The organism is Oscillibacter sp. PEA192 (assembly GCF_003574015.1).
GTDB classification, from domain to species: Bacteria; Bacillota; Clostridia; order Oscillospirales; family Oscillospiraceae; genus Oscillibacter; species Oscillibacter welbionis.
In genome coordinates this window covers 1,810,648-1,925,990 of record NZ_AP018532.1, presented here as the reverse complement: position 1 = coordinate 1,925,990, position 115,343 = coordinate 1,810,648, and the positions used below count along the sequence as shown (strand labels likewise).

The following is a 115,343-nucleotide window of genomic DNA, read 5'->3' as shown; positions in this document are numbered from 1 at the left end:
ATGCAGATCAGGTCAAGGCGGGCGAGATCCAGAGCCATGTGATCTTGGGCCTGAACCCCGGCTTAATCAATGCCTCCGGCTATTCCTGGACCGGCGATTATGTGACCGTGACCGGCGATCTGTGTGCGGACCTGCTCAGCAACATCGCTTCTGAGCAGCGGGCCAAGGTGGTCTATGAATACCTGTACCGCCAGATCGACGACAAGAAGGTCCGTGAAACCATCGACTTCCTGCTCAACCGGGAGGAGGCTCACAACCAGATGTTCCGGGATGCCTTCAACGAGGTGCAGGACAGTGGCTCCAACCGGGATTTTGGTACGACCAAGGCGGCGAAAATGTATTTCTCCCTCTCCAATCCCGGCCCCAATACCTTTGCTGGAAACGAGGTTTCCGCACCTAAGTTCGATTGATAGAATAAGAGAAACGACCCTACCCAATCTGAACAAGTTTGTAGGACTTATCAGATTAGGTAGGGCTGTTTTATGTGCGAAATCCTTGCAGCACAAGCTTTTTTGAGGAAAGGTATTCGAAAGTAAAATGTGACATAAAAATGGGAACAGTTCAAATTCTGGCTGCAAGCAGTCTGATTTTCTAAGTCTGAACCTCTGTGTCTCACGGCCATCAGCTCCTTACGGAAATCCATCGGCCTTTTGCAAAGTCAAACAAAATCCGCAGTCACTGTGAAAAATGAATCCTGTCTCTGGCTTACGCAACTCATACGCCATTTTGTAATGTAGCCGTAATGAGCTGCGTGCTGTTTTTCGGGAAACTTTGTGCGCGATCACTTTACGGGAAAATAGCTCCAAGATCACGCAGATATAAAGATATCGATTCTCTATACTTAAAACAGGCCACATCACTGGCCCGGATTTGATTGCTTGTCTGCTGAAAATTGCTGACGGAGGGTATTTTCTTCTCCTCCGGTTCTCGCAGTTTCAAACTCTGGATAACCCCATCTCCCGCATCAGGTCAGCGCCAAATTTGGCGCCGACCTGATGCCCGCGCCGTGCGAGAATCATCCAAATCTTTTCAGCGCCAAGTACCTGCCGATATTCAGCAAAGACCTCACAGATCAGAAGGCGGTATTCCTCCCTGCGTTTCTCAAACTGGGCATTCGCTCGTTTGTTGCGAAGAATGTGATTGCAGAGTGTGCCGCGTGGTATCTCCAATGCTTCGCAGAGAGTATGGACATCGTCTTGCCCACAGGCAATGCCCCTCTTTTTCCAGGTCCAACGCCTGGAAGGGCCTCCGCGATTTTGATATTCATAACACAAGGCGTAAAGTGCTATTCCGCCGAGATACCGCCCCTTGACAGAATACTTGTACGTACGGTGCAGAACGCCGATTCCTGATGAAAGGCCCCTCACCCATTCTGCGCGTCGATCTGTTCTTTCAGCTCATTCAGATATACCCACCGCTCCGTCTTTTCCTCCAGAGCGGCCTCCAGCTCCGCCTGACGGGCCTGGAGCTCCTGGAGCTTCACATAGTCGCTGCCGCAGCTCTCCTGCTCCGTCTGGCAGGCGGTGATCTGAGCCTCCAGCTCCGCCAGGTCCGCGTCGATGGTCTCAAATTCCCGCTGCTCCTTGAAGGTGAATTTCAGTTTCCGTTCCCGGGGACGCTCTGCCGCGGGCTTGGGCTTTTCCGCCTTGGGAGAGGGGGCCTCTTCCGCCCGGCGCTTGGCCTGCCAGTCCGTCCAGTTGCCGGTGAACCGGTGGATCTCCCCGTCTCCCCGGACCTCGAAAATGGACTCCGCCAGCTTGTCCAGGAAGAACCGGTCATGGGATACCGCCAGAATGGGGCCGGGGAAGCCCAGGAGATAATCCTCCAAAATGGAGAGGGTGGTCACGTCCAGGTCGTTGGTGGGCTCGTCCAACAGCAGCACGTTGGGGGCTTCCATCAGCACGGACAGCAGATACAGCCGCCGCCGCTCCCCGCCGGAGAGCCGCCCGATGGGCACAGACTGAAGATCACCGGGGAAGAGGAACCGCTCCATCATCTGGTTGGCGGAGAAGGTGCCCTCATCGGTCCTGACCTCATCGGCGATGTCGTGGATAAAGTCGTAGACCCGCTGGTTCAGGTCCAGCTCTCGTCCCTCCTGGGAGAAGTGGCCGATCTTCACGGTGGCGCCCACCTCCACCGTGCCGCTGTCCGGTGCCAGTTCGCCTGCCATCAGGTGGAGCAGGGTGGACTTCCCGGCGCCGTTGCGGCCCACGATGCCGATGCGGTCACCGCGCAGCAGGTTGTAGGAGAAGCGGCTGACGATGGGACGGCCGTCAAAGGCCTTGGACACATCCCGCAGCTCGATGATCTTCTTCCCCAGGCGGCTGGAGGCCGCCGCCATCTGCACGGCCTCGTCCGTTTCCGGTGCCTCCTGGTTCAGCAGGGCCTCGTACCGCTGGATCCGCTCTTTGGACTTGGTGGTCCGGGCCTTGCAGCCCCGCATGATCCACTCCCGCTCCACCCGGAGGATAGACTGGCGCTTGCGCTCACTGGCCTCCACCATCTCTGCCCGCTGCTCCCGCAGCTCCAGGTACTTGGAGTAGTTGGCCTCATAGTGGTACAGCTTCCCCCGGGAGAGCTCCGTGATGTGGTTCACCACCCGCTCCAGGAAGTACCGGTCATGGGTCACCATGACCAGGCCGCCCTTGAACCGGCGGAGCCAGTCCTCCAGCCAGGCTACCATCTCGCTGTCCAAGTGGTTGGTGGGCTCGTCCAGAATCAGCACGTCCGCCGGGTGGATCAGGGCCGCCGCCAGGGCCACCCGCTTCCGCTGGCCGCCGGAGAGCGTCCCCACCTTCTGGGCAAAGTCTGTGATCCCCAGCCGGTTCAGCATGGCCTTGGCCTCATACTCATTCAGCTCCCGGAACTCGGCGGGGAAGTGGAGGAAGACCTGCTCCAGCACCGTGGCGGATTCCTCCATTGCCGGGTTCTGAGGCAGCAGACTGACCTGGACGTTGGGGTTCCGGGAGATGGTGCCGCCGTCCGGCTCCGTGACGCCGGAGAGAACCTTCAAAAAGGTGGACTTGCCGGTGCCGTTGATGCCGATAACGCCCACCTTGTCCCCCTCGTTGAGATAGAAATTCACATCATCCAGCAGCTGGCGGCTGCCGAAGTTGATGGAGAGATGTTCTGCGGATAAGAGCATGGGAGTTCCTCCTGAAAAAAACTGCTCCTATTGTACCATGAAGGATGGCGTTTTACTAGAGCCAAAACCCTTGCAAACAGAGTGGCGTCAGAGTACAATAACAGAGAAATGAGGTTTTGCCATGCAGGAGTTCCGGCCTTTTGAGCCCTGTCGTTCTTTCTGTTCTGCCTGCACCGGGGGCGGTGGGCCTACCTGCTGGGCGGTGGATATGTGCTGTTCGACCTCCTCGCCATCGCGGCGGAGCTGCTTTTCTGGCATCGGCTGCTGGTAGCCATGTTCGACACGGCGGCCTGGTACTGGAGCGGTCTGTGGGGTGTGTTCGCCGCCTTGGACGCTGCCTGTCTGCCGCTTGGGATTTTTCTGCTGCGCCGAAGGAGAGGTGTCCGATGGAGACGATTTCATATACCCTGCCGCCGGAACAGGACGGCGCCACGGTCCGGCATATCCTGAAGGCTGCGCTCCATGTCTCCTCCCACGCCATATCCCGGCTGACCCGGACGGAGAACGGCATCCGGGTCAACGGCATCCATGCCCGTACAGTGGATATCCTTCACACCGGCGACGTGCTGGAGGTGGAGACCAGCGACCACCGTCCGCCCCGGGTGCGCCCCACGCCGGGGCCCTGGCCCCTGCCCATCGTCTGGGAGGATGGCCATCTGCTGGTGGTGAACAAGCCTGCCGGTATGACGGCCCACGCCTCCAATTTCCTGCCGGACACGCCCACCGTGGCCGGAGCCCTGGCCTGGCAGCGGGGCGCGGACTTCGTGTTCCACCCGGTGAACCGGCTGGACAAGGGCACCACCGGACTGATGGTGGTAGCCAAGAGCGGCTACATCCACGACCGGCTCCGGTACGCGCTCCACACGGAGAGGTTTTGCCGGGAGTACCGGGCGGTGTGCATCGGCTGTCCGGATCCGAAATCCGGCACTATCGACGCCCCCATCGGCCGGGACCCGAATTCTGTGGTGGGCCGGTGCGTCCGGCCTGACGGTGTCCGGGCCGTCACCCATTATGAGGTGCTGGGGAGGTCGAACGGCCTGTCCCTCCTGCGGCTGCGGCCGGAGACAGGGCGGACCCATCAGCTCCGGGTGCACATGGCCTCCATCGGCTGCCCCCTGGCAGGGGACTGGCTGTACGGGGAAGAGGACCCGGACCTGATCCCCCGGCCGGCCCTCCACGCCTACGCTCTGGATCTGGACCATCCGGTGACGGGAGAGCATCTGTCCCTGACGGCGCCCATCCCGGCGGACATGGCCCGGCTGGCGCCGGAGCTTTTGACGGAAACAGAGTGCGCAAGTGAAGAAATTTGACCATAAAATGGAAGGGGATATCTTATGTTAACTTGGAACGTCACCTATCACTGCAAGTCCGGCCAACGGGAGGCCTTTTATCAGGCCCTCTGTGATTTGGGCATCCGGGCCAACTCCCTGAAAGAGGAGGGGAACCTGAAGTACGACTACTTCCTGGCGGCGGAGGCACCGGAGGACCTGCTGCTGGTGGAGAGCTGGACCACGCCGGAGCTCCAGCAGGCCCACTGCCAGACGGAGATATTCGGCCGTCTTCAGGAGCTGAAAGCCCAGTACTGCGACAGCGTCCAAATCGACAAGTTCGATCATTGAGCGAAGAGAAGCGGGAGGCTGGATGCCTCCCGCTTCTTTTTATAATTTATGAATGCTCCGCCGGTGCGTCCAGCAGCTCCTGTAGCTCCAGGAAAAACCGGGACAGATGAAATCCGTCCGCCACGGCGTGGTGGATATTCAGGGAGACGGGCAGGACCGTCCGGTCTCCCTCCCGTTCATATTTTCCCCAGGTGACCACCGGGGCCAGATAGGTGCCGCTGTCGAAGATGTGCATGTCGAAGCTGCGGTACCGGACCCAGGGCAGGCACGACACATCAAAGGTGTTGGGCGGCACGTCCGTCAGGTCGAAGTGGTCCAGGGCGGCGTACCGTGTCCGATCCTCCAGAAAGCGGCGGTGGAAGGTCTCCAGGTCCGAAGAGAAGGGCGTCACCAGCTTCGCAAAGGTCTCCCTGTCCGGGTGGAAGTGGGCGTAGTAGGGCTCGATCCGGTCCCAGAGGACCAGCCGCCCCTGATCGTCCCAGCCGTACCGGAACTCCGCGTGGGCGTTGAGCACGTTGGACACCGCCCAGATCATGGCGGGGTAGAAGCGGAAGCCACTGGCCGAGAGCCGCTTCAGGAATCGGGAGATCTCCAGATCCACCGTCAGGCTCATGACACAGCGCAGGTCGTCGATAAAATGACGGAATACAGGGCCGCGCTCCCAGGTATCCAGTTCCACCACAGTGTGGGACGGGCAGAAATTGTCGTTCATATAAGCCTCCTAAAATAATTGGTTGATTTTAGGAGGCGGTGTCAAGTCCGCGCTTCACAGAGTACCCTCCTCTCCGAGATTCTGCCTTCATTTTATCCGGCCCGGGGGAGAAAGTCAACGGCGGCACCCCCTTGACAATTCCGGCTGGCCGCCCTATTCTGAAAAGACAACATTCGACAGGAGGGACTGCCATGGAGACAGGCCTTTGGAAGCAATTTGACCGGATCGTGGTATTCGACACGGAGACCACCGGCATCGAGTTCGGGCGGGACGAGATCATCGAGCTGGGGGCCGCCGCCTTTTCCGCGGAGGGAGAGACGGACTGCATGGACCTGCTGCTCCGCCTCTCCCCGGGGCGGACGCTGCCGCCCTTTATCACCCAGCTCACCGGCATCACGGAAGAGCAGCTGGAACAGGAGGGCGTGGAGAAAGCCGACGCCTGTGAGGCGTTCTGCAACCTGTTGGGCGGGGGAGAGCGGACGCTGCTGGCGGCCTACAACGCCCAGTTCGATCTGAACTTCCTCTATCATTTCCTGCGGCCCTTCGGGCGGGCGGATGTCCTGCGGGCACCCCGGTTTCTGGATGTCCTCACGGTGTACCGGGACCGGCGGGATTACCCTCACAAGCTCAACGATGCCATCACAGCCTACGGATTGGAGGATCAGGCGGTGAACAGCCACCGGGCGGTGGATGACGCCCGGGCCGCAGCGGTGCTGCTGGAGGCCATGGCGGCGGAGCGGGACGATTTGGATCGGTATGTGGATCTATTCGGCTACTCCCCCAAGTACGGTGTCTCCGGACGGCGGATCGCTTCGGTGGAGTACCGGCCTCAGCCCTATCAGCGGGTCCGACCTCTGTATGAAGTGACGGAAACACTGTGAAATATTTGTGAATTTTCGCAATTCCCTCTTGCAATATGACAACTTGTCAGCTATGATAAGCGACAGGTTGTCATGTTTCTTTTTTCCATTCGCCGGAAACCCCTTGACCTTCCCCCGGGAGGAAGGTATAAAATCAGGGGCGGCGCTGAAGAAAACGGACCTTCTATTTCGTATAAGAGAGGATGAAACAGCGTGCCGAGCAGCACTTTTTTGAATCTGCCGGCGGAAAAGCAGGAGAAGTTGTTGGAGGCGGCCACCCGGGAGTTTTCCCACCGGCCTTTCAACGAGGCGTCCATCAACCAGATCATCAAGGAGGCAGGCATCCCCCGGGGCAGCTTTTACATGTACTTTCAGGATAAGGAGGACCTGTTCCGCTATCTGCTGAAGGGATATGTGGATCAGTTGTTCATGCTGCTGGAGGAGTTTCTGCTCCGAAACGGCGGCGACATTTTTCAGGCGCTGTTGGATCTGTATGATTACGTGCAGGCAAAAATCGACAATCAGCACCTGGGAGAGATCGGCGCCATGACCGGAATCATCCGCTGCAACAGCGGGATGCAGAAGAATGGGCTGCTGGAAATGCTGGATGCGGAAACGCTTCTCCAGCGCCTGGGCGGCGCGGTGAATCCGGACCTGCTGGACCTGCGGCAGGACCGGGACCTGGGCGACATCCTGGGCACACTGCTGGTTGTGGCGGCTCCCATGATTTACACCGGCCTGCAGGCCGGTGGCGATCCCGGGACCCGGGATCGCCTGGAAAACATTCTGAACATCTTCAAGCGCGGTATGGGGAAGCGCCCCACCGCGGAAATCGAGAACAAGGAGATTACATAACATGGAAACTGAATGGATGAACGAGACCTCCGCCGAGGCGCCCAGCGTGCCCGCGCCGGAAAAGACGGAGAAAAAGAAATTCTCCCTGAAGGGCTTTGGCGGCAAGAAAAAGAAGCGCTGGCTGAAAATTCTGATTATTTTGGTAGTGGTGATCGCCATTGTGGCGGGCTGCGTGTCCAGACTGACCAAAAACGTCAACACCCAACTCAGCAGCAGCTATCTGGTGTCCACCGTCACCCGGCAGGATCTGACGGTCAGCGTCTCCGGCACCGCCACGCTGCAGCCGGCGGACTCTTACAACGTCACCACCCTGCTCTCCGGCGATATCGTCAGCGCTCCCTTTGAAGAGGGCGACCTTGTGACCAAGGACACCCTGCTCTACACCATGGACAGCAGCGACGCCCAGGATTCCATGGACCGGGCCCAGATCTCCGTGCAGCAGGCCCAGATGTCCTATCAGCAGGCCCAGGAGGCCCTGCACCCCACGGCGCCCATCTCCGGCACGGTGAGCGAGATCTACGTCCACAACGGCGAGAGCGTCACCGCTGGGACGCAGCTGGCGAAGATCGTGGCCAGCACGGAGCTGTCCATCGACTTCCTGTTCCCCTTTGCCTCCCCCAGTGACTTCTATGTGGGGCAGGCCGCCACCGTGTTTGTGGACGGCTACGCCGGCTCTCAGATGGGCACGGTGACCTATGTCTCCAACTCCACCACCATCACCAGCAACGGCAAGGAGGCCGTCTCCGTCCGGGTGCGGCTGAACAATCCCGGTACGGTGTCCGACGCCGTCACTGCCTCCGCCATCATCGGCAGCTATTCCAGCTACGGCCAGGCTCCGGTGTCCATGCCCGCCTCTTCTGTGGTGTATGCCTCCGGTTCCGGCACGGTGAACGATTTCTCCAAGCTGGCCGGCAGCACGGTGACCAAGGGCGAGGTGCTGTGCACTGTGGAGTCCGAGACCATCCGGGACCAGATCGAGAGCGCACGGCTGAACCTCCAGTCCGCCCAGCTCTCTGCCAGCACTGCCTCCGGCGCAGTGGATGACTACAACATCAAATCTCCCATTGCCGGCACCGTGATTGAGAAGAACTTCAAGGCCGGCGACAAGGTGGACGGCGCTTCCTCCGGCACGCTGGCGGTGATTTACGACCTGAGCTATCTGGAGCTGGAGATGGCAGTGGATGAACTGGACATCGGCAAGGTAGAAGTGGGGCAGGAGGTGCGGATCACCGCCGACGCTCTGGAGGGCCAGACGTTCTCCGGCGTGGTGGATAAGGTCAGCATCAACGGCACTACCGCCAACGGTGCCACCAGCTATCCCGTCACCATCATCATTGAGGACTACGGCGATCTGCGGCCGGGCATGAATGTCTCCGCTCAGATCATCGGCGAAGTGGTCCCCAACGCCCTGTGCATCCCCGTGGATGCGGTGGAACGGGGCAACACGGTGACTGTTCCCGGCCCCGGCGCCCTCAGTGAGGACGGTTTGAGCGTGGTGGACGTCACCAAGCTGGAGACCAAGGAGGTCACCCTGGGTCGGAACGATGACGAGTATATCGAGGTTACCGACGGCCTGGAGGAGGGCGATGTGGTCCTCATCAGCAACCAGGCTTCCAGTTTGATGGACATGATGATGGGAGGCTGATCCCGTGAGCCATCTCATTGAACTGAAAGACATCTACAAGATCTACCACATGGGAGAGGAGACCGTCCACGCCCTGGACGGCATCAACCTGACGGTGGATCAGGGGGAGTTCGTGGCCATCGTAGGCTCCTCCGGTTCCGGCAAGTCCACGGCCATGAACATTATCGGCTGCCTGGACGTTCCCACGTCGGGAACCTACCACTTGGGGGGCATTGATGTGTCCACCATGGAGGACGATCAGCAGGCGGAGATCCGCAACAAAATGCTGGGCTTTATCTTCCAGCAGTATAACCTGATCCCCAAGCTGACGGTGCAGGAGAATGTGGAGTTGCCGCTGCTGTACGCCGGCGTCTCCGCAGAGGAGCGCCGCGAACGGGCCATCCAGTCTCTGGAGCGGGTAGGTCTGGCTGACAAGCGGAAGAACCTGCCCAGCCAGCTCTCCGGCGGCCAGCAGCAGCGGGTCTCCATCGCCCGGGCCCTGGCGGGGAATCCGTCGGTGATCCTGGCCGACGAGCCTACGGGCGCCCTGGACTCCCGCACGGGCCGGGAGGTGCTGCGGTTCCTGCAGAAGCTAAACCAGGAGGGGGACACCGTGGTCCTCATCACTCACGACAACTCCATCGCTGTCAAGGCCAAGCGCATCGTCCGTCTGCAGGACGGCCGGATCATCTACGACGGGGACGCCAGTGATCCCCAGGCCGTGGTCCAGCCCCAGGAGGACGCGGGAGAGGGGGAGCCGGCATGAATTTCACCCAATCCTTCAAGCTGGCCATCAAATCCCTGCTGCTCAGCAAGATGCGGGCGCTGCTGACCATGCTGGGCATCATCATCGGCGTGGCGGCGGTCATCATCATCACCAGCCTGGGCAACGGCATGCAGAATTACATGAACGCCCAGTTCGAGCAGCTGGGCTCCAACCTGATCCAGGTGATGGTCTACGGCCGCGGCGAGGGCGGCACCCGGGACGTGAACACGGAAGATATGTACGCGCTTGTGGAGAAGTACCCCCAGTACCTCTCTGGCGTTACGCCCTATGTGTCCGCCACAGCCAAGGTGCGGCAGGGAACGGAGGACTTCGACCGCACCAGCATTTACGGCGTCAGCGAGGCATTTTACCGCGCCGACACCCAGAAGACCATGCAGGGCTCCAGCCTGGAGAATGGCCGCTTCCTCCGCTACATTGACGTGGAGCGCCATCAGAATGTGTGTGTCATCGGTTCCTATCTGGCGGAAAACGCTTTCCGGACGGATCCGCTGGGTCAGACGATTTCCGTCAGCGGCGTGCCCTACATGGTAGTGGGCGTACTGGCGGAGAGCGGCGACAGCACCGAGGGCAGCGTCGATGATGTGATCTACATCCCCTATGCCAATGCCCAGCGGCTGGGGGGCGGATATGGGGACATGTATCTGATGACCAGTACGGACCGGGATACGGCGTCTGCTGCCAAGGGCATCATTGAAAACCGGCTGTTCAAGACCTACCAGTCCTCGGACTACTACATGGTCATGACCTCCGCAGAGATGATGGACGCCATGGACTCCATGCTGAACACCCTGATGATGATCCTGATCCTCATCGCGGCCATCAGCCTGCTGGTGGGCGGCATCGGTATCATGAATATCATGCTGGTGTCCGTCACGGAGCGGACCCGGGAGATCGGCATCCGAAAATCCCTGGGTGCCAAATGCCGGGACATCCGCAGCCAGTTCATCATTGAGGCCGGCACTACCTCCGCCATCGGCGGTGCCATCGGCATCATACTGGGCATCCTCATGGCCAACGTGCTGACCAATGTCATCGCTCTGGTGCTGGGCACCGGCAACGATGGCTTCGTGGCTATGCCCACGGCTGGCGGCATCGGTGTGGCCTTCGGCGTCTCCGTGGCGGTGGGCATCCTGTTCGGCTATCTCCCCGCCAACAAGGCGGCCAAGCTGAACCCCATCGACGCCCTGCGTTACGATTGATTCCAGCCGATGAAAAGAGACCGGGAGACCGGTCTCTTTTTTGCGCAGAAAATTTTTCAGAAAATTGTTCTCCCTCCAAACTTTTTCCGCTCCCGGCGCGTCTATACAGCAGAACGAACGGAAAGGACCATGAGAAACGTGTCACATATCCTGGAAAAGCAACTGACCGACTATCTCGTAACGGATCAGGCGCGGTTTTACCGACTGGCGTACAGCTACCTGAAAAACAGGGAAGAGGCTCTGGACGCGGTGCAGACCGCCGTCTGCAGGGCACTGGAGAAACAGGGGGAGCTGAAGGAGCCGGAGGCCCTCCGTGCGTGGTTTTATCACATTCTGGTTCACGTGTGCATGGACGTGCTTCGCAGCCGAAAGCGGGTGACGCTGATCCCGCCGGAGGCACTGGACGCCGGCAGCTATGAGGACCCTCTGCCTTCGGACGGCACGCTAGCCCAACGGGTGGACGCTCTGCCGCCAGAGGTGGGGACCATCATCAAGCTGCGGTTCTATGAGGACCTGTCTCTCAAGGAGATCAGCACCGTCACCGGCTGGAATCTGAACACCGTGAAAACCAGACTGTACACCGGCTTGAAGAAATTACGGATATCAATGGAAGGAGATCAATTATGAACGAATTCAAGCGTGCACGAGAAGAATATGAGTCCACCCCCATTCCGGAGGAGCTGGACGCCCGGGTCCGCGCAGGCATCCGGCAGGGCAGGACCAGCAGCCGTAGCCGCGGTTATAAGGTGGTCCGGCGGACTGCGGGCAGCGTGGCCGCCTGTCTGGCTGTGCTGATGGCGGGCCTGAATGTCTCCCCGACCTTCGCGGCTGCGGCTGCGGATGTACCGGTGCTGGGCGGGCTGTTCCAGGTCCTGACGATCCGGGACTATGAGACCGTGGAGAACGGCATCGACTACAAGGTGACCGTCCCCGGTGTGGAGTCTGAGGGCGACCTGGCCGAGAAGGTCAACGCGGAGATCCAGGAGCGGGTGGACGCCCATCTGGCCCAGGCTCAGGCGGACTGGGATGATTACAAGGATGCATTCCTGGCTACCGGCGGCACCGAGGAAGAGTGGGCCGACCGGGAGATGAACGTGCTTATCGACTACGAGATCAAGAGCCAGACCGACACTACGGTCTCCTTTGTGGTGGATTTCGCTGAGGGCTGGGTCGCTGCCATGCAGCAGCGGTACTGCTACAACCTGGACCTGGCCAACGACAAGGACATCACCCTGGCCGACGTGCTGGGCGAGGACTGGGTCGGCATCTGCAATGACGCCGTAAATGCGAAGATCGCGGCGGATGAGAGCGGCCTCTTCTTCACCCCGGAGCAGGGCGGCTTCACCACTGTGGATGACGCCACCTCCTTCTATCTGAATGAGGACGGCTCTGTGACGCTGGTGTTCCCCGAGTACAGCATCGCCGCCGGTGCCGCCGGGATTGTGGAAATCCCCGTGGTGGCCTGAGTATACCATCTCAAAGCGGCCCGCCTGTCGGCGGTCCGCTTTTTTTCTTCCATATCCTATAAAAATGCTATGAATTAAAGGCGGATTTTCGGCAAATGGTCCGTTGCAAACCCGGTGCGGCAGGTGTATCATGAGGCTATTCATTCAGAACGGAGGGATTTCCAATGCCTATTTATCACAGCGTCACTGAGCTGATCGGCCGCACGCCCTTGCTGGAGCTGTGCAATTACGAGCGGAACCACGACCTGAAGGCCGTGCTGTTGGCCAAGCTGGAGTGCATGAATCCCGCGGGCAGCGCCAAGGACCGGGTGGCTGCCAACATGATCGCCCGGGCGGAGATGGAGGGCCGTCTGGCTCCCGGCGGCACCATCATCGAACCTACCTCCGGCAACACCGGTATCGGTCTGGCTGCCGCAGCTGCGGCAAAGGGCTACCGTGTGATTCTCACCATGCCGGACACCATGAGCGTGGAGCGCCGGGCTCTGATCGCCGCCTACGGCGCGGAGATTATCCTGACGCCGGGAGCGGCGGGCATGGCGGGTGCTGTGGCCAAGGCGGAAGAACTGCATCAGTCCATTCCCGGCAGCATCATCGCAGGACAGTTTGAAAACCCCGCCAATCCAGCGGCACACGAGAAGACCACTGGCCCTGAGATCTGGGCGGACACGGAGGGGAAGGTGGACATCTTTGTGGCCGGGGTCGGCACCGGCGGCACTGTCAGCGGCGTGGGCCGGTATCTGAAGGCACAGAACCCCGCTGTGCGCGTGGTGGCCTTTGAGCCCGCTTCCTCGCCCCTGCTGACGGAGGGCCATGCGGGCCCCCACGGCCTTCAGGGCATCGGCGCCAACTTTGTGCCGGAGAATCTGGACCGCAGCGTCCTGGATGAAGTCCTCACGGTCACGGATGCGGATGCCTACGCTACGGGCCGGGAGCTGGCCCGGACTGAGGGCATTCTGGTGGGCATCACCTCCGGCGCCGCCGTGTGGGCAGCGGCCCAGCTGGCCCGGCAGCCGGAGAACGCCGGCAAGACCATCGTGGCCCTGCTGCCGGACAGCGGCGAGCGGTATCTCTCCACCCCCATGTTCCAGAAGTGACAACATGTACAAAAAGCCCGGGAGACGTCCGTACACGTCTCCCGGGCTTTTTCGCAGATTATCCGGCCTCCATGGCGTCCCGGAGCCTGTCGGTGACAGCACCTTCAAACAGGCGGGTGGAGTGGCCGTGGAGCGTCTCCAGCGCACCGGCGGCCAGGGTGCAGGGGGTGTTTCCGGTCATGGACAGATCCATGTCAAAAATGAACTTCACCTCCGGGTCCTGGGGAACGCCGGGGGCGTTCCGCTTCACCACACCGGGGCCCGCGTGGACCTTGGCCTGACAGCTGGAATCCAGCTTCAGCGTCAGATCACAGGCGCAGTTGAGAAAGCGGTCCTCCGGGAGCTCCGCCTCCTGCATGGGAGCGGTGTAGGCAGGAGAGAACAGCTCCGCCCAGCGGGCACCCTCCAGCCCCAGCCGGGCACGGGAGAAGATGTTCACATACCGCAGGCCCACCCGCTGGAAATAGGCGGGCTTGTACAGCCGGATAAAGGCGGCCAGCGGCTTGTCCAGCTGGCGGGCAAACTCCTCCCACCCGGGATAGTGGAGGGTGGACAGAGCGATGAAGTCCTTGGTGAGATTCAGCTTCCACTGGTTGTCCTCGGAGACGAAGTTGTGATTGGTCACCGGAGGCTGCTGCTCCACCTTGGGATTGGGGCTGCCCAGCCCGGTGATGCGGGGCGGCGCGGCGTCCTGGCGCCGGGCATACTGGGGGAACTCCGCGCGGATGGCCTCCTGAAAATCGGCGGGCTCCACGCTGTTGATGGTGAGAATAGACGGGAACCGCAACTGGCAGATGACCTCATGGGCCGGGGCGTTGCGGTAGTGGGTCCGGGGATGATCGGAAAACAGCATGTGGCTTGCTCCTTTGCTTCTTGATGGCCCTATTTTAGCCCCCTGGCTGAGAAATGTCAATTACAGGTAGAACCGGTGGCAGCCGATGGTCTTGAGATACGCCCGGTTGGCGTTGATCCAGGTGCCCTGGGACAGGGCGGGCGCGTAGAAGTAAAGAGCCTTGCCGGCGGTGTTCTCGCCGTTCAGGACCCGCTTGGCCGCCTCCACGGATTTGGCCGTGGGGGGCAGGTACACTGTGCCGTTGGAGACGGGCGTGAACTGGACATCGTGCTTGCGGTCAAAGATCACGGCGGGAATGGTGTTGGGGAACTCCTTCGCCGCAACCCGGTTCAGCACCACATTGCCCACGGCGATCTGGCCGGTCATGTTCTCGCCCCGACTCTCGGCGCTGATGATGCGGCTGAGCCAGTAAAGGTCCATGGCGTTGTGATCCGCGCCGGGAGAGGTCACCGCCGCGCCGCCCAGCTGGGGATCCCAGGCCACGCTGCCGCCCAGGGCGGTGGCCAGAGTCCGCAGGGGGATGTAGGTCCGGCCACGCTCCACAAAGACCTTGCCGCTGTATGTACGGCCGTTGACCGTCACGGTATTTCGGGACGGGTTTGCGGTGACGGACTGGCTGCCGGAGGCGGCGGCAGCCACCTTTCGGCTGCTGTCCCACCAGACGCTCCAGCCGCCGAAGGCATCCAGCAGTCCCCGGAGGGGAACATAGGTCACGCCGCTCTGCAGGTAGTTGACGCCCTGACTCAGAACGGTGCCGTCCACCTGGACGGGCACCACCCGGCTGGGGGCCGCCTTGACGGTGGCGCAGGTCAGGGTAAGGGCGGCCAGCAGGCCGCAGAGAAGTTTTCGTTTCATGGGGAAAATTCGTCCTTTCTGGTTTGTCGCTGCTGTACAAGAGCATACAGGAGGGAGGGGGCGGGCTGCAACCCTCAAAACATTCCAGAGCTGGAAGCGAACAGACAGCTTGACAATATCGTGCAACGATATTATAGTGAACCCAGAAAGTATCGTGTTTCGATATTAGGGGGGATACCATGGCCAGGGAGCCGCTGAAAGTCCTGACGGAGAGCATGTTCTATGTGCTGTTGAGCCTGCTGCGGCAGGAGCGGTGCGGCACGGAGATTGTCCGGTATGTGGATGACGCCACCGCCGGTCGGGTACCCCTGGGGCCAGGGACGCTGTACACGATTCTGGCAAAATTTCAGGAGGAGGGCTTGATCCGGGAGGCGGCGGTGGAGGGGCGGAAGCGGACCTACGCCATCACGGACCGGGGCCGGGCCCTGTTCCGGCAGGAGCTCTCCCGCCTGCGCCTCTGCGTGGCCGATGGCGAGCGGGAGGAGCTGGCGTCGGAGCGGCTGCTGCCGGGGATGAGAGAGGAGGCACCGTGAAAAAGCGTTTTCTCATGCCGGAGGCCTATTGGGATACCGCCCTTCTGGAGCGGTGGCTGGAGGAAAAAGCTGTCCAGGGCTGGCGGCCGGTGTCGTTTTCTCGCTATGGCAGCGGAAAGTTTGAGTCGGCGGAGCCCAGGAAGCTCCGGTATCGGTTGGAGCCCCTGCGGACAGAGACCTATGACGCCCAATGTGAGCGGGAGGAGACTTACCGGGAAATGGGGTGGGAGCCTGCCGGCGTCCTGGGGGACTATCGGGTCTATGCCTGCGCGGACCCACAGGCGCCGGAGCTGTTTACAGATCCCTCTGCCCTGTGTCTGACCTGGGAGAGGCAGCTGCGGCTGTTCCGGCGACATAGGCTGATCTCCATGGTGCTGATTGTTGTCTGGACGATCTTGCAGTTTCGCAGCCTCTGGGAGAGCGGCCAGCCGGTGGATGTGTTCCTGAAAGGGATGTGGGCTGTGTGGCTGCTTGCGGTGGTCTGTGCCCTGGAGTGGCTCTGCGGCAATCTGCGGGCGCTGCGGGGCGTTCAGCGGATGCGCCGCCAGCTGGAGGCGGGGATGGCGCCGGATACTGAGGACCTGGATGCGTCGTTACGGCGGCGGAGGCGGCAGAATCTCGTCTCCTGGGGGATTTGCGGACTGGTGGCTGCACTTGCCGTATCTGTATTCGGCAGCCAGCAGGAGATGCCCTTGTCCGACGCGCCGGAGCCCTTGCCCTATGTCTCCATGGAGGCAGTGGCCCCGGAGGCCGCCGCCCTGCCCTTGGATTCATCTGTTTACCGGGAGAGACGGAGTCTGCTGACGGATCACCGGGAGGTCAGCCAGTTCCGCTGGGATTTTAAAGCGTCCCTGTGGGCCGGTTTCGACCGGGTGCGGTTCACCTTCCTGGCGGAGGCCCTGTATCGGGAACGCTTAGCGAATTTCTTGGACACTTGGTCCGTGGTAGAGGTCCGGGAGGTGGCGGACAGCCGCTTTGACCAAGCGGTGGTGATCGACACGGGTAAAAACCGATGCTTCATCGGCCGGATGGGGCGGGCGGTGCTGATGGAGCGGGTGCGGACAGACCGGGACCTGATGGACCACCTGGACGACTTCGTCGCCGTCCTGGCGGAGTTTCAATAGAAAAAGAGGGGAAACGCCATGCTGAAGCTGATGCCCATGAACATTTACGACGTAGCCGCCCAGCAGGCCCGGATGGAGGACCAGGCCGCCCGGGGGTGGTTTGCCGTCTCGGTTCCCGGTATTTTCTTCCTGGCGGTCTTTGAGAAGGGGGAGCCAAAGGCTGTTCGCTACCGACTGGAGCCTGCCCCAGTAAAGGAGAGCTGCCCGGACCCAGAGCGCCTGGCGGCCTACCAGTCTATGGGCTGGGAGTATGTGGACACCTCCGGCAAGTCCATGCACCTGTGGCGGTGCGACGATCCCGATGCGCCGGAACTCCACACGGACCCGGAGACAGAGGCCCAGGCATATGACCGGCTGTTCCGCCGCCAGCAAAAGGTGACGCAGTTCTGGGCCGCGGTCACGGCGCTTCTGGCGGTGCTGGCGGTACAGACGCTTCTGACAGAGAGAACCCTTCTCGTATGGAGTGTGCAGGAGTGGAAGCCACTGTGGCGGGAGGCCGCCTATTGGGGCTTTCTGCTGGCACTCGCATTGGCGGCGTTCCGGCAGTGGTGGTCTCTACGACGGTATCTGCGGCCTTTGCGGGCGGGAGTACCCGTGTGCCACAGGCGGCCTTACCGGCTGGCCTGCGGATTGTCCCTGGCGATCATGCTGCTGTGGGGAATTTACATCGCATCACTCTGCGCCGATATGGCGGACCCCAGATCGCGGCCCTTTGAACCGGCGGAGACCTTTGACGAGCCGGTCCCATATATCACGGAAAAGGGATTGCAGGAGGTCCAGGCCATCCACTGGGACAACTGGCTTACCACAGACCAGTGGTGGACCTTTGAGGGCATGGGCGACTGGGAGATGGAGAACCGCTACTACCGCCTCCGTTTCCCCTGGCTGGCGGACGATCTGGTAGACGGCATCTTGGCGGACTACCAGGAGAAAGGCTGGCCCGTCATGGCCTGGCAGATCCCCGGACTGGACGAGACCTGGGTGTCCACTCGCGACGACTACGGGTATTGGTTCCTAGTGGTCCGGCTGGGGGATCAGGTGTGGAGCATCTCCACAGGCACCACGGAGCCAACGATAGATCTGGCGGAGCGGCACGCTGCCGTCCTGGCGGAGGTTCAGCAGAAAGAGAGGGGGGGAGCGATCTATGAGCGGTCGGCAGGAATACAGGGAGTTCCGGCCTGTGGAGCTCTATGACGTGGCTGCTGTGGAGTCCTGGCTGGAGGAACGGGACCGGGAGGGCTATCACCTGCTGCGGTTCCGGGGGCTTTACGGAATCTTTTATCAGGATTGCTCCGTCGCTCTCAGCCGCTACCGGCTCCAGCCCCTGTTGCGCAAAGAGAAGTCTCCGCCGCCGGAGATGACGGATGCCTACAGAGAGCTGGGGTGGGAATATGTCTGCACCTTGGCGGGGACCTTCCACATCTGGCGCTGCGGCGACCCGGCCGCCCCGGAGCTGGACACGGACCCGGTGGTCCAGAGCATGGGGTACGGGTATCTTGAGCGAAAAATGCGGCGCCATCTGCTGCGGCTGCCCGCGATCCTGCTGGTGTGCCTGGGGATCTGTGTCCTTCCCTGGTTCTGGGGCGCCGGGGACATGCCTCTGGTGGATCAGCTGGAGCATGCCCTGCCGGGCGAGGGACTGTTCTGGCTGCTGATGGCGGCGGCCGCGGTGGGGGTCGAGCTGCTGGACGCCTTCCGGATGCGCCGGCTGCTGCGGTCGCTGGGCACCGGCGTCCCTCTGGAACGCCCCAGATCCTGGCGGCTCCAGAAACGGGTCACGCAGGCGGTAATGGTCCTGATTTGGGCGGGCGTCCTGATATCCTGGCTGCTCCCGGATGGCGGAGATCCCCATTTCACCCGGTCGGCCATGGACGGGGACGGCGAGCCGCTGGCGGAGGTGGTGTATGTGGATCTGCGGGAGCTGGAGGGCTCGGAGGAGCTGACCGGTTTTTCCGCTGAGCGCAAGTCCCTGCTGTTGGCACCCCGGATGTACTGGACCCGGCAGTCCACGGAAGGCCCCGGCGGCCCGTTGAATCTGATCTCCGGCAACACCTCGTATTACCGCATGGGGACGGAAGGGCTGGCCCTTCGGGTGGAGGAAGAGCTCAAGACCTGGCAGGAGTGGTTCGGCGGCGGGGAGCCGGAACGGCTAAAGGTCCCCGGACTGGACAGCTTCTGGTGGGCCGGAGATGAGCAGCTCTCCCGGCGAGAGGATCCGTGCCAGTGCGTGGTGGCCCGGCGGGGAAACTGCGTGCTGATGTTTTCCTATACCGGGCACAAGGACCTGCGGATACAGACTGACTACTTCGCCGCCGTTCTGATGAAATTTCAGTAGATCAGCGGAGAGGGGGAGAGGAGAATGGGCGCTGAAAACAGACATGGGCAGAGCTCCTATCGGAAGAGCTGCCCCATCAGCATCTACGACGTGGCGGCGGTGGAGACCTGGCTGGAGGACCTGGCCCGCAAGGGGGAGAACCCCGTCTGCTTCACGGGCAGCCGGGTGGACCTGCTGCTGGACGAACCGTGGGAGTGCCGCTTCCGGCTCCAGCCCCTCCAAAGGTGGAAAGAGGCTTTGGACCCGGAGCGGGTGGAGGCATACCGGAGCATGGGCTGGCGGCTGGTGGGGCAGCTGGGGCCCTTCTGGGTCTGGCGGTGCGATGACCCGAATGCCCCGGAGCTGGACACGGACCCGGTGGTCCAGGGAGAGGGATACCGATACTTAAAGCGGCGGATGATCTTCCGCACAGTGGGGGGCGGGCTGATCTGGCTGGCAATGACGGCGTATTTCATCCTGGCGGTGGCGCTTTCGGTTGCTTCTCTGGAGAACATCCTGAGAAACGCCAGCTGGCTGGGCTTTGTAGCCGCGCCGCTGGTGGCTGCGGCGCTGCTGACCATCTTGGGGGTGCAGCTCTGGCTGGATGCCCGGAACACTTGGCGGCTGTGGAAGACTCTGACGGCGGGTGTCCCGCTGGAGAGGCCCAAGCCATACCGCCGTCAGCTGCGGCTGGGACAGCTGGCGTGGGGCGCTGCACTGGTCATATCTGTGCTGAATCTGGTGGTCAGCATTCAGAATCTGGACGGCAATCCCTCTGGTTGGGACCATGCGGCGCGGACGGTTTATGAAGCGGGGGAACGTCCGCCGGTGCAGATGGTTCTGGCGGACCTGACAGCCCTGGACGGCCTGGAGCCTTTGCGGACAGAGGTGCAGGAAAAATCCCTTCCCATCGCGCCGGAGATGTACGCTGCCCGCCAGTCTGCGGTGCTGCCCGACGGGGAGCAGGCTTTTCTCCAGACCGCGTATTACCGTATGCTGACAGCCGGATTGGCCCGGACCCTGACGGCAGAGCTGGCCGAGAATCGGGCCGGCTTTCTGGACAGCCGGCCGGAACTGCCGCTGGACCCAATAGAGGCCCCGGCTCTGGACGGCTTCTGGTGGGCAGAGGAGGCGGACGGAATCGGAAGTCCTGAACAATTCGCCGTGCTCCGGCAGGGAAAACAGGTTCTTACCCTTTGGTACACCGGCTCTGCGGACCTGCGGACAGAGACGGCGTATCTGACCTCTTTGCTGGAGAAATGACACGCCGCCCCCGTCAAGAAATCCCTCGCCGCCTCATACACTGTTCACCAGGGAGGGGGCCGAGGGATGGATGCCTATGATTGGAGCACAGGAGTCTACGCCACAGCGGTGGCCATGGCAAAATGCATGACCACGGAGGAGCTGTCCCGCACGGCGATCCTGCTGACCCAGCTGGGCACCACTCTGGGCACCCTGGCGGCCCTGCGGCAGATGGAGGAGGGCGGTACAGGAGCCGTCACGGAGGTTTGAAGAACAGCAGAAACCCGGCGGGGGACCTTTCAGGTCCCCCGCCGGGCTTTGTGATCGCTTTATTTCAGCACGTCCCCGAGATCCAGCGTGACGGTGCCGTCCTCCAGGACAAAGGCGGGGATGCCGATGCCGCCGTTTTTCTTAACGGCCTCATAGTGGGGATCGCTGTCCCGCAGGGCCAGATAGGCCTTCAGGTCCGGCAGGCTGGCGGAGAGATTCTTGAACTCGATCTCCGCCTTGACCTCGGACAGGCGGTTCAGGGCGTACAGGGTGTCGGGGCACAGGTGGCTTCCAATGACAGTGACTTTCATCTGATACCTCCGTTACTTCAGCGCGATGGCTTCGATCTCGCAGAGCACGCCCTTGGGCAGCTCCCGCACGGCCACGCAGCTGCGGGCGGGCTTGGAGGTGAAATACCTGGCGTACACCTCGTTGAAGGCGGCGAAGTCGCCCATATCCGCCAGGAAGCAGGTGGTCTTGACAACTTTGTCAAAGCCGGAACCGGCAGCCTCCAAGATGGCGCCCACGTTCTTGCAGCTCTGCTCCGCCTGGGCGGAGATACCTTCGGGGGTAGTGCCCGTGGCGGGGTCCACCGGGATCTGACCAGAGGTGATGACCAGATCTCCAAAGGCGTAGCCCTGGGAATAGGGGCCGATGGTGCCGGGGGCGTTCTTGGTTTCAATGACGTTCATGTGAAAAACTCCTTTTCTAAAATTGGATAGCTGATAAAATCAATCTGGAAAGCGCTGGAATCAGGCGGTCTCCTTCTTGGCGGCCACAGCCTTCACGAGCCAGTCCTTGCCCTCCACCAGACGGGTGACGATCATGGAGGCGATGGTGTCGCCGGAGGAGTTCAGGCAGGTGGCGGCAGGGTCGAAGATGAAGCCCAGGGTGGCGATGATGGGGAATGCCTCGGCGGGGAAGTTGAACATGCTGACAATCAGCATCTCGCCCACCAGGCCGCCGCCGGGAGCGCCGGAGAGCACAAAGGCGGAGAGAATGGCCACAACGATGGCCATGGCATAGGTCTCCGCGCCGACGAAGTCCTTGCCGAAGACGCCGTACAGGAAGGCGATCTTCACGATGGAACTGAGGACGGAGCCGTCCATGTGCATGGTGCAGCCCATGGGCAGCACCAGGTCACTGACGTCCTTGGGCACGCCGATGTTGTCACAGGCCTCCTTGTTGACCGGAATGGTGGCGGCGGAGGACTGGGTGGCAAAGGCTGTGATGGCAGGCGGGAAGATGTTCTTGACCATCCGCTTCACGCCCAGCTTGCCGCCGGCCAGGAAGGCATATAGCGGGAAGAAGATCACCGCATAGAGCAGGCACAGGGGATAGTAGACCAGCATGGACCGGCCGTAGTCACCCACGATCTCTGGACCATAGGTGGCAACCAGGTTGGCAAAGTAGGCGCCCAAGCCGATGGGAGCGATGAACATGATGACGCCCACGAACTTCATGATGATGTCATTCAGGTTGTTCAGCAGCTTGCCCATAGGGCTCTCGTCGCCGCCGCAGGCGGACACGCAGAAGCCGAAGATGATGGCGAAAATGATTAGGGGCAGCATGTTGGACTTATCCCACAGGTCGGAGAAATCGGACACAGTCAGGGAACTGACCAGCAGTTCGCCTGCGCTCTGGGCCTCGCCTACCTCGCCGGTGGTCAGCTGGATGGAGGCGCCTGCGGAGGGGCTGAACAGGTTGACCCAGGTCAGCACGCAGGCCGCTGCGATCAGGCCGGTGAAGATGAAGGTGCCGACGGTGGAACCCAGGATCCGGCCCAGGCGCTTCATGTTGGCCATGCTGCCCACTGCGGAGGCGATGGACACAAACACCAGAGGAACCACAATGGTGAACAGCAGATTCAGGAAGATATCGCCGATGGGCTTGATGGTGGTACCCACAGAGGGCGCGAAAGCGCCGATCAGGGCGCCGATGGCGATGCCGCCCAGAATCAGAATCAGGCCTCCGTACTGCTGCCAGAAGCTCTTCTTTTGAATGGTTGCCATGTTCTTTCTCCTTTTCCCTTATTTCTCTGCGCGCTCTTGCTGGGGATTACAGGCTGTTGACAGCGGCCTCCAGCTGGCGCATGGCCTGTTCCAAAGTGGCGCGGGGGCAGGCGGCGTTCAGGCGCATGAAGCCATTGAGGCTCCGGCCGAAGGAGCAGCCGTCGTTGAGGCCCAGCTTGGCCTTCTGGATCATGAAGTCGTGGAGCGCCTCATTGCCCATGCCCAGCTCCCGGCAGTCCAGCCACATCAGATAGGTGGCGTCGGGGGCATAGGTCTTGATCTTGGGGATGCGCTTTTCACAGTAGTCCACCACATAGTCAAAGTTGGCGGAGAGATAGGGAAGCAGCTGGTCCAGCCACTCCTCGCCCTGGTTGAAGGCCGCCTCCATGGCGGTGAGGGAGAAGGCGTTGTTCCGGTGGATATCCATGTTCATCCAGAACTTGTCAAAGACCTCCTTTTTGTGCGCGTTGGGGAACACCACCGTGCTGGCCTGCAGGCCGGCCAGGTTGAAGGTCTTGGTGCCAGAGATGCCGGTGATGACGTTGGCGGCGATCTCGGGGGACAGGGTGGCAGTGGGGATGTGCTTTTTGCCGTGGAAGATCAGGTCGGAGTGGATCTCGTCGGAGACCACCAGCACGTGATGCTTCAGGCACAGTTCCATCATCCGGCGCAGCTCCTCTTCCGTCCAGACATGGCCCAGGGGGTTGTGGGGGGAGCACAGCAGGAACAGGTCCGCCTGCTTCAGTTTCTCCTCAAAGTCTGCCCAGTCAACGGTCCACTTGCCGTCCTTCTCCACGAACTGATTCTCCAGAACCTTGCGGTTCCATGCCTCGGTCATATCATAGAACTCGGAGTACACCGGCGTCTGAATCAGGACGCTGCCACCCTCCGGGGTGAACAGCTTCACGCAGGCGGACAGGGTCTGCACCACGCCCAGGCTGAAGCTCATGAGGGACTGGTCGATGTCCCAGCCATTGCGGCGCTTCTGCCAGCCCCGAATGGCCTCAAAATAGCTATCCGGCCGGGCGGTATAGCCCCAGATGCCCTCCTCGGCCCGGGCCTTCAGGGCGTCGATGATGGGCTGGGCGGTCTTGAAGTCCATGTCCGCGATCCACAGGGGGATCACGTCCTCTGTGCCGAATTTCTTCTTCCGCTCGTCATACTTGGCGGAGTGGTTCCCGGAGCGGTCCACCACCGCGTCAAACTGGTAGGTCATTGGTATCCATCCTTTCTGCGGCGTTCTTGTGCGCTGATGCTTTGTTATATAGCAAAATATATGCCAAAAAAGCGGGAATTACCGAGGAAACGGAAAAAGAATTTAAAACAGAGGAGACAATCGGAAATTCTAACCAAAAATCTCCGGGCGGGTTTGGCAGATAAGCCAAACCCGCCCGGAGCCGTATTTTGGTACCGGTTTTCTCAAATTTGCTTTCAAATGGTTTTATTGGTTGATCTAAATATCAAATTCGACCAGTTTCGTATAGCTGCCGGCCCTCCGGCGTCAGCTGGCTGCCGCCCCGCCCCCTGCTGACCCGGACCAGTCCCTGGTCTGCCATCTGGGCCAGAATGCTTCGGATTTCCTGTTGGGAAGTGGGGACAAAAGCATCCCGCGCCAGCTGCAGCAGCCGCTCCCGGCCGATGGGCTGTCGGGCCTCTGAGGCCTGATACAGCTGTTCCAGCACAAAACGGAACACATCAGAAGAAGGCTGCTGCGGCGTCTCCGGCAACTGCCGGATCGGCGCCTGCGGGGCTCTGTGGAACACGGTGGGGGGCAGGTCCTCCATGGTGATGGGATCGTGGCCAGTGTAGAGAAAGTACTCCACTACGTTCCGCAGCTCCCGGATGTTGCCCGGCCAGGAGTAGGATTTCAGAAAGCCCCGCACCTGGGGCGTCAGGCGGAAGCTGCCGCCCAGCTCCTTTTGGAACTGCTCCAGGATCAGGAACAGATCGTCCCCCCGCTCCGACAGGGGCGGGATGACGATGGGCAGGGTGCTGAGACGGTAATACAGATCCCGGCGGAAGGTGCCCTCCGCCACCTTCCGCTCCAGAGACTCGTTGGTGGCGGCCACGATCCGCACGTCGATGGGAATGATGGAGGTGCCGCCCACCCGCATGATCTCCCGTTCCTGCAGGACCCGGAGCAGCTTGACCTGAAGAGCCGGACTCATGCCCTCCACCTCGTCCAGAAACAGCGTGCCCTGGTGGGAGATCTCAAGCAGGCCCAGGCGGCCGCCCTTTTTGGCGCCGGTGAAGGCCCCTTCCTCATAGCCGAAGAGCTCGCTCTCCAGCAGGTTTTCCGGGAAGGCCGCCACGTTGATGGCCACGAAGGGCCCGTTCCGCCGCCGGGAGGCCCGGTGGACCGCGTGGGCGAACAGCTCCTTGCCGGTGCCGGTCTCGCCGATCAGCAGGATGGGGCTCTCGCTGACAGCCATCCGCCGCAGCACCTCCTTGGCCTTCTGGATGGCATCCGACTCCCCGATCACATCCTCAAAGCCGTACTTGGCGCGGTAGCCCTTGTGAAGCAGCTGGTTGCGCAGCTGGCTCTGCCGGGCCTCCACGTCGTTGAACCGCTGCAGGATGGCAAACGCGCCGATGCAGGCCCGCTGCCGCATCACCGGCACTACCTCCGCGCTGACGTTGATGCCGTTGAGGCGGATGATTTTGGCAGGCAGCCGCTCCCGCTCCTGTAAACATTTCGAGAAGGGGAGATAGGGGAAGACCTGAGAGGCCGGCTTGCCCATCACCAAGTCGGCGCTGGTACGGGTGATTTCCTCCGCATGGCGGTTGCAGGCGAAGACCTCGCCCCGTTCGTTGACGCCCACCACGCCGTCCTCCAGCGTCTCCATTAAAATATGGAATTGGCTCTCGAGCCGGATGGAGCGGGCGAACATCTGGTCAAAGCTGTAATTGCTGGTTGCAATCGATTGGAAATAGGTCTGGAACTTCTCCGTCTCCAGCAGATGCTCCAGCCCCAGCCGCAGGGCGATCTCGATCATCATGCCGGAGGTGCAGGCCCGCTGTCCCACGTCGATTTTGGTCTCGATCTCCTCCGGCACATAGCGCATCTCGTCCGGTGTCACTGCGATGTGCACATCCCCCGGCAGCTCTGCCCCGGGATAGAAGGGAATCCAATGGACGTGGGTGATGCCGAACTGCTCCAGCTGGGCGATGGCCTCCCGGGCCATGGTCTCCGTCATGTTGACAAACAGCACCCGGCTGCCGGCGGGCAGTTCCTTCAGCCGCCGCAGCTCCTGCCAGCGGAAGGAGGCCTGCACCGCCATGGTCTGACTGTCGATAGGCACGTGGCGGGCCAGCTCTTCCGGCGACCCAAAGGCGTCCGTGGAGGCGGCAAACAGATCCGCATGGGGCAGCATGCCCATGGCGCTCCCGTCCATGACGGAAAACACCGAGACATCCGCCACCTCTCCGAACAGGCCCTCCACATCCCGCCCATAGGAGCGGGCAGCTCTGGGGTCCAGCGCAATGATGGAGATTGCCTTTTTTTCCACGCAGCTCACCTCCCAATTAACCATTTACTTTGACCATTTTCCCATAATTCGCTCTCCTTTACAAGGGGGAGAGGCTGTTTTTTCAGGAAATTCACGGGGGAGGCAGTTGGCACGAAATTTGCTTATCTTATCAGGTTGAATATGTTGCGGGCCATTGGAGATTCGCCTGGATACAGAAAGGAGCTTCCCTCATGATTACGAAAGAAGAACTGCTGACCCTGCTGCGGCAGGAGGTCGTCCCCGCTCTGGGATGCACGGAGCCGGTGTGCGTGGCCCTGGCCACCGCTGACGCCAGCCATGCCATCGGCGGAGACATCGTCTCCATCAAGGTGGAAGTCAACCCCGGCATCTATAAGAACGGCATGAGCGTGGGCATCCCCGGCTTCTCCCGGGTGGGGCTGAAGTACGCCGCCGCTCTGGGCGCCTGCTTGCATAACCCGGAGAAGAGCCTCCAGCTGCTGGAGGACATCACCCCCGCCGTCAGCGACGAGGCCATCCGGCTGGTGGAGGGTCGCCATGTGGTGGTGATGATCAAGCAGGAGGAGACACAGTTGTATGCCCGGGCAGAGGTAATCACCACCGCCGGCATCGGCATCAGCGAGATCCGGGGTACCCACTCCAACATCGTCCTCACCGTGCGGAACAACGACGTGCTGGTGAAGAAGGAGTATGCGGCCGGTGGACAGGATGAGCTCCATGAGCGGCTGGCTCCCATGACTGTGGCGGAGATCCGCGCCCTGGTGGACCAGTGCAGCGAGGAGGAGCTGGCCTTCATGCTGGATGGCATGGATATGAATGAGAAGCTGGCCGGCTTCGGCCTGGAGCACACCCTGGGCGTTGGCATCGCCACGGCCCTGAAGAAGGCAGACCTGCTGGGCGACAGCTTCGCGGCCAACACCATGCTGCGGGTGGCCAGCAGCGCCGAGGGCCGCATGAGCGGCTGCCCCTACGCCGTTATGAGCAGCGCCGGCAGCGGCAACCACGGCATCACTGCCATCATCCCTGTGGTGGAGCTGGCCAAGCACCTGGGCTCCTCCAAGGAGCAGCTGGAAAAGGCGCTGGCCTTTTCCCACACCCTGAACGTGTATATCAAGATCTTCACCGGCAAGCTGTCTGCCACCTGCGGCTGCGGCGTCTCTGCCGCCACCGCCTCCGCCGCGTCCATGGTGTGGCTGATGGGCGGCAGCGATGAGCAGATCGGCAAGGCCATCATCAACATGAGCGGCAACCTCACCGGTATGATCTGCGACGGCGGCAAGATCGGCTGCGCCCTGAAGCTGGCTACTGCCACCAACGCCGCCATCATGTGTGCCCAACTGGCCATGAGCGATGTGGTGCTCCAGTCCACGGACGGCATCTGCGGCAAGACGCCGGAGCAGGCCATCCGCAACATGGGCCTGGTCAGCACCCCCGGCATGGTGGAGACCGACAAGACCATCCTGGACATCATGATGAAGAAGGACGCCTAAATGTATGCGCCTGCGTCCTTCAAAGCCGCCCGGCGGGAAACTCCCGCCGGGCGGCTTTTTTCCGGGGTTGATTTTTCCGGCGAAATCCCCTACCATAGGAGTATCTTAAGCAGCGCGGTGCGCTGCGGAAAATGGAGTGAACAGGACAGCCGGGAGGAACTGCTGATCCCTTCTGCCAGGAGACCGTCCGCATCCCCGGCCCCTCCGGCCGGGAGCAGGGGGTGGCAGAACTGGTACAGTGGGAAGATGGAGGAATCCGGCTTCGACGAGGTCCAGACAGACCGCTGCGGCAGCGTGCTGGGGCGGATCCGGGGCAGGCGGCCCCCGCCCGTATGGGCGGGGGCCGCTCCGTGCGTTCAGAGATTCCCGTTTGTCCGGCTGTGCCGCCCGGCGGAAGGCGGCACCGAAAGCGGTCTTCATAAAATCTTAAGAAGTTTCCCGGTTTTTTATTAAACCGCCATCCGGTATCATGGAAGCCAAGGAGGGAGCCCCATGTATAACATCCTGATCTGCGACGATGAACAGGACATCGTCAACGCGCTGAAAATCTACCTGGCCAATCCGGACTACCATTTGCTGGAGGCCCACACGGGTCAGGAGGCTCTGGATGCCCTGGAGCGGAAGGACATCCATCTGGTGCTGCTGGACATTATGATGCCGGAGATGGACGGGATTACCGCTTTGGCAAAGCTCCGGCAGGTGAGTAACGTGCCGGTGATCCTGCTGACTGCCAAGAGCGAGGACACGGATAAGATCCTGGGCCTCAACGTGGGGGCAGACGACTACATCACCAAGCCCTTCAACCCGGTGGAGGTGGCTGCCCGGGTCCGCAGCCAGCTGCGGCGGTACTTCCAGCTGGGGAGCGGTGCACTCCGGCCGGAGGTGCTGACCCTGGGCACTATCCAGATGGACGACCGGGAGAAGACCGTCGCCGTGGATGGGGATCCGGTAGCTCTGACGCCCACGGAGTACGATATTCTGAAGCTGCTGCTGGAGCACCCGGGGCAGGTGTTCTCCCCCAGGGAGATCTACCGGAAGGTATGGAAGGACGCTCCCTTCGGCAGTGAGAACACAGTGGCGGTTCACATCCGCCACCTGCGGGAGAAGATCGAGATCGACCCGGCGGAGCCCAGATACTTAAAGGTGGTCTGGGGCCAGGGGTACAAACTGGAAAAGGGGATGCGGGCATGAAGGCCATCGAACAGAACATCGAAAAGGAGATCGCCCAGGCGGTGATGGAGGAGCAGCCCATGCAGCCTCCGGCACCGAAACGGAAAAAGAGGCTCACGGAGAGTACGGCGGCCAAGGTCATAGCCTTTCTGCTGATGCTGGTGATGACCGCCGTTACCGCCGGCGGTGTGCTGGGCGCGGTGTTTTTGTACAGCACCGACGTCTATGTCACCAGCGAGACGGCTTTCAAGCAGGAGCTGTTTTCCAATATCGCCTGGGGAGACGGGCAGACGCTTCTCAATTTCCTGATCTGGAACAGTGAAGAGCAGGTATACCAGATGAATACGGAAGCAGCAGACAGCTACTGTGCGGAGCGGAACATCTCTTACGTCATGGTACAGGATAAGACCGGCAGGGAGCTCTGGTACACGGGGCTTGCAGAATATGATAGTCCGTGGCAGTTCAGATTTTCCTATGACTGGGCAAATCCGGAACGGCCCAGCGCCGGCGTTGTTGAGAACGCTTATACCGTGCGGATTACAGTGCCGCTGTCCTCTGTGTTTGTTTATGACGACGACTACGCCCTGGCCAACCGGCTGGCGGAACTGGCCTACGCCCTCCGCTACTGGATCTACGCCATCATCGCTGCTGCGGCGCTGCTGGTGACAGTCTGCTTCATCTTCCTGCTGTGTGCCGCCGGGCACCATCCTTACGTGGACGGCGTCCGTCCCGGCTGGGGGACACGGATCCCACTGGACCTTCTGACGGCGGCGGTGGCACTGGGGCTGTTCTTGGGCATCCAACTGGTGGTGGAGGCCAACTTTGGAGGCATTGGCGTGGTGCTGGCTGTGGTACTGGGTCCTGCCGCCCTGGCGGGCGTCTTTACCGGCTGGTGCATGTCCCTGGCCCTGCGGCTCAAACTGGGTGGCTGGTGGAGGAATACAGTGGTCTATGTGGCCCTCCGCTTGCTCCGCCGTGGCGGCGGGGCGGTCCTTCGGGCCCTGGGCAGCGGCCTCCGGGGCGCAGCGCATGGGCTGGCGGGACTGCTTCACAACGTCCCCCTGGTGGGCAAGACCGTGCTGGTGTTCCTGGGCCTCTGTGTCCTGGAGGGCCTTGGGATCCTGTTCAGCATGTTCGCCTGGAGCTGGGGCCTGCTGGCGCTCCTGTGGATCTTTGAGAAGCTCCTGCTGCTCCTGGCGGTGCTGGCTTTGGCCCTCATGTGCCGGAAGCTGCTGCTGGGCGGCCGGGCTCTGGCCGCCGGGGACCTGAGCTATCAGGTGGACACCAGCCGGATGGTGCTGGACTTCAAATCCCACGGCGAGGACCTGAACCACATCGCCCAGGGCATGGCGGCGGCGGTGGACCAGCGGATGCGCAGCGAGCGGATGAAAACGGAGCTCATCACCAACGTGTCCCACGACATCAAGACGCCCCTGACCTCCATCATCAATTACGCGGACCTCATCGGAAAGGAGCCCCCGAACAGTGAGAAGATCCCGGAGTACGCGGCTGTCCTCACCCGCCAGTCCGAGCGGCTGAAGCGGCTGATCGAGGATCTGGTGGAGGCGTCCAAGGCCTCCACAGGGAATCTGGAGGTGAATCTGGCCCCCTGCCAGCCTGGCGTGCTGCTGACCCAGGCGGCAGGGGAGTACGAACAGAAGCTGAAGGACGCGGGCCTGGACCTGGTAACCCGGCAACCGGAGACAGCGGTGACCATCCTGGCGGACGGCCGACGGCTGTGGCGGGTGTTCGACAACCTGATGAACAACATCTGTAAGTACGCCCAGCGGGGCACCCGGGTGTACCTGACGCTGGAGGAGCGAGACGGCCAGGCGGTGATCTCCTTCAAAAACACCTCCCGGGCGCCGTTAGATATCCCGGCGGAGGAACTGCTGGAACGGTTCGTCCGGGGAGACGCCGCCCGAGGCGGCGAGGGAAACGGCCTGGGCCTTTCCATCGCCCGGAGCCTGACAGAGCTCCAGAAGGGCACCCTGGAGCTGACTGTGGACGGAGACTTGTTCAAGGTGGTCCTGCGGTTCTCTGAGCTTTCGTGAGAGACAGCGCACGGGGAAGAGGCACCGGCAAAATGGCCGGCGCCTCTTCTGTTTTTCCCAATCGGCTTGCGCCGCCCCTGGGAATGGGATATACTACAAGGCGGAAACAGACGGCGGCGCCGGGAGAATGGCCCGCCGGGAAAGGAGTGTTTATGCGCGTGTTGGAACAGTTGGAGCCCCAGGGGGTGTTCCGCTTCTTTGAGGAGCTGTGTGCCATCCCCCACGGCTCCCGGAACTGCCAGGCGGTCAGCGACTGGTGCGCAGCCTTTGCCAGGGAGCGGGGGCTGGAGTGCCATCAGGACCAGGCGGGGAACGTCATTATCATCCAGGAGGCCACGCCCGGGTATGAGGCGGCGGCACCCGTCATTCTTCAAGGCCACCTGGATATGGTGTGTGAAAAAGAGCCCGGCTGCACCAAGGACATGGCCGGAGAGGGCCTGGACCTGCTGGTGGAGGACGGCTGCGTCCGGGCGAAGGGCACCACCCTGGGCGGCGATGACGGCATTGCGGTGGCCATGGCCCTGGCGATCCTGGACGATCAGGCGATCCCCCACCCCCGGCTGGAGGTGGTCCTCACCACGGACGAGGAGATCGGAATGCTGGGAGCGGAGGCCCTGGACGCCGCGCCTCTCCGGGGGCGGAAGCTCATCAACGTGGACTCCGAAGAGGAGGGGATCTTCACCGTCAGCTGCGCAGGCGGAAGCATGGCCCAGTGCACTCTGCCCGTGACCCGGGCGCCCTATGGCGGCGCGGCGCTGGAGGTGACGGTCCGGGGGCTTGCCGGGGGGCACTCCGGCACAGAGATCCACAAGGGCCGGGCCAATGCCTGTGTGCTGCTGGGCCGATTGCTCCAGGCCATGGCGGAACGGACGGAGCTGCGCCTGGTGACGGCGGCGGGCGGCGGAAAGGACAACGCCATCGCCGTGGAGGCGTCCGCCCAGGTGGTGGTATCTGACGATGCCGTCGCCCGGCAGGCGGCGGAGGCATTGGCCGCGGATCTCTCCCGGGAATATGCCGCAGCGGACCCGGGCCTCCGCGTGGAGGCGGCGCCCTGCACCGTGCGGGAGACGCCTATGGACTGGGCGTCCACAGAGCGGGCAGTCTGCATGCTCACCTGCCTGCCCAACGGCGTCCAGGCCATGAGCATGGAGATCCACGGTCTGGTGCAGACCTCGCTGAACCTGGGCATCCTGGCTGCGGAGCAGACGGCCCTGACGGCCACCTTCTGCGTCCGCAGCTCCCTGGGCAGCCAGAAGGAGATGCTCCACCGTCGCCTCCGGACCCTGATGGCGCAGCTGGGGGGCACTGTCTCCATCTCCGGGGATTATCCCGCTTGGGAGTACCGGCAGGACTCCTCCCTGCGGGACCTGATGACGGAGGTCTTTCAGGAGCAGTACGGCCGGAAGCCAAAGATCGAGGCCATCCACGCGGGCGTGGAGTGCGGTATTCTGAGCGGCAAGCTGCCGGGGCTGGACTGTGTGTCCATTGGCCCGAATCTGCTGGACATCCACACCCCGCGGGAGCGGATGGAGATCGCCTCCGTCCAGCGGGTGTGGCGGTTCGTGCTGGAAGTGCTGAAGCGGTCCAAATGAGGCGCAGGGGCGCGGCGGAAGCCGCGCCCCTGCACATTGTCGCCGGAAATCCGTTGTACGCGGCGCCGTTCCGTGGTACAATAGCCGCAAAGCCGCCGGAGACGGGGGCAATCAGGGAGGGAACATCATGTATCATTGTTTCCGCCTCCGCCGGGGGCAGGATTTGTACGAGGAGATCGAGGCCTATGTGAAGGCGCATCATATCGCCGCCGGGGCAGTGGTTTCCGGTGTGGGCTGCGTCTCCCGCTGGCGGCTGCGGGACGCGACCGGTGTCCGGGTGCGCAGCGGAGAGGAGGATGTGGAGATCGTCTCCCTGATGGGCACCGTATCGGAGTACGGCTGCCACCTTCACGCCAGCTTCAGCCGGGAGGACCTCTCCGCCTTCGGCGGCCACCTGCTGCCGGGGTGCACGGTGAACACCACGGCCGAGATCGTACTGGCAGAAATCCGGAGCTGCGTGTTCACCCGCCGGCCGGACAGCGAGACCGGTTATGAGGAGTTGGAGATTGGGCCCGCATACCCGGAAGAGACACGAAACGACAGGAGAGAAGAACGATGAACGTATGGATCGCGTCGGACATTCACGGCAGTGCCCTGTACTGCCGGAAGCTGCTGGACCTGATGGAGAAGCGGGGGGCGGACCGCCTGGTGCTGCTGGGGGACCTGCTGTACCATGGCCCCCGGAACGACCTGCCGGAGGGATACGATCCCAAGGCGGTCTTTGCCATGCTGAACAGCGTGAAGGACCGGATCCTCTGTGTCCACGGCAACTGTGATGCGGAGGTGGACCAGATGGTGCTGCACTTTCCCATCGAGGCGGACTTCCAGGTGGAGGAGCTGTGCGGCAGGCGGCTGTTCCTGACCCACGGCCACCATTTCAATGTGGATCAGCGGCCCTCCCAGACCCTGCTGGACGGGGCGGGGTATGTGGTCTACGGCCACTTCCACGTGCCCATGAGGCGTCTGGAGGACGGGGTGTGGTATTGGAACCCCGGCTCTGTTTCTATCCCCAAGGAGAACAGCTGGCACGGCTGTATGCGGATGACGGAGGACGCCGTCCAGTGGCTGGATCTGGACGGCAATTTGAAGGACGAGCTGCGCTGATGGGAGGCGGGGATATGACGGACATCCAAACTGCGCTCTTTGCCCTGCGGGACCCGGCCTATCAGGCTTTTCAGAGCAAGCTGATACCCACCATAGACCCGCAGACGGTGATCGGCGTCCGGATGCCGGCTTTGCGGAAGCTGGCCCGGGAAATCGCCGGAACGCCGGTGGCAGGGGGCTTCCTCCAGGAGCTGCCCCACCGCTATTATGAGGAGAATAACCTCCACGGCTTGCTGATCTCGGCGATCCCGGACTATGACGGTGCCGTGGCGGCGCTGGAGACATTCCTGCCCTATGTGGACAACTGGGCCACCTGCGACCTGTTGAGCCCGAAGGCATTCCGGAAGCATCCGCCGGAGCTGCGGAAACAGATCCGCCGCTGGGTGGAGGATGCGCACACCTATACTGTCCGCTTCGGCCTGGGGATGCTGATGAGCTTTTATCTGGATGAGGGGTTTCAGATGGAGGACTTGGATCTGGCTGCCGGTGTCCGGCGGGAGGAGTATTACGTGAAGATGATGGCGGCTTGGTATTTTGCCACCGCCCTGGCCAAGCAGTACGACGCGGCGCTGCCCTATCTGCGGCAGCGTCGCCTGGACCGCTGGACCCACAACAAGACCATTCAGAAGGCTGTGGAGAGCTATCGGATCACGCCGGAGCAGAAGGACGAGCTTCGCAGCCTGCGCTGGAAGGACTGCGCAAAGGAGGAGGGGGTATGAAGGGCCGGAGCTGCGGGCTCTTTCTCTGCCTGTTTCTGGGCATTGCCTGCTTCAGCGGATATCAGGTCCTGCGGATCCTGCACGAGTACCGGGTGGGAGCAGACGCCTATTTCAAACTGGAGCAGTTTGCGTCCCTGCCCCCTGCGTCGGAGGAGACGGAGGAGACGCCGGCAGAGCTGGCCTGGCCGGAGGTGGACTTCACGGCCCTGGCGGCGGTGAATCCGGATGTGACTGCCTGGCTCTACGGCCCGGACACCGGCATCTCCTACCCGGTGGTCCAGGGGACGGACAATGACTATTACCTGGACCATCTCTTGGACGGCACGGCCAACAGCGCCGGGTGCCTTTTTGTGGACACATCATGCCGGCCGGATTTTTCTGGCCGCAACACGGTGATCTACGGCCATCGGATGAAAAACGGCACTATGTTTGCCGCCCTGGGGAATTATCAGGAGCAGGTCTACTATGACGCCCACCCGGTTTTTCTGCTGGTGACACCGGAGGGGCGGTATGTGGTGGAGCTGTTTTCCGGCTACGTGGCGGACACGGCGGAGAGTGCCTGGATGCTGGATTTCTCCGATGAGCAGGCGTACCTGGCCTGGCTGGAGGAGGTGGGGGAGAAGTCCGCCTTTTCCAGCAAGGTGTCACCCAGGGCAGAGGACCGGGTGGTGACGCTCTCCACCTGCAGCTATGAATTTGAGAATGCACGCTTCGTCCTCCACGGTGTCCTGCGGCCTGAAGAGGAGTGAAAACCCCCTATTGAAAAAATTTGAAAAATCGAAAAATAAGTGTTGACATTTGGCGATGATCTTGTTATACTTATCAATGTTCCGAGCGCGAAAGCCGCATAGGACAAGCGGTTCGGGGGTATAGCTCAGCTGGGAGAGCGCTTGACTGGCAGTCAAGAGGTCAGCGGTTCGATCCCGCTTATCTCCACCAAAAAAGAGAGACATGTTAAAGCATGTCTCTCTTTTTTCCACTATCCGCATGACCTTTCCCGCTCGAAATAGATCACGGCCGATAGGCGGCTCACGTTTTCCGGCAAGTGATTTATTCTCCAAAGAGAAAGGTTGAGCGCCATGGTAATCCACGAGTCCGCAGAGGACTATCTGGAGTCCATCCTGGTTTTGCAGCAGCGGCGGGGGCAGGTGCGGTCCATTGACATCGTCAACGAGCTGGGATACTCCAAGCCCAGCGTCAGCATCGCCATGAAGAAGCTGCGGGAAAACGGTTATATCTCGATGGATGCGGACGGATTCATCACTCTGAATGAAAGCGGGTTGGAAGTGGCCAGCCGTGTCTACGGTCGGCACAAGACCCTCTCCAAGCTCTTTGTCCTTCTGGGAGTAACGCCGGAGGTGGCCTCGGAGGATGCCTGCAAGGTGGAACACGACCTCAGCGAGGAGACGTTCCGCTGCATCCAGCAGTATCTGGAAAAGATGATGGAAGAACAGAAAGAGGACTGACCAAGTCAGTCCTCTTTTGATTAATGCGGCAGGCGGCATCACCGGAACAGCAGCACGGCGCAGTCCACAGCCAGCAGCACCAGAACGGCGATGCAAGCCCCGCGGCGCACCCGGGGCGACAGGCTGTGGACCAGCCGGTGGAACAGGGGCTGGAGCACGTACAGGAACAGCAGTCCGCCTAGTCCGAAGCGGATGGAGGGGGAGAGAGCGATACGGCCCTCAAAGTTGATAGCGTAGTCTCGGTAGGTCTGCCAGGGCCAGGCGCCGGTCAGGGCCTCCAGCAGATAGCTGGTGGCCAGCTCGATGGCGGTGGCGGCGATCATGCAGCCCAGGAACACCAGCACTGGCTTCACCCAGCGGAACCACGCTGGCTCCCGCTTAGCCATCAGGCGGGAGAAGGCCAGCAGGAACACCAGGGCGCCAACGCCGTACACCGGGCAGTAGGGCCCCAGCAGCACACCCCGGTTGGTGAATCCCCAGCGGTAGACCACCACTTCCAGAAACACCTCATACAGCCACCCCAGCATGGAGTAGAAAAAGAAATAGAGCACGTAGGACTGAACAGCTTCCATCCACTTGGATTTGGAGAGAGAACGCATGGGACGCCGCCCCCTTTCGTCTCCACCATCCTATCATGTCAGGCGGCAGGAAGCAAGGGGAGAATGAAGCCGGGCGCTGCGTCCGGTCCGGTGCGTGGTCAGGCCAGCCCGGGCAGCTGGTCCAGGGAGGCGAAGGTGTAGCCCATCTCCTCCCACTTGGTCAGCAGGTCATCCAGGATCGCGGCGTTGGTGGCGGAGGTAGAGTGGAGCAGCACGATGGCTCCGTCGTGGATGCGGGGCAGCAGTTTGGCATAGGCCTCCTCCGCAGAAGGTTGATCGTCCGTGTTCCAGTCCACATAGGCCAGACTCCAGAACACGGTGGTGTATCCCAGCTGTTGGGCCTGCTTCAGATTCTCCACACTGTATTTTCCCTGAGGCGGGCGGTAGAACTTGGAGAGAGGCTGTCCTGTGGTCTCCTGGTACAGGGTCTCCAGGTCCGTCAGCTCCTTCTGGAATGCGGCCATGTCCGAGATGCTGGACATATCCGGGTGGTGGTACGTGTGGTTGCCCACAATGTGGCCCTCTGCCGCCATGCGGCGGACGATGTCGGGAGCAGATTCGATCATATGCCCCACCACAAAGAAGGCGGCGGGGGCATTGTGCTTTTTCAGGGCGTCCAGTATGGCCTCTGTGCAGCCGTTCTCATATCCGCAGTCAAAGGTGAGGTAGAGGACCTTTTGGCTGGTATCCCCCAGGTAGTAGGCGCCGTATTGGGCCAGGTCCTCCGCAGAGGCATTGCCCACTGGGGATTCCCCCTCTGTGGGGAAGGATAGCCCCCAGTCCGCAGCCGCAGGGACCGCGATGGGGGCGGAGGCGGTGAGGGCCGGTGCCGGGGCAGTGAAATAAAACAGCGCGGCGAGCGTCAGGCACAGGGAGGCGGACACCAGCGCCATGGCGCCGCGGCGGTTGGGATTGGACACAAGACATTCCTCCAGTCTGGGCAAATGGATTCGGATCCAGTTTGCGCAGACCGGCGACATTTATGCAGAAAAACCACCGGAACAGAGAAAATAGCGGAGGACAACATGTCCTCCGCTGTCTTCGTGACTAGGGTCAATCCTGTCCCGGCACCTTGGGCAGCTGGGCGAAGCTGGCCTCCAGTTCTGCGTCAGTGGGGATATAGTCGGTCATCTGGCCGTTGTGGAACTTCTCATAGGCCACCATATCGAAGTAGCCGGTGCCGGTGAGGCCAAAGACAATGGTCTTCTCTTCGCCGGTCTCCTTGCACTTCATAGCCTCGTCGATGGCTACCCGGATGGCGTGACTGGACTCCGGCGCCGGAAGGATGCCCTCCACCCGGGCGAACTGCTCCGCCGCCTCAAAGACCTTTGTCTGCTCTACCGCACGGGCCTCCATCAGCCCCTCATGGTACAGCTCGGAGAGCACGGGGCTCATGCCGTGGTACCGCAGACCTCCGGCGTGGTTGGCGGAGGGAATGAAGTTGCTGCCCAGAGTGTACATTTTGGCCAGGGGGCAGACCTTGCCGGTGTCACAGAAGTCGTATGCGAATTTGCCGCGGGTGAAGCTGGGGCAGGAGGCGGGCTCCACGGCGATGAACTGGTAATCCCGCTCGCCCCGCAGCTTTTCACCCATGAAGGGGGAGATCAGACCGCCCAGGTTGCTGCCGCCGCCGGCGCAGCCGATGATGATATCGGGCACGATGTTGTACTTGTCTAGAGCCGCCTTGGCCTCCAGACCGATGATGGACTGGTGCAGCAGCACCTGGTTAAGGACGCTGCCCAGCACATAGCGGTAGCCGGGCTGGCTGGCGGCGGCTTCCACTGCCTCGGAAATGGCACAGCCCAGGGAGCCGGTGGTACCCGGGTGCTCCTTCAAAATGGCCCGGCCTACGCTGGTGGTATCGGAGGGGGAGGGGGTGACGGCGGCGCCGTAGGTCCGCATGACCTCCCGCCGGAAAGGCTTCTGCTCGTAGCTGACCTTCACCATGTAGACCTGGCAGTCCAGCCCCAGGTAGGAACAGGCCATGGAGAGGGCAGTACCCCACTGGCCGGCGCCGGTCTCAGTGGTGACGCCCTTGAGGCCCTGGTTCTTGGCGTAGTAAGCCTGGGCGATGGCGCTGTTCAGCTTGTGGGAGCCGGAGGTGTTGTTGCCCTCGAACTTGTAGTAGATCTTGGCGGGGGTCTGGAGCTTTTCCTCCAGGCAGTAGGCCCGCACCAGGGGAGAGGGCCGGTACATTTTATAGAAGTCCCGGATCTCCTGGGGGATGGGGATCTCCCGGGTGTCATTGTCCAGTTCCTGCCGGATCAGTTCGTCGCAGAACACCGGACGCAGGTCATCGAAGCCCATGGGCGTGCCGGTGGCGGGGTTCAGCAGAGGGGCGGGCTTGGTCTTCATATCTGCCCGGACATTGTACCAATTCATGGGCATCTCGTCTTCGGTCAGGTAGATTTTGTAGGGGATTTTCTCGAATGTCATGGTTGTGCTCCTTTCTGATCTGCGGCCCTTTGGAGAAAAAGAAAAAGACCTTCATCCCACAAGGACCCATTCCTATGGTTCCCTTGGGACAAAAGTCTGCGACTTCTGCGGTGCCACCCAACTTGGCGATTGCTCGCCCACTCGGCGACGTGCCAACACACGTCTTTCCCTGGTAACGGGGGAAAAGCCCGTCGGCGCTTACTGGGGAGAGATCCCGTTCAGCCCGCCCTCTGCGGTCCATTCGGCGGGGCCCCTTCTGCTGCCATCCCACCACCGGCAGCTCTCTTGGAGAAGCGACGTCCGTGTACTCGTCCGCGTCATTGGTTTGTGCTTTTGAACTTGGGCTGAGTGTACAACACGCTGGGCCCGCCTGTCAAGCTTTGAAAAAAACTTTGTGAGTTCATTACAAAAAAGCGTAAAAAATTTCTCTAATTTTCGTTTTGAATTTTGGAAAAACAGGGGCGGGCCATTTGGCCCGCCCCTGGATTTTACCGCTGGTATTCAAATTCAAAATCGTATAGGGAAACAATGTCACCGTCCTGAATGCCCATCTCTTCCAGCTTCTGGAAGAAGCCATTATCCCGCAGCACCTTGTCGAACCACATCCGGCTCTCATAGTCGGCGAAGTTCACGTTGCCCATCACCTGCCGCAGCCAGGGACCCTCCACGATCCAGGTGCCGTCGTCCTCCCGGTGGATGTCCAGCGGGGCGGAGGCATCGATCACCGGGGCCTTCGGCACATACTCCGGCTCATACACAGTGACAGGGGGCAGGACGGAGAGCATCTCCGCCGTCTTCTTCACCAGTTCCCGGGTGCCCTGGTGAGCGGCTGCGGAAATCTCCAGGAGCGTGTAGCCCAGAGCCTCCACATGAGACCGGAGCCGCTCCAGGTTGTCGGAGTCCGGGGGGAGGATGTCCACCTTGTTGGCGGCCACGATCTGGGGCCGCTCCGCCAGGTCCGGGCTGTACTGCTTCAGCTCCGCGTTGATGGCGTCAAAGTCCTCCACCGGGTCCCGGCCCTCGCTGCCGGACACGTCAACCACATGGACCAACAGGCGGCAGCGGTCCACGTGCCGCAGGAAGTCGTGGCCCAGGCCGGCGCCCTCGCTGGCGCCCTCAATGATGCCGGGAATGTCCGCCATGACGAAGCTGACGCCGTCCTCTACCCACACCACGCCCAGATTGGGGAACAGGGTGGTGAAGTGGTAGTTGGCGATCTTGGGCTGGGCCTTGGATACCACGGAGAGCAGCGTGGACTTGCCCACGTTGGGGAAGCCCACCAGCCCCACGTCCGCCAGCAGTTTCAGTTCCAGGATGACATCATGGGCCTCGCCGGGGAGTCCCGCCTTGGCAAAGCGGGGCACCTGCCGGGTGGGAGTGGCGAAGTGGCTGTTGCCCCAGCCGCCCCGACCGCCTTTGCAGAGAACATAGGGCTCGCTGCCAGACATGTCCTGCATGATCTCGCCGGTCTCTGCGTCCCGCACCAGCGTGCCCCGTGGAACCTTGATGACCAGATCTGTGCCGTCCTTGCCGGTCTTCCGGGCCCCCTGGCCGTCGGCGCCGTTGCCGGCCTCGTACTTGCGCTTGTAGCGGAAGTCCATCAGGGTGGACATATTATCATCCACCTGCAAAATGATGGAGCCGCCCCGGCCGCCGTCGCCGCCGTCCGGCCCGCCGGCAGCCACATATTTTTCTCGGTGAAAGGACACGGAACCGTTGCCGCCGTTCCCTGCCCGGACAGAGATTCGGGCCTTATCGATGAAAGAAGTTGCCATGGTTGCACCTCATATTGTGATCTATTCAAAGAATTCCTAATCCTGCCTATTTTATCCGAAAACCTGCCACACGTCAAGAGCGGAGGCGTTCTGCTGAAGCTTCCTGTGTACAAGAATCAAAAGGCGGAAGAGTCTGTGGCGCCGTGGGGCAGGCTGTGTTATACTGGTTTCGCTATAAAATGTTCTGCGAGAAGGGGGCTGTACGATGGAGGACGTGATCCTGCTGGTCATACTGGTGTCTGTCCTGTATCTCCTGCTATGTCTGCTGATTGCCTTTATACGGGCACTGTTTCCTGGGAAAAGGAGCCGAAAATCCTGTTTTAAAGACACATTCTGGATGTTTTTCCTGGAGATCCTGAATCCCCTCAACTGGCTTTGACTGATGCCGGCCAGAAGGTCGCTCTGTTTCTGAAACGGACCATTTCAAGAAAACGCATAACGGCAAAAAACCGCCCCGGTCATTTGACCGGGGCGGTTTGGCTTCCTTATTCAGCCTCGTAGACAGAGACCTGCTTACGATCCTTGCCCAGCCGCTCGAAGCGGACTGTACCGCTGACAGTGGCGAACAGGGTGTCGTCAGTGCCCTTGCCCACGTTCACACCGGGGTGGATGTGGGTGCCGCGCTGACGCACCAGGATGTTGCCGGCCTGGACGAACTGACCGTCGGCACGCTTGGCGCCAAGGCGCTTGGCCTTGGAATCACGGCCGTTCTTGGTGGAGCCGCCGCCCTTCTTGTGGGCGAAGAACTGAAGACCAATACGAATCATGATACGGACCATCCTTTCTGAAGATTTTTAGATGGGGAGGATCAATCATCCTCCAGAACTTCGATGTTGTCGGGATACTCGTCGTGGAGCGCGGAGAAGTAAACCATCAAGCCTGCCAGCAGAGACTGACAGGTGCTCTCCGCCGTGGGGGACAGCCCTCCGGGCAGATGGAGCGAAATGGACGCGTCCTGCTCCCGAACCTTAACCGATGCGGCTAGGCCCAGCACGTCATTGACGGTGGCTTCCACCAGACGGATGGCGCTGGTGACGGCGGCGCAGACGATGTCGGCGCCCGCCTCGGCGTAGCCGCTGTGGCCACGGGCCTCAAAGCCGGTGATCCGGTCGCCCTCCATACGGAATACGACAGTGGTCATACTCAGACGGAGATCTTGCCGATCTCGACCTTGGTGTAAGGCTGACGATGGCCCTGACGCTTGCGGTAACCCTTCTTGGCGTTGTACTTGAAGATGCGGATCTTCTTGCCCTTGCCGTTCTTGACGATCTTGCCCTCCACAGAAGCGCCCTCCACCACGGGAGTGCCGAAGGTGGCTTTGTCGCCGTCCAGGATGGCCAGGACCTGGTCAAACTTCACGGTGTCGCCGGCTTCCTGGTTCAGCTTCTCGATGTAGACCACGTCGCCCTCGGCTACCTTGTACTGCTTGCCGCCGGTCACGATAATTGCGTTCATGTCGTTGTTTCAACTCCTTCATTACGGGCTCGCTGTCGGGGGCGGTCCCGGTGGGACACTTTTTAACCCATTCAAAGCGGCTCAATTAGTATATCAGCCAAAATCTGAAAAGTCAATCATTTTAAAAAAGTTCTTGCAAAATATTTGAATTCTATGTAGTATTTCGCTGTCCGGCCGGACACGAATCAACATATAGGAGGTGGTCGCTTGACCATTGAGAAACTGGGAGACATGCAGATCGCCTATATGCGCCGGACCGGCGGGTATGGCGAAGGCAACCGGCAGCTGATGGAGCAGTTCAAACGATACCTGAGAGAACATGCGCTGCTTCAGGAGGATACAACGATCCTGGGCATCGCTCTGGACGATCCGGCGCAGATCCCGGAGGACCGGCAGAGGTATGACGTGGGCATGATCCTCACCGGCCGAGAAGACCCCTGCGGCCTGCCGGTCCGCACCGTTGCCGGCGGCCGCTGGGCAGTATTTGAAGTCCCCCATACAGAAGAGGGCGTGTCAGATTTCTGGGGAGACCTTCCCCAACGCGCAGCACGGCTGCCTGTGGACGGCACGAGACCCATCCTAGAACGATATGCGCATCCGAAGGTCTCAGCGCATATCTGTGAGTTTTGCGTGCCCTTGCGGGAAAGCAAGCTCAGGGGGATTTGACGCTTGACGCGCGGAGACTGCTCATGCTAGCCTCATACTTGACAGCGTAAGTGGTATATGATATATTCACCTCATAAAGAGCGAAATATACCGCTTTTTGGAACGCTGATTAGGGAGGCCACTTATGAAAAAGCAGATATTGTATGGAATGCTGGGTTTTCTCTCCCTGCTGGGGTTCGCAGGCGTGTTTACGGAAGCGCGGGGATTCCTGGGCTTCTTCGCCTTTGCGGTGGACTTCCAGTACTTCTTTTTGAAGTCTGACGAGATGCTGGAAGCGCAGCTGGCCCGGTCCGCCTCCCGGGCGTTTGTGGTCGGGATGCTGATGATGGCGGCCGCTGTGCTGGGGACCCTGACGCTGGGCGGTTTTACCCCCCAGCGGGCACTCCTTACCGGCTGCACGGTTGGCTGGGCTGCCTCTGTGGTGGTCTACGCCCTGACCGCCGCCTGGTACGGCTTCCGGGAGAGCTGGGGGCTGGAGCCGTGATCCGCAACCGGATGAAGGAGCACCGGGCCCGTCTGGGCCTGAAGCAGGAGGAGCTGGCAAAGCTGGTGGGGGTCCGGCGGGAGACCATCGGAAACCTGGAAAAGGGGCGGTACAACCCCTCTCTGGTGCTGGCCTGGAACATCGCCAAGGTGTTCGGGGTGCCCATTGAAGAAGTATTTACCGTAGAGCCGGACGGCCCAGCGGAACATAGCTGACGGGATACGAGCGCCCGGCGGGGATCATCCCCGCCGGGCGCTCCATTTTCTATCTGCCAGCTTTTTGAAGTGCCTTGGCCAGGGGCAGCACCGCCCGGCCCAGGGCCTCCAGGGCCTGGCCGAAGTCGAAGTACTCCTCCGCCTGGCTGTCGGAGAACAGGTGGTCTGAGACGGACTTCACCGATACGAACCGGACACCGTTCCGCAGGCATACCTGGGCGATGGCACCGCCCTCCATCTCCGTCAGCAAGGGGGAGAAGGTACCCCGGATCCACTCCGCCCGCTGCCCCTTCACAGCAAACCAATCCCCGGTGGATACCCGGCCGGTGACGGCGGGATAGCCCAGGGAAGCAAGCAGCTCCGCACAGCGCTCCGGCTGCCAGGTGGGGAAGGCCACCTGATTCACCGTGGAGACCAGGCCGATGGGGTCCCCCACAGCGGTGGTGTCCACATCGTGCTGGACGAATTCCGACGCTACCACCAGCGTGCCGGTGGGCAGATCCGTGAAGCACCCGGCCACGCCGGCGTTGAGAATCAGATCCACGCCGTACCGCAGGCACAGCAGCTCCGCGGCCATGGCAGCGTTCACCTTGCTGACGCCGCCGGCACAGGCCAGAATGTCCGGGGCAATCTCAAATATGGGAACGCCGGAGACGGTCTCCAGCGGCGCCAGCTCCCGGGCGCCCGGCAGGGCATGGAGCTCCGACGGCATGGCGAATTGCAGGGCGATTTTCATGGATGATCCTCCTCTTGGACGTCAGGCAGCCGCTTGCCGCAGTGGCCGCAGAATGTATAGGAATCCCCCAGCTTGGCGCCGCAGTAGGGGCAGTAGCGCAGGGGCCCCTCCGGTCCGGACGTGTCCACGGCCTCCGGGGGCTGGCCGCCGAAGCGCTGATTCAGCGGGTCCGGCTCCTCCTCGCCGTCCACGATGTCGAAGGCGGAGTACCGTTTTTTGCCCGCGGCGTTCTTGAAATTGTAGACGGCCTGGACGATGCCCACGATAACGAACAGCACGCCGAAGATGGAGAAGGAGATGGGCGCCCCCATGGAGGCGGCGGATACGGTCCAGAAGATGCCGAAGACCACAGCGATGACGGAGCCGAGGGCTCCCATGGCTGACGGCCCCCGGCCGGGCTTGATGTGTTTCACAGCGGGGCTTCCTCCTTCGGCATTTCTGTCACCGGTCGTCCACGGTCAGCTTCAGCACGTCCGGCCGGGCGTAGTGGCCGCAGCCGTCGAATTCCATCCGGCTCCGGGGCACCTGGGTCAGGTCCAGATCCGCACAGATGATGGCCTCCCGGTCCCAGACGGGCTGGGTCACATAGTGGCCGTAGGGATCCACCACGCAGCTGCCGCCCCGGCAGACGATATCCGGCAGGCGGCCGATCTCCTCCGGGCAGTGGAGCCCGGCGGGGTACATGTCCCGAGTGAAGACCATGTCGCAGTTGACGAAAAAGCAGTGCCCCTCGATGGCAATGTGACGGATGGTGGCCTGCCACTCCTCGTTGTCGTTGGTGTTGGGAGAGAGGTACAGGGTGATCCCCTTCTCGTACAGGGCGACCCGGGCCAGGGGCATATAGCTCTCCCAGCAGATCAGGCTGGCCATGGGACCCCAGGGCGTCTGCGCCACCGGGAAGTAATGCCGGTCCGCGTCACCCCACACCACCCGCTCCGCGCCGGTGGGCTTCAGCTTCCGGTGGACGGTGAGCAGTTCGCCCGCCGGGGAAAAGATCAGGTTGGTATTGTACAGCGTGGCGTTGACGGCGTCCCGCTCGGACACGCCGATACTCACGTAGGCCCGAGCCTCCCGGGCGGCCCGGCCCAGGATCTCTGTCTCCGGCCCAGGCACCAGGATGGAGTTGTCGTAGTACAGCCCCCAGTCCTTCCGGCCCGGGGCGGTCCGGCTGCCCACGGTGAAGCCGAAAGTCATGCCGTAGGGATAGCCGGGGATGAACAGCTCCGGGAACACGATCAGCTCCGCCCGCTCCGCAGCCGCGGCCCGGATCAGCTCCACCGCCTTCACGGTGCAGGCGGCTTTGTCAAACATCACTGGGGCGGCCTGGACCACCGCGATCCGGCAGGACTCCCGCAGATCCCGCATACATGATCACCTCGTTTCGAAGATTTCCGCTGGGTGTGTTTTGAGTATAGCATACCGCTGTGCCGGGGGCAAGGCTTTGCGGGGCATTTGCGCCCATTCGGGGCGGACGCTGCTCCCCTCGCGCTTTCCCAGGATCCCTGCTTCCGAAACGGGATGTTTGCAAAAGAACAGAGGGCAGGCCTGCGGCCTGCCCTCTCTGAATATGCGGAGATGCGGAATTTAGTTGCCCTTGACGATGGCGGCCGTGTCGGTGGCGATCATCAGCTCTTCATTGGTGGGGATCAGCAGGACCTTCACCTTGGAGTCGGCGGCGGAGATGACGGTCTCCTTGCCGCGGACGTCGTTGGCGGCGGGATCCAGCTTCACGCCCATATACTCCAGGCCGTCGCACACCATGGCGCGGATGCCCTTGTCGTTCTCGCCCACGCCGGCGGTGAAGATAATGGCGTCCACCCCGCCCATGGCGGCGGCGTAAGCGCCCACGTACTTCTTCACCTCGTAGGCGAACTTCTCCTCCGCCAGCTGGGCCCGTGCGTTGCCCTCTTCAGCTGCCTTCTCCAGGTCACGGAAGTCGGAGCTGACGCCGGACAGACCCTCTACGCCGGACTTCTTGTTGAGGATGTTCAGCATCTCGTCGATGTTCATGCCGTACTTGTTCATCAGGTACTGCAGGATGCCGGCGTCCAGGTCGCCGGAGCGGGTGCCCATGGGCAGGCCGGCCAGGGGAGTGAAGCCCATGGAGGTGTCCACGCTCTTGCCGCCGTCCACAGCGGCGATGGAGGAGCCGTTGCCCAGGTGGCAGGAGATCAGCTTCAGCTCCTCGGGCTTCTTGCCCAGCATGGCGGCAGCCCGGCCGGAGACATACTTGTGGGAGGTGCCGTGGAAGCCGTAGCGGCGAACCTTGTCCTTCTCATAGTATTCATAGGGCAGGGCGTACATATAGGCCTTGGCGGGCATCGTCTGGTGGAAGGCGGTGTCGAACACGGCCACCTGGGGCACGTCCTTGCCCATGACGGCGGTGCAGGCGTTGATGCCGGTGATGTTGGCGGGGTTGTGGAGGGGGGCCAGGGGGATGCACTCCTCCAGGGCCTTCATGACCTCATCGGTGATGAGCACAGAGCCGGCAAAGGCCTCGCCGCCATGGACCACCCGGTGGCCCACCGCATCGATCTCCTGCATGGAGCCGATGACGCCGTTGTCCTTGTCCACCAGAGCGTTCAGCACGGCCTGGATGGCCTCGGAGTGGGTGGGCATGGCCACATCGACGGCGTCCAGCACCTGCTTGCCCTCCACCTGGGGCTTGTAGGTGAACTTGCCGTCGATGCCGATCCGTTCGCACAGGCCCTTGGCCAGCAGGGCGCCGGTCTCGGGATTCAGCAGCTGATACTTCAAGGAAGAGCTGCCAGCGTTGATAACCAGAATGTTCATGTTTACCGTCTCCTCTTTTTTGGAAATGCCCGTGGACATCCCCACATCGTATGAATTGCAGGCAGATGCCTGGCTGAAAGGGAACCCGTACCCCGGCGGGGCGGGTCCCGGCGCACTTCTCATTATACCAGAGATTTCCCCGGTTACAACCGGAATTTTGAACGAACCGGCGCTTTTTTGCCGGGGAAGTTCCGGCGCAGCGGCACCTGTCCGCCGCAGAGCAGTCCGGAATCGGCCCGGCTGGACGTTTTCCGGAAAGTATGGTATGATCGAAAAAAAGTCCGAGGCGGGCGGCATTGATAAAAAATTGACGAGACTGACACCGGACTGTAACTTTTTTGTCATTTGGAAGGGGAGAAATCCATGGGGGCCGCAGGTATAATCGTAGAATACAATCCGCTCCACAGCGGGCACCTGCGGCTTCTGGAGGCAGGCCGGGCGGCGCTGGGACCGGACACGGCCATGGTCTGCGTGATGAGCGGGAACTTCGTGCAGCGGGGGGACTTCGCCCTGCTGCGCAAACACGCCCGGGCCAGGGCCGCCGTGGAGAGCGGCGCGGACCTGGTGCTGGAGCTGCCCCTGCCCTGGGCGGTGTCCTCGGCGGAAGGATTTGCCGCCGGAGGCGTCCAGGCGCTGGCGGCCACCGGGGTTGTGGAGCACCTGCTGTTCGGCAGTGAGTGCGGCGATGTCTCCGCCCTGGAGCGGGTGGCCGCCGCGCTGCTGGCACCGTCCTTCCGAGACCGGCTCCGAGAGGTGCTGCCTGGAGCGGTGAGCTTTGCCGCTGCCCGGCAGCGGGCGCTGACCGGCCTGCTGCCGGAGGAGGACGCCGCCCTGCTGGAGTCTCCCAACAACATTTTGGGCATCGAGTACTGCAAGGCCCTGCTGGGGCAGAACGCCCCCCTCCGGCCGGTGACCATCCGGAGGGAGGGCAGCGCCCACGACGGCGCCCTGGCGCCGGACACCCACCCCTCGGCCTCCGGCCTCCGGGCGCTGCTGCGGCAGGGGAAACGGGAGGAGGCCCTGTCCCTGCTGCCTCCGGCCATGGCCCGCGCTTATGAGCTGGAAGAGGCCGCCGGCCGGGCCCCGGTGTTCTGGGAGAACAGTCACCGGGCCATTCTGGCCCGGCTGCGGTCCATGACGGCGGCGGACTTTGCCGCCCTGGACCAGGGGCGGGAGGGCATTTGGAATCGACTGTACGACGCCTCCCGCGCTGCCGCCTCGCTGCCCGAACTGCTGGCCGCAGCCAAGACGAAGCGTTACGCCATGGCCCGCCTGCGGCGGATGGTGCTGTGGTCCTACCTGGGACTGACGCCCGGCGATATGCCGGAGCGGGTGCCCTATCTGCGGGTGCTGGCGGCCAATGGGACCGGTTGCCGACTGCTCTCCCGGATGCGGGAGGCGGCAGCCGTGCCGGTGCTGACCAGGCCGGCGCAGGTCCGGCGGTTGGGCCCGGAGGCCCGGCGCCTGTTTGAACTGGAGGTCCGCGCCACGGACCTGTATACCCTGGCGTATCCCCGCCTCTCCGCCGCCGGCGGCACGGAGTGGAGGGAAGGTCCCGTGATCTTAGGAGGGCCTGCGCCCTGCTGAGGAAAGGAGCAACCCCTATGAAACGGATGATCGCCCTGCTTTTGCTGCTGTGTATGCTGACAGCCTGCGCAGCCCCCGTTCCGGAGACGGAGGAGCCCACGGCTGCATCGCAGGAGATTGCCGTCCCGGAACAGAAGCAGCCGGACAGCGGCACGATGACGGGCGCGGCCACCTTCACTCAGGCTGCATCCGAGCCCTTGACCTATACGGTGGTTCTGAAGACGCTGGAGGACAGCGCCGCGGCGGCGGACGGCACGACTTTGGCTGTGCGCTCCTATGAGCTTCCGGAGATGACCGTGACCCTGCCGGACGGCACTGTGCTGACGGAGGCGGCCTCCCCGGCGGAGACGGCGGCCCTGGAGAGGGCGGAGGCCTTCAACAGCCGGTTCCGCGACTGGGCCGGGGCGGATGGCTTTGACGAGGTGACGGCCTGGGCAGAGGAGGAGCTGGCCTTTCGGACGGAGTCCGGTGGGAATTGGACACCCTACACGCTGGAGCTGGACTGTTCTGTCTATCAGACGGAGCAGATGGTGTGCATCCAGGCGGAGTATTACAGCTATACCGGCGGGGCCCACCCCAACACGGTACTGCTGGCCTGGAACTTCGACCTGATGACGGGCCAGTTCTTCGCGCCTGAGATTCTGGCAGCGGACGGGCAGATATTTCTGGACGCGGTCCGGGACGAGATCATCCGCCAGATCGACATGACGCCGGAAGCCGCCGTGGAGGCCGGCTACTGGGAGGACTATCAGGACATTGCCGCAAACTGGAGCAGCTACGCGGTCTCCTTCAATGAGGAGGGGATGACAGTGGCCTTCTCCCCCTATGAGATTGCCTGTTACGCCATGGGGCCGCAGGAGTTCCGGCTGTCCTACGAGCAGCTGGCGCCGCATTTGAACAGCCATGGCCGGGATCTGCTGGGGATCGGGAAGAATTGAGGAAAAAAGCGCGCGCCGGGCAGGCGCGCGTTTTTTGTAATTGACATACCTAGAATTACTATGTATACTAAAGGCATAGTAATTCTAGGTATGTTGCCTGGACAGGAGGTGCCCGATGGCAAAAAAGCAGACCATGGACCACGCCCAGCTGCTGGTGCTGTCCCTGCTGGCGGGGGAGGATATGTACGGTTACCAGATGATCGTGGAGCTGGCCCGCAGATCCGACCACACCTTTGAGATGAAGGAGGGGACGCTGTACCCGGTGCTCCACGGCCTGGAGCGGGACGGGGCGGTGGAGGCGTATCAGCAGGAGGCCCCCACCGGCCGGATGCGGAAATACTACCGCCTTACCCGCCGGGGGGCGGCGGTGCTGCGGGAGGAGGCTGCCGCCTGGCAGACCTACTCCGGCGCGGTGAATGCGGTGCTCCGGGCCTGTCCGGGGCTGGACCCGGCATGATATGGACAGGCGGGATTATACGGACCGGGTGCTTTCGTCCCTGCGCCGTGTGACGGAGAAGGAGCGGGAGGCCATTCGGTCGGAGCTGGACGGCCACATCGAGGACCACATGGAGGCCCTGCGGGAGCTGGGGTATGACGAGGAGCTGGCAGAAGAGCGGGCCATCGCCGCCATGGGAGAGCCAGATGAGGTGGGACGGGAGCTGAACAAACAATACCCCTTCCGCTGGCTGGTGGCGAAATGGGGGGCCATTTTGCTGGCCGTCTGGATCTTGGCCTCAGTACTGGTTTTTTCTGGGGAGGGGACACTTGGGGTTTGGACAGGTATTACAGAGCGCAGGGTCCCAAATCTCAGACACCATGCTGGCCCATCTGGCGGGATCATTGCTGCTGTCTATCCCAAGATGGAGTTCACAGTTGGAGATGATGTGGTGCGGATAGTACGAGTATGCACCTACCGCAGCATCCCATGGGGACATCTCATGGCCTTTGTCAATTTTGATTCCTACGACCGGCGGTTTATGGGCGTGGTTGGCCGCAAGGAGATGGTTTTGGAGAGCCAGAGCGGCGAGAAAGGTGAGGCTTTGATTGCAGGGCCATTTGATTGGTGGAACGCAGGGAACGGATGCGTAGCCATAGAACCAGAGGACACCTATGTGACCCTGCGGTATGACATATATGGGGAATCCGGCAGTATCCAGATTCCCCTGCCGGAGGGGATGGCACCATGAAAAAGAGCAGAATGTACACGCGGAAGTGTCTGGCCCTGCGCTGGGCACTCCTGGCACTAGCATTTCTTTTGATGGTGAACCACCTGCTGGGGATATGCTTGCTGCTGCCGATCCAGACCGCTCATAGGTCGGCGGACTTGCAGGGCATAGGTCGGACCCACCTTGTGGAACGGCGCTGGGAACCGGAGTTGAGAGCGACTGGCCTCCTATATCTGATGGAAAATGAAAATGCGCTCTTAATGACAGATACGCACTTAGGACTATTGGGATGGGAGACGGAACGGGGTTCCGCAGTAGACTGTACCGGCGATGCACCGTTGTATGTGGGCCAATACGATGCTGTCTATGATGACAGGATGGTAAACTGCTATTTCGGCCGAATCGACGATCCGACAATTGAACTCGTAGAACTGCAAATTAGGGCGGAGCCTTTTGACCAGGCGACCCCAGAGTTTTACTGCCTGTCTGTGGAACGGGAGGCGTTTATCAAGCAGGGAGACCACACGTTTTTTTGGATTATGGAGGTCCTGCCGCGGAAAAGAAATCCGGAACGGGCGTACGGATATCCGATTATTCTTGCCTATGACGCCAAAGGAAACGTGGTGATAGAGTTCGATACTACCCCAAACACATAGCAAGAAAAGCGGCACGCCTTTCGGCGTGCCTTCTTCTAGTATGCAAGCTGACATAACATATTCTCCGCGAACCGATCCGCCCGGTCCTGAATCCCCGGCAGGGCCAGGGCCTCGCCCTTGTCGTTGGCGGTCTCCAGCAGGCAGAAGTTCGCCGGCAGCCAGAAGCCCTTGTTCATGTTCATGGCTCCCGCCGCCTGACAGGCCACGATGTCACCGCCGGAGTAGCCGGACACCACGATGGCGAACACCGCCTTGTCCGCAAAGGAGGTGGTGCGGTACAGGGCCGTCAGCCGGTTGATGGCTGCCGTCAGGTTGGCGGACAGAGCGTCGTTGTAATTGGGGCACAGCAGCACCAGCGCGTCCGCCTCCCGGATGGCGGGGTAGACCTCCTGGACCATGACGCCGCCGTAGAAGCACCCGCCCTGTTCTCCGAAGTGGAGGCAGGTGGTGTAGGGGCAGCCGGCACAGTCCTCCAGCGTGCCGTTCCGCAGGCAGATCTCCGTGATGTCACAGCGTTCCTCCAGCCGGGTCCGCACCAGCCCCCACAGGGCCAGGGTGTTGGAGGTGGCCCGGCTGGAGGCGTGGAGGGCCAGCAGCTTCGGCCGCTCCAGCCGGGGGCGGGAGAAGGCCAGCACCCGCTCCACCAGATCCGCCGTCGCCAGATGGTAGGCCGCTTCCAAAGAACAGCCAGCGTTTCGGGCCTGGACCGTGAAGTTCCGCAGATCGCCAGTGCCTTCCACCAGAGGGCGACCCACAAAGGCGCAGCCCGCAAGGTTGGCGGCCAGCACCAGGTCCCGGCCCGCTGCCTTGGTGTACAGATCGCCGGGGGCGTCCACCAGCACGCTCCCCACGCAGCGGTCCAGGCAGTTTGGATGGGTGCGGAGATGGGCCAGCAGGTCATAGAACCCGCGGTTCACGCCGCCCTCATCCAGGGAGACGACAAACAGGAGCCGCCGTCCCGTCAGCGGACCCTCCAGGCGGGATAGCACCTCTGCCTGCCGCCCCGCCAGGGCCGCCTCCAGCACTCCGGCGCACCGGGGGGAGAGCGCCCCGCCGGGGCGGATCACCGTCAGTTCTTCAGATATGCCGATCATCTCCTTCCTGCGTCCGGCTGCATTCCGGCCGAGCCCCCGCCCGGTGCGCGGGGCAAAGCGGCGTGCAGCGGCCGGTATGATGAAACGCGGCGGCAGCCGCCCGCTAAATGATCTCCCGCAGAAGTGTCTGGGTTTCCCGCAGCCGCTCGAACAGCGGTGTGGGCAAAGAGGCAGTCTCGATTTCCAGACCGGCGGCGGTTAAACGGTTGCGGACGCCGAACCAGATCCCCCCCAGAGCCACCGAGCTGCAATGCCAGCTCCGGCGGAGCGTCAGCAGCAGCTGCATGGCGCCGGAGGAAATGGCAGGAGCCACATAGGGCTTGAAGCCCAGCTCCCGGATCCGCAGATTGGCGGTGGCCACCAGCTCCGTCAGCTCCCGGGAGAGGCCGTCATCATAATGGGAGAGGGAGTTGGCGATCACCAGCCCCTGACCGTGAGGACCATAGCTGCGGCCATCCAGCAGGAAGCTGCGGAACCGGGGATCCTGCTTGGCAAAATAGGCCGCACGGGCGTTCATGACCCCCAGTCCGAAGCCCTGGATCTGTTCCGCCCGAAGCCCCTGCCCGTCCCACTGGCCGTCGGGCCCCTGGTTGGAGGCCAGATACGCCGCCTTGCACAGGGGATCCACCGGGTCGGACAGTACAATAAAGAGTCCCCGGAATCCCGCCTGCCGGGCCTGCCGGGCGTAGTCCTCCACCAGCGGCCGGTTGGCGCCGAACTGGGCCATCCGCACGTCCCGGACACCGCCTCCCACCGGAGGAACGCCGCGAGTGGCGGCGAAGAGGAACACATCACAGCGGAACAAGTCCCCGGCCGCTACCGGCTCCACTGCCGGAAGAGCGTCGTAGTCCCAGGGCCAGGATACCTGCTCCATCTCCGTGACCCAGCGGGCCACAGTCTTCTGATTCAGGTCGCAGATACCGATGCTCTCAATACAGTCGCCTCCCAGGAGCTTCAGCGCCGTCAAAAGGGTGCTGCCCACATCTCCTACCGCCAGCAGATTCACCCGCAGGCGGCTTGGCAGATGCATGGCGGACGCCTTGGTAAAGTCAGCCCAGCGGGGGTGGCGGATGTTAACCGCCCGCAGCAGCCGGGCGTCGATGGTGTGCTGGAGGCGTTTGGGCAGGGAGGGGACCGGAACGCCCATCCGGGAGGGGTCTAGCCAGGTCACATCCTCCGTCTCCGCAGTGAGCTGCCGGGGGTCTGAGACGCAGAAGGAGGACCGGCTGCGAATCGGGTCCCGGTCGATGAGGAAGAGGCTGGGCGTCCCTGCGGAGGGACGCTTCGCCGGCTCCAGGGGGAGGTCCGGCAGCAGAGAGGCGAAGATGACCTCCCCGTGGCGGTAGTAATACATAAGGGCTCCTTTCGCCTGGATGGCGCGCCAGGCCCGCGGTCAGGATTGGAGGACGTTCCGCATCCGCAACAGCATCTCCAGGTCGTTCTGCAGAAATACGGAGGCAGGAAGACTGGGGTCATAGTGCATACAGCTGCCCTTGTCCGGGGAGAGGGGCAGGATCACCGCCTCACTGAGGCGGGAGAGGGTGAGGTTGCGGGCGTACCGCTCCCGGAAGGTGGTCTCCAGGGCCAGCAGGATGTCCCGGGCGTTCTCCAGGCAGGCACAGGAGAAACGGAACACCGCCTCCCGTCCGCACTCCCGGTAGAAGCGGGGGAAGGCGTAGGGCAGGATCAGGTTCACCGCTGGGGTCAGGCCGGGGACGGAGGGCTCCTCATGCCCCACAGTGTCGCCGCCGATGAAGGGGTACATGGTGGACTCCACAAACCAAGAACGCATATTCGGAATGAAATAGACGCTGTCCACACTGCGGCCCTTGGCGGCCATCAGATCCCGTCCGCGGCCGGACAGCAGGCCCACCAGCACCCGGTCGATGACCACACCCTCCTGCCGGAAGAGGGGATCCAGCGCCCGGATCCGGTTGCCGGAGTGGAGCAGGTCGTCCACCAGGATCACCGGCCGGCGGAAGGAGTGGATGGTGCGGATCTGGCTCTCCAGCGGCGCGTAGCCGGGGAAATTCTCGATGTCGAAGGAGGTGAGGTCCCTGGCAAAGACCTTGTCGGTGTGGATGGTCTTGGTGACGGTGTTGGGGATGGCATTGCCCCGCAGGATCTTGCCGAAGGGTACGCACATCTTGGGACCCAGTACCCGGGGCACTGTGGGCTCCGCCGGGACGCCGTTCAGGTCCACGATCTTCCGCACCAGACGGTGGTAAATGACCTCCGCGTTCAGGGACAGGATCAGAGAACCCGGATACAGGCCGGTGAGAGCCCGCTGCATCCGGCAGTGGGCGGCGCGGACCGCCGCCAGCACGGTACGGTCGGAGGAGAAAGGCTCCTTCAGCGTGGTGGGGATGTTCTGCAGCAGTACGGAGGGAGAGCGCATATCCACCAGCAGCAGGGGCTTTGCGCTGGGCAGCTCCGCCGGGACAAAGCCTTGCCTCTCCAGCAGGTCCAGCGTCTCCTCCGACGCAGTGGCGTGCCACACGGCATAGCTGCAGTCCGCTCCCAGGGAGCGGGAGAGGGCCTCTGTCATCAGCAGCTGGCCCACATCATAGCTGCCGCTGGAGCCGCGGGCGGTGTAAAGTCCGGTGAGCAGCTGAACCCGCCCCGCCGTGTGCTTGCGGACATAGTCCGCCAGCTCCGTGTCCCCCAGGGCCTCATACAGCCCGCCGGAGTTCACGGTCCGCAGGGTCAGAAAACCCAGCACCCGGGGGCGGGATCCCGCGTCCCGCAGGATGCAGAGGCCGTCCCTGGGGTCGATCTCCGGCGGCTGCTCCCGCCCCTGAAGCGGTACCTCCGTCAACTCCTCCCACAGGTGCCGGTCCGGCTGGGAGATGTGGGAGAACTCCAGATCCCCCGCCCGGAGGATCCGCTTGTACTGGGGCTCCCGGAGATAGAGGCTGTTGCGGTAGATGAAGTCCTGTACCACCGGGTCAATGAGGGTGGAGATGTCCCGTCCCAGGTCGATGTTCTCCCGGATGCGGGTGGAGCTGATGTCTTCCAGATGGGTGGGCAGCTGCAGCTGGATGATGCGGCCGGAGATGCAGCCCAGATCTGCGTCGATCTCCCGTCCCTCCGCGTCGCTGGAGCGGCGGAAGACGATGTGGTTCATGGAGTGGACGGACCCCGGCACCGGTGCCGCCTTGTAGGAGGAGGCGTTGGCTACCACGTCCGAGCCCACCGCCAGGTACAGCTCCCGGCCGGAAAAGACCTCCCGCAGCCGGTCCAGGTCCTCCGGCGTGGCCAGGTTCACTGGGATGTCGTGGGGGAAGAGGTACACGTCGAACTCGTCCGCCACGGACATGCTGACGATCTGCCTCCGCACCAGGGAGGGCTGCGCCTTCTTGGACCAGGAGAACTCGTCGATGGCCAGATACACCTCCATCCCCAGGTCCCGGATCTCCTGGACGATGCCCTTATGGCTCAGGGAGAAGGGGTCGAAGGTGCCGGGAAAGAAGGCGGCCCTTCCCGGCATGTAGAATGGGAAGTCTCCGCTTTCAATCTGATAGGAGACGATGAAGCGGTAGATGTGGGAGAGGGCGGCGGCGGTGTAGAAGAAGCTCAGCTCCTGTTCCGGCTGCTCTCCCAGCAGGAAGAGGATCTTCTTGGCCATCAGGGTGAAGAGGGCAGCCTTCCCCTCGTAGGAGAGGGTCTGTGAGGCGAAGAGCCGCTCGCCCAGGATCTGCAGCGCCTCCTGCCGCACGCTCTGACGATAAGAGGCCAGGCCCTTCAACAGCAGGCCTGCCAGCCGCCGCCAGCGGCGTTCCAGTACCTCCCGGGACTCGTGGAACCGCTGGGCGTATATGGCATAATGCTCCAGCATGGCGCCCACAGTGGCCAGGGCGGCGGCCACCACCACGGTGTTGGCGGAGGAGAGGAGGATCTGCATCTGATCCACGATCTCGTCCAGTTCCCTGGGCGTCAGCCACAGGGCAAACTGGCCCAGGTACTGGGGGATGTACTGGGAGATCTCCGTCTGCCCGGTCTCCAGCACCTTGGAAAGCTCCACGGCCACCTCGTTCCGGCGGTCCGGCGTCAGGGCCGGAGCAATGGCCAGCAGGGAAGCGCCCGCCAGCCGGCGGACCACGATATTCTCACTGACCTTCATCAGGTTGGAGAAGTGGGTGGCGATGTGGAGCACGTTGGCGCGGTCTCCCTGTTCCACCTGACCCAGCAGGTACTCCACGCCCACGGCCTTCAGAACCCAGTGGGTCGCAGTCTTCAGGTTGTCCAGAAACACATTGCTCACAACGTCCTGCCGGTCCAACAGGGACCGCTGGATGGAGACATCCAGGCCCAGCCGCTCTCCCAGGCGGGCCTGGAGAAACAGCAGCGGCGTGCTTCCCTGGCAATCCGCTGCCTCCACGGCGGCAGTGATGGCCGCGGCGTCCCGGCCATTGGGGTCCAGGGCCGTCAGCAGGTGGTGGAACAGCCGCAGGGCGGCGGCCTTCTGGGGCAGGCCGCCCCGTTCCAGCCACCAGACGGAAAAGCCGGTCAGCACGTGCAGATCCTCGGCGGATACCCGGTCCAGCGGCAGGCTCAGCACCGTGTCCAGCAGGGCAAAGGCCGCATCGGCGTCCACCAGTTCCGGGCGGCGGTAGTGGCGGAACAGCTCCCCGGCAAAGCGGGGGGCGTCGGCGTCGGAGCAGTTCATCAGCAGCGCGTCCGCCGCAGTCTTGGCCTGATAGCGGATCATGCTGATCTGCCGGGGCGTCAGCCGCCGGTCCGGGTCGATGAGCTTTTCCAGGTACTCCGCCCACAGCTGGAAGGGCAGGTCTTCCTCCGGGTCCGGCGGGGCGTCGGCCGGGGGCTCCTTCTGATAGCCCAGGCGGAAGGCGGCCAGGATGCGTCCGATGAGGGCGGCGGCCCGGCGGCGGATGTCTCCGTCCGGGATCAGCAGCAGCTCATACAGAAAGTCCAGGGTCTGCTGCTTCTGAGAGGCGTTCCAGTAGGTGAAATACTCCTCAAAAATGGAGACGTATGCCTGGAGCCGGGCGGGGTTCTTTTCGCCCCGGGCGGCCTCCAGAGTGTTGCCGAAGAGCTGCTCATGGCCCAGCCGGTGCATCAGGCGGATATTGTGGTCCACGGCGGTACGCCGCAGAGCGGTCACCACCTCGTCCGTGTTCAGCAGGGCAGCATTTTTGGCCGGGCGGGCGGGGCCGCCGGCGGTGCGGAGGGTGGTGTCCACCCCAAAGGAGATGAGATAGTCCTCAAAGTCCCGCAGCTTGGCGTAGACATAGCGGTAGCGCAGGCGCTTGGCATCGTCCACATTGTCCAGCTTGCTGAGGATGACGTCAAAGGCCTCCTGCAGGGAGTAGAGGCAGGGGATCTCCCGGCGGTCTTCCCCATAGGTCTGCTTCACCCGGAAGTCCGCGTACACCAGCGTCAGGGACTCCGAGGACAGGTTCTCGATCTCCAAATCCCAGACGGAGTGGTTGGCCGCGATGTGGCCCAGGGCCGTTAGTCCCCGGCGGGTGAACCACTGGTCGGTGTAGTAATAGTGCAGGTAGGGCACCCGTTCCCCGGGCTTGCAGCCGAATTTGCCCAGGTCGTGGCCCAGGGCGGCTCCGGAGATCAGCCCCAGGTCGATGAGTCCGCCGGAGGCGCAGAAGGCCCGGGCCACCCGCATGGACACATAGTGGACGCCGGCGATGTGCTCCAGGGTGCGGAAGGATGTGACCTCCCGGCTCAGGCGGAGCATCTCATAGATGTATTCCTCCCGGAACCGGTAGCAGAAGCGGCGGTACTCCTCCGCCACACCGCTGTGGGAGAGTTCCTCCTCCGTGCAGAATTCAAAGTCCAGCCAGAAGTCAAAGGGCAGGCAGGTCCGCTCCGCGTCAAACAGGACCTGGAGCAGCTGCAGAAAGCACAGCGCTCCATCCCACTGGGCGGAGGTATGTCCGGGGTCCGACGCCGGATACAGCAGCGCCCGGGCCACCTGGTAGGCGTAGGACAGCCATCCCTCAGCGGGATCCGGCGCCACCTGGTCCAGCAGGGGGCGGAAGGCCGCCAGGGCGTCGGCGCAGGAGATCCGGCCCCGGATGGGCACTAGATCCCGGAGCAGCTGGTGCCAGTCGGCGCCGCCGAAGATACGCTCCGCGTCGGCGCGGGCCATTCCCAGCTTCTGAAGAAACGCGGGCGATTCAAAGGCCTCCGCCGCCTGAATATGCAGGGGCTTTCCCAGTTGTCGTTCCATGGGTATCGTCTCCCTTTTCCTCTGGTGTCGTTTTTTTCAGTATACCGCATTTGTGGGCCGGAAGGAAGAGAAATCTCAGGGGCCGTGTCAAAAAAGCGGTCCCCGCCCCGATGGGCGGAGACCGCGGAAACGCTCACTGCGTAAAATGTGTGTGGTTGAAGATGTGGTCCTCACAGAAGCAGTGGTAGCCCGCGCACTTGGAGCAATAGCGGAACTGCAGGTCCGGAAAGTCCGTATCTGTGCGGCCGCAGACCTCGCACTTGTGGCGGTAGCCCTGCTGCTGGGCCTTCTTCCGCTGCTGCTTCACTGCGGACTTGAACTGGATGGTCTGGTGGGAGTTCTGATGGCGGACGGCAAAGCCGAACTCCCGCAGAAGGTCCCCGATCCTGTCCCAGAAGAACACCAGATACACCAGCCAGACGGCCAGCAGCTGGGGCAGTGTGAACAGCGCCGCCCACATACCGGAACGGAGCAGGTCATACAGGGTCAGCAGCACATACAACGCCGCCAGCCACTTGGCCTTGACTGGCAGGATCAGATAGACGCGGATCAGCGCGTCAGGGTACAGGGTAGCAAAGGCCAGGAACAGGATCTGGTTGAGATTGCCGCTGCTGACAACGGGAAGCGGGGACCACAGTATGCTGATCATGCCGAATACCACCATCAGCACGGCGCAGGCCAGATAGAACAGGGTGAACTTGGCGGTGCCCCAGTACTCCTCAATGGAGGTGCCGATGAAGTAGTAGAAGGACAGGCTGATGAAGATCCAGAACAGAGAGCCGTTGGTGGGCAGGAACATCCAGGTGACCAGCCGCCACAGCTCTCCCTGCAGAACGAGCTCTGCGTTGAAGTACAGCATATAGCTGGCATAGCCATTGGAGAACAGGTCCAGCACAAATACCACGGCCATGATCCCCACCAGAAACTTCATCAGGTTCGGAATGCCGAAGCGGGGATGCTGCAGGCAAAAGCGGTCCACGCTGTCGCAGAGTTTTCTCACGGTGAAGCCCTCCAGAACATTTCAAATATACAAGCGATATCCATTATACCCGATCAGAGGAAAAAAGTCATGTATAATTTTTGAACAGGCGGAACATCTGCGCAGTTTTCCGACGGGGCGACGGATTTCTCCGCAAAACCGGAAAAACCGTATTGACAAACGGGAAAAACCTGATAAGATAATAGGGACAATTTTATTACCCTTATCAAGAGTGGCGGAGGGAACGGCCCGATGAACCCACGGCAACCTGCTTATGACAAGGTGCCAAATCCGGCGGTGATCGACAGATGAGGAGCAAGCAACCAAATCCGTTTGTGCGTTTCGCCGTCGAAACGCACATTTTTTTCGCCCCTTGATGAGGTCAGTGCTCAGAAAGGAACCTGTACTATGGCAAGACACTATCTCTTCACCTCCGAGTCCGTAACGGAGGGCCACCCCGACAAGGTCTGCGACCAGATCTCCGACGCCGTCCTGGACGCCATTCTGGAGCAGGACCCCAACGGCCGCGTGGCCTGCGAGACCACGGCCTGCACCGGATTGATCCACGTGATGGGCGAGATCACCACCAGCTGCTATGTGGACATCGCCCACATCGCCCGGGAGGTGGTCCGGGACATTGGCTATGACCGGGGCAAGTACGGCTTTGACTGCGACACCTGTGCCGTGGTTACCTCTATCGACGAGCAGTCCGCCGACATCGCCATGGGCGTGGACAAATCCTTGGAGAACAAGGAGGGCACCGACAGCGAGCTGAGCAACGGCGCCGGTGACCAGGGCATGATGTTCGGCTACGCCTGCGACGAGACGCCGGAACTGATGCCCCTGCCCCTGTCCCTGGCACAGAAGCTGTGCAAGCGCATGGCGGAGGTCCGCAAGAGCGGCCAGGTGCCCTATATGCGGCCCGACGGCAAGAGTCAGGTCACCGTGGAGTATGACGAGCACAACCGCCCTGTCCGGGTGGATACAGTGGTCATCTCCACCCAGCACGACCCCGATGTCTCCCTGGAGCAGATCCGGAAGGACATGATCGAGCAGGTGGCCAAGGCCGTGATCCCCGCGGACATGCTGGACGAGAACACAAAGTATTACGTGAACCCCACCGGCCGTTTCGTCAAGGGCGGCCCGGCGGCGGATTCCGGCCTCACCGGCCGGAAGATCATCGTGGATACCTACGGCGGCAGCGCCCCCCACGGCGGCGGCTGCTTTTCCGGCAAGGATCCCACCAAGGTGGACCGCTCCGCGGCCTACGCCGCCCGGTACGTGGCCAAGAACATCGTGGCCGCGGGCCTTGCCCGCCGCTGCCAGGTGCAGTTGGCCTACGCCATCGGCGTGGCCCAGCCGGTGAGTGTGCTGGTGGACACTTTCGGCACCGGTACGGTGGGAGACGACAGGCTGGAGACTGCCGTCCGCAAGGTGTTTGACCTGCGGCCCACGGCCATCATCCGGGACCTGGACCTGCGCAAGCCCATCTACCGCAAGCTGGCGGCCTACGGCCACATGGGCCGGGAGGACCTGGGCGTGACCTGGGAGAAAACTGACCGCACGGAGGCTCTGAAGGCCGCCGCAGAGGCGTGAAGCCTTTTCCAAAACTGAATCAAACGGTATGATACAGGCGGCGCCGCTGATTTTCAGCAGCGCCGCCTTTTCCGCTCAAAGCTCCATGGACAAATATACCATGTCCGACAAAAGCCGCCCCCCTTCGTATATGGGGTGGTCGTAAAATTGAAGGAAGAAATTGGGGACCCGGTGGCTTTCCCGGAACCCGCAGGCCCGGTAGAAGGGGAGGGTGAGGGCACTGTCCCCGGTGCCCACCAGGAGGCATGTCCCTCCGGCGGTCCGGCAGGCGCCGGCCACATGCCGAACCATGGCCCGGCCGTAGCCCTGGCGCTGAAAGGCCGGCTCCACGGCCAGATTTTTGATCTCGAACACGCCCGGCGCCTCCTTGGTCACCACGCATACGGCGCGAAGTCCGCCATCGTACAGCGCCAACAGCGTTCCGCGGTCCAGATAGCGGTCGATCATGTCCTCCTGTTCGTCTCCCAGCAGCAGGAGGGGGAGAAAGTCCCGCTTGCCCGACTCGATTCTGCGAATATCCATGCCTGCGCCTCCCTGTCTCTGATACGGGTAGAAGAGCACATTTCCTCCGGATTGTCAAGTCCGGGGTGCCGTAATTTGTCTAAAAGAGTCCGAATGTGTCGAATCTATTTCAAAAACCTGCGATTTTTGATATGCTATGTATGAATTGAAGAGGAGAGGAGACGGTTTCGGATGGATGAAGATATCCTGCGGACAGTGGAAAAAATCAGTGGGAAACTGAGCCGGGACTGCTATTACGACCTGTGCTGCCTGGTCAAGGCTGCCATCCCCCGTATGCCGGGCACCTTCTCCATGGAGACGCTGTATCCGGAGGCGCAGAGATACAGTGAAAAGGAAAAGGACACCCTGGCAAAGGCCCTCTCCCGGGCGGCGGAGGACATCTGGGACTGCGGAGACCGGGCGGAGCTGCAGAAGCTCTTTCAACGCGTGCTGCGGGAAAAGCCCACGCCGAAGGATCTGGTCCGGGTGCTGGCCTTGTCGATCTGGCGCCGGCGCAAGGCGGTGCGGCCGCAGGTGCGCTATCAGGTTCTGGAGACCCGGCACCCCCGGCGATTCGGATTCAGCGGCGAATCCTGGGAACCGGAGCGACATCTGGTGGTCCTGCTGCCGGGAAGGGAACAGGCAGAGGTAGAGCAGCTGGTGCGCAGACTGAATCAGCGGCAGATCCCTATCCAGGAGGCGGAGGAGCGTTTTCTGAATGGGGAAGATCTGCTGCCGGTCCTTTGAACAGAGGAGGAGCCTCCCGTAGGAGGCTCCTCCTCTGCTTTGCGCCGGGTGTGTTACAGGAACTGCTTCATCTGGGCGGCGTTGGCTTCCTCGGTGTGCAGCAGCCGCTCCGCGAGATTTCGGATCTCACGGTTTCCACCGGCGTAGTCCCCCAGATGCCGGGTACTTTTGGTGGCCCCCATGGTGTTTCCCTGAATGACCATCTCCGCGATGTTGGATGCAGAGGGGTCTGCCAGCGTTTTGAAAGTGGACATGACCTCTGCGGACACCTTGGCCAGAAGGCCTGGGTCCCTGGGCTCCTCTCCCAGAGACCGGAGCAGGCGCTCCGCCTGATCCGCGATCTGGCGGTACTCGGCGCCCTGCTGGCTCAGAACCCGCCGCAGGCTGTCATCCCGGACCTGCCCGTCCAGGCTGTTTAGCCCCTCAATGCCCATCTCCGCCGTCTCATGGACGTATTGGAGCAGCTCGATATCGTTCATATTGGATCACCTCGCTCCTAGTATGCCCGGCTTTTCCGGGAAAAGACGTTGACCTTCCCAGGGAAATCGGGTACAATAGCTCCGTGTAAGAGCCCCAGATTCTGGGGGGAGGGCGCCGGAGTTTCCGCGCCGCAGACTGAAGAGAGGCGCCGGAGGGCGCAAGGAGGCTGTCTATGCCCAGCATTTCCGTCATTGTGCCTGTCTATCAGGCGGAGAAATTTCTCAGAGACTGCGTGGAGAGCGTGCGGCGGCAGACCTTTTCCGACTGGGAGCTGCTGCTGGTGGATGACGGCTGCACCGACGGCTCCCCGGCTCTCTGCGATGAGCTGGCCCGGGAGGATGACCGCATCCGGGTGTTCCACAAGGAGCGCAACAGCGGCGTCAGCGAGACCCGGAATGTGGGCCTTGACCATGTCCGGGGGACCTATATCGCCTTTCTGGACTCCGACGATCAGTACGAGCCCCAGTGCCTGGAGACGCTGTGGAACCTGCGGGAGCGGGCCGGGGCGGATACCGCCGCCTGTGCGCACCTGAACCTGTGGCCTGATGGCAGCGAGACGCCGGAGCCGGTGCTGCCCGCCGGGATCTACGACGCCGACGCTATCCGGGAGAAAATCGTCAATCCCCTGCTGGGGGACCGGCTGGCCCAGCCGGTGTTCAATGGATTCATCTGGCGCTATCTGTTCTCCGCAGAGATTTTTGACAGACTCCATCTCCGCTATGAGGGCGCCTATCTGGAAGACGAGCTGTTCCTGATGGAGTATTTCTGCAACGCCCGGCGCCTGGCGGTGACGGAGACGCCCCTGTACCGCTATCTCCAGAATCCGGCCTCCGCCACCCACAAGTATATGAAGGACTTCCAGCAGGTCTTCGGCCGCTTCATGGAGCGGAAGGAGGACTTGGCCGCCCGGTACGGCCTGACGCCCGGCCGCCCCCAGTGGCGGGAGAACTCCAACTGGGCCGGGCTGTTGATCGCCATCGGCAACGAGTACGCCCCGGGCAATCCCAAGACCCTCCGGCAGCGGCAGGAGACCATCCAGGCCCTGTGTGCGCGGCCGGATATGGCCCACGCCATCCGGACGCTGTCGCCCGCCGGCATGAGCCGCAACAAGCAGTTGGCAGCAAAGCTGGTGCGGGGGGGCCGCTTCTGGCTGCTCTCCCAGCTGTACCGGATCAAAAACCGCATCTGAAGAAACGAGGTTTCCCTGCATGAGCATTCTCCGCGAAAGCTATCTGTATCACCTATGGGCGGTGCTGTGCACCGTCTACTATGACAGCGCCGTCCACCGCTGCCTGGTGCGCATGGGCGCCTGGTGCAACCGCCAGATCGACGAGAGCCGTGTTCTCCGGGTCTTGTGCCGGGAGGGCGTTGCGGCCCGGGCCTGGGAGGAGAGCATCCTCTGCCGGCTGCTGACGGGCCTCATCAACCTGCCTGCCTGGCTGCTCCACAAGCTGTACCTTGCCCTGCGGGCTACGTTTGATGACAGCGTTTTCTCCCGTCTGGCCTTTGAGATGGGACATGAGACCGCCGTCGCCCAATCCTGGCTCATCATGCTATTGTGGGTGATTCCCTTCTCGCATTGGAACAACGCATATAGTATGCTGGGCTTTGCCGCCCTGCTGGTGCTGTTCTATGCCGGGGCCATGTCCCGGCGGGACTTCCGGCTGGACGTGAAGCACATCGGGTTCTATCCGGTGGTGCTGTTCGGAGCCATGTTCCTGGCGGTGCTGTTCTCCTATGAGCCCTCCGCCTCCTTCCGCTTCCTGCTCTACCATATCTCCGCAGCGCTGTGCGTGCTGGTGACGGTCAGCGCTGTCCGGGGCACAGAGGATTTGAAGCGGCTGGCCGCCGGCGGTGGGGTCTGTGTGCTGGTGTCCTCGCTGTACGGTGTGTACCAACGGATCCAGGGCGTGGAGGTCAACGAGTCCTATGTGGACCTGGAGGTCAACGCCGGTATGCCCGGCCGGGTGGAGTCCTATTTCGACAACCCCAACACCTTTGCAGAGGTGCTGATCCTCCTGCTGCCCCTGGTACTGGCGCTGATCCTCTGCTCCAAGCGGGGCATCTCCCGCGTGACGGCCTGCGGCGTGTTTGCCGTGGGTGTGCTGGCTCTGGGCATGACCTACTCCCGGGCCAGCTGGGTTGGCATGGCCTGTGCCATGGTGGTGCTGGTGTTTTTGTGGAAGCCCAAGCTGATCCCCGCCTTCGCGGTGCTGTGCGTGGTGATGGTCCCTTTCCTGCCGGACACCATCTGGCACCGGGTCCTGACGATCTTCAATCCGGCGGATACCTCCACTGCCAGCCGCATCCCCTTGTATCAGGCGGCACTGGAGGTCATCCGGACGTCTCCCGTCTCCGGCGCGGGTCTGGGCACCGCCGCCGTGCAGGACTACATCAGCGACTTCAACCTCTACCACGCAGAAGCGCCCTTCGTTCACGCCCACAACTTCTACCTGCAGGTATGGATCGAGGCGGGACTGCTGGGGTTTCTGGGCTTTGTGGGCTCCATGCTGTGGAACATCAAAAAGGCGGCCCGCACGGTCCGGCACTGCGCCCCCTCTGCCGCCCGCACCATCACCTGTGCCGGAGCGGCGGCTCTGTGCGGCGCCATGGTGTGCGGTCTGGCGGATTACCTGTGGAACTATCCCCGGGTGATGTGCATTTTCTGGTTCGTGTTCGCGCTGACCATCGCGGGGATCAAGGTCTGCCGCCGGGAGACGGAGGCGGCCTGATGGAGGAGAGAAACTGCCCGATGGAAGATCCATTCGCATTTTTGACCCTGAACTTTCTGAAGAAGTCGGAGATTTTTCCCGGCTCCCTCGGCACCTTCCGCTACCGCTTCCAGCGGACGGGAAAGGTGAACGATGGCACCGTCCAGGCCTGGGTCTATGAGAACATCTGCTTTGAAAAGGCCCAGCACATTGAGACGGAGACCTTCCCCTGGACAGAGGAGGGCATGGCATCCCTGCGCTCCTGGCTGAACGAGCGCCTGCGGGAACGGGGAAGCGAGCTCTACCGGGTCTGGGGAGGCCGATAAAAAACAACAGCATACTGTAAGGCAGCCCGCGGAGGGATTCTCCGCGGGCTGCCTTTTTGCGCAATTCGGAACTTTTTTGGAAAGCATCTCCATAGGCGGAACATATCCGACGCCATTTTGGGTATGCTTACAAAAAATACCCGCGTCTGTGCGGGCGGATTTGGGAGGAGTCAAGATGGAAGAAATCACGCTCACAGGACAGTCTATCTCCGCGTTCCGGGAATTTCTGGTGGAAAACGAGAAAGCCCGTGCCACAGTGGAAAAATACGTGCAGGAGGCGGAACAGCTGCGACTGGCTCTGTGCGGCGCCCCGGTGACCAAGGCGGGTGTTCTGGCATACCGGGAGCGCCTGCAGCAGCAGTACAGGGCTCTGACGGTCAACAACAAGCTCTCTGCTGTGAACGCGTATCTGCGGTTCTGTGGAGCGGAGCACTGCGAGGTGAAGTTGCTGAAGGTTCAGCGGCGGGCGTTTCGGGAGGAGCAGCGGGACCTGACGGAGTCGGAGTACCGCCGGCTGCTCTCTATTGCCAAGGGGCGCAAGAACCAGCGGCTGTACCACGTGATGCTGACGATCTGCGCCACCGGTATCCGGGTGAGCGAACTGCGCTTCATCACGGCGGAGGCCCTGCGTGCTGGCCGGACGGAGATCCGGCTGAAGGGAAAGTGCCGGACCGTCCTGCTGCCGCAGGAACTGGCGGAACGCCTGCGGCGGTATGCCAGGGCGCAGGATATCCAGGAGGGGCCCCTGTTCCGCACCCGCACCGGGCGGCCCCTGGACCGCAGCAACATCTGGCATGAAATGAAAACCCTCTGCCGGGAGGCCGGCGTGATGCCGGAAAAGGTATTCCCGCACAATCTGCGGCACCTGTTCGCCAAGTGCTTTTATGAACAGGAGAAGGATCTGGCGCATCTGGCGGACCTTCTGGGCCATTCCTCCATTGAGACAACCCGGATTTATGTGGCAGTGAGCGCCAGGGCCCATGAACAGATTCTGGAAAAAATGCGGCTGATCGTTTAACAACAAAACAATGATTCTGTTGTAAATCGACAAAGCTCTCTCCACTACATACATTGGAATATAGTTAGTATAAAACAAAAAAACTACAAAAGCAACGTCCTTTTTTTGCGGTTTGGATTTTTTGAGGATTCCAATTTTGCGGCCCAAAAGGGAAAGGTGCCGTTTCGGCCAAAACCGACTCTTCGTGCTCTGGCACCGTATTTCCAGCTGATGACAGGTTTACAACAGAATCATTGTTCTGTTGTAAATCGGAAAGAGATGGATACGGAGGAGATATTTGGAAAGCATTCAGACAGTGAAAGCGGCTTTGGAGAGGAGAGAATGCCCAATGCGTGAGGCGATGGAAACGGCACTACAGGACAGGACCGCGGCGCCGGCGGAGCTGACAGTTACCTGGGAAGAAGTCTGCCGGTATCTGGACAGCTTGGCGGCCCGGGGCCGCCGGCGGGAGACGATCCAGGTCTACCGCCCCAAGCTGGAGGCGTTTTACCACTTTCTTCCGGAGGACAAGCGGGTGGCTGCAGACACACTGGAGCTCTGGCGCGCCGCCTTGCTGCGGGAAGGCTACTCGCCCGGTACAGCCAACACCCATGTGTCCGCCGCCAATGGGCTGCTGGCCTATCTGGGGCGGCGGGATCTGCAGCTGATCGGCCAGCTGGACACCGAAGGGGAGATCCAGCCGGAGTTGAGCCGGACTGAGTATCTGCGCCTGCTGGCCACAGCCCGGAATCTGGGCCGGGAGCGTACGTATCTGATGGTGAAGGTCTTTGCCCTGACAGGGATCCGCGTAAGTGAGCTGAACCGGGTGACGGTCCGGGCGGTGGAGGAGGGACGTGTTCTGACCGCCTGTGACGGCAGAGCGCAGTACGTCCTGATTCCTGCCTGTCTGCGGAAGGAGTTGACAGTCTATCTCCGGCGGGTGGGGATCACTGCGGGGCCGGTATTCGTCACCCGAAGCGGCCGCCCCATGCGGAGGACCCAGGTGAGCGGAGAGATCCGGACTCTGTGCAGGGATGCCCGGGTGGATGGGGACAAGAGCAACCCCCGCTGTCTGCGCAGGCTGTATCAGGTCACGCAGGAACGCATTCGGGACAGTGTACAGATACTGGCCGAGCAGGCCCACGAGCGGATGCTGGAAGAGGAGCAGCTGACTGTGGGCTGGGAGCAGGGCAGCTGAGTCCTGCCCAGCCGACGCAGCAGGGGCGTGGACGATAGGGACGCACTGGATATGTGTGTGAACAATTTTTCAATGAGGTGAGGGGTTATGCTGTATCGAGGCAAGAGAGTCCGGGAGCGGGGGCGGCTCCCAAAGGGAAAGTTTCCGAAGAAGGGAGGCCGGCGGCTGGTCAGCGGGCTGCTGGCACTGGTACTGTGTCTGACCCTGGTGCCTGTGATTTACGCAGATACGGTGGTGACGGTGACAAGCTGGTATGCCGCCGGGGCATTTGAAGAGAACACGCTCTACTGGGTGGATAACAACAATGAGGACGGAGTGCGTCCCGGGGCGAATACGTATCAGCCGTCGCTGTGGTTCCGGATCGACAACGGGGAATGGATTGAGCTGAAAGGCGGGGAGGACTCGACGCTCTCCGGGGTGGGCCTGTCCGCTATGCCGAAAATGACGGTGGCCGACAACGGGAACAACACCTATACGGTCTCCGTCCCGACCGGCGTGTTGCCGGAAGCGATCGAAACCACAACATCCGATGGCTACGGCGGGGAGACCTCAACAGAATCCCGTGTAGAGTGGATCATGGGACCGTCCGAAGGGGTTGACGGCTACAGCCCGGTAGAGGTCAACAACGGCAATGTGTCGGAATATCCCTCCGCCGGGGACAACTACGGCTGGTACTATGTGCTGGAGGACGAATTCAACTTCCGCGTTCAGCTCCGCTGGGGTAATCTGGGCGGCGCGGAAGGCATCGCAGAAGCCATTTACAACAGCTTTGACTTCGTGGTGGACACCAACTATACAGCAAGCTCCCTCCGCCGGCTGCTGGCAGAGATGAAGGATCAGATGAAGATAGAAGAGGACCCTGATGGAGACCCGGACAACCCCACCAGCGGCACCGTCACCGTCAGCGGTCTGTGGAAGTACAACCTGGACGGCAGCCGGATCAACTACTCGGTAGAGGAGACCAGGGAGGGAGACGGAAAAGGCGACGGCCGGCTGGACGCCGCCGACGGCATCGCGGCGGGTGCCCTGCCCGAGGGCGACTACTTCCAGATCTCCTACGACAACTCCAGCACGCCCAACGTGGGCACAGAGGTGGGGAAGCTCTATGACGGCGGCAGCCTGTACCTGACGCTCACGGGCGTAAAGGATTATCAGGCCTCCAAAGTCTGGGAGGACGCGGCGGATCCGGATCACCGCCCGGCAGGTGAACTCCAGCTGTGGCGTTACCGAGCCGGGCAGAGCTACACAACGGCCGCGCCCGTCCGGGATGATGGGGGCAGCATTCTGACGGTCCCGCTCAACGGGCAGGAGAAACAGGACATTCAGTTTGCAGAGCTGCCCAAGTATGACTCGGAGGGCTACGAGTATATCTATGTGGTCCGAGAGTATCTCACTGGTGAGCATGCGGGGGACTACACCCAGGTATTCGGCGCGGTGGGGGAAGACGGCGGCGTGACGGACATCATCTGGGCGCTGGACGAGGATTCCGGTACGCTGAAAAAACTGACCAGCGAGGATGCAGACTTTGCACGGGAGACGAACAATACATACCTCTACAACGGGGGAACCCTTTCCAACAAGCTCTCCGGCACGGTGACGGTTAATGCGACCAAGATCTGGAAAGCAGCGGCTTTCCAGTCGGCGCTGGAGGATGTCCGGGTGGAGCTGATGCTCCAGGCCCGGCCGGTGGGCAGTGAGGACCCCTGGGAAGACACGGAGATCACCGAGACGCTGGGAACGGAGAAAACGGGAAAATTTACGGCGGAGAACCTGGGCGGCCTGTCCGTCAGCGCCAGCGCGCCCAAATACGATAACCAGGGCCGGGAGCTGGAGTACCGCTGGGTGGAGTCGGCGGTTTACCAGGGCGAGAATAAAACAAATCTTCTGGACAACAACTCGTTTACCCTGTCCGGCGGCGGCAGCCGGGGAGATGCAAAGTACCGTGTGACCGATGTGGAGAACGGCAACACCACCGAGATCACCAATGCCGTCAGCAACCAGATAGATTATACGGTGGAAAAGAAGTGGAAAAGCGGCGCCCAGGAGGGGCCGGTGACCTTCGCCCTGTACCGTACCATCGGCGAACAGTCTCTGACAGAAACATGCAAGGTTCTTACCTTTACAATGGATGCAGGTGGGACCGTCAATGTTGATTTCACGAAGGAAAACGCATTCATAGATGCGATCGACGGTGAAATTTCCATTCAGTTTTCTGAGGCCTGGAAAGCCCTGCTCCAGAACCTCCCAGAGTATGACGAAGAGGGGCGCCGGTATGAATACCTGATCCTGGAGGAGAACGGGAACCCCACCTATGAAACCTCCATCGACAGCAGCACCGGAGACTATACGACCATCGTCACCAACGGCCCGGGAGGAAGCCATCGGATCCTGGTCCAGAAGAACTGGGTGGACGACAGCGACGCCGCCCACCGGGAGCCAGTGGAAGTGACGGTGTACAGCAAAGAAGGAGATCAGGCGATTACCTTCGTCACGCTGGGCGAATCCCAGGAGGACGGAGATCCCATCTGGTACGCATGGGCCGGCATTGGAGAACTTACGCCGGACCAGGTCTACATCCGGGAGACCAAAATCGGAGCGACTGCGGTCCTTGGAACCGAAGGCGCCCCGACCGAGGGAGAGATCAACGCTCCCGGAATCACCCGCGACACTGTCCCCGGCAGAAACCATGCCTATGAAGCTACATACGACCGCGAGGAGATCGCGGGTGAGACGGTCTGCACCGTCACCAACCGCCGGCTGGGCAATGTGGACCTGACCGTCACCAAGGACTGGCGGGACGGCGGCGGAGACGGCGTGGGGGAACTCCAGGCAGCCCTGGAGAACACCTCCGGCCTCACTCTGGCCGTGAAGCTGAAGATCGCCGCCAGCGATGATACGGAAGGACAATTTAAAATCTATCAGAAAGATGGATTTGGCTATGTGAACCTGGGCGGCGGGGATGTACAGATTCAAGACAGAAGCGAAAGACGGGTTTCCTCTATTCAGCCGATTCTCACGGCAGATACGAAGTCCAACTCCCTTGACTTCTGGAACCTTCCCAAGTACGACACCAACGGCACAGTGGTGCGCTATACCGTGGAGGAGGTCTGGCTGGACGGCGGCAATGAGATCACGCTGGATCAGCTGCGGACCATTTCTCCGGAGGTCTATGCCCTGTGGAATACATACACAAGCTCTGTAAAGGAAGAATCCTATACGGCAAATGACGGTGAAAACAAGAATGACGAGCAGAAGATCACCCTCACCAACAAACGCACCGGCGTAACGGACGCTGTCTGGTACAAGCAGTGGTACGACATCTATATGTATGGCTCCGGCAGTCGTCCGGACATCTATCTGGACATTTACCGGACTGTGCATACCTCTGCTGCTGAGGACGGGATCGAAACCGAACTGATCTATCCCAGCTACCGCTGGACAAACGAGGGCCTGCTCCCGCCGGAGACGGAGGCGCCGTCCGAGGGAGCAGGCGATCCCGCGGGTGAGGAGCCCGGCACCGCCTCCGGGGATAACGGATCTGCGGACCGGCAGTATTTCTGGCGGGCCGAGCTGGAGAACTTGCCCAAGTATGACGACTGGGGTTACAAGATCACTTACTCCGCGGTGGAGCGCACCAGTGTAAACGCCTCCGACTTTGACTACGCCATTGCGGAGTACTGGACGGGTGAAACTTGTCTGGGCACGCGTGACGAAGCTGACCCGGGGATGGAGGCGGCTTACGAAGCGCAGACCACGAACCTGGACGGCGTCAACCCACCAGTGTCTCAGGATGCCAGCAGTTCTTACGCCAAATATGCCCTGAACGCAAATGGTACCTTCGTCAACCGCCTGAATAAGCCGGTCGCCATTGAGGGACGGAAGCTGTGGACCAACCTGCCCGCTGGCTATCCGGCGGTGGACCTGCCCAACGTCGCCTTCGCACTGTACCGGCGGGTGCAGGGCAGCGGGGAGGCGTTTGACTTTGGCGGAGCCCCCATCGCGACCCTGACTGTTCAGGACTGGTCCGGCCTGAAGAACTATACGTTCCGGCTCCTTTATGAGGGGAAAAATATCATCGATGACGGAGCCGGAACCGTCCGGCCGGAATCTGAAGACCAGCCAGGGCTGCCCAAATACACGGAGGAAGGCAAGCTGTACGAATATGTTCTCCGGGAGGAAGGCATCACCGGCGCCAACGGGCTGCCCCTGGACGGTACCGGCGAGGGACCCCAGGAATCGCTGGATCTGTTTGATATACAGGAGATCTCCAACACCTTCCAGGTGGAGAACGTGTTCCACAGCCCGACTGGCAGTCTGTCGGTGAAAAAAATCCTGGAACTGCCTTTGGGCGGAGATGACTTGCCCATCGCCTACCCCGCCGTGCGCTTCCATCTGTACCGGGTCTACATCCAGAACAACGGCCAGCCCTCCGCGCAGGAGCTGGTGCGGACGGCCACTTGGTCCTCGGAGGAGGTCGAGGCGGCTTACCAGCAGCGAGGAGACAGCACAACTGTTGAAACGGTTCTTTCCTTTACAGGCCTGGAGCAGTATGCGCCCAACGGCTCGCTGTACCTCTATCATGTGGAGGAGGACAAGAGCTTCCTGGGCGGCTACGATACCTGGTGCGGCCCGGGCGACCTGGAGGCCCAAGACGTCACAGGGGACGGATATACTGTCGGCGGTCTGCTGCCCCATGAAGAGCGGGAAGAGGCCGACGCCACGTTCCTGAACAGCCGGAAGGCTGTGCAGACAGAGTTCGTCACCCTCACGGGCCAAAAAGCCTGGGAGGACTTTTACGACGCCTTCGGTCTGCGTCCGGATGCCCCCTATGAAGAGGGGAAAGATGGTACATTGGTCCCCGTTATCCGGCTCACTGTGACCCGCCGCGCCGCTGCCCAGGAGGGGCAGGGCGACCCGCACATCGAGGAGAAGCTGACAGAGGGCGAGGACTACACCGTCAAGTGGACCCAGGATGCAGAAACCGGAAAGTGGACTTATCAGATCTGGGGTGCGGACGATCCGGATGCAGAAGAGCCCGGCATCTCCGCGGAAGAGCCCGCCGAACCGGGCCCCGGCCAGGGAGAGGAGACAACGCCGCCCACAGAAATGCCCCCGGAGGAGGGAAACCAGCCCGCCGATCCTCCCACGGACGAAGGGGATACACAGAGTCCGGAACCTCCGGCAGATGGGGAAGAAGACCAGAACCCGGACTCCCAGGCGGGAGACGGGGACGGCCAGTCCGCCCCGCAGGAGGAGACCCTCAGTGCCGCCAGCCTGCACAGCGATCCGGCGGATGGGGAACATGGCGGCGCCGGCAGCGTCCCGGTCACACCGACAGAACCTGCGGAAGATCCGGACCAGATCGGAGACCCCGATTCCCAGGATCCCTCCGAAGAGACGCCTCCCGCCGCGCAGCCCCAGACGGAGCTGGAAAAGTGGGCCCCCAACGGCGCCCGGTGGGTGTACACCGTGAAGGAAGAGCTGAACTCCGATCTGAAGGAAGCGTTGTATGAGCGGTACCAATATTACTTCACCGGCAATGGGACAGCGGGTGAGGACTCCGCAGACGGCGACACCATCCACATGAAGGAGCTGAAAAACTCTCTGGAGACCAGAGCCCCCTTCACCAAGCGGTGGGTGGGCAGCGATGGCGAGCCCATCACTGCCGATTACATGGACCTTGGCGAGATGTCCGTCACCTTTGAGCTGTATGTCAAGGAGGGAAAGAGCGGAGGTTGGCAGAGGGCAGCGGACTATTTCACGCAGGAGAACCTGGGAGAAGACGCGTACGAGAAACTGAAGGATGCCGGAATACTCAATGGTTTTTCGATCACATTGGAAAACCGGCATATCTATGATTCCTGGAGTGGAGCTTGTGAGAACCTGCCGCGTGTAGTAAAAAAAGACAGCGGGATTTCGGAGCTGTCCTATCGCGTGGTGGAGACGGAAATCGCTTATCAAGGCGGAGCCGCGACGATTACTGTCGATACCTGCGGTGAAGAGTTCGCATACACTGTTGCAGACAGCGGCGGCCTTTTCACGGGAATTGAAGACACCTACACGGAATCCGGAAATTCGACCACCATCACCAACAAGCTGGCGACGACCTCGCTGCAGGTGCAGAAGATTTGGACGAACGACCGGAACAACGTCTATGGCACCCGTCCGGATACAGACGAAGCCGGCAAGACCTGGGAGACCAGTTTCCTGATTCAGCGGACCACGGATCTATCTGTTGGCTGGGAAGCGGCAGCATGGGAAGCCGTCCAGGTGACCGGCGAAAACGGTCAAAAGCAGGATCTGGTAGTGACCCTCACCGGAACGGATACAGAGGGCACGGTTGAATCGCCGGTAGGGATGACGATTTCCGGCCTGCCGAAACAGAATGCGGAAGGGGAGTACACCTATCGCGCCGTGGAGCTTGAGCCAGGATATCAAATGACGAACGGAGCAGTCGATTTGAGCAGCTATGTCCTGCTCAGAGATTCCTACAACGAGGCGTACACGGCGGCCTACACCTATGGCGGGCAGTCTGACGACGGCTTCCTCACCACAGCGGCCAACGACATGCAGACCACCAAGGTCTTTGCCGGCAAGACGTGGATGCCTGCCGGCGAGGAGGGCGCCCAGGTCACCCTGCACCTGCAATATGCGGTTCCGCTGGAGAATCCGGCAGAGGGCCCGGCGTATACGTGGAAGACCCTGACGGCTGTATCCGTCACGCTGGATGGAACTACGGATCCTGATCTGGACAAACCCTATTACGAGTACGCAGAGTGGAAAGCCGTCTGGGAGAACCTCCCAGCCCGAATGCCGGGCAGCTATCTGCCGGACTCCGACTCCGAGACAGAATACCGCGTGACCGAAGCGGTCAGCGGCAGCTACGTCCAGGTGGGAGATACGAAAAAGGAAAACAAGACCGATGTGGATGGGACCTACCCTGAATTCCAATTCACCAATAAAGCTGTGACATCCCTGACAGTGGAAAAGAAATGGCACACCGCGGATACCAAGAAACATCCGATCACAATGGAACTCTGGCGGACCACGGACAAGAACCTGATGGGGAAGACCGGCGTGGATGGAGTGGAGCAGGTCGCCGGCATGACCGCAGAGCTGTCTGCGGCCAATAACTGGCGCCATATTTTCGGAGAGCTGGACAAAGTAAACAGCCAGAACCAGAAATACTATTATTACGCCATTGAACAGGGAACCCCGGACGAGGACATGGAAGTGATCTACGATCATGGAGAACCGACGGAAACTACGGTGGCGTTCACCACTGCCATCACCAACAGGGGCTATACGGACATCCCGGTCTCCAAAACCTGGCGGGATGACAGTGACGCGCAGGGCCTTCGCCCGGAGACGCTGAAGCTGACCCTCTACCGCAGAACGGATCCGGCAGCCCAGGGCGAAGTAGCAGGCGAAGTGACGCTGTCCGCGAAAAATGCCCAGGACGGAAACGCCGATGTCTGGACATACACCTTTGAGCATCTGCCGGATACGGACGGCAGCGGTAATCCCTATACCTACTGGGTGGAGGAAGAACACCTGGAGTCGTACACTGTGACAGGGAGCGGTACGCTGGCTCTGACCAACACACTGGGCGGCAAGGAGACGGAAATTGCCATCCAGGGGCGGAAGACCTGGGTGGGTGATGGAGCGGACGACCGTCCGAACTCCATCACGCTGAGCCTCCTGCAGAACGGCACCAAAGTTGCCGAGCGGGAAGTCACCCCGAACGCCGACGGCAGCTGGACCTATGATTTCGGCAGCTGGCCCGCCTACGACGACAGTGGCCGGGCGTACACCTACACTGTGCAGGAGGAGCCGGTGGATGGCTACGGCACCCGGGTGGACGGATGGAACGTCATCAACGGAAAGGGGAACCTGACCGTCAAAAAGCAAGTGTACAGCGGTGACCGGCAGAGGGACTTCTCCTTCACCGTCACGCTTGACGACAAGTCCATCAACGGCATCTGCGGGGATATGACGTTCCAGGACGGCGTGGCAGCATTTACCCTGAAAGACGGGGAGAGCAAGACAGCCAAGGGCCTGCCCTCCGGCGTCGGCTACACAGTGGCAGAGGCGCGTGTGGACGGCTATGGGACCCGCGTCGAGGGGCACAACCCCGGGATGGTCCCGTTCGGAGACACGGCGGAAGTGCTAATCATCAATTATGACGACACGACTCCGCCGCCGGACCCGGATCCAGATCCAGACCCCAAGCCGGATCCAGACCCGGGTCCCGATCCCATGCCGGATCCAGATCCGCATCCGACCCCTGACCCGGACGAAAGCCCGGATCCTGATATGCCGGATACGCCGGACGAACCGGGGCACCCTGATGAACCGGATGACTCTGTTCCCACGGGAGACACTGCCCAGCTGGCGCTGTATCTGGCACTGCTGGCGGCCTCTCTGGCTGGCGCAGCAGCCATCGTGATTCTGGGCCGGAAGGGCAGGAAGAGAGACTGAAAAAAGCATTGAACCAACGAGGCAATCAAACCGGGGGCACGCATACCGTGCCCCCGGCCTTGGGGCCGCAGTCCTGAGAGATAGGGATCGAAACAACTTCCACACTTGACAACGGCCAAAAAATTCCGTATAATAAACTACGTTGCTTTGCGGGGCCTTGGTGCCCTGGAAGAGAGGCAGCTATCCGGGTGTAGCGCAGTTGGTAGCGCGCTTGGTTCGGGACCAAGAGGCCGTGGGTTCAAATCCCGCCACTCGGACCAAAAATCCGCTGATTTCACTAGAAATCAGCGGGTTTTTTGTACTTTTTTGAGGACTTCATTTTTGCTGACCCATTTTCTGACCCATTTTTTGCCTAAACTGTACCTAAACTGTACCCAAGAAAATGGACACGATGGATTTGACCCACGGCCCCGTTTAGTGGACACGCATTTGACCCATAGGGTCAGAGGCACCTCATCTGTGATAAAATAAGATCACCAGATGGAGGTGCTGCATGAGCACAAAAAAACAATTCACGCCGGAGGAGATCCGGCATCTACGGGCAAACCCGTACACACGGTGCGTGACAGCGGACACGATCTCCTACACCCTCGCCTTCAAGGAGGCGTTCTGGGCCTTGAGCCTGCAAGGGTACACCGGACCGGCCGCCTTCCGCAAGCTGGGCTATAACACGGAAGTCCTGGGCTTCGAGCGGGTCCACAACACCACCAAGCGCATTCGGCGGGAAGCCAAGTCTCTGGAAGGGCTTCGTGAGGGCACCCGGGGCGGCGTGCGCCTGCAGAAGGAGACAACATCGGCGGACTCCCCGTCTGTCGAAGCTGCCAGACGGATGCGGCGGGAGATCCTGTGCCTCCAGCAGCAGATGGCGTTTTTAAAAAAAGTCATGCGGCTGCACGACAAGCCGGAACAGTAGTCATGGACAGTGCCGGAGAACGGTTCGCGGCCATCCAGGAGGCGTTGGCGGACCGGAAGAACATCCTCACCGTGAAAGAGCTGTGCGAATTGGCCGGTGTGTCCCGCTCCGGCTATTACAACTGGGTGCGTTCCGAACGAGCCAGGGAAACGAGGGAGCAGAGGGACCGGGCAGATTTTGAGTGGATTTTAGAGGCGTACCGGTTCCGCAGCTACGCAAAGGGCGCCCGGGGCATCCACATGCGGCTGCTGCACATGGGCGTGCGGATGAATGTGAAGAAAATCCGCCGGCTCATGCGGAAGTACCGTCTCACCTGCCCCATTCGGAAGCCGAATCCCTACCGCAGATTACAGAGGTCTATCCGGATGGGCAGCACCGCGGAGAATCTGGTGAACCGGGAATTTGAATCACGCGGTCCCAGGGCCATCCTCCTGACGGATATTACCTATATCCCTTTGAATGGGAAGTTCTGCTATCTGTCCACGATCCTGGACGCCTGCACGAAACAGGTCTTATCCTATGCCGTGAGCGAATCTCTGGAAGTGGATTTCGTTCTGGAGATGGTGGAGCGGCTGGTGCAGAACTACGGCACCTCGCTGAACAAAGAGACTGTGATCCACAGTGACCAGGGCACCCACTACACCAGCTTGAAATTCATTCAACTGGTGGAGAGCCGGGAGCTGCGGCGCTCCATGTCCCGCAGGGGCAACTGCTGGGACAACGCACCCCAGGAGAGCTTTTTCGGGCACATGAAAGACGAGCTGGCCGGTGAGATCCCCGGTTGGACATCCTTTGCGGATGCGAAGGCATCCATTGACCGCTGGATGGATTATTACAACCAGGACCGCTGCCAGTGGGACTTGGCGAAGCTGTCCCCAAACGAATTTTACGAGTACATCTCCACAGGTGAGCACCCCGCCGGAATGCTGCCGCAATGGGTCAAATGATTTTGTCCTTGACTTGGGGAGCACTTTAATTAGACGGAGCTGGACAAAATGGACGATTTCAGGTGCTTTCATCACAGCTTCATCTCCATGAACTGCCCCATTTTCTCTGCCGCTTCCTCCTGCATTTTCCGCGTCACATGGGTATAGGTATCCAGTGTGAATCCGGAGGAGTAGTGGCCCAGCATCCCGGAGAGCGTCTTAATGTCGACACCGTTCTGGAGGGCCACGGTGGCAAAAGTATGCCGCAGATCATGAAAACGGCAGTCCTCCAGTCCAGCGTCCCGAAGGATTCTCTTGTGGATTCGTGCCACGGTCTCAGGGCTGTACATGGTTCCAGTTGTTGGGGAAGGGAACAGATATGGATTATTCGGATGCAGACTGTGTTCCTGGATCAGTAGATCCACTGCCTGCTGGGGAACGATCAGGGTACGGATGGAATGCTGGGTCTTGGGCTGACTCACCACCAGTTTTCCATTCAGCCGGCTGACAGACTTCGTCACAGAGACGCTTCTGTTCTGTGGGTCCAGATCGCTCCAGAGCAGAGCCAGTAGCTCGCCCCGACGCAGGCCGGTAGTCAGCTCTAGAAAAAACAATGGCAGCACGTTCCGCTCTGCTGCCGCCTGTAGATAGTCCCCGATCTGCTCCGGCTGGATGACCTTCATTTCCTTCCGATCCAGTTTTGGAGGTTTGCACTCCATCGTCGGATTTTTAGCGATGATACCGGCACGAACTGCCTGTTCCAATGCGGCGTGCAGAAACATATGAACACTGCGGACCGTTTTAGGACTCAGACCGGAACTCGCCCGTTTCTGGGAATGTACCCTTCCATTGATGCGAAGATCTTGATAAAGAATCTGGAGACGCAATCCGGTCAGTTGACTTAACGGAACTTCACCGATTTGCGGGATTACCAGTTGATTCATAAAGTAGCTGTATTGTATTTGGGTGCTTTCTCGAATATTTTGTTTCGCATAGAGATCGTACCAGGTCTGGAGCCACTGCGCGACTGTGTACTCTTGACAATTCATTTGTGGTGCAGAAGTTCCTTGCGTTTCCTGAGCCAAACCGGTCAGCGGCGTTGCTTTATGTTCCCGATTCCAGACCGCTTCCCGAAGCTGCCGCTTACACTCGGCTTGTGTCCTTGCCAGAACACTTTTGTAAATGAGTTTCCCGGTTTCCTCGTTCCGGCCTGCCGTATAACGGCCTTCCCAGCGACCGTCTGAACGCTTTCGAATGCTGCCATCTCCACGGTTTTTCCGATTGGACATTTTTTCATCTCCTGTTTTAAATCTGTTCAGACACTTTCCGGTCTACCCAGGCCAGCAGCCGATCCTTTGGAACAACAATCCGGCTTCCGACGAGCATGGCCGGGAAGTTTTTCCTGTGGGCCAGTTCATAGGCTCCAGCCCGCGATATACTGAGTACACTTGCCACTTGTGGGATTGTCAGCATTACAGGCAGTTCCTCAAAGGACTTATAGATTTGGTTCGCCATATTGTCTGCTCCTCTCTTTTATAGTTTGCTACCGTCTTGATTCCACAAATACAGCCACCACGTCTGCTTTAAAAGCTCTTTCTGTGATCTCTGTAGCTTCTGAAATCAAGCTGGGAACTTGCTGTAAAGCGATTTTGCTTTATAGATGGGATATATCACGGGCCGGAGATTATTTGCAATCTCCGGCCCGCAAATCGTGTCCCGACCTCTGAATTTTTCTGCTTCTCTTGTGAAACCATACTCTGAGGCGGACACTTATAAAATCTATTTCTTGTTATTCAGCTCTATTCGACACTACTTCCCGAGCTGATGGGCGACATACGGATCGGCGTTTGGCAACGCCCACGGGACTCTCACCCCTCCGAGGATCTCTCCGAGCTGGCCCCGCATACGCGGGGCAGGTGTACCATTATAGGCTGACAGGGTCGTGGCGAAACAGCCTGCCAGAGCTGCTTTGGGCTAGATGGACCCGCTCCGCACCTTTCTTGCCGTCGTTGATGCAGACTTCCGCCTGCACAGGTGGTCTTCGCGCATCCGCCGCATCGCTTTTCCCCTTCCGGGGGACTGCCAGCTGATGGGAATCCGCTGCCGGATATTCACTTTTCGAGGTACACGAAAGCCACAGAAAGTCCATCTTTCTAATAGCTTCCCGGCAGAGCGAATTGGATGAGGATGGAGTTCATTACCTTCAGGTCCTCGCCTTCCAGGGTCAATCGGACTCGCACCAATAGAGATGTCTGCCTGGCTGACAGACGCTTTTGTTCTGGATGGTACCAATTGGAAACGCGAATGCCTCCATAAGGGCCAAATGAAGTTTCGATGGGATATGTACATGCAAGCGCGATCAAATCGCTTCGGATCGTACGTTCGCAAACGCCAAAACGGTCCGCCAGTTGTCTCGTTGTGCTGAACCGTGCGTTGCACAGATATTCCCATATCGCCTGTCTCCGTTCAGACGGCCCCAATTACCTCACCTCCTCACCTCGCTCTGTGGTTCTGAGGATAAAGCAAGACCCGGCAAGGTAATTGCCGGGTCTTAAAAATATTTGAGAAATCAGTCGGTTTTCTATGTTTTATCCAATTTATAATTCAATTTTATATGCAAAATTACTATCTAATTAGAGTCCAACCATATACCTTTTTCCACAACCTCCCATGTTGTATGATCTGTATGGAGCAGGTGGTGGGACTTCTTTCCCAGCGGACGCTCCAGGAACTCTTGGTAGAGAGACTGAATCTCCGGATTCTCGTGGGAAAACCGGATGGTGGCCTTCTGATCCAGCTTCCACAGGGCATCTTCCCGCTTCCCGGCCAACTCCTCTCCGTCGTGGATGGGCTGGCCGCCGCCTCCTGCGCAGCCGCCGGGGCAGGCCATCACCTCCACGAAGTCGTAGCGGCCCTGCCCGCTCTCCAATGCCTTCATCAACTTCCGGGTATTCCCCAGCCCTGAGACCACCGCCACCCGGATCTCCCCGGCACCTGGAATGGAAAAGACAGCTTCTTTCCACGGTTTGTTTCCCCGGACAGCCGTGAACGCGTCCGGATCTGGGTTCTCCCCGGTGACGAGATAGTAGGCCGAGCGTAGGGCCGCGTCCATGACGCCGCCGGTGGCGCCGAAGATCACTGCCGCCCCGGTGCCGGTGCCCAGGGGGCTGTCGAACGCCTCTTCCGGCAGGTCCCCCGGCTGGATGTTGTCGCTGCGGAACAGCCGGTCCATCTCCCGGGTGGTCAGCACCGCGTCCACGTCCGGATCACCGCAGGCGTCGCGCATGGTGGGCAGAGCGCACTCGCTCTTCTTCGCCATGCAGGGCATGATGGACACCACGAACATCCGGTGGGGATCGACGCCGATCTTCTCCGCAAAGTACGTCTTTGCCACCGCGCCGAACATCTGCTGGGGCGATTTCGCCGTGGACAGGCAGTCCACGTAGTGGGGGAACTGGGATTTAATGAAACGCACCCAGCCGGGGCAGCAGGAAGTGAACATGGGCCAGTGATAGCGGTCCCGATGGGTGAACCGCTCCAGGAACTCACTGCCCTCCTCCATGATGGTCAGGTCCGCAGAGAAGTTGGTGTCAAAGACATAGTCGAAGCCCAGCCGCCGCAAAGCCGCCACCATCTTCCCCGTGGCCGCTTTCTTTCCGGTCAGGCCGAAGGACTCCGCCCAGGCCACCCGCACCGCCGGCGCGATCTGCACTACCGTGGTGATTTCCGGGTCCGCCAGGGCGTCCAGTACCTTCACCGTGTCGTCCCGGGCCGTCAGGGCGCCGGTGGGACAGTGGGTGACGCACTGGCCGCAGAAGGTGCAGTCCGAGGTCTTCAGGGTGCGGTTGCCGGAGACGTCCACCGTGGTCCGGGAGCCGGTGCCCGCCAGGTCCCAGATCCCCATGGTCTGGACCTTCTCGCAGATCTGGACGCAGCGCATACACTTGATGCACTTGCTGGCCTGCCGGACCAGCGGCGTGGAGGTGTCCGTATAGCCCCTGGCCACATGGACATGGTAGGGCATCTCGTGGATATTCAGGTCGTTGGCCAGCTTCTGCAGCGGGCAGTTGCCGCTGCGGATACAGGTGGAGCAATAGCTGGCGTGCTGGCTCAGCAGCAGCTCCATATTGACCCGCCGGGCCTTGCGGACCTTGGGGGTATTGGTGTGGACCACCAGCCCCTCCTCCACCGGGGTATCGCAGGCGGCGGCCAGCCGGTCGCTGCCCTCCACCTCCACCACGCACATCCGGCAGGCGGCGATCTTGTTGATGTCTTTCAGATAGCAGAGGGTCGGAATTTTGATCCCGGCTTTCTCCGCCGCCTCCAGGATCGTGGTCCCCGCCGGGACCTGGACCGTCTGTCCGTTGATTGTCAGTGTCACCATTTCTCCTCACGTCCTCCTTTGAACACACCGTAGCCAAAGTGGTCGCACCGCAGGCAGCGGGCGGACTCCCGCTGGGCCTCCTCCAGGGTCATGCCGCACTCGATGCACTGGAAGTCCATCTTCCGCGCTCCGGCCTCCCGCTCTGTGGTGCTCACTCGGCCCCGGGGCGTAAAGTCCGACAGGTGCGGCGCGGGGATCTCCACTTCCGCCTCGATGGTGTGGCAGTAGCCCAGATATTCGTCGATGTTGGCGGCAGCCACCTTGCCTGCCGCAATGGCCCGGATGACGGTGGCGGGGCCGGTGACGCAGTCACCGCCCGCGAACACTCCCTCCATGTCCGGCAGATGGGTGCCGCTGTCCGCCAGGATCGTACCGCCCCGCTGGATCTTAATACCGGACTGCTCGAAGCCGTGGGTCTCAATGCCCTGGCCGATGGCCACGATGATGATATCCGCCGGGACCCGGAGCTCTGGCTGATCCGCGCCGTTGGGACTGGGGCGGCCGTTTTTGTCCGCCTGCCCAATAATTTGGGGCTGAGTCCAGAGGGCGGTCACATGGCCGTCCGGCCCGCTCTCCATCCGCACCGGAGCCTGGAGGGTCAGCAGCTCCGCACCCTCCGCCACGGCGCCCTCCACTTCCTCCGGCAAGGCGGTCATGTCCTCCTGCCGGCGGCGGTAGACGCAGGTCACCTTATCTGCACCTAGGCGGATCGAGCTGCGGGTCACGTCCATGGCCACGTTCCCGCCGCCGATGACCACCACCTGTTTTCCGTGGAAGTCCGGCAGGTCCCCGTCGCCGATCTGCCGCAGCAGCTCCACGGCGGAGATGACGCCCTGGCTGTCCTCCCCGGGGATGCCCGTCCGCTTGTCCGTGTGGGCGCCGATGGAGATGTACAGACAGTCGTACTGTTTCTTCAGCTCTTGGAAAGAGATATCATTCCCCACCTCCACCTCGGTGTGGACCTTGATCCCCAGGGAGAGGATGGATGCGATCTCCGCGTCCAGCAACTCCCGGGGGAAGCGGTAGCTGGGGATGCCGTAGCGGAGCATCCCGCCCAGCTGCTTCCGCTGCTCATAGATGGTGACCTGGTGGCCCATCAGGGCCAGGTAGTAGGCGGCGGAAAGGCCGCCGGGGCCGCCGCCGATGACGGTGACCGTCTTTCCGGTGGGTTTCGCCTTGGGCGGATTTGGCACCTTCCCGGCGTGGTCCACGGCGAACCGCTTCAGGCCCCGGATGTTGATGGCGTCGTCCACCATCTGCCGGCGGCAACGGGCCTCGCAGGGGTGCTCGCAGATGTAGGCGCAGGCTGTGGGGAAGGGATTGTCCTTCCGAATGAGGCGGACTGCGTCGGCATAGCGCCCCTCCCGCACCAGGGAGATATAGCCGGGGATATCCACCCCGGCGGGGCACAGGGCCACACAGGGGACGGGATTCTTCAAACTGCCCAGGCAGCGGTGGCGGAGGATGTGTTCCTCATAGTCGTCCCGGAAGCCGTGGAGGCCCGTCAGCACCAGCTGGGCGGCGTTGACGCCGATGGCGCAGTCCGCGGAGGCCACGATTACCTCCGCCGTGTCCTCGATCAGCTGGAGGATGTCCAGGGACGGCCGTCCGTCCAGGACCTCGTGGAGCAGGTCCGACAGCTGTCCCAGGCCCACCCGGCAGGGCACGCATTTCCCGCAGGTCTGGGCATGGCAGAGGTTCAGAAAGTTCAGCGCCATATCAATAGGGCACAGGCCCGGCGGGCTGGCCTCGATCCGGTGCTCCATGCTGCGGTACAGATGTTCCACCACCATCTGGGCCTTGCTGGGGGTTTTAATATCCAATCGGCTCATGCAAGATCACTCCTGTTGATAAAATCCGCAAAATTTTCGATTGCAACTGCTAAGTCGATCTCGTCAGCCACTTTAAATCATAGGGCTCAAACACGGCCTTTCCATAGGCATCCACATCCAGGGGCGTGCCGTCCCAGTCGGAGTGGATGTCACCTGTCTGCTTAATGAGGATGTCATAGAGGATGTCGTAGGTGACACCGTCCTTGGGATCTGTCTCCACGATGGTGGAGTAGGGTAGTGTCTTGTGATACATCAATTCCATGCCCTTATAGTCGAAGTGGAAGCCGCAACGCATCCGGCAGCCGTCAAGCCCCGTGTACTTGGCCACCCGCTTGAGATCGCGGAGGATCTTGTCGTTCTCCTCATCATACAGGTTCTCCTGAGTGGTGGCGGTGTAGTCGAAGCGAAACTGAATGGAGGCTCCGGGGATCTTCCGAAACCGCTCCAGATAGGGCACCAACTGATCCACCGGATAGTTTTCATAGAGCACGCAGTTCACCCGGAAGGGCACCGGAAGCTTGGCCAGCAGGGAGTCGTTGGACTCCACCACATAGTGCTGAAGATGGCGAGAAACATTGATGCAGGCAATTTTTCTCATGTTCCGTTCAATAAAGTCCAACACTGTCTCCTCCGGCTGATCTGTGGAAACCGGAAGTGTAGTGTTGATGTATATTTTGTGGGTCGGTGGTACCGCGTCCATCATTATCTGAAATGCTTCCAAATTCGCAAAGGGCTCTCCCCCTGTAAAAACGAAATCACAGCGAGGAGATATATTGTCCATTCGACCGATACTCTCACAGATTTTCTCTAGTGAGAAGCCCGTCATGTCTGCATACTCTTCTTTGTTGATGCAGAAAGGACAGTGGTTTTTGCAGTCATAGGGGACAAAGACAGTCACCGTAGCGCCGCGCTCTCGCGTCTTATAGGGATGATTCATCTTGAAAGCCTTCTTTCTATGGATTTGGGAACGCCGGCTGCCGCATTACGGCAGCCGGCGTCCTGTTGGGAGTAAAAAGAGGATTTCTCTTGACAATCACAACATAGCCAAAGCGTCACAGTTGGCCAAAAAAGCGCGGCAATCATGGAAGCCCAGTTGCTCGGCAAGATTGGCGCAGCGGATATCGTTATCACCGGTAGGCCGTTCCTCATTGGTGGGAAAATTGGGCAGATCCGTTGTCACAGTGTCCAACACACTGCCACAGGCCGCGCCGACCAGTGCCGCCGCATTGTGTAGATGTTCCCTGGCGGCGGGATTGCCGTGCATGGCGGCTTTCGTGTCTTTCAGCAGCAGAGAAATGGCATCCACCAGCAAACCGTTGGTAAATTCTGTGCAGTTGGGGTCCAGATAAGTACGGACCGCGAAGGAGAGGACCTTCAGGGCACCGTTCTTAATTCCTTCTGCTGTCAACCACTGAGTAAAATCAGCGTCTGTAATGGATAGTTCAGGCAGCAAATAGATGCTTTTAAGCACACGAATCTCGCCCTCATCGTCCTTTAGCACGGCGAAGGGAGAGGTCTGCGCACCGCTCGTACAATCTGCGGCTATCAGAACCAACTTCGCTTTGTCACAAGCAGGAATCAGGTGGGAATCGTCGGCAGCGGCCGTCAGATCCAATTCGGAGTCGACATACAGTGCCAACAATGCCTTAGCTGCGCTCAGAGCATTTTCACCGCCCACACCCAAAATGACATCAGGCTGGAATTCGTTCAACTTAGGCAGTGCACCCCGGAGGTCTTCATAAGAGACCGTCTCACCAATGGTGAAGTACTCTGCCACCCGAATTCCCTGATGACGCAGCTGGTCTACCACCGGAGCTGCTACTCCGGCCAGATACAGTTTGGGGTCTGTTATCAACAGCGCACGATTACAATGATAGATATCGCTCAACTCCCGCAACGCCACAGGAGCAGATCCAGTTTTAAAATAGATCTTTTTCGGCAGGTTCAGCGCTTGCTTCATAATTCACCTCTAGTTCCTACATTATTCATGCAAAAAATCCCGAAGTAATCAGGAAATATCTCAAAAAGCTAAACCTTGATTCTCAACAGATAAGAAAACTTGATAAACTCAGAAGTCTTGCAAATGTTGAGAGATGTTTGAAGTATGACGCAATCTAATACCTTGATGGCAAGCTGGACGAATCGAAAGGATTCACGTTCGGTTTAGAGTGGAGGAAAATCCAGCGATAACATCAAAGGATTATCCATCTTTATGACCATTCCTTTCCGCTGCGCTCCAAGGCACCAAAGGGAATGAAACCGAAGTACCTCTGACGCAACTTATCTAAATTTGTTAGACTGTACTTGAGGAAGCAGGCACACTACAGAGCACGTGGAGGTGAGTAGGCCCAGCCCTTGCTGGACTGAATCTTTATGTGTGCCGGACGCTCTTTCAAGCACCAATGAGTAGGGCTTTGCACCCTGTAACCTTATCTTTGGAGAGACGGACTACTTCAATCTTTCAGTGGGCGTCCAGTCCCTGCCTGTTCCCTCAAATACACTGTTTCGAGGGGATGTGTTATGCTCAAAATCGTTTATCGTGTCTGCTGCGGGATGGACGTCCACAAGTCCTTTGTCGTTGCCTGTATTGCTTCTACCACTGAGTATGGAGTAACAACCTACAAGAGCAAGCGTTTTTCCACCTTCACTGGGGACCTACGCCGTTGTGCAGCCTGGTTGGCTGAGAATAGCTGCAAAGATGTGTGCATGGAATCCACGGGAAAGTATTGGATTCCCATCTACAACATTCTGGAGCCAACCTGTAATATCGTTCTTGCTCATCCGAAATACGTGAAAGCGATTCGGGGCAAGAAGACCGACAAGCGAGACGCCAAGTGGATCGCAGACATCTTCAAGCACGACCTTGTCGCCGGAAGCTTTATCCCACCGGCAGATATTCGCCAGCTTCGGGATTTGGTTCGTTATCGTTGGAAACTTACCAACTTCACTACCGGCGAGAAAAACCGGGCACAGAACTGCCTAACCGTTTCCAATATCAAGTTGGATGATGTGTTCTCAGATGTGTTCGGCAAAACCGCCTCTGCAATTACGACCAGGATTTTAGAAAATCCAGCTGAGAAAATTACGGATGTTTCCGGTTTCCGCACCAAAGGCATGAAAGCGACCAATGAACAGGTGCTCGCCGCTGTGGACGGAGAGATGTGTGAAGAACAGGCTGAAAAGCTCCGCATCATCCGTTCCCACATGGATAGTCTCCAACTGTGCAAACTTGATTTGGAATCACTGATTCTGGCAACTGCTGAGAAATATCTTCCTCAACTGGGCCTTGTTATGACGGTGCCGGGTATCCAATCCTTTACCGCAATCGGCATCATTTCCGAAATCGGAGTGGATATGTCCGTGTTCCCCACCTCGAAGCATCTTTGCTCCTGGGCTGGGCTTACGCCGCAGAACAACGAAAGTGCCGGGAAGAAGAAAACCACCAGAATCAGCCGGGCCGGAGCCTACATCAAACCGCTGCTTGTTCAGTGCGCCCTCAATGCGGTTCGTGCCAAGAAATTCCCAGAAGTCCGCAATCGCTACCTTGCTCTCAAGAAACGCCGTGGACACAAGAAAGCAATCATCGCCATTGCCAGAATGCTCCTTACAGCTATTTACAACATTCTCAAGAAAAATGAGTCTTACAATCCTGAACTTTACCGGCAGACAGACCGACCTCCAGCGCACCGTGAGGTTTCCGTGGCGGAAGCCATCTTCATTCTCCAGCGGCAAGGTTATCTGGTAGCTGCTCCACCTACGCCATAGACTTTAAGCATACCTTCGTTTTTCGCCCACTTTTAGTGGGCTTGGTTTTGTGCGCCCTTTTCGCAATGGTGCTTTGACTACAATGTTTCAACCTTATTTTTCCTATCAAAGCTCCCGTTCCGTGGATATCAGGCACTCTGAAATGAATATACGCCTCACAAGATTTGTGGGCGGGGCCGGTGCCGTAGCACCGACCCCCTGAATGGTGAAAGAAGTGCAAAGCGTGTTAAGCAGGTAGCGGTTAGTTGAAGCCACCAGTTTTGTCTACGCCCAAATCGGCGCTGAGGCCCATGGGATAGGCGGCGTGGGTTTCAGTGGGCAGGCTGACTTCCACTTCCCAGATATTACCGTACTTCTCGGCGTACTTCTTCTCGCCATAGAAAGCCTTCAGGTAGCAGCCTTTCAGCTCGCCAATGGTGGGGTATACGGGGTTGCAACCGGTGCAGGCATCGTGGAATGCCCACTCCGCCATCTGGTCCACAGCGGCTAGGAACTCGGCTTCCCACTCCTCGGCACTCTTTTCGGGATGGGCTTCCAGCAACCAAGCTAGGATGGTCTCGGGGATGTCGATATCCTTCTTCAGCTGCTCGCAGGCCTTGATCCAGTTTTCAAAGGTCTGCTCATCGGTCTTACCCTTGACACCGATTAACTCGCCCAACTCCACATAGCGCTCAAAGGCCTGGGGATACTTATACTGCGAAAAAGTGCCCATCTTATAGGGATGACGCTGTGCATTGAAGCGGCAGACGAAGGGGAACAGCAGAGCGTTGGCGGTGCCGTGGGGGATGTGGAACCAGCCGCCCAACTTGTGGGACAGAGAATGGTTAATGCCCAGGAATGCATTGGCGAACGCGATACCGGCGATAGCAGAGGCATTGGCCATTTTCTCACGAGCCACAGGATCGGGCTTCGCATCGTGAAATGCGGAGCGATAGGCACGGGGCAGGTAATCAAAGACCATTTTCGTGGCGTCGCGGCACATACCGTTGGTGTATTCGGTAGCGAAGGTGGAGACATACGCTTCCACAGCGTGGGTCAACACGTCATAGCCGGAGGCCTGAGTGGCTCTGGGAGGCAACTTCATCATATTATCAGCGTCGATGATTGCCATTTCGGGCATCATCTCATAGCCAATCAGAGGCCACTTCATTCCAGTGTTGGCATCGGAAATGATGGTGAAGGGTGTACATTCGGATCCGGTACCAGCGGTGGTGGGGATGCAGACCAGCTTGGCTTTCTTGCCCATTTGCGGGAAGAAACGGATTCTCTTACGGATATCCAGGAAGATGGTGGCCATGTCCAGGAAGGCTTCTTCGGGATGCTCGTACATGATCCACATGATCTTCGCAGTGTCGATGGCGGAGCCACCGCCCACGGCAATGATGACATCGGGCTGGAACTCATGCATCTTGGGCAAACCCTTCATAGCGTCCTGGATTTGGGGATCGACACGGATATCGAAGAACTCGGCAGTCTCAATGCCAGAGTCACGCAGTTGGTTAATAATGGCGTCGCAGGCACCCAGCTGATACAGAGTGGAGTCGGTGATAATGAAAGCGCGTTTGAAGTCATAAACTTCCTTCATCTCCCTCAGAGCCACGGGGGTGCAGCCGGTTTTGAAATAGACCTTCTTGGGTAACTGAAGCCAGAGCATATTTTCTTTGCGCATGGTCAGGACCTTGATATCCAGCAGTTGTTCGTAGTTGGTGTTGCCCATGTAAGCAGAGTGACCGACGGCGCCAGGTCCCAAAGTCAGAGAGGGAGCAATGTCGAAGTTGTACAGGTCACCGATGCCGGCAAAGGAAGTGGGCTGGTTGATGATGACGCGGCCAGCTTTCATACGCAGACCAAACTTGGTAATCTTCTCTTCCTCGGCGGGATCGATGTACAGGGCAGCAGAGTGACCGGCACCGCCTTCCAGCACCAGCTTGTAGCAAATGTCATAGGCCTCGTCCAGCGTCTCAGCCTTGTACATGCCCAGCAGGGTAGTCAGCTTCTCGTTGGCCCATGCGCAGTCGTGAGAGGTGTCGTCGGTCTCATAGATCAGGACCTTGGTGTCATAAGGAACGTCGATACCAGCCATTTCTGCGAGGCGGTTGGCAGTCTGGCCAACCGCGCCCGGCTTAACGCCGTGGGTCTTGGAGTTAAAGAAAACTTCGGCAACCTTGGCGGCCTCGTCATCTTTCAGGAAGTAGCAACGGGCTTCCTTCAGTAACCGTTTGACCTCATCGTACACACTAGCCAAAACAGTGATGTGTTGCTCAGAAGCGCAGATCATACCGTTATCAAAGGTTTTGGAGTGGATGATGGATTCCACGGCCATGCGCAGATCCGCCGACTCATCAATGACCACGTTACAGTTACCGGGGCCGACGCCGATAGCGGGGGTACCGGAAGAGTAAGCGGCCTTCACCATGCCGGAACCACCGGTGGCCATGATGAGATCCACGTTCTTCATCAGGTAATCGGAAATTTCCAGAGAGGGGACTGAGACCCAGCTGATGACGTGTTCGGGAAGCCCTGCTTCAATAGCGGCATCGCGAATGATCTTTGCAGCAGCGATGGAGCAGTTTACAGCGTGGGGGTGCGGAGAGAGAATGATGGCGTTGCGGGTCTTCAGTGCCAGCAACATCTTATAAATGGTGGTGGAAGTGGGGTTGGTGGTGGGGGTGATGGCGGCGATGACGCCTTTTGGAGAAGCAATGCGCATGGTGCCGAAGGCCTTGTTTTCCTCGATCACGCCGCAGGTCTTCTTATTGCGCATATAATTCCATACATGCTCGGAGGCGTACTGATTCTTAGTAACCTTATCCACCATGATACCGTAACCGGTCTCCTCACAAGCCATCTTGGCCAGAGGAATGCGCATTTTGGACACGGCCATGGCGGATTTTTCACAGATGGCATCTACCTGTTCCTGGCTAAATGTGCTGTAGAGCTCTTGTGCTTTACGGATAATGGGGAGCGCCTGTTCCAGTGTTTCAACCGAGTTGATCGTCAGCGGGGTAGACATTCTTCTTGTCCTCCTTTTTTGTAATTACATTCTGCATTTTTCTAGCACGACAGCGGTTCCCATGCCGCCGCCGATGCACAGGGTAGCCAGGCCCTTCTTGGCCTCGGGCCGCTTCTGCATCTCGTGCAGCAGGGTCACGATGATCCGGGCACCGGACGCGCCGACGGGGTGGCCCAGGGAGATGGCGCCGCCGTTGACGTTGACCTTGCTCATGTCAAAGCCCAGCTCACGGGCCACGGCGATGGACTGGGCGGCGAACGCCTCGTTGGCCTCCACCAGGTCGATATCGTCGATGGTCACGCCGGCCTTGGTCATGGCCTGACGGGAGGCGGGCACGGGGCCGACGCCCATGATCTTGGGATCCACGCCGCCTTGGCCCCAGCCGATCAGCTTGGCCATGGGCTTCAGGCCGTACTTCTCCACAGCCTCACCGGAGGCCAGCACCAGTGCGGCGGCGCCGTCGTTGATGCCGGAGGCGTTGGCGGCAGTCACGCGCTGCTGACCCTTGTCGTCGGTCTCCTGGATGCCGGTGGGCTCAAAGGTGTGGACCACCTGGGGATTGGGGGACTCGGGCCCCACGGGGAAGGCGCCCTTCAGCTTGGAGATGCCCTCGGCGGTCACGCCGGCACGGGGGAACTCGTCCACCTTGAACTCCACGATGTCCTTCTTGACCTTCACGGGCACGGGGACGATCTCAGCCTCGAACTTGCCAGCCTTCTGGGCGGCCTCGGTCTTCTGCTGGGAGGAGGCGGCGAACTCGTCCATCTCCTTGCGGGTGATGCCCCAGATGTCCGCGATGTTCTCAGCGGTGGTGCCCATGTGATAGTTGTTGTAGGCGTCCCACAGGCCGTCCTTGATCATGGTGTCGATCATCTGGGTGTGACCCATCCGGGCGCCGTAGCGGCCGGTGGGAACGGCGTAGGGAGCGGCGCTCATGTTCTCAGTGCCGCCGCAGACAACCACGTCGGCGTCGCCGGCCAGGATGGAGCGGGCGCCCTCGATCATGGACTTCATGCCGGAGCCGCAGACCATGCCCACGGTGTAAGCGGGGACGGAATAGGGGATGCCGGCCTTGATGGAGGCCTGGCGGGCCACGTTCTGGCCCTGGGCGGCGGTCAGGATGCAGCCAAACATGACCTCATCCACCTGCTCGGGCTTCACGCCGGCACGGTTCAGAGCCTCTTTGATGACGATGGCACCCAGATCGACGGCAGGGGTGTTCTTCAGCGCGCCGCCAAAGGAACCAATCGCGGTTCTGCAGCAATTCACAACATAAAGATCTCTCATTCCATTAATCCCTCCAACTAATTTAAATGTATCAAATTGCCACGCAAGTTTGATTCATGGTAAAAGTGCCGTTACAGATCAAAGTACCTTTTTGGTCGGTAATTTTAAAGTCAAAAACACGAATGGACTGCAGTTGTAACATCTCTCTCGCATTTGCGGTTAGTCGATCATCAACGTGTGCATTATTCAAAAGTGTAAAGCTAAAGCTGACAGTCTCTGCATTGTATCCATGTGAAGCAGCTGCTGCAGTACAGGCTGCATTCGCCAAATGAAAATAGAGACTGTTATTAGGCGTTCTGTCGATATCCAAGTCTTCTTTTTTAACAGTTTTTTCGACTTGTGCGTAGCCTTCCTGCATTTTTTTGATACAAATCCCTTGATTGCAAAAAGCATACTCACAGTTGAGCTGGTTCCGCAAACAGTTGTAATAATCCATATATTCGCTCCACTCCACATATATAAATCGTCATTTTACTGTCTAACTAGAAGGCACTTCATCCCTGCTTCCAACCCATTTGCAGAAAGATGAAACATCTGAAAAATATCAGCCAGTTCAACCTGCGTTTGCGTCCAATAGCTTGCCTTCTCAGGAATCGTTTCTGGATTCAGCCAAATTAAATAGGGGTACTGTTTGCGAAACAATAATAGCCATTCGTAACTGGAGCGCATATATGTTCCTGTTCCCCAAACAAACTGTTTTTCATGGAGTTCATTTGGGTTCATTGCTGCGTCACTTACTATTATGACTTTATAACTGCTGTCAAAATTCTCCAGAATCCATTCGGTAGAAACCGCATCTACATACCAAAGACGTGGCTCTGTATAGAGATTAGATCCAATACTGTTATGAAAATAATAAGTATGCAATTCCTTGAAATAGTTAGACTTGGTAGCAGCTTGGAATAACATGCTACAAAGATTTGAGTAATATTCCATGGAACCGCCGGAATCCATCAGTAGTAAAACCTTGACATTGTTTTTGCGCGGAGGACGAGTCTGCATCTTCAAAAGACCGCCGTTTTCGCAGGTGTCGTGGATCGTGGCATCGATGTCCAATTCCCGCTCGGAACTATCAATCTGAACAGACAACTGGCGTAAAGTTCGAAAAGCCATCTGAAATTGCCGAGTATCCAGTTTGTTGTCCCTGCGGAAATCTCTGAACTTTCGCTCGCCTGCAACACTCATTGCGGTACGGTGCATGGATTCTCCCCCAATACGGATACCATTCGGATTCCAGCCACTGTTACCCCATGGGGTGAAGCCTTGAGTTCCAATCCATCGTCTGCCTCCGTTATGTTCATCATCCTGTTCCTTCAATCGTCTTTCAAGACCGCGCAGAAGGTCTTCCATGTGTTTATCTGTAAAACCGCCTTCTGCCCGCAGTTCTTCAATGGAACGCCTCAAATCATCAGCAGGAGTATTCAACCAACTCAAAAATTCCTTGGGCAGTTCACCATTGAAGGGAACATCCTTGAAAAACTCCGTGAATGCTTGATCAAATCGGTCAAACTCAATCTCACTTTTCAAAAGAACCGCACGACAAAGTTGATAGAACCCTATTAAAGAGGAACAATGTAAGCCCTTCTCTATTCCATCCAAAAGAGTCATCCACTCATTAGGAGATATATCCAATCCTCTTTGCCTTAACAAATAAAAAAAACTAAGAAACATGTGATTTACCGTTTTTGCTTCCGCAGCGTTTGCAAATCCTTATCTTTCTTCAGCAGCACACCTGCAAACGGCATATTGTCCTCAATGAGCTTCGGGTCCACGTCCCCTGCCACCAATGCCCGGATCCAGTCCACCAGTTCGGATGTGGAAGGCTTTTTCTCAATACCCCGCAGCTCGCGAAGCCGATAGAACGCCGCAAGGGATTGCTTTATTAGTTTTTCCTCCAGATTGTCGAAGTGCACCCGCAAAATAGCTTCCATCTGAGCCTGATCCGGGAACTCTATGTAGTGGAACACGCAGCGGCGCAAAAATGCGTCGGGCAGTTCTTTTTCTGCGTTAGAGGTGATTACAACGATGGGCCGCTGCTTGGCCTTGATGGTCTCTTTAGTCTCAGGAATGTAGAATTCCATTTTGTCCAACTCCCAGAGCAGATCGTTGGGGAATTCCAGATCGGCCTTGTCGATCTCGTCAATGAGCAGGACCACCTGCTCGTCGGAAGAAAACGCTTCGCCCAATTTGCCTAGCTTGATATATTTGGCGATATCGTCCACGCCCTGACCGCCGAATTGACTGTCGTACAAGCGCTGCACCACATCGTAGACATAGAGACCGTCCTGGGCCTTGGTGGTAGACTTCACGTTCCAAATGATGAGCCTTTTACCCAGCGCGTCCGCCACGGCCTGGGCCAGCATGGTCTTGCCGGTGCCAGGTTCACCCTTGATAAGCAACGGCTTTTGCAACGCTACGGCGATGTTGACGGTCATCATCAGCTCCGCCGACGCAACGTACTGATTGCCTCCTGTGAAAACCATTTCCATATTACTTTTTTATCCTTCTTTGCATCATTCTACTTTGCTTTTTTATGCGAACTGCTACTTATAGTATGCAAGAGACGCTATAAAAAGTCAATCGTTAGTTTCTACTTTCATTCTCAGAAAATTTTACGTTGGCATCATTTTTTTTGATACCATTTACAAATGAACGGGCAAATAATTGCAGAAAAATACCGCATTTCGCTGTACACTGATCTTGCGAGACGGTGCCTCTGACATATCTCGCCTTTGCATAAGTACATCTGCAAAATGTATATTTATGCGTGGCATTCTCGTTGTATGACTGTGAGTCCCGTATCGGAACCGAAATCCACTTTTGAGATATAAGACATAAACGATTTCAGAGAAGACGAGACATATCGTCCCGCCTGCCAGAAAACATGGGTCTCCAAAAAAATATCCTCTTCAAACGGGATATGGACGATATCTTCATTGTCATTGAACAGACCGTCATAGATGATTGCCGCGGCACAGTCCACACGGAGCATATATTTGAGCGTTGTAAGCTGATTGGACTGCATAACGATGTTCGGCTTTTCCGACGCAAGTATCTCGTTGATCAAGCTATACAGATAGGAACCCTTAACGGGCGTGACCAGAGGAATGCTCTCCATCTGAGCAATTGATATCGCTTTGTGCCTATGTACAAGTTCACTGCCTCGATTGACAGCCAGAGTCAGTTTGGTCGTAAAAAGGCAACGCGAATTGCACGTAAAGGTCTTGGAACGGCATACGCCAATCAGACAATCTAACTGAGAGCTGTTCAGTTTGTTAAGCCCGTCGATCAATCCGACCTCTACGATTTCTAACCGGATATTTGGATGCTGCACCGAAAATTCCGGAAAAAGCTTTTTGGTGATGATCGTGCTGAGGAACGGCGGAATACCAACCCGTATTTTTGTGTATCTGCTGCTGGCAATATCGTACGCACTTTGGCAGTAATCGTCGAAGGTTTTCAGGAACTCCTCCGTCAGATCCTTGAATCCTTCTCCCACGACCGTCAGCCGTAGTCGGTTATTCACACGATCAAACAGCTTTGCTCCAAGCTCTTTTTCGAGATTATTGATTGCAGCGGTTATCGACGGCTGTGAAATATGGCACACTTCGGATGCTTTGGTTATACTGCCATATCTACACGTTTCTAGAAAATATTGTAAATGGTTCAGATTCATAAGTGTCCTTTCCGGACGTAGTCCTAATCCAACAACCACGCTTTCTTTGATGACAAGTATATGTGAGATTTATACAAAAAGCAAGCAACACAACCGCGCTTTTTTATATTAAGCGCATTGATTTTTTCTATGACTGTCTCAGTTTTTCCTATTTTTATTCTGCGTTTAGTTGTGCTATTTTTCAAATAAGCCTAAAAGTTTTCGTTAAAAAAAGGACAAAATTTCTGCGTGTATTGTGCAGAAAGAAAATTTGGGCAAGTTAGGCAGGTGGAGAAATGAACAACAAAAATGAAAGTACTTTAGCAGCAAGACTTCGCAACGAGCGGGCGTTTTCTCTCCTCATGACGGCGGATGCTGCGGCTCAGTTGGTCAAAGACGGCATGACCATCGGCGTCAGCGGCTTTACTCCGTCTGGCTATCCCAAAGCGGTACCCCTTGCACTGGCTGAACGAGCCAAGAAAGGCGATAAGTTCAAGGTCGATCTCTATACCGGCGCATCTGTTGGTCCCGAGATTGACAGCGCATGGACGGAGGCAGGTATCATCCGCAGGCGTTTCCCTTATCAGACGAACGCCTCACTCCGCAAGGATATCAACGGTGGGAAGGTCGCGTATGCGGATATGCACCTTTCGCAGTGTGCCCAGCTTATCAGCTCTGGTGCTCTGAAACCTGTGGATATCGCCATTGTTGAAGCGTTGGCCATCACCGAAGACGGCGACATCATTCCCACGACCGCTGTCGGCAATACCCCCACCTATCTGCTTCAGGCAAAGAAAGTTATCGTGGAGCTGAACACGCGGAAGCCACTGGAACTGGAGGGCATGGCAGATATCATCACGGTTCCAAATCCTCCCAACAGAACGCCTATCAATATCTGCAAGGTATCTGACCGCGTTGGCACTACATACATGAAGTGCGGTTTTGATAAGATCGCCGCCATCGTTGTGACAGACCTGCCCGACAAGACCCGGCCATTCAGTCCGCCGGATGATGTCTCGCGCAAGATCTCCGAGAATATTATCGCTTTCTTTGAGCAGGAGGTGGCCGCCGGCAGACTGACCAACTCCCTGTTGCCTCTGCAATCGGGTGTGGGCAATGTGGCGAATGCTGTGCTTTCCGGTCTGCAAAACTCCCGTTTTGAGCATTTGACCTGCTATACCGAGGTCGTTCAAGACTCCATGCTGGACCTCATTCGGAGCGGAAAGGTCGATTTCGCCTCAACTACGGCACTCAGTCCCTCTCCCGAGGCGCTGGAAAAATTTCTGGGCGAGGTGGACTTCTTCAAGGATAAAATTCTTTTGCGTCCCCAGGAGATCAGCAACAGCCCCGAGGTTGCCAGACGGCTCGGTGTCATCGCCATGAACACCGCCATCGAAATGGATATTTACGGCAACGTCAACTCCACTCATATCATGGGGTCCTCCATGATGAACGGCATCGGCGGCTCCGGCGACTTCTCTCGCAATGCAGCGATCACCATTTTCAGTGCCCCATCTACCGCAAAGGGCGGCAAGATTTCTTCTGTTGTTCCCATGGTTTCCCATGTGGACCATACGGAGCATGAAGTCATGGTTCTGGTGACGGAGCAGGGATTTGCCGATCTGCGCGGCCTCAGTCCCAAGGAGCGCGCTGTGAAGATTATTCAGAATTGTGCGCATCCCGATTTTAAAGATGCGCTGATGGATTACTTTGAGCGAGCCTGCGAAGGGAATCCCTCACATACTCCCCACATTCTTAACGAAGCGCTCTCATGGCATATCCGTTTCCAGAAGACTGGTAGCATGAGCGTTTGATAGATCCCACAAAAAAATAATGGAGGAAAAAAGAATGACCGAACACGAACAGAGCGTGCAGTATATCAACGAATATATTGCGAGAGCCCGCGCAGCTCAGGCGGAATTTGAGAAGATGACCCAGGAGCAGGTCGATCTGGCCGTAAAAACCATTGGTAAGGTCGTTTACGAAAATGCGGAGTATCTGGCAAAGCTGGCTGTGGAAGAGACCCGCATGGGCAATGTTGAAGATAAGATCGCTAAGAACAAACAAAAGGCTGGTATTGTTTGGAACAACCTGAGAGGCAAAAAGTCCCGTGGCATTCTTGATACCGATGAAAAAACTGGTATCACCAGGGTTGCAAAGCCTGTTGGTGTCGTAGCCGCCATTACCCCCTGCACCAACCCCATCGTGACTCCCATGAGCAACGCCATGTTCGCCCTCAAGTGCGGCAACGCCATCATTATTACCGCTCACCACAGAGCTGTGGCCTGTAGCGGTAAGACCATTGAGATGATCAATGATGAATTGCGGAAGCTGGGTTATCCCGAGCATCTAATTCAGATACTGGATCAGCACTCCAGAGAGCATACCAGAAATCTCATTTCCTCCGCTGATGTGGTCATTGCCACCGGTGGTGCCGGCATGGTCACTGCCGCATACAGCTCGGGCCGTCCCGCCCTGGGCGTTGGCGCGGGCAATGTCCAGTGCATCATTGACGAGGGCTATGATTACAAAGTGGCTGTTCCCAAGATCATCACCGGTCGTTCTTATGACTACGGTATCATCTGCTCTGGTGAGCAGTCCATCATTTGCCACAAAAAGGACTATGATGCTGTTCTGAAGGAGTGTGAAGCAAATAACTGCTATGTCGTCAGAGACGATAAGGAGCGGGATGCCTTGCGTGCAGCTATTTTTGATGATAAGGGTAAGCCCATCAGTAATTCCGTCGGTCAGTCTGCTGAAACGATTGCTGAAATGGCTGGATTCAGTGTGCCGAAGGGCACCAGGGCCATCGTGGTCCAGCCTGTCGGCACAGGTCTCGTTGATCCTCTGGGCGGCGAAAAAATGTGTCCTGTGATTGCGGCCTATGGCTATTCCACGCTGGAGGAAGGCGTGGATATTGCCCGCCAGAATCTGGAGAAAGATGGCAAGGGTCACAGCGTCTCTTTCCACTCCGATTCTGAGACCAATATCGAGTATGTCGGAAGCAGTCTCTGTGTGTCCAGATTCGTAATTAATCAGGTTTCTGCCAGCTCCGCCGGTGGCAGCTATTTCAACGGTCTGGCCCCCACCAATACATTAGGCTGCGGCTCTTGGGGGCACAATAGCATTTCCGAAAACCTTGACTATAAGCATCTGATGAACGTTTCCCGCATTGCCCGCTTCATGCCGAACAATCACGTGCCCACTCCCGACGAGTTGTGGAAGTAAGCGATTTGTAAAATGTAAATGCCTTTTCCATGAAACCTAATTATACGAGGGAGGAATGGGATGAAGCGACTCGATCGTATGCCGACCTATATCCATATGACCATGGCATTTATGGGAGGCCTTTGGGGAGCGTACTCTGTAGTTCAATGGACGAACCTGGGGAATGCACACACAACAAATCTGATCAAGATTGTACTGCGTCTTATAGACGGCGATTGGCTGGAGTTTGCTCTATGTGTGGGAAGTGCTTTCCTGTACTTTTTGGCATTTGCACTTTCAGCATATTGGAGCAAACACAGCAAGAGCGATCTGCGTTATGCGGTTATCATTGTTGAGGCGGTATCGTTGGCTGCAGTCTATTTCTTTCCACAAAATTGGCCTGTATATACACGTCTGTATCCTTGTGTGTTCGCAACAGCGTTTCAGTGGTCCATATTTTGTGGTGCGCAGGGCTTCAACTGTGCTACGATCTTCAACAGTAACAATTACCGCCAATTTTCTTCTTCGTTTGCAGAAGTATATCTGAATAAGGACCCTTCTTTCCGTCCTAAGATGAAATTCTTTGGATGCACACTCCTGTTTTACCATTTTGGGGTTGTGTATGTCTACTTGATTTTGAAGGCGTTTAGTTCTTACGCAATCTGGTCTGGTCTGTTGCCTCTGGTGGTGGCGGCGGTGATGATCCACCTGCATCGCAAGGAACTTGCTGTGGCAAAAGTAGAATGATGGCCAACTGAAGTATTCCGTAGCTAAAACAAAACAGAGAGCCGAAAGTCTCATGAGATTTTAACGATAGGAGTGATATTCCATGGTCCAGGTAATTATGAAACCCGAGATTTTTAAGTATGCGACCTGCAAGGAATTTGCTGAAGGATTTGCGCTGGGTGCTGAAGATTTGGTTTTGACCAACAAATTTATCTTCGAGCCTTACTTTGGCCCCTTGGGCCTAAAAGTCCATACCATCTTCCAGGAAGAGTATGGTATGGGGGAACCCACTGATGTGATGTGTGAAAGCATCATGCAGGATGCGGCCAAGACCGGCTGCAAGCGGATCATTGCTATCGGCGGTGGTACGGTTATCGACATCGCCAAGGCTCTGGCAGTTGCTACAGAAGATGCTTCTATGGACAGCCTGTACAGTGTGATGCCAGCCCTAACCCGTAAATATGAGTTGGTGATCATTCCTACCACTTGCGGTACCGGTAGCGAGGTAACAAATATTGCGGTGTTCAACCGTACCCGTATGGGTACCAAAATGGGCCTAGTAGGTGAGGCTATGTATGCCGATAAGGCAGTTCTGATTCCCGAATTGCTGTCCGGTTTGCCTTTTGGTGTTTTTGCCACAAGTTCTATCGATGCACTGGTTCACGCTGTTGAGTCCTGCCTGTCTCCCAATGCCACATCCTACACCAAACTCTTCGGCTACAAGGCTATAGAGATGATCGTATCTGGTTACAAGAAGATCGTGACCAATGGCCGCGGCGCACGACTTGCGCTGTTGGACGATTTCCTGGTCGCTTCCAACTATGCCGGTATTGCATTCGGTACGGCAGGCTGCGGTACTGTTCACGCAATGGCATACCCCTTAGGCGGACAGTATCATGTAGCGCACGGTGAAAGCAATTACGCCATCTTTACTGGTGTCATGAAAAAGTATATGAGCATTAAATCCGATGGTGAGATTGCCGTGATGAACAAATATCTGGCTAATCTGCTCGACTGCCAGACCACTGATGTTTACGAAAAACTGGAGGAACTGCTGAACCAGCTCCTGCCGAAGAAATCGTTGCACGAATACGGCGTGAAGCCGGAAGAAATCCGCCTTTTTGCGGAATCCGTAATGGAGAATCAGCAACGTCTTTTGAAGAACAGCTTCGTCCCCATGACCACTGAGCTGGTCGAAAGCATTTATCAGAGCCTGTATTAAACTTAAAGAGGAGGAAAAAGGAAATGGCACTTATGACTGCACAGGAGTACATTGAGTCCCTACGGAAATTGAACACCCGCGTGTACATGTTTGGCGAGAAGATTGAAAACTGGGTGGATCACCCCATGATCCGCCCCTCTATCAACTGCGTGGCCATGACTTATGAGCTGGCTCAGAATCCCGAATACGCAGATCTGATGACTGTTACCTCCAATCTGACCGGTAAAAAAGTAAACCGTTTTACCCATCTGCATCAGTCCACCGAGGACTTGATGAACAAGGTGAAGATGCAGCGTCTGCTGGGTCAGAAGACCGCTTCCTGCTTCCAGCGCTGCGTAGGCATGGACGCTTTCAACGCCGTCTTCTCCACCACCTATGAGATCGACGAGAAGTATAACACTAAGTATCATGAGAACTTTGTCAACTTCCTGAAGTTCGTCCAGGACAACGACCTGACTGTGGACGGCGCCATGACCGACCCCAAGGGCGACCGGTCCAAGGCTCCCAGCCAGCAGGCTGATCCCGATATGTATGTCCACGTGGTGGAGCGCCGCCCGGACGGCATCGTGGTCTGCGGCGCTAAGTGCCACCAGACCGGCTCCATCAACTCTCACTGGCACATCTTCATGCCCACCATCTCTATGGGTGAGGCCGACAAGGATTGGGCTGTGAGCTTTGCCTGCCCCACCGACGCCGAGGGCATGTACATGATCTACGGCCGTCAGTCCTGCGACACCCGGAAGATGGAGGAGAACGCCTCTATCGACGTAGGCAACGCCAAGTTTGGCGGCCAGGAGGCTCTGGTGGTGCTGGACCACGTGTTCATCCCCAACGAGTACATCTTCCTCAACGGTGAGTATGAGTTCGCCGGTATGATCGTAGAGCGATTCGCCGGCTATCACCGGCAGAGCTACGGCGGCTGCAAGGTCGGCGTAGGCGACACCCTGATCGGTGCCGCTGCCCTGGTTGCCGAGTACAACGGCGTGGAGAAGGCCAGCGCGGTGAAGGATAAGCTGATCGAGATGACCCACCTGAACGAGACCCTCTTCTGCTGCGGCATCGCCTGCTCCGCCCAGGGTTTCAAGACCAAGGCGGGCAACTACCAGATCGATCTGCTGCTGGCAAACGTGTGCAAGCAGAACGTGACCCGCTTCCCCTATGAGATCGTGCGCCTGGCCGAGGACATCGCCGGCGGCCTCATGGTCACCATGCCCTCTCAGACGGACTTTAACTCCGACACGGTGGTGGGCCGCAACGGCGAGACCATCGGGGAGATCTGCCACAAGTTCTTCGTGGGCCGTGAGGGCGTCAAGACGGAGGACCGGCAGCGGATCATGCGCTTTATCGAGAACCTGTGCCTGGGCGCGGCGGCCGTAGGCTACCGCACCGAGTCCATGCATGGCGCGGGCTCTCCCCAGGCCCAGCGCATCATGATCGCCCGCCAGGGCAACATCCAGGGCAAGAAGCAGCTTGCCAAGGAAATCGCAGGTATCAAGTAAAATATATTCCTTGAACAATGTGGCCCTTTGCTGGAGTCGTGCTTAACTGAGGAGCCATTGCTCCCCATAAAAAGACGCGGTACGGCAGCTTTCTGACGGACCGCGTCTTATCATTTTACTCTACGGGAAATCAGATAGGAGCATATGTGCCATGAGAGAAAAAGTAGAGAAAGTATTGAACGAAAAGGTGCGTCCGCAGTTGGAGTTACATAACGGCGATCTGGATGTTCTGGACATTGAGGACGGAGTGGTTCGCATCCGCCTTTTGGGGCAATGTGCTGGGTGTCCTTCAGCATACTTAACGATCGAGCAGTTGATTTTTGGTGAGTTAACGGTGGCAATTCCGGAGATCCGGCAAGTCATAGTTGTTCAGGATGTCAGCGATGAGCTGTGGGAAGAAGCGCGGGCGGTCATGCAGGGTAAATATGAAAATCACTAAGATCGCAGTACGCTATTGCGGTGGCTGCAATCCCAGCTATCAACGCGGAGCCAGTGTCCGCGGGTTGCAAAAAAGGTTCCCACATCTGCAACTGTTAAATTTTGAACCGACTGATGTATATAGAGCGGTTCTGATTGTTTGCGGCTGTTCGGCAAGATGTGCTGGGCAGGCGGATCTGCCTGTGGATATCCCCCGACTGGTCATGGCGGCTCAGGAGGATATCGAACGCGCCGCCGAATTTTTAGAAAAGCTGAGCAAGGAGCAATAATTATGGATTGGAAAACTTATTATCAGGAGCGACATTTGACTGCCGATGAAGCGGTGAAACATATCAAGTCCGGTAACCGTGTGCTGGTCGGTCATGCCTGCGGTGAACCCAGCTTTCTGTTGGATACCATGATTGGTCATAAAGAAGACTATGAAAACGTCGAGATTGTCCACATGGTCGCGATGGGCAAATGTGAATACTGCCAGCCGGGTATGGAAAAGCATTTTCATCACAATGCATATTTTGTTGGAGCACGCACCCGTGATGCTATCAACAGCGGTTGCGGAGATTTCACGCCTTGCTTCTTTTATCAGGTCCCTGAAACTTTCCATACCACTATGCCGCTGGATGTAGCGCTGGTATCCGTAACACCTCCCGATGAAAACGGCATGGTTTCTCTGGGCGTCTCTGTTGACTATGATTATGAGGCGGTTATGACCGCAAAGATTGTCATCGCTCAGGTCAATGATCAGATGCCGTTTACCTATGGCAAACTGATCCCTGTTGATAAGTTCACCTATTTTGTAGATTATTCTGCGCCTATCATAGAATTGGCTCCACCCAAGATCGGTCCTATAGAGGAAGCTATCGGAAAGTATTGCTCCTCTCTGATACACGATGGTGACACTTTACAACTGGGAATTGGCGCAATCCCCGATGCAGTGCTGAAGTTCCTGAAGGATAAAAAGGATCTTGGCATCCACTCCGAAATGTTCTCAGACGGTGTTGTTGATCTTGTGGAAGCCGGCGTTATCACCAATAAGAAAAAGACCCTGCATCCTGGCAAGCTGGTGGCCAATTTCCTGATGGGAACCAAGAAGCTGTATGATTTCGTGGACCACAATCCTGATGTGTTGATGCTACCCGTTGACTATGTGAATCATCCCATCGTCATTGGTCAAAATGAAAATTTGGTTTCCATCAATTCTTGTGTGCAGGTAGATCTGATGGGCCAGGTCTCTTCCGAGAGTATCGGCCCCAAGCAGATTTCTGGTGTTGGCGGTCAGGTGGACTTCATTCGCGGTGCCTCTTTCTCCAAAGGAGGACGCTCTATTCTTGCGTTCCCTTCTACCGCGGCAAAGGGAACCGTTTCCCGAATCGTTGCAAATCTGGATTATGGCGCACCTGTCACCACTTCTCGCATGGATGTTGACTATATTGTTACCGAATACGGTGTCGCGCATCTGAAAGGACATTCTCTGCGGGAGCGCGCAAAGAGTCTAATCGCCATTGCGCATCCGGATTTCCGTGCGGAGCTTCAGGATGAGTTTGCGCGACGTTTCATTCCTTCTGCATAAGAAAATCGTAGTGAGAGTCTTTCAAACAGTTGACAGTCGGTAAATTTTCAATGATTAAGGAGAACTGAATATGAAAGTAGCAGTATTCGGCGCAGGTACCATGGGTAGCGGCATCGCGCAGGTTTTCGCGGCAAAGGGCCACACGGCGTTGATGTATGCCAGTAGCGTGGCTTCCGCCCAGAAGCACAAGGATAAGCTAGTAGCTTCTCTGGCCAAGCGGGTGGCTAAGGGCAAGATGACCCAGGAGGCCGTGGACGCTCTGCTGGCCAATGTTCTGGTGGAGGAGAAGTCCGCCTGCGCCGGCGCCGATCTCATCATCGAGTGCGTCAAGGAAGACATGGCCACCAAGAAAGAGCTGCTGAATGAGCTGGACGGCCTGTGCAAGCCCGAGGCCATCTTCGCCTCCAACACCTCTTCTCTGTCCATCACCGAGATGGGTCTGGGCTTGAACCATCCCGTTATCGGCATGCATTTCTTCAACCCCGTGCCAAGCATGAAGCTGGTGGAAATCATCCGGGGTGCCAACACCACCCAGGAGACCTTCGACTTCATCTATAACCTGACCAAGGAGATCGGCAAGGATCCCGTCGAGGTGGCCGAGGCTCCTGGCTTCGTGGTTAACAAGATCCTGATCCCCATGGTCAATGAAGCCATTGACTTGGTGGAGACCGGCGTTGCTTCCGTGTCCGACATCGACAAGGCCATGATGCTGGGTGCCAACCATCCCATGGGTCCCCTGGCTCTGGGCGACTTCATTGGCTTGGACGTGTGCCTGGCCATCATGGAGACCCTGTACATCGAGACCGGCGATTCCAAGTACCGTCCCGCACTGCTGCTGCGCAAGATGGTCCGCGGCGGTCTGCTGGGCAAGAAGACCGGCAAGGGCTTCTACAACTATTAAGATGTAATCCTGCACCAATTCGTTTGATACTAATTACAATTTATAAATTTCAAATCTTAAGATCCGCTCCATTAAAAATAAATAAGGAGAACTATATTGAGAGAACGGTACCGCCAGATTTTTCCGACAGCAGTTCTTTTCTCTGCGGGACTTATATGGATCGGCTTTTTACTCGATGAGCCGGGCAATATTATTACTGGCTTATATCGTATTGTTGTGTCAGAGAATATACTGATTACCGATTACGTATATATCGCTGGACCGGGTGCCGCATTGATAAATTCTGGCATTGTCACTGGTATTTCCATATGTATTCTCAAATTTTCAGGAGCGTCTTTTAATGGTGATACCATTGTAAAGATGGGATTGATGTCGGGTTTTTCGCTATTTGGGAAGAATTTCTTCAATATCTGGCCGATCATTCTGGGCAGTTGGCTCTATGCCAAATATCGTAAAAGGCCCTTTTCCAGATATGCCTCCGTGGCATTGCTGTCAACTTCCCTCGCACCGCTGGTCAGCTATATGACCTTTGGAAGCAAATACGCAAGTGTGCCATTGGGGCTGCTGTCCGGGGTCGTAATCGGATTTGTGCTACCCTCCCTGTCATCCTACACATACAAAATACAAAACGGAATGAATCTTTACAACATGGGGTTTGCCTGCGGCTTATTAGCCATGACAATCGTCCCCATCTTGACAGCCCTAGATGATAAGCCAGAATCTGTGTTGTATTGGGCGACAGGCTTCAATACGGCCTTTGCTGTCGTTTTAATTATTCTGTGTTTGATTTTTATTCTTGCCGGTTTTTTTTGCACAGGCGAACCAGCATGGGCAGTGTGGGCAGGCTATCGGAGGTTGTTATCCACCACAGGGCGTGCTCCTAGCGATTATCTGCGTATGTTCGGAGCAGGCCCAGTTCTTGTGAATATGGGAGTCAATGGACTCCTGGGGATGCTGTATATTTTCCTGAACTGCGGTGATTTGAATGGTCCTACGCTGGGCGGTATTTTTACGATCATCGGTTTTTCCGCTATGGGAAAGCATGCGTTTAATATAGTCCCTGTTATGATCGGCGTGGCATTGGGGGCATATGGAATACACCAAACACTGGATTACCCTTCACTCCAGTTAGCCGGGCTTTTTGGAACAACATTAGCTCCCATTTCCGGTCATTTCGGTTGGCCCTTCGGCGTTTTGGCCGGCTTTATCCACTCTGCTCTGGTATTACAGATTTCTAGTCCTGTAGCTGGTGTAAATCTATACAATAACGGCTTTTCGGGCGGACTAGTTGCCATTGTGCTTTATCCTATCATTACAGCTGTCTGGGTGCATCGCCGACCCAAACTGCGGGACGAAGATTATTACGACCTTTTCGAAGGTGACTCCCCCATTGATACCTCTGACTGGAGAACAACACGTACGGTAGTATCGGAGCAAGCCGAGTAGAAAAGGCATTTTACCCTATTTCGAATGAAGTTTCAAAGTACAAACAAAAAATATCGGACTGAAAAACGGGCCATGTGGATGACATCGTGGAAGCCGCCGATGCCCACGACCGTAGAAAGGCAAACGGCGCAGAAGACTGGACAGAGCTTCCGAAATGGCACACATAGAAGAAGGGGGGCTTCGCCCCCCTTCTTCTCAAAGCCTTCTGATGATTCGGAAGACTTTGAGAAGAAGATCAGTTTTAACAGCTGGAGACAAGAAAAACGCGAGGGGGATTGAGATGTGGAAGAACTATATGCTGGCTGCTTTGAATGTGGCAGTCGCAGGCCTGCCGTTCCTGGTAGGCTGGGACTTGGTCCTCTATGGCGTATACTGCGGGTTCGCGGTTTTGCTGTTAGGACTGACCGCATGGAATCCAGTCGGGGATTGGCTCTCAATCCTGTTCGTATTCTATGCAAAAGCTGTGCCGGAGGAGGCACTGATCATGCCGGCGCTACGACGGTATCTTCGGGAGGCTATATCAGGAAAAGGCTATTTAAAGCCAAAATGCAGGTTTTATTATGCAGAAAGCCGGATTCCCTACTTTATCCCTATCAGCCGGAAGCGGGTGGTTCTTTCCCTGGCTCTGGAAGATTACTTGATCCACGATTATGATGAGAACTTATACCGGGATGTCCCCGATGAAGCATACATCCCCAATCTGGTTCTGAGCCGAAAGACTCTCCTTCTCTCGATTTTCTGTTATGTGTTGATCTTGAGATTTATCGAGCTGTGGACGATTATAGCGGCGGTTATTGTACGTCTCGTTTTTGCGGCAATCGCGGTAATTGTGACTGGTTCGTTTTACGAGGGGGTTCACAAGATGATGGAAGCGATCTGGATCGGTGCCGCCTTGGGCAAGGTAGTCTGGAAAATCAACGAGTGCTTCAACTTCATTCAAGACAAAATGGTGGAGTTCGTCATGAAGCGGACGATGACAGGAACCTTTGACTATTTGAAGAAAAGCGGAATTCCTAGGGGACAGGGGATCCGGCTGTGGAACCGTTAAATCCGCCTGTCAAATAGATTGAGATATGGCCGCAGAGTTGAATTGGAGGTACATAATGAAACGACTGAAAATACGAGGTATCACAGGGATGCCGCTGTTTATTGTGCGTTTTCACGGCAGGTTGGATGGCAAACGAAACGTCGTGGCCTTCAAGGACGGGAAATGGGAGGGCCACTATCTTCAAAAGAAAGAGGCTATCTTTCATTCATTTGTCCATCGTACATACCGGGAGCTGGAAGAAAAAACATCTCAGCTTCACAAGGAGAGCGTAAGTCTGGCGGTAGAGTATCACAACATCCTGGAACAGCTGACAAAGCCAGATCCGATTCCAAGTGGGGGGACAAATTCTTCTCAAGCTCGCCAAAAAGCCCGCGCAGCTACAATCGAACCGACGCTCCGCGACAGGAAGCGGACCATAAAATTGAATATGGCCGGAATTGAAGAGGATCTGATCCAAAACATCGTTGAGGCAGGAGCAATTCAGCGGGAAGCTGCCGCGCTGACAGAACGGCGAATCCACGCCTATTTGCACGGAGCAACTCTTGCGGCCAGGGCCGTGAATTTCCCGGTTGAATACACGGTACCCGTTCTGCTTAGCAATGAGGAAAGTTATCGGGAAAAACATCTATGGAACGATAATGTCCGGAAATCCTTGTTGAAAGCAGTGCTGGAGAAAAATGTGGATTCATCAAATAATCAAACTACGGCATCAGAGACAGGGCCGCAAAATGGCCAAACTACGGCGGCAGGGGCGGAACCACCAAATGATCGAACTACGGCATCAGAGACGGAAGAAGAAAGTTAGTGTTCCGGAAGAATGGAGGTATTGTAGGTGGGTTGGATTCGGAAATGGCGAATGCGGCGCATGGGCTTGAAGGATGTGCCCCATTATGCACCGGATGTTGGCTTGACGGCTGTCGACTATATAGAACCTATATCCCCTGAGAAACGGCTCCGCAGAGCGGAGTTGCAGATCGACAAGTTTTTGAAAGAAACTTCGCCGGATCGATTCAGCGGCAGCTTTTTTGATGCCTACACAGAACAAGAGGGGAAACTCCTGATATCTTTGTTGGAAGAGCAGAAAACCTGGCACGAAGGCGTCAACAGCTCCATAGTTCTAAAACACGAGAGCGAATTGATCCGCCTGCGTGCGGAGATCAAGCAGGCCGAGGACCTCATTCGAAAAGTCGATGCGGAAATCGATTTGCTGCAGGCGATTTACGACAGAATGAACAGATAGGCCTATTGGTTTTTGGTATGGGAGGGATGTCAGGTGAGACAGAGAGAACTGTATACCCTGTCTAAACGGATCAGGAAAATCAATCGCGCGGACCAAGAACTGTGGATGCGGGGGGTTATAATTTATCCACTGATTATTGGACTTTCCTGCATGGACGGCGTGACCTTGTATGAGGTTTTCTTTAAAATGACTGAATCAGCGGAAAAAGAGGCGCTCTACCTGCTGACCGTTGGCATCGCCGTTGTTTTAAATTTTATTCCTCTCGTAGTGGGCAGATATATTCACTACCACCGGTATGGCATGAACGGAGTCAAGTTGTGGATGATTGTAGGACTAGTCATTGTATTTTTACTGCTGTTCTTTGCCACGTTCTATTTGAGATGGGAAACGCGTGGTATGGATGGAGCTGCGAACGTTTTCGCGAAAGGATCAATCCTCCCGGAAACAGAGGCCAATCCGGAAGCTGAAACTGCATTTACTTTGGTCATGGGTATCATCCCTCTGGTGACTTCCGCTGTGAATCTGGCACTGGGCTATGTGATTAGCGATCCGATCAAGCGCCGGCTGGATACGCTCAGATACCAGAGTGCGCTCCTGAAAGAACAGGTCAACCGTCTATACGCTGCTGAGTGTGAGCTGAATCGAAATTGGGAAAATGCCCTGCCTGAAACGGAAACGGAGAGGCTGAAAGCCGCAAAGGGTACCATTCAGGCAGATTCGGATCGAATCAAGAAATGGGCAAGGCTCGCGCTGGCGAAAAAATTGGGGGATGCTGAGAGTATTTCCGAATTGACCGATACATAGTTGGAAGGAGGATTTTGAGATGAAGATGAGGACAGAGATTGCTGCGGGAGTGGCTGCCGCGATTATGATTTCTTTGGTTGGGTGCGGATCTTCTGATGTTCCCGCTGGCCCTCCTGAAATCGAAGCCACAGATATTGCCATTGTATCTGGCTACCATCAAAATGCAGTCACACCCCCAATAAATAATTCCGAAATCCTGAAAGCATTTGAATACAGTACCCGAAATAACGGTTCTGTGACCATTGTGGTGAACGATGGAGACCCTGCAGCTGTGGTAGACTTTGAAATAGACGAAAGTGCTGTTTCGGGTTTATCGGAAGCCCGCCTGGAACAACAAATTTCCGAAGTGATAGATAGCACGAACAACGCTTTGGCCAGTTCAAAAGCCAATGACCCAGAGGTAGACACCTTTGAGGCAATCAAGCAAGCGGCGAGAGGCCTGACCGGCGAAGCCGGGGATAAATGCCTGTATATTTTGGACAGCGGACTATCGACTGAAGGTGAACTGAATGTACTAAGCGAAAATCTGCACCGCCTAATTGATGTCCAGCCGATAGTCGATAAATTACAAAAAGATCATGCCTTACCGGATTTGACTGGTGTACAAGTCGTATGGATCGGCCTCGGCGATGCAGCGGATAAGCAGGAAGATTTGACTTCTCGCAACAAGAATACACTGAAAGAGCTGTGGGAGGCTGTGCTGACTACATCAGGTGCGGAGGTCACATTCAAAAATCTCCCGCTTACAGAGGAGGGGAGTACGGATAGAGAACTACCGGAAGTAACTCCAATCCCTATTGTCCACGATTCTAACGATTTTGACCCTTTGCAAGTCAATCAGGTCAAGCCCCTGTTCAATGGTGATGAAGCGACCTTTGTGGACAGGGATGATGCGGTCTCGGAGCTGTCCCCTATTGTGGACTACCTCCTAGAGCATCCCGACTACACGGTGATTTTAGCGGGGACGACAGCGACAGCGGGGACAAATGAACAATGTAAAGAGCTTAGCTTGAGGCGTGCGGAGGCTGTCCGTCAGCTGATGATTGATATGGGCACCTCAGAGACTCAGATCAAACATGTGATTGGCTTGGGATATGACCATGAATTTCATGTTGAAGACCTGAACGCAGATGGAAGCCTCAATGAAAAGAACGCCCCGGAAAACAGAGCCGTGCTGGTTATCGGAACCTCTACGGAAGCTGCTCAGATTTTGGAGAAATATTATATCGAATAAAATGGTACAATGCGATCCGGTTTGTAGGCAATAGCAGTGACATCGTGAATGTCACTGTCACAAGAAAAATATCCAAGGATTAGCGGATTGAATTTGGGAGTTGGGAACGACAAAATATATGTGAAACTCCCCAGGATTGGCCGGGGGAGATGTTGAATAACAGTTCTGACTCAGCGCTAAATGAGAATTGACCCAAAGAACTCATCCAACGGGAAGGGACATCCTCACGGCGTTTCTTTGAACTTAACCTGTAACACGAGAAGGTACTGTTTTTGCGTGTTGTTGCTTGATTGTGCAAATTCCCCCCCCCCAATTTGCAATTCAGTTATATAAGAAATCATATAAAAATCAACTCGGTTACTGAGAAAAAACGACCTGTCTACTTGACAGAATGGGCTGGCTACTTGGGGAGGGACAAGTCAGACCGACGTTAACAACGTAAGACAATATGAAATGACCTCAACACTTGTAAAGCGTGGATTTGCCTGTCATACTTTAAGTGCGAACCCAAAGTAACCAGACTTGCCACATACAAGGAGGGGTCATCATGACAAGTATAATCTACATCGGGATGGATGTCCACATCACAAATTACACACTTTGCTGCTATACCGTAGATGCGGACGATACATTTGCTGTCGTGAATGTGAAGCCAGACTACCATGAGATACTGAAATACATGGATCGTGTTCGTTCGACGCGTGGTGGAGATTCCACCGATTTTGTGAAGTTTAGGCCAAGGCGCTGGGTATCAAATCCGTTTGCCTCCAGCATCCTTCTGACAGTTGACCGCTCTGGCCTCCGTATCCACGCTTCATAGACCTGCTGTCTGAACTCTATTGTCAGTAGCAAACGGTTTTCCTGTACCTCCAGCACATTTGGATTCTTTTTCAGGGCCTCTATTTCTCCAAGTGAATACCGCTTGGGAACAAATTTAACAGCCATTTTCCACCCATAGCCTCTGACCTATTTTGCACGATGATCTTGACCTCTGTCAAGGCAGTGTCTACAGCGTTTGCTCTTTTGCCAAACTTATTGTCTATTTTCTGTGTACCACTGTCAATCTCTGGTCTGTCTTTCGTAAGCGTCAAATTTTAGGGTGGATTGAATCACGGCTCTGGATGTGCCAGAATGTCTATGGAACTCACCGGGACTCACGGAGAGTCCCGGTGAGTTTTCGGCCTAGAAGGTAATAATCACCCTAAGTCACCGTCAGTGGGGGTGAGAGGATGCAGCGAGGGAGGTACACAATGAGCCGAGAAGTAAGCATTCAGAGCATGGGCCAGCGGCAGCGGCTGTTTGAGTGGAGTCAGCGGGTGGCCGACTGCAGACAGAGTGGAATGTCCGTAAAGCGGTGGTGCGAGGAAAATGGAGTGACCCCTAAGACCTATTACAGCTGGCAGAAGAAAGTATTTTCCTTTATGGTGGAGCAGCAGAAACTCCAACTGGAGGCGGAAGATCAAGAAAGCTGCTTCGTGGAACTACCGCCACCACAGCAACTGCGGCAGGCTGCCAGCGAACTCGTGGCTAACATCCAGGTAGGTCAGACATCTGTAAATATTTATTCCGGAGCTGACTCGAAGATGGTGCAGGCTCTCCTGCTGGCGCTGAAGTCATGCTGAATGATTTCGGCGGAGCGGATAAGGTGTACCTCGCCTGCGGGTACACAGACCTGCGGAAAGGAATTGACGGCTTAGCCACAATGGTACAGCAGCAATTTGAGCTGGACCCTTTTACCAACACACTGTTTCTGTTCTGCGGGCGAAAGCGGGACCGAATCAAAGGGTTGTACTGGGAACGGGATGGGTTCATTCTTCTCTACAAGCGATTGGAGCAGGGGGCGTACCAGTGGCCGAGGAGCGAGGCAGAGGTGAAGCTGCTGACGCCACAGCAGTAAAGATGGTTAATGGAGGGGCTGAAAATCGAGCAGCCGAAAGCCCACAAAACGGTGACAGGTCTGAGTATGGTTTAACTCTCCAAACCGAACAATTTTCACAAAAACCGTGGGAAAGGATGAACGGAGTTTCATCTCCCGCGAGGAATATGATGCGCTGCTTGCGGAGAATGCCGAGCTGAACAAGAAGCTGGATTACCTCATGGGACAACTGCGCCTGTTGAAGCAAAAGACCTTTGGCGTGTCCTCCGAGCAGGCTACAGAACAGCTTGTGGGACAGCTCAGCCTCCTCTTTAACGAAGCCGAAGCGTGGACGCCAAAAGAGGAGCAACCCACCAAAAGCACCACAGTGTCTGCCCACACCCGGAAGAAGCGCTCCAGCAATCTGGATGGCGTTCTGCCAGAGAACATTTCGGTAGAAGTTGTGGAGCATGGTATCCCGGAAGGAGAGCGGGTCTGTGATGCCTGTGGTACTGTGATGGAGCGAATTGGCAAAGAGACTGTGCGAACGCTGGTTCTGCGTCCTGCCACCGCCACGATCCGTGAGGATGTCTATTACACCTACGCCTGCCCCGAATGCAAAACAGACGCGGCGGAAACGCCGGTCCGAGAGACCGGCCGGGTTCCCAGTGTGATCCCAGGCAGCTTTGCCTCTCCGGAGGCGATTGCACATATTATGGTGCAGAAGTTTGTGATGGCCTCTCCGCTATACAGGCAGGAGCAGGAGCTGAACCGTTCCGGTATCCAGCTCTCACGGCAGACGATGAGCAACTGGATCCTGCGTGCCTCAGACGATTGGCTGATGCCGGTCTACGAGGAAATGCACCGCAGGCTGGTGCGGGAAGATGTGCTTCACGCGGATGAGACAACGCTCCAGGTATTGAAGGAGCCTGGGAAATCCGCCCAGTCCAAGAGCTATATGTGGCTTTACCGGGCGGGCGCCCATACCAGCTATCCGATGGTGCTCTACGAGTACCGACCGGACCGGAAAGCCGGCAACGCGGAGCGATTCTTGAAAGGGTTCTCTGGCTGGCTCCATGCGGACGGCTACCCAGGTTACCACAGCCTGCCGGAGCACATCCGAGTGGTGGGCTGCTGGGTGCACCTGCGGCGCAAGTTTGACGAGGCGGTGAAGTCTTTGCCGCAGAAAGACCAGCCAGGCTCTGCGGCACTGCAAGGGCAGGCATATTGCAGCAAGCTGTTCTTCATAGAACAGGAAATGCGGGACCTGCCGCCAAAAGAACGATATGAACAGCGTCTGCAACGGTCTAAACCCGTGATGGACGCTTTGTTGGCATGGGCATCTACAAACAGAGCCGCTCCAAAATCCGCATTGGGAAAGGCGCTGTACTATCTTGAAGAACAATGGCCCTACTTGATCCGTGCCCTGGAAGACGGACGGCTGGAGTTGAGCAACAATCTTGCGGAGCGTTCCATAAAGCCCTTTGTGATTGGGCGGAAAAACTTCCTGTTTGCTAACACGCCCCGCGGGGCACAGAGCAGCGCGGTGATATTCAGTATGATTGAAACCGCCAAGGCCAATGGCCTGGATCCGTACCGCTACCTGGTTTATATATTGACCAAAGCTCCGGTTCTGGCGGCCGCCCATGAGCCGGACTGGGCTGTGGGATTACTCCCGGAAAATGTTTCCAAGGCTTGTCTGGCACTCCAAAATTAAATACTGCCTGAGGGGCTGGAGAATTCCAGCCCTTTTTTATCCTCCCGAATGCCTCTGATTGAAAAGATGCAACCCGCATTTGTCTGCGGGGACAAATCACAAAATTTCAGATACACTTGGTACAGGAATATTTTTCCCTAAAATATGACAAGACCTGCTAAGTTTTGTCAAGAAGAAAAAGCAAACATTG

Annotated in this window: 104 protein-coding genes, 2 tRNA genes, 1 pseudogene and 1 riboswitch (1 of these 108 running past the window's edge); of the genes and pseudogenes, 65 read left to right on the top strand and 42 right to left on the bottom strand. The window is 58.6% G+C overall.

Annotation, left to right across the window (positions count from 1 at the left end; translation table 11 throughout):
* On the top strand, window positions 1-410 hold the 3' portion of the coding sequence (locus DN611_RS09505) for a manganese catalase family protein (RefSeq protein ID WP_021748435.1). 253 nt of this gene lie to the left of the window's left edge; the window shows 410 of its 663 coding nt (coding positions 254-663); its start codon lies off the left edge, out of view; the stop codon is at window positions 408-410.
* 219 nt (window positions 411-629) lie between these two features.
* Here DN611_RS09505 and DN611_RS17320 read toward each other — a convergent pair whose 3' ends face one another.
* From DN611_RS17320 to DN611_RS09495, 3 genes are all read right to left on the bottom strand, one after another.
* Window positions 630-857 carry a DDE-type integrase/transposase/recombinase gene (locus tag DN611_RS17320; protein WP_353866958.1) on the bottom strand — a complete coding sequence of 76 codons (228 nt, stop codon included), beginning with the start codon at window positions 855-857 and terminating at the stop codon, window positions 630-632.
* 78 nt (window positions 858-935) lie between these two features.
* Window positions 936-1,367, bottom strand: coding sequence for an IS3 family transposase (locus DN611_RS17315; RefSeq protein WP_119311170.1), 432 nt, complete (start codon window positions 1,365-1,367; stop codon window positions 936-938).
* Complete coding sequence (locus tag DN611_RS09495) at window positions 1,364-3,145, bottom strand: ABC-F family ATP-binding cassette domain-containing protein (RefSeq protein ID WP_119311169.1); 1,782 nt, start codon at window positions 3,143-3,145, stop codon at window positions 1,364-1,366. The genes DN611_RS17315 and DN611_RS09495 overlap by 4 nt, the downstream gene beginning before the upstream one ends.
* Before the next feature lie 386 nt (window positions 3,146-3,531).
* Between DN611_RS09495 and DN611_RS09490 the strand changes: the two genes are divergently transcribed.
* Both DN611_RS09490 and DN611_RS09485 read left to right on the top strand, forming a co-directional pair.
* The gene (locus DN611_RS09490; protein ID WP_119311168.1) at window positions 3,532-4,455 is read left to right on the top strand and encodes an RluA family pseudouridine synthase; all 924 of its coding nucleotides are present in this window, start codon (window positions 3,532-3,534) and stop codon (window positions 4,453-4,455) included.
* Between the two features lie 24 nt (window positions 4,456-4,479).
* On the top strand, window positions 4,480-4,764 hold the full coding sequence (locus tag DN611_RS09485; protein ID WP_119311167.1) for a putative quinol monooxygenase: 285 nt from the start codon (window positions 4,480-4,482) through the stop codon (window positions 4,762-4,764).
* 46 nt (window positions 4,765-4,810) lie between these two features.
* On the opposite strand, the gene DN611_RS09480 is transcribed toward DN611_RS09485, so the two are convergent.
* Window positions 4,811-5,476, bottom strand: coding sequence for a CatA-like O-acetyltransferase (locus tag DN611_RS09480; RefSeq protein WP_119311166.1), 666 nt, complete (start codon window positions 5,474-5,476; stop codon window positions 4,811-4,813).
* 191 nt (window positions 5,477-5,667) lie between these two features.
* Here DN611_RS09480 and DN611_RS09475 point away from each other — a divergent pair, with 191 nt between their 5' ends.
* From DN611_RS09475 to cysK, 8 genes are all read left to right on the top strand, one after another.
* Window positions 5,668-6,357, top strand: a complete 690-nt coding sequence (locus DN611_RS09475; protein WP_021748444.1) for a 3'-5' exonuclease — start codon at window positions 5,668-5,670, stop codon at window positions 6,355-6,357.
* 192 nt (window positions 6,358-6,549) lie between these two features.
* Window positions 6,550-7,191, top strand: a complete 642-nt coding sequence (locus DN611_RS09470; protein WP_021748445.1) for a TetR/AcrR family transcriptional regulator — start codon at window positions 6,550-6,552, stop codon at window positions 7,189-7,191.
* A 1-nt stretch (window position 7,192) separates the two neighbouring features.
* Window positions 7,193-8,836: an efflux RND transporter periplasmic adaptor subunit gene (locus DN611_RS09465; RefSeq protein ID WP_021748446.1), complete on the top strand. Its 1,644-nt coding sequence runs from the start codon at window positions 7,193-7,195 to the stop codon at window positions 8,834-8,836.
* A gap of 4 nt (window positions 8,837-8,840) precedes the next feature.
* A complete protein-coding gene (locus DN611_RS09460) occupies window positions 8,841-9,581 on the top strand; it encodes an ABC transporter ATP-binding protein (protein ID WP_021748447.1) in 741 nt (246 codons plus the stop codon).
* Entirely contained in the window at window positions 9,578-10,801 is a 1,224-nt protein-coding gene (locus tag DN611_RS09455) for an ABC transporter permease (protein WP_021748448.1), read from the top strand. Before DN611_RS09460 ends, DN611_RS09455 begins: the two co-directional genes overlap by 4 nt.
* 129 nt (window positions 10,802-10,930) lie before the next feature.
* Window positions 10,931-11,428 carry an RNA polymerase sigma factor gene (locus DN611_RS09450; protein WP_036627189.1) on the top strand — a complete coding sequence of 166 codons (498 nt, stop codon included), beginning with the start codon at window positions 10,931-10,933 and terminating at the stop codon, window positions 11,426-11,428.
* A complete protein-coding gene (locus DN611_RS09445) occupies window positions 11,425-12,267 on the top strand; it encodes a DUF3298 domain-containing protein (protein ID WP_119311165.1) in 843 nt (280 codons plus the stop codon). The genes DN611_RS09450 and DN611_RS09445 overlap by 4 nt, the downstream gene beginning before the upstream one ends.
* A gap of 164 nt (window positions 12,268-12,431) precedes the next feature.
* Complete coding sequence (cysK, locus tag DN611_RS09440; protein WP_025543958.1) at window positions 12,432-13,361, top strand: cysteine synthase A; 930 nt, start codon at window positions 12,432-12,434, stop codon at window positions 13,359-13,361.
* Window positions 13,362-13,419: 58 nt separating this feature from the next.
* Here the strand turns inward: cysK and DN611_RS09435 are convergent, their stop codons facing one another.
* Entirely contained in the window at window positions 13,420-14,214 is a 795-nt protein-coding gene (locus tag DN611_RS09435) for a TIGR04255 family protein (protein WP_025543959.1), read from the bottom strand.
* A gap of 60 nt (window positions 14,215-14,274) precedes the next feature.
* Window positions 14,275-15,069, bottom strand: a complete 795-nt coding sequence (locus DN611_RS09430) for a cell wall hydrolase (RefSeq protein ID WP_025543960.1) — start codon at window positions 15,067-15,069, stop codon at window positions 14,275-14,277.
* Window positions 15,070-15,248: 179 nt separating this feature from the next.
* Between DN611_RS09430 and DN611_RS09425 the strand changes: the two genes are divergently transcribed.
* From DN611_RS09425 to DN611_RS09400, 6 genes are all read left to right on the top strand, one after another.
* Window positions 15,249-15,602 carry a PadR family transcriptional regulator gene (locus DN611_RS09425; RefSeq protein ID WP_119311164.1) on the top strand — a complete coding sequence of 118 codons (354 nt, stop codon included), beginning with the start codon at window positions 15,249-15,251 and terminating at the stop codon, window positions 15,600-15,602.
* A complete protein-coding gene (locus tag DN611_RS09420; protein WP_119311163.1) occupies window positions 15,599-16,726 on the top strand; it encodes a DUF2812 domain-containing protein in 1,128 nt (375 codons plus the stop codon). The genes DN611_RS09425 and DN611_RS09420 overlap by 4 nt, the downstream gene beginning before the upstream one ends.
* 18 nt (window positions 16,727-16,744) lie before the next feature.
* Window positions 16,745-17,920 (top strand): DUF2812 domain-containing protein, encoded by a 1,176-nt coding sequence (locus DN611_RS09415; protein WP_119311162.1) that lies wholly within the window; start codon window positions 16,745-16,747, stop codon window positions 17,918-17,920.
* Window positions 17,871-19,061, top strand: coding sequence for a DUF2812 domain-containing protein (locus DN611_RS09410; protein WP_119311161.1), 1,191 nt, complete (start codon window positions 17,871-17,873; stop codon window positions 19,059-19,061). Before DN611_RS09415 ends, DN611_RS09410 begins: the two co-directional genes overlap by 50 nt.
* A gap of 24 nt (window positions 19,062-19,085) precedes the next feature.
* Window positions 19,086-20,303, top strand: coding sequence for a DUF2812 domain-containing protein (locus DN611_RS09405; protein ID WP_119311160.1), 1,218 nt, complete (start codon window positions 19,086-19,088; stop codon window positions 20,301-20,303).
* 66 nt (window positions 20,304-20,369) lie between these two features.
* On the top strand, window positions 20,370-20,552 hold the full coding sequence (locus DN611_RS09400; protein ID WP_021748458.1) for a DUF6774 domain-containing protein: 183 nt from the start codon (window positions 20,370-20,372) through the stop codon (window positions 20,550-20,552).
* A 59-nt stretch (window positions 20,553-20,611) separates the two neighbouring features.
* Here DN611_RS09400 and DN611_RS09395 read toward each other — a convergent pair whose 3' ends face one another.
* The 5 genes from DN611_RS09395 to DN611_RS09375 all read right to left on the bottom strand — a co-directional run bounded on the left by DN611_RS09395 (window position 20,612) and on the right by DN611_RS09375 (window position 26,073).
* Entirely contained in the window at window positions 20,612-20,863 is a 252-nt protein-coding gene (locus DN611_RS09395) for a hypothetical protein (protein WP_021748271.1), read from the bottom strand.
* Window positions 20,864-20,875: 12 nt separating this feature from the next.
* Entirely contained in the window at window positions 20,876-21,244 is a 369-nt protein-coding gene (locus tag DN611_RS09390; RefSeq protein ID WP_119311159.1) for a RidA family protein, read from the bottom strand.
* 60 nt (window positions 21,245-21,304) lie between these two features.
* Window positions 21,305-22,564, bottom strand: coding sequence for a dicarboxylate/amino acid:cation symporter (locus DN611_RS09385; RefSeq protein ID WP_119311158.1), 1,260 nt, complete (start codon window positions 22,562-22,564; stop codon window positions 21,305-21,307).
* Window positions 22,565-22,610: 46 nt separating this feature from the next.
* Complete coding sequence (locus DN611_RS09380) at window positions 22,611-23,780, bottom strand: MalY/PatB family protein (protein ID WP_119311157.1); 1,170 nt, start codon at window positions 23,778-23,780, stop codon at window positions 22,611-22,613.
* A 244-nt stretch (window positions 23,781-24,024) separates the two neighbouring features.
* Window positions 24,025-26,073: a sigma-54 interaction domain-containing protein gene (locus DN611_RS09375; protein WP_025543966.1), complete on the bottom strand. Its 2,049-nt coding sequence runs from the start codon at window positions 26,071-26,073 to the stop codon at window positions 24,025-24,027.
* A gap of 191 nt (window positions 26,074-26,264) precedes the next feature.
* Here DN611_RS09375 and DN611_RS09370 point away from each other — a divergent pair, with 191 nt between their 5' ends.
* From DN611_RS09370 to DN611_RS09320, 10 genes are all read left to right on the top strand, one after another.
* Window positions 26,265-27,542, top strand: coding sequence for an L-cysteine desulfidase family protein (locus DN611_RS09370; RefSeq protein WP_119311156.1), 1,278 nt, complete (start codon window positions 26,265-26,267; stop codon window positions 27,540-27,542).
* 492 nt (window positions 27,543-28,034) lie between these two features.
* Window positions 28,035-28,733 carry a response regulator transcription factor gene (locus DN611_RS09360; RefSeq protein ID WP_119311154.1) on the top strand — a complete coding sequence of 233 codons (699 nt, stop codon included), beginning with the start codon at window positions 28,035-28,037 and terminating at the stop codon, window positions 28,731-28,733.
* Window positions 28,730-30,766: a sensor histidine kinase gene (locus DN611_RS09355; RefSeq protein WP_119311153.1), complete on the top strand. Its 2,037-nt coding sequence runs from the start codon at window positions 28,730-28,732 to the stop codon at window positions 30,764-30,766. The genes DN611_RS09360 and DN611_RS09355 overlap by 4 nt, the downstream gene beginning before the upstream one ends.
* A gap of 152 nt (window positions 30,767-30,918) precedes the next feature.
* A complete protein-coding gene (locus DN611_RS09350) occupies window positions 30,919-32,358 on the top strand; it encodes an aminoacyl-histidine dipeptidase (RefSeq protein ID WP_119311152.1) in 1,440 nt (479 codons plus the stop codon).
* A 127-nt stretch (window positions 32,359-32,485) separates the two neighbouring features.
* Entirely contained in the window at window positions 32,486-32,917 is a 432-nt protein-coding gene (locus DN611_RS09345; protein ID WP_119311151.1) for a PPC domain-containing DNA-binding protein, read from the top strand.
* The gene (gene yfcE / locus DN611_RS09340) at window positions 32,914-33,462 is read left to right on the top strand and encodes a phosphodiesterase (RefSeq protein WP_119311150.1); all 549 of its coding nucleotides are present in this window, start codon (window positions 32,914-32,916) and stop codon (window positions 33,460-33,462) included. Before DN611_RS09345 ends, yfcE begins: the two co-directional genes overlap by 4 nt.
* Window positions 33,463-33,476: 14 nt before the next feature.
* The gene (locus tag DN611_RS09335) at window positions 33,477-34,181 is read left to right on the top strand and encodes a DNA alkylation repair protein (protein ID WP_119311149.1); all 705 of its coding nucleotides are present in this window, start codon (window positions 33,477-33,479) and stop codon (window positions 34,179-34,181) included.
* Window positions 34,178-34,930, top strand: a complete 753-nt coding sequence (gene srtB, locus DN611_RS09330) for a class B sortase (RefSeq protein ID WP_021750077.1) — start codon at window positions 34,178-34,180, stop codon at window positions 34,928-34,930. Before DN611_RS09335 ends, srtB begins: the two co-directional genes overlap by 4 nt.
* Window positions 34,931-35,044: 114 nt before the next feature.
* A tRNA-Ala gene (locus DN611_RS09325) sits at window positions 35,045-35,120 on the top strand.
* A 140-nt stretch (window positions 35,121-35,260) separates the two neighbouring features.
* A complete protein-coding gene (locus DN611_RS09320; protein WP_021750078.1) occupies window positions 35,261-35,647 on the top strand; it encodes a metal-dependent transcriptional regulator in 387 nt (128 codons plus the stop codon).
* A gap of 38 nt (window positions 35,648-35,685) precedes the next feature.
* Here the strand turns inward: DN611_RS09320 and DN611_RS09315 are convergent, their stop codons facing one another.
* From DN611_RS09315 to rplU, 7 genes are all read right to left on the bottom strand, one after another.
* The gene (locus DN611_RS09315; protein ID WP_256264246.1) at window positions 35,686-36,246 is read right to left on the bottom strand and encodes a putative ABC transporter permease; all 561 of its coding nucleotides are present in this window, start codon (window positions 36,244-36,246) and stop codon (window positions 35,686-35,688) included.
* Between the two features lie 98 nt (window positions 36,247-36,344).
* Window positions 36,345-37,139 carry a polysaccharide deacetylase family protein gene (locus DN611_RS09310; protein WP_021750080.1) on the bottom strand — a complete coding sequence of 265 codons (795 nt, stop codon included), beginning with the start codon at window positions 37,137-37,139 and terminating at the stop codon, window positions 36,345-36,347.
* 160 nt (window positions 37,140-37,299) lie between these two features.
* Window positions 37,300-38,682, bottom strand: coding sequence for a TrpB-like pyridoxal phosphate-dependent enzyme (locus tag DN611_RS09305; RefSeq protein WP_119311148.1), 1,383 nt, complete (start codon window positions 38,680-38,682; stop codon window positions 37,300-37,302).
* A gap of 488 nt (window positions 38,683-39,170) precedes the next feature.
* Window positions 39,171-40,457 carry a GTPase ObgE gene (obgE, locus tag DN611_RS09300; RefSeq protein WP_119311147.1) on the bottom strand — a complete coding sequence of 429 codons (1,287 nt, stop codon included), beginning with the start codon at window positions 40,455-40,457 and terminating at the stop codon, window positions 39,171-39,173.
* Window positions 40,458-40,942: 485 nt separating this feature from the next.
* A complete protein-coding gene (gene rpmA / locus DN611_RS09295) occupies window positions 40,943-41,224 on the bottom strand; it encodes a 50S ribosomal protein L27 (RefSeq protein ID WP_025543765.1) in 282 nt (93 codons plus the stop codon).
* A gap of 41 nt (window positions 41,225-41,265) precedes the next feature.
* Window positions 41,266-41,598: a ribosomal-processing cysteine protease Prp gene (locus DN611_RS09290; protein WP_021750085.1), complete on the bottom strand. Its 333-nt coding sequence runs from the start codon at window positions 41,596-41,598 to the stop codon at window positions 41,266-41,268.
* Window positions 41,599-41,600: 2 nt separating this feature from the next.
* A complete protein-coding gene (gene rplU / locus DN611_RS09285) occupies window positions 41,601-41,912 on the bottom strand; it encodes a 50S ribosomal protein L21 (RefSeq protein WP_119311146.1) in 312 nt (103 codons plus the stop codon).
* Between the two features lie 207 nt (window positions 41,913-42,119).
* Here rplU and DN611_RS09280 point away from each other — a divergent pair, with 207 nt between their 5' ends.
* The 3 genes from DN611_RS09280 to DN611_RS09270 all read left to right on the top strand — a co-directional run bounded on the left by DN611_RS09280 (window position 42,120) and on the right by DN611_RS09270 (window position 43,277).
* Entirely contained in the window at window positions 42,120-42,578 is a 459-nt protein-coding gene (locus DN611_RS09280) for an AraC family transcriptional regulator (RefSeq protein ID WP_119311145.1), read from the top strand.
* Window positions 42,579-42,702: 124 nt separating this feature from the next.
* On the top strand, window positions 42,703-43,062 hold the full coding sequence (locus DN611_RS09275) for a DUF3796 domain-containing protein (protein WP_021750088.1): 360 nt from the start codon (window positions 42,703-42,705) through the stop codon (window positions 43,060-43,062).
* A complete protein-coding gene (locus DN611_RS09270; RefSeq protein ID WP_025543763.1) occupies window positions 43,059-43,277 on the top strand; it encodes a helix-turn-helix transcriptional regulator in 219 nt (72 codons plus the stop codon). Before DN611_RS09275 ends, DN611_RS09270 begins: the two co-directional genes overlap by 4 nt.
* Before the next feature lie 49 nt (window positions 43,278-43,326).
* Here the strand turns inward: DN611_RS09270 and mtnN are convergent, their stop codons facing one another.
* From mtnN to DN611_RS09250, 4 genes are all read right to left on the bottom strand, one after another.
* Window positions 43,327-44,013: a 5'-methylthioadenosine/S-adenosylhomocysteine nucleosidase gene (gene mtnN, locus DN611_RS09265; RefSeq protein ID WP_119311144.1), complete on the bottom strand. Its 687-nt coding sequence runs from the start codon at window positions 44,011-44,013 to the stop codon at window positions 43,327-43,329.
* Window positions 44,010-44,426, bottom strand: a complete 417-nt coding sequence (locus DN611_RS09260) for a zinc ribbon domain-containing protein (RefSeq protein ID WP_025543761.1) — start codon at window positions 44,424-44,426, stop codon at window positions 44,010-44,012. The genes mtnN and DN611_RS09260 overlap by 4 nt, the downstream gene beginning before the upstream one ends.
* 28 nt (window positions 44,427-44,454) lie before the next feature.
* The gene (locus tag DN611_RS09255; RefSeq protein ID WP_119311143.1) at window positions 44,455-45,378 is read right to left on the bottom strand and encodes a carbon-nitrogen hydrolase family protein; all 924 of its coding nucleotides are present in this window, start codon (window positions 45,376-45,378) and stop codon (window positions 44,455-44,457) included.
* A gap of 219 nt (window positions 45,379-45,597) precedes the next feature.
* Entirely contained in the window at window positions 45,598-46,806 is a 1,209-nt protein-coding gene (locus DN611_RS09250) for an acetate/propionate family kinase (protein WP_025543760.1), read from the bottom strand.
* 363 nt (window positions 46,807-47,169) lie between these two features.
* Here DN611_RS09250 and DN611_RS09240 point away from each other — a divergent pair, with 363 nt between their 5' ends.
* The 5 genes from DN611_RS09240 (at window position 47,170) to DN611_RS09220 (ending at window position 51,153) form a co-directional block, all read left to right on the top strand.
* Complete coding sequence (locus tag DN611_RS09240) at window positions 47,170-48,393, top strand: tRNA(Met) cytidine acetate ligase (RefSeq protein ID WP_119311141.1); 1,224 nt, start codon at window positions 47,170-47,172, stop codon at window positions 48,391-48,393.
* Between the two features lie 17 nt (window positions 48,394-48,410).
* Window positions 48,411-49,331 (top strand): DUF3298 and DUF4163 domain-containing protein, encoded by a 921-nt coding sequence (locus DN611_RS09235; protein ID WP_119311140.1) that lies wholly within the window; start codon window positions 48,411-48,413, stop codon window positions 49,329-49,331.
* Between the two features lie 115 nt (window positions 49,332-49,446).
* On the top strand, window positions 49,447-49,788 hold the full coding sequence (locus tag DN611_RS09230; RefSeq protein ID WP_021750096.1) for a PadR family transcriptional regulator: 342 nt from the start codon (window positions 49,447-49,449) through the stop codon (window positions 49,786-49,788).
* 1 nt (window position 49,789) lies between these two features.
* Window positions 49,790-50,518 (top strand): permease prefix domain 1-containing protein, encoded by a 729-nt coding sequence (locus tag DN611_RS09225; protein ID WP_145985087.1) that lies wholly within the window; start codon window positions 49,790-49,792, stop codon window positions 50,516-50,518.
* The gene (locus DN611_RS09220; RefSeq protein WP_119311138.1) at window positions 50,515-51,153 is read left to right on the top strand and encodes a hypothetical protein; all 639 of its coding nucleotides are present in this window, start codon (window positions 50,515-50,517) and stop codon (window positions 51,151-51,153) included. Before DN611_RS09225 ends, DN611_RS09220 begins: the two co-directional genes overlap by 4 nt.
* 35 nt (window positions 51,154-51,188) lie before the next feature.
* On the opposite strand, the gene DN611_RS09215 is transcribed toward DN611_RS09220, so the two are convergent.
* From DN611_RS09215 to DN611_RS09200, 4 genes are all read right to left on the bottom strand, one after another.
* A complete protein-coding gene (locus tag DN611_RS09215; protein WP_021750099.1) occupies window positions 51,189-52,247 on the bottom strand; it encodes an NAD(P)H-dependent oxidoreductase in 1,059 nt (352 codons plus the stop codon).
* 103 nt (window positions 52,248-52,350) lie between these two features.
* Complete coding sequence (locus DN611_RS09210; RefSeq protein WP_119311137.1) at window positions 52,351-53,601, bottom strand: lactate dehydrogenase; 1,251 nt, start codon at window positions 53,599-53,601, stop codon at window positions 52,351-52,353.
* A gap of 39 nt (window positions 53,602-53,640) precedes the next feature.
* Window positions 53,641-58,458 carry a nicotinate-nicotinamide nucleotide adenylyltransferase gene (locus DN611_RS09205; RefSeq protein ID WP_119311136.1) on the bottom strand — a complete coding sequence of 1,606 codons (4,818 nt, stop codon included), beginning with the start codon at window positions 58,456-58,458 and terminating at the stop codon, window positions 53,641-53,643.
* A gap of 133 nt (window positions 58,459-58,591) precedes the next feature.
* Entirely contained in the window at window positions 58,592-59,458 is an 867-nt protein-coding gene (locus DN611_RS09200; RefSeq protein WP_025544114.1) for a rhomboid family intramembrane serine protease, read from the bottom strand.
* A 199-nt stretch (window positions 59,459-59,657) separates the two neighbouring features.
* Window positions 59,658-59,752: riboswitch (SAM riboswitch) on the top strand.
* Window positions 59,753-59,845: 93 nt separating this feature from the next.
* Here DN611_RS09200 and metK point away from each other — a divergent pair.
* Window positions 59,846-61,033, top strand: coding sequence for a methionine adenosyltransferase (metK, locus tag DN611_RS09195; protein ID WP_021750104.1), 1,188 nt, complete (start codon window positions 59,846-59,848; stop codon window positions 61,031-61,033).
* 75 nt (window positions 61,034-61,108) lie between these two features.
* Here metK and DN611_RS09190 read toward each other — a convergent pair whose 3' ends face one another.
* Complete coding sequence (locus DN611_RS09190) at window positions 61,109-61,555, bottom strand: GNAT family N-acetyltransferase (RefSeq protein ID WP_119311135.1); 447 nt, start codon at window positions 61,553-61,555, stop codon at window positions 61,109-61,111.
* Window positions 61,556-61,726: 171 nt separating this feature from the next.
* On the opposite strand from DN611_RS09190, the gene DN611_RS09185 reads away from it, so the two are divergent.
* Window positions 61,727-62,281: a hypothetical protein gene (locus DN611_RS09185; RefSeq protein WP_119311134.1), complete on the top strand. Its 555-nt coding sequence runs from the start codon at window positions 61,727-61,729 to the stop codon at window positions 62,279-62,281.
* 53 nt (window positions 62,282-62,334) lie between these two features.
* Here the strand turns inward: DN611_RS09185 and DN611_RS09180 are convergent, their stop codons facing one another.
* A complete protein-coding gene (locus DN611_RS09180) occupies window positions 62,335-62,760 on the bottom strand; it encodes a DUF2383 domain-containing protein (protein WP_021750107.1) in 426 nt (141 codons plus the stop codon).
* 173 nt (window positions 62,761-62,933) lie between these two features.
* Between DN611_RS09180 and DN611_RS09175 the strand changes: the two genes are divergently transcribed.
* From DN611_RS09175 to DN611_RS09135, 9 genes are all read left to right on the top strand, one after another.
* Window positions 62,934-63,950, top strand: coding sequence for a glycosyltransferase family 2 protein (locus DN611_RS09175; protein WP_021750108.1), 1,017 nt, complete (start codon window positions 62,934-62,936; stop codon window positions 63,948-63,950).
* 19 nt (window positions 63,951-63,969) lie between these two features.
* On the top strand, window positions 63,970-65,493 hold the full coding sequence (locus tag DN611_RS09170; RefSeq protein WP_021750109.1) for an O-antigen ligase family protein: 1,524 nt from the start codon (window positions 63,970-63,972) through the stop codon (window positions 65,491-65,493).
* A gap of 20 nt (window positions 65,494-65,513) precedes the next feature.
* Complete coding sequence (locus tag DN611_RS09165; protein WP_267288388.1) at window positions 65,514-65,798, top strand: hypothetical protein; 285 nt, start codon at window positions 65,514-65,516, stop codon at window positions 65,796-65,798.
* 175 nt (window positions 65,799-65,973) lie between these two features.
* On the top strand, window positions 65,974-66,816 hold the full coding sequence (locus tag DN611_RS09160) for a tyrosine-type recombinase/integrase (RefSeq protein ID WP_119311133.1): 843 nt from the start codon (window positions 65,974-65,976) through the stop codon (window positions 66,814-66,816).
* Window positions 66,817-67,144: 328 nt separating this feature from the next.
* Complete coding sequence (locus tag DN611_RS09155; protein WP_119311132.1) at window positions 67,145-67,993, top strand: tyrosine-type recombinase/integrase; 849 nt, start codon at window positions 67,145-67,147, stop codon at window positions 67,991-67,993.
* Between the two features lie 87 nt (window positions 67,994-68,080).
* On the top strand, window positions 68,081-76,474 hold the full coding sequence (locus tag DN611_RS09150; protein WP_119311131.1) for a Cna B-type domain-containing protein: 8,394 nt from the start codon (window positions 68,081-68,083) through the stop codon (window positions 76,472-76,474).
* Between the two features lie 184 nt (window positions 76,475-76,658).
* Window positions 76,659-76,734, top strand: a tRNA-Pro gene (locus tag DN611_RS09145).
* A 233-nt stretch (window positions 76,735-76,967) separates the two neighbouring features.
* Entirely contained in the window at window positions 76,968-77,387 is a 420-nt protein-coding gene (locus tag DN611_RS09140) for an HTH domain-containing protein (protein ID WP_025544103.1), read from the top strand.
* 2 nt (window positions 77,388-77,389) lie between these two features.
* On the top strand, window positions 77,390-78,334 hold the full coding sequence (locus DN611_RS09135) for an IS3 family transposase (RefSeq protein ID WP_025544101.1): 945 nt from the start codon (window positions 77,390-77,392) through the stop codon (window positions 78,332-78,334).
* 71 nt (window positions 78,335-78,405) lie between these two features.
* On the opposite strand, the gene DN611_RS09130 is transcribed toward DN611_RS09135, so the two are convergent.
* The 8 genes and pseudogenes from DN611_RS09130 to DN611_RS09100 form a co-directional block, all read right to left on the bottom strand.
* Window positions 78,406-79,602, bottom strand: a complete 1,197-nt coding sequence (locus DN611_RS09130) for a tyrosine-type recombinase/integrase (RefSeq protein WP_025544100.1) — start codon at window positions 79,600-79,602, stop codon at window positions 78,406-78,408.
* Window positions 79,603-79,618: 16 nt separating this feature from the next.
* Window positions 79,619-79,828, bottom strand: coding sequence for a helix-turn-helix domain-containing protein (locus DN611_RS09125; RefSeq protein WP_025544099.1), 210 nt, complete (start codon window positions 79,826-79,828; stop codon window positions 79,619-79,621).
* A gap of 638 nt (window positions 79,829-80,466) precedes the next feature.
* On the bottom strand, window positions 80,467-80,793 hold the full coding sequence (locus DN611_RS09120) for a DeoR family transcriptional regulator (RefSeq protein WP_081692087.1): 327 nt from the start codon (window positions 80,791-80,793) through the stop codon (window positions 80,467-80,469).
* 149 nt (window positions 80,794-80,942) lie between these two features.
* Window positions 80,943-82,697, bottom strand: coding sequence for an NADH-dependent [FeFe] hydrogenase, group A6 (locus tag DN611_RS09115; protein ID WP_025544098.1), 1,755 nt, complete (start codon window positions 82,695-82,697; stop codon window positions 80,943-80,945).
* Window positions 82,691-84,529 (bottom strand): NAD(P)-binding protein, encoded by a 1,839-nt coding sequence (locus DN611_RS09110; RefSeq protein WP_119311130.1) that lies wholly within the window; start codon window positions 84,527-84,529, stop codon window positions 82,691-82,693. Before DN611_RS09110 ends, DN611_RS09115 begins: the two co-directional genes overlap by 7 nt.
* A gap of 49 nt (window positions 84,530-84,578) precedes the next feature.
* The gene (locus tag DN611_RS17005) at window positions 84,579-85,148 is read right to left on the bottom strand and encodes a hypothetical protein (protein WP_276854525.1); all 570 of its coding nucleotides are present in this window, start codon (window positions 85,146-85,148) and stop codon (window positions 84,579-84,581) included.
* An 81-nt stretch (window positions 85,149-85,229) separates the two neighbouring features.
* Window positions 85,230-85,466, bottom strand: a pseudogene (locus tag DN611_RS17000) (4Fe-4S cluster-binding domain-containing protein); the annotation flags it as partial.
* Between the two features lie 96 nt (window positions 85,467-85,562).
* Window positions 85,563-86,489: an iron-containing alcohol dehydrogenase gene (locus tag DN611_RS09100; protein ID WP_025544096.1), complete on the bottom strand. Its 927-nt coding sequence runs from the start codon at window positions 86,487-86,489 to the stop codon at window positions 85,563-85,565.
* A 560-nt stretch (window positions 86,490-87,049) separates the two neighbouring features.
* Between DN611_RS09100 and DN611_RS09095 the strand changes: the two genes are divergently transcribed.
* Window positions 87,050-88,294 carry an IS110 family transposase gene (locus DN611_RS09095; RefSeq protein WP_119310534.1) on the top strand — a complete coding sequence of 415 codons (1,245 nt, stop codon included), beginning with the start codon at window positions 87,050-87,052 and terminating at the stop codon, window positions 88,292-88,294.
* Window positions 88,295-88,535: 241 nt separating this feature from the next.
* Here the strand turns inward: DN611_RS09095 and adhE are convergent, their stop codons facing one another.
* The 6 genes from adhE to DN611_RS09065 all read right to left on the bottom strand — a co-directional run bounded on the left by adhE (window position 88,536) and on the right by DN611_RS09065 (window position 96,270).
* Window positions 88,536-91,307, bottom strand: a complete 2,772-nt coding sequence (gene adhE, locus DN611_RS09090) for a bifunctional acetaldehyde-CoA/alcohol dehydrogenase (RefSeq protein ID WP_025544095.1) — start codon at window positions 91,305-91,307, stop codon at window positions 88,536-88,538.
* Window positions 91,308-91,331: 24 nt separating this feature from the next.
* Window positions 91,332-92,594 (bottom strand): acetyl-CoA C-acetyltransferase, encoded by a 1,263-nt coding sequence (locus DN611_RS09085; RefSeq protein WP_119311129.1) that lies wholly within the window; start codon window positions 92,592-92,594, stop codon window positions 91,332-91,334.
* A 31-nt stretch (window positions 92,595-92,625) separates the two neighbouring features.
* Complete coding sequence (locus DN611_RS09080) at window positions 92,626-93,030, bottom strand: hypothetical protein (protein WP_119311128.1); 405 nt, start codon at window positions 93,028-93,030, stop codon at window positions 92,626-92,628.
* A gap of 35 nt (window positions 93,031-93,065) precedes the next feature.
* On the bottom strand, window positions 93,066-94,202 hold the full coding sequence (locus DN611_RS09075; RefSeq protein ID WP_329757531.1) for a VWA domain-containing protein: 1,137 nt from the start codon (window positions 94,200-94,202) through the stop codon (window positions 93,066-93,068).
* Window positions 94,203-94,270: 68 nt separating this feature from the next.
* Entirely contained in the window at window positions 94,271-95,083 is an 813-nt protein-coding gene (locus tag DN611_RS09070) for an AAA family ATPase (protein WP_256264635.1), read from the bottom strand.
* Window positions 95,084-95,355: 272 nt separating this feature from the next.
* Complete coding sequence (locus DN611_RS09065) at window positions 95,356-96,270, bottom strand: LysR family transcriptional regulator (protein WP_119311127.1); 915 nt, start codon at window positions 96,268-96,270, stop codon at window positions 95,356-95,358.
* Window positions 96,271-96,545: 275 nt separating this feature from the next.
* On the opposite strand from DN611_RS09065, the gene DN611_RS09060 reads away from it, so the two are divergent.
* From DN611_RS09060 to tnpC, 18 genes are all read left to right on the top strand, one after another.
* Window positions 96,546-98,063: an acetyl-CoA hydrolase/transferase family protein gene (locus DN611_RS09060; RefSeq protein ID WP_025543324.1), complete on the top strand. Its 1,518-nt coding sequence runs from the start codon at window positions 96,546-96,548 to the stop codon at window positions 98,061-98,063.
* Window positions 98,064-98,097: 34 nt separating this feature from the next.
* A complete protein-coding gene (locus DN611_RS09055; RefSeq protein ID WP_036626637.1) occupies window positions 98,098-99,477 on the top strand; it encodes an aldehyde dehydrogenase family protein in 1,380 nt (459 codons plus the stop codon).
* Window positions 99,478-99,537: 60 nt separating this feature from the next.
* Window positions 99,538-100,203, top strand: coding sequence for a YoaK family protein (locus DN611_RS09050; protein WP_025543327.1), 666 nt, complete (start codon window positions 99,538-99,540; stop codon window positions 100,201-100,203).
* A gap of 82 nt (window positions 100,204-100,285) precedes the next feature.
* Window positions 100,286-101,404 carry a 4-hydroxybutyrate dehydrogenase gene (locus DN611_RS09045; protein ID WP_119311126.1) on the top strand — a complete coding sequence of 373 codons (1,119 nt, stop codon included), beginning with the start codon at window positions 100,286-100,288 and terminating at the stop codon, window positions 101,402-101,404.
* Between the two features lie 23 nt (window positions 101,405-101,427).
* The gene (locus tag DN611_RS09040) at window positions 101,428-102,903 is read left to right on the top strand and encodes a 4-hydroxyphenylacetate 3-hydroxylase family protein (protein ID WP_025543328.1); all 1,476 of its coding nucleotides are present in this window, start codon (window positions 101,428-101,430) and stop codon (window positions 102,901-102,903) included.
* 151 nt (window positions 102,904-103,054) lie between these two features.
* Window positions 103,055-103,342, top strand: coding sequence for a NifU family protein (locus DN611_RS09035; protein ID WP_025543330.1), 288 nt, complete (start codon window positions 103,055-103,057; stop codon window positions 103,340-103,342).
* On the top strand, window positions 103,329-103,610 hold the full coding sequence (locus DN611_RS16480; protein ID WP_145985086.1) for a hypothetical protein: 282 nt from the start codon (window positions 103,329-103,331) through the stop codon (window positions 103,608-103,610). Before DN611_RS09035 ends, DN611_RS16480 begins: the two co-directional genes overlap by 14 nt.
* Window positions 103,611-103,612: 2 nt before the next feature.
* Complete coding sequence (locus DN611_RS09030; protein ID WP_025543332.1) at window positions 103,613-104,908, top strand: acetyl-CoA hydrolase/transferase family protein; 1,296 nt, start codon at window positions 103,613-103,615, stop codon at window positions 104,906-104,908.
* Between the two features lie 70 nt (window positions 104,909-104,978).
* On the top strand, window positions 104,979-105,809 hold the full coding sequence (locus DN611_RS09025) for a 3-hydroxyacyl-CoA dehydrogenase family protein (RefSeq protein ID WP_025543334.1): 831 nt from the start codon (window positions 104,979-104,981) through the stop codon (window positions 105,807-105,809).
* Between the two features lie 96 nt (window positions 105,810-105,905).
* Window positions 105,906-107,255 (top strand): DUF1576 domain-containing protein, encoded by a 1,350-nt coding sequence (locus DN611_RS09020; protein WP_025543335.1) that lies wholly within the window; start codon window positions 105,906-105,908, stop codon window positions 107,253-107,255.
* A gap of 154 nt (window positions 107,256-107,409) precedes the next feature.
* On the top strand, window positions 107,410-108,303 hold the full coding sequence (locus DN611_RS09015; protein WP_145985085.1) for a hypothetical protein: 894 nt from the start codon (window positions 107,410-107,412) through the stop codon (window positions 108,301-108,303).
* 55 nt (window positions 108,304-108,358) lie between these two features.
* Window positions 108,359-109,108, top strand: a complete 750-nt coding sequence (locus tag DN611_RS09010) for a hypothetical protein (RefSeq protein WP_025543338.1) — start codon at window positions 108,359-108,361, stop codon at window positions 109,106-109,108.
* Window positions 109,109-109,135: 27 nt separating this feature from the next.
* Entirely contained in the window at window positions 109,136-109,543 is a 408-nt protein-coding gene (locus DN611_RS09005) for a hypothetical protein (RefSeq protein ID WP_155979222.1), read from the top strand.
* A gap of 33 nt (window positions 109,544-109,576) precedes the next feature.
* On the top strand, window positions 109,577-110,347 hold the full coding sequence (locus tag DN611_RS09000; protein WP_119311125.1) for a hypothetical protein: 771 nt from the start codon (window positions 109,577-109,579) through the stop codon (window positions 110,345-110,347).
* Between the two features lie 19 nt (window positions 110,348-110,366).
* Entirely contained in the window at window positions 110,367-111,581 is a 1,215-nt protein-coding gene (locus DN611_RS08995; protein ID WP_119311124.1) for an OmpA family protein, read from the top strand.
* A 1,250-nt stretch (window positions 111,582-112,831) separates the two neighbouring features.
* Complete coding sequence (tnpA, locus tag DN611_RS08985; RefSeq protein ID WP_025543349.1) at window positions 112,832-113,203, top strand: IS66 family insertion sequence element accessory protein TnpA; 372 nt, start codon at window positions 112,832-112,834, stop codon at window positions 113,201-113,203.
* Window positions 113,197-113,478: an IS66 family insertion sequence element accessory protein TnpB gene (gene tnpB, locus DN611_RS08980; RefSeq protein WP_081691992.1), complete on the top strand. Its 282-nt coding sequence runs from the start codon at window positions 113,197-113,199 to the stop codon at window positions 113,476-113,478. Before tnpA ends, tnpB begins: the two co-directional genes overlap by 7 nt.
* A gap of 106 nt (window positions 113,479-113,584) precedes the next feature.
* Window positions 113,585-115,153: an IS66 family transposase gene (gene tnpC / locus DN611_RS08975; protein WP_025543351.1), complete on the top strand. Its 1,569-nt coding sequence runs from the start codon at window positions 113,585-113,587 to the stop codon at window positions 115,151-115,153.
* The last annotated feature ends 190 nt before the right edge of the window (window positions 115,154-115,343 follow it).

Coding starts and splice junctions, on each gene's coding strand:
- DN611_RS17320 (WP_353866958.1), bottom strand. CDS start 857: ATGTGGCCTGTTTTAAGTATAGAGAATCGATATCTTTATATCTGCGTG.
- DN611_RS09495 (WP_119311169.1), bottom strand. CDS start 3,145: ATGCTCTTATCCGCAGAACATCTCTCCATCAACTTCGGCAGCCGCCAG.
- DN611_RS09490 (WP_119311168.1), top strand. CDS start 3,532: ATGGAGACGATTTCATATACCCTGCCGCCGGAACAGGACGGCGCCACG.
- DN611_RS09485 (WP_119311167.1), top strand. CDS start 4,480: ATGTTAACTTGGAACGTCACCTATCACTGCAAGTCCGGCCAACGGGAG.
- DN611_RS09480 (WP_119311166.1), bottom strand. CDS start 5,476: ATGAACGACAATTTCTGCCCGTCCCACACTGTGGTGGAACTGGATACC.
- DN611_RS09475 (WP_021748444.1), top strand. CDS start 5,668: ATGGAGACAGGCCTTTGGAAGCAATTTGACCGGATCGTGGTATTCGAC.
- DN611_RS09465 (WP_021748446.1), top strand. CDS start 7,193: ATGGAAACTGAATGGATGAACGAGACCTCCGCCGAGGCGCCCAGCGTG.
- DN611_RS09455 (WP_021748448.1), top strand. CDS start 9,578: ATGAATTTCACCCAATCCTTCAAGCTGGCCATCAAATCCCTGCTGCTC.
- DN611_RS09450 (WP_036627189.1), top strand. CDS start 10,931: ATGAGAAACGTGTCACATATCCTGGAAAAGCAACTGACCGACTATCTC.
- DN611_RS09445 (WP_119311165.1), top strand. CDS start 11,425: ATGAACGAATTCAAGCGTGCACGAGAAGAATATGAGTCCACCCCCATT.
- cysK (WP_025543958.1), top strand. CDS start 12,432: ATGCCTATTTATCACAGCGTCACTGAGCTGATCGGCCGCACGCCCTTG.
- DN611_RS09435 (WP_025543959.1), bottom strand. CDS start 14,214: ATGCTGTTTTCCGATCATCCCCGGACCCACTACCGCAACGCCCCGGCC.
- DN611_RS09430 (WP_025543960.1), bottom strand. CDS start 15,069: ATGAAACGAAAACTTCTCTGCGGCCTGCTGGCCGCCCTTACCCTGACC.
- DN611_RS09425 (WP_119311164.1), top strand. CDS start 15,249: ATGGCCAGGGAGCCGCTGAAAGTCCTGACGGAGAGCATGTTCTATGTG.
- DN611_RS09415 (WP_119311162.1), top strand. CDS start 16,745: ATGCTGAAGCTGATGCCCATGAACATTTACGACGTAGCCGCCCAGCAG.
- DN611_RS09410 (WP_119311161.1), top strand. CDS start 17,871: ATGAGCGGTCGGCAGGAATACAGGGAGTTCCGGCCTGTGGAGCTCTAT.
- DN611_RS09405 (WP_119311160.1), top strand. CDS start 19,086: ATGGGCGCTGAAAACAGACATGGGCAGAGCTCCTATCGGAAGAGCTGC.
- DN611_RS09400 (WP_021748458.1), top strand. CDS start 20,370: ATGGATGCCTATGATTGGAGCACAGGAGTCTACGCCACAGCGGTGGCC.
- DN611_RS09395 (WP_021748271.1), bottom strand. CDS start 20,863: ATGAAAGTCACTGTCATTGGAAGCCACCTGTGCCCCGACACCCTGTAC.
- DN611_RS09390 (WP_119311159.1), bottom strand. CDS start 21,244: ATGAACGTCATTGAAACCAAGAACGCCCCCGGCACCATCGGCCCCTAT.
- DN611_RS09385 (WP_119311158.1), bottom strand. CDS start 22,564: ATGGCAACCATTCAAAAGAAGAGCTTCTGGCAGCAGTACGGAGGCCTG.
- DN611_RS09380 (WP_119311157.1), bottom strand. CDS start 23,780: ATGACCTACCAGTTTGACGCGGTGGTGGACCGCTCCGGGAACCACTCC.
- DN611_RS09370 (WP_119311156.1), top strand. CDS start 26,265: ATGATTACGAAAGAAGAACTGCTGACCCTGCTGCGGCAGGAGGTCGTC.
- DN611_RS09360 (WP_119311154.1), top strand. CDS start 28,035: ATGTATAACATCCTGATCTGCGACGATGAACAGGACATCGTCAACGCG.
- DN611_RS09355 (WP_119311153.1), top strand. CDS start 28,730: ATGAAGGCCATCGAACAGAACATCGAAAAGGAGATCGCCCAGGCGGTG.
- DN611_RS09350 (WP_119311152.1), top strand. CDS start 30,919: ATGCGCGTGTTGGAACAGTTGGAGCCCCAGGGGGTGTTCCGCTTCTTT.
- DN611_RS09345 (WP_119311151.1), top strand. CDS start 32,486: ATGTATCATTGTTTCCGCCTCCGCCGGGGGCAGGATTTGTACGAGGAG.
- yfcE (WP_119311150.1), top strand. CDS start 32,914: ATGAACGTATGGATCGCGTCGGACATTCACGGCAGTGCCCTGTACTGC.
- DN611_RS09335 (WP_119311149.1), top strand. CDS start 33,477: ATGACGGACATCCAAACTGCGCTCTTTGCCCTGCGGGACCCGGCCTAT.
- srtB (WP_021750077.1), top strand. CDS start 34,178: ATGAAGGGCCGGAGCTGCGGGCTCTTTCTCTGCCTGTTTCTGGGCATT.
- DN611_RS09320 (WP_021750078.1), top strand. CDS start 35,261: ATGGTAATCCACGAGTCCGCAGAGGACTATCTGGAGTCCATCCTGGTT.
- DN611_RS09315 (WP_256264246.1), bottom strand. CDS start 36,246: ATGCGTTCTCTCTCCAAATCCAAGTGGATGGAAGCTGTTCAGTCCTAC.
- DN611_RS09310 (WP_021750080.1), bottom strand. CDS start 37,139: ATGGCGCTGGTGTCCGCCTCCCTGTGCCTGACGCTCGCCGCGCTGTTT.
- DN611_RS09305 (WP_119311148.1), bottom strand. CDS start 38,682: ATGACATTCGAGAAAATCCCCTACAAAATCTACCTGACCGAAGACGAG.
- obgE (WP_119311147.1), bottom strand. CDS start 40,457: ATGGCAACTTCTTTCATCGATAAGGCCCGAATCTCTGTCCGGGCAGGG.
- rpmA (WP_025543765.1), bottom strand. CDS start 41,224: ATGATTCGTATTGGTCTTCAGTTCTTCGCCCACAAGAAGGGCGGCGGC.
- DN611_RS09290 (WP_021750085.1), bottom strand. CDS start 41,598: ATGACCACTGTCGTATTCCGTATGGAGGGCGACCGGATCACCGGCTTT.
- rplU (WP_119311146.1), bottom strand. CDS start 41,912: ATGAACGCAATTATCGTGACCGGCGGCAAGCAGTACAAGGTAGCCGAG.
- DN611_RS09275 (WP_021750088.1), top strand. CDS start 42,703: ATGAAAAAGCAGATATTGTATGGAATGCTGGGTTTTCTCTCCCTGCTG.
- mtnN (WP_119311144.1), bottom strand. CDS start 44,013: ATGAAAATCGCCCTGCAATTCGCCATGCCGTCGGAGCTCCATGCCCTG.
- DN611_RS09255 (WP_119311143.1), bottom strand. CDS start 45,378: ATGCGGGATCTGCGGGAGTCCTGCCGGATCGCGGTGGTCCAGGCCGCC.
- DN611_RS09250 (WP_025543760.1), bottom strand. CDS start 46,806: ATGAACATTCTGGTTATCAACGCTGGCAGCTCTTCCTTGAAGTATCAG.
- DN611_RS09240 (WP_119311141.1), top strand. CDS start 47,170: ATGGGGGCCGCAGGTATAATCGTAGAATACAATCCGCTCCACAGCGGG.
- DN611_RS09235 (WP_119311140.1), top strand. CDS start 48,411: ATGAAACGGATGATCGCCCTGCTTTTGCTGCTGTGTATGCTGACAGCC.
- DN611_RS09230 (WP_021750096.1), top strand. CDS start 49,447: ATGGCAAAAAAGCAGACCATGGACCACGCCCAGCTGCTGGTGCTGTCC.
- DN611_RS09225 (WP_145985087.1), top strand. CDS start 49,790: ATGGACAGGCGGGATTATACGGACCGGGTGCTTTCGTCCCTGCGCCGT.
- DN611_RS09220 (WP_119311138.1), top strand. CDS start 50,515: ATGAAAAAGAGCAGAATGTACACGCGGAAGTGTCTGGCCCTGCGCTGG.
- DN611_RS09215 (WP_021750099.1), bottom strand. CDS start 52,247: ATGATCGGCATATCTGAAGAACTGACGGTGATCCGCCCCGGCGGGGCG.
- DN611_RS09210 (WP_119311137.1), bottom strand. CDS start 53,601: ATGTATTACTACCGCCACGGGGAGGTCATCTTCGCCTCTCTGCTGCCG.
- DN611_RS09205 (WP_119311136.1), bottom strand. CDS start 58,458: ATGGAACGACAACTGGGAAAGCCCCTGCATATTCAGGCGGCGGAGGCC.
- metK (WP_021750104.1), top strand. CDS start 59,846: ATGGCAAGACACTATCTCTTCACCTCCGAGTCCGTAACGGAGGGCCAC.
- DN611_RS09190 (WP_119311135.1), bottom strand. CDS start 61,555: ATGGATATTCGCAGAATCGAGTCGGGCAAGCGGGACTTTCTCCCCCTC.
- DN611_RS09185 (WP_119311134.1), top strand. CDS start 61,727: ATGGATGAAGATATCCTGCGGACAGTGGAAAAAATCAGTGGGAAACTG.
- DN611_RS09180 (WP_021750107.1), bottom strand. CDS start 62,760: ATGAACGATATCGAGCTGCTCCAATACGTCCATGAGACGGCGGAGATG.
- DN611_RS09175 (WP_021750108.1), top strand. CDS start 62,934: ATGCCCAGCATTTCCGTCATTGTGCCTGTCTATCAGGCGGAGAAATTT.
- DN611_RS09170 (WP_021750109.1), top strand. CDS start 63,970: ATGAGCATTCTCCGCGAAAGCTATCTGTATCACCTATGGGCGGTGCTG.
- DN611_RS09165 (WP_267288388.1), top strand. CDS start 65,514: ATGGAAGATCCATTCGCATTTTTGACCCTGAACTTTCTGAAGAAGTCG.
- DN611_RS09160 (WP_119311133.1), top strand. CDS start 65,974: ATGGAAGAAATCACGCTCACAGGACAGTCTATCTCCGCGTTCCGGGAA.
- DN611_RS09155 (WP_119311132.1), top strand. CDS start 67,145: ATGCGTGAGGCGATGGAAACGGCACTACAGGACAGGACCGCGGCGCCG.
- DN611_RS09150 (WP_119311131.1), top strand. CDS start 68,081: ATGCTGTATCGAGGCAAGAGAGTCCGGGAGCGGGGGCGGCTCCCAAAG.
- DN611_RS09140 (WP_025544103.1), top strand. CDS start 76,968: ATGAGCACAAAAAAACAATTCACGCCGGAGGAGATCCGGCATCTACGG.
- DN611_RS09135 (WP_025544101.1), top strand. CDS start 77,390: ATGGACAGTGCCGGAGAACGGTTCGCGGCCATCCAGGAGGCGTTGGCG.
- DN611_RS09130 (WP_025544100.1), bottom strand. CDS start 79,602: ATGTCCAATCGGAAAAACCGTGGAGATGGCAGCATTCGAAAGCGTTCA.
- DN611_RS09125 (WP_025544099.1), bottom strand. CDS start 79,828: ATGGCGAACCAAATCTATAAGTCCTTTGAGGAACTGCCTGTAATGCTG.
- DN611_RS09115 (WP_025544098.1), bottom strand. CDS start 82,697: ATGGTGACACTGACAATCAACGGACAGACGGTCCAGGTCCCGGCGGGG.
- DN611_RS09110 (WP_119311130.1), bottom strand. CDS start 84,529: ATGAGCCGATTGGATATTAAAACCCCCAGCAAGGCCCAGATGGTGGTG.
- DN611_RS09100 (WP_025544096.1), bottom strand. CDS start 86,489: ATGAAGCAAGCGCTGAACCTGCCGAAAAAGATCTATTTTAAAACTGGA.
- DN611_RS09095 (WP_119310534.1), top strand. CDS start 87,050: ATGCTCAAAATCGTTTATCGTGTCTGCTGCGGGATGGACGTCCACAAG.
- adhE (WP_025544095.1), bottom strand. CDS start 91,307: ATGTCTACCCCGCTGACGATCAACTCGGTTGAAACACTGGAACAGGCG.
- DN611_RS09085 (WP_119311129.1), bottom strand. CDS start 92,594: ATGAGAGATCTTTATGTTGTGAATTGCTGCAGAACCGCGATTGGTTCC.
- DN611_RS09080 (WP_119311128.1), bottom strand. CDS start 93,030: ATGGATTATTACAACTGTTTGCGGAACCAGCTCAACTGTGAGTATGCT.
- DN611_RS09075 (WP_329757531.1), bottom strand. CDS start 94,202: ATGACTCTTTTGGATGGAATAGAGAAGGGCTTACATTGTTCCTCTTTA.
- DN611_RS09070 (WP_256264635.1), bottom strand. CDS start 95,083: ATGGAAATGGTTTTCACAGGAGGCAATCAGTACGTTGCGTCGGCGGAG.
- DN611_RS09065 (WP_119311127.1), bottom strand. CDS start 96,270: ATGAATCTGAACCATTTACAATATTTTCTAGAAACGTGTAGATATGGC.
- DN611_RS09060 (WP_025543324.1), top strand. CDS start 96,546: ATGAACAACAAAAATGAAAGTACTTTAGCAGCAAGACTTCGCAACGAG.
- DN611_RS09055 (WP_036626637.1), top strand. CDS start 98,098: ATGACCGAACACGAACAGAGCGTGCAGTATATCAACGAATATATTGCG.
- DN611_RS09050 (WP_025543327.1), top strand. CDS start 99,538: ATGAAGCGACTCGATCGTATGCCGACCTATATCCATATGACCATGGCA.
- DN611_RS09045 (WP_119311126.1), top strand. CDS start 100,286: ATGGTCCAGGTAATTATGAAACCCGAGATTTTTAAGTATGCGACCTGC.
- DN611_RS09040 (WP_025543328.1), top strand. CDS start 101,428: ATGGCACTTATGACTGCACAGGAGTACATTGAGTCCCTACGGAAATTG.
- DN611_RS09035 (WP_025543330.1), top strand. CDS start 103,055: ATGAGAGAAAAAGTAGAGAAAGTATTGAACGAAAAGGTGCGTCCGCAG.
- DN611_RS16480 (WP_145985086.1), top strand. CDS start 103,329: ATGAAAATCACTAAGATCGCAGTACGCTATTGCGGTGGCTGCAATCCC.
- DN611_RS09030 (WP_025543332.1), top strand. CDS start 103,613: ATGGATTGGAAAACTTATTATCAGGAGCGACATTTGACTGCCGATGAA.
- DN611_RS09025 (WP_025543334.1), top strand. CDS start 104,979: ATGAAAGTAGCAGTATTCGGCGCAGGTACCATGGGTAGCGGCATCGCG.
- DN611_RS09015 (WP_145985085.1), top strand. CDS start 107,410: ATGGCACACATAGAAGAAGGGGGGCTTCGCCCCCCTTCTTCTCAAAGC.
- DN611_RS09010 (WP_025543338.1), top strand. CDS start 108,359: ATGAAACGACTGAAAATACGAGGTATCACAGGGATGCCGCTGTTTATT.
- DN611_RS08995 (WP_119311124.1), top strand. CDS start 110,367: ATGAAGATGAGGACAGAGATTGCTGCGGGAGTGGCTGCCGCGATTATG.
- tnpA (WP_025543349.1), top strand. CDS start 112,832: ATGAGCCGAGAAGTAAGCATTCAGAGCATGGGCCAGCGGCAGCGGCTG.
- tnpB (WP_081691992.1), top strand. CDS start 113,197: ATGCTGAATGATTTCGGCGGAGCGGATAAGGTGTACCTCGCCTGCGGG.